Here is a 104982-nt window from a genome sequence, read left to right as displayed (position 1 = left end):
GAAAGTCATTAAAATTGCTGGAGTGAGTGCTGGTGCGACGATTATAGTGCAGAAAGTCATTAAAATTGCTGGAGTAGGTGCTCATGCGACGATTCAGGTGAAAAGGCGCTAACAAGCTGGAGCAAACGCGAGGTAATGGCCGGATCCGGATCCAACAAAAAAGCCGAAGAGTTCAGCGAGTACCAGTGCTTAGCTCCTAGGCTTCTTTTTTTATATATTCTTATACTAGATTGTTCGAAGTTTACTCTTGTGGCAGTACGCAATAATTCAAATGCTTATTTTCTCGATTGGGGAGCCAGCTTCTCGGCCTCACGGCCCATCTTCTTCAGCAGCTCGATCATGATCAGCTTTTCCTCCTCGGTTAATCCGCTTAGCGCGTAATCAATCCGATCTGAAAATTCCGGATACAGCTGGTCCATTAATTCTCTGCCTTGAGGCGTCAAATCCGCATAAATCACACGGCGGTCGCGTGGGCTTGGGGTCCGGCGCAAATATCCGGCAGCCTCCAGCTTGTCGATGACGTAAGTGACATTTCCGCTTTGCAGCAGCAGCTTGGCGCCAATTTGTTGAATGGGCTGCGCACCTTTGTAATAAAGTACTTCCATAACGGCAAAGGCCGTAGGGTTGAAGCCTTGAATTTTGCTTCCGGTGACCGCGTGTTCGTTAACGCTTTTGAAGGACTTGGAAAATACCCGATATAGGTGCAATGACAATTCCGTTCCGCGTTCTTCCAATTTCAGCATACTCATCCCGCCTTATTCTATATTCTAGATCTATTTAAGTAGTTAATTTCATGATCATCTTAGTACATGTGCCAATATGGAAAAAATATAATTTATCACAATTTGCAGAATTAATTTTTTTAGATATGTATTTTTTTGAACATTTTCTCATTCTGGAGACCGAGTTCATCATCATGCCCGGGAACCGAAGCAAATCCTACGGCCGCCGGATAACAAGCCGCTAAAGATTTTATATAACTGAGTTATGAAGTATAAATCGATATGACGGGTGGAAAAGAAGATGAAGAATGAGATGAAATCGGGCGAGGGGCTGCTGAAGAATCGTCCCTATGTCATGCTGCTTACCTCACAGCTGGTATCCAATTTGGGGGATTGGCTGTATTTTCTGGCCTTGCTGACCTTGATCGGATTGAGATGGAACGCTACACCTTGGCAGATTACATTAACGACGCTGTGTATGCTGCTGCCGACTCTGCTGGGCGGGCCGCTCGCCGGGCTGCTTGCGGATCGGGTAGAACGCAAACGGCTTATGATTATTTCCGACCTTGCGAGGATGATACTGATTCTAGGACTGGTCTTTGTTACGGAGCTATGGCAGGTATATCTGCTGCTTATTGTGAAGAGCTCATTTGATGTCATATTCTCTCCGGCCAAGAACGGAAAGATTAAGGAGATTGTTCCCCATCATCAGTTAGATCAAGCTGTATCCTACAGTGCAATTATCGAGCAGGGGAGCAAAATTGTCGGTCCGGCACTGGGGGGAATGCTATCTTCCGCCTTTGGCCTTTCATCCAGCTTTATCATCAACTCGGTTGCATTTCTGATCTCGGCAATTGCGCTAATTGGGGTGCCGACGAAGAGCAAGTTGACACCAGCATCCGTACAAGAGCAAGAACAGGGAACTGAGGGCTTGGCTAAAAAAGCTGAAGGCTCGCAAAGAGGAGGATTCAGGAGAGAGGTCTCAGCCGGCCTGAAGATTATTGCGGGTATCCCGCTGATTTTTTTTGGACTACTGACTTTGGCCGCGTCTATGCTCGTTCTGCAAATCGCTGATTCCCAAATCGTGGTTCTGTTCCGAGGTATTCCGGGTATTTCTGAGGATCTGCTGGGCTGGTGTATCACCGGCAGCGGGGTTGGCACATTTCTGGCCGTAGCTATAAACCGTATTCTAAGTAAATGGTCGCCATTGACCAAGATGAGCTTCGGCGGCATGCTGGTTGGTCTTATGTTTGCCGGAGCGGGCCTTTTAACCTTGCAAGGAGCGCTGGGAACAATCGGAACCGGTCTTATGCTGACGATGTTTCTGCTGGCAGGTCTCGGAGCCGGTCTGACATTCATTCCGTTCCAGGTTACGTTGCAGCAGCGGACCCCGGAGGCCATGACAGGCCGGGTCTTTGGCACTGTGTCCAGCGTGACCTCGGCAGCTGCCGTCATTGGTCCTCTATGCGGGGGATATCTGGTTACCATGTTTGGTCCGGAGCCCGCCTATATTTTGTCGGGCGGCTTGATGACCTTGCTTGGTCTGGCCCTGCTTCTATTCAGAAAGCCGATTATAGAGCGTGACCAGGCAGCGCTTCAAACGGCGGGTCTGCAGGAAGACAGCTTTACATCCGCTGCTATGAATTGATATCCTTTTATAAAAGCAAGCGATGGAGTTGGTTGGATGCCAGACGTTTTACTGGATGTAGCGATCGAAGAAGCGGGGTATGAGCCCGGAAATCCAAAGGTCGAGCAGATCTTATTCCAGATCAGATCCGGCGGCCTAACCGGGCTGATCGGTCCCAACGGAGCCGGCAAGAGTACGACGATCAAGGCGGTCCTGGGATTGCTGCCCGAAGTAAAGGGGAGCATCACCTTTTCGGAAATAAACGGACGCAGCGGAACCTATGCTTATATCCCGGAACAACCGGTGTACTATGATACTTTGACCCTTTGGGAGCATTTGTCTCTCGCAGCTGCGGTATATGAAATGGATGAGAGGGAGCTGGAATCTGTCGGGAACCGCCTGCTGGAGAAATTTCGAATGAGCGATGCGCGGGATTTGTTGCCCGGGGGATTCTCCAAAGGAATGAAGCAGAAGATGATGCTGATGATCGGGTTTCTGCGCAAGCCTGATGTGTATATCGTGGATGAGCCCTTCGTCGGCCTGGATCCGCGGGCAACGCATGATTTCCTGGAATTGCTGGAGGAGGAGCGTGAGCGCGTGCGGGCATTCTGTTATGTACGCATGTGCTGGATACGGCAGAGCGAATCTGCAGCGACTTTCTGATGATCTCGGAAGGCTCGCTCGCGGCATCAGGGACGATGGAGGAGCTCGCTTTGAAGGCGGGAATGCCGGGAGGCACGCTGTTCGAGTGTTTCGACAGACTGACATGAACAGATGGACTTCTGCCGTGACGGTTCGACGATTGTTCTGGAGAAGATGGCTCGATCATGTAAGGCAGCAGGCATCCGTATTGCATGCTGTCATAGATGGGGTCGTCTTTCTGTATATCGGAATTCCCGCAGTTCTCCTGCTCGGAAGAGCTTATATCGGCCTATGGCGGGAAGCCTTGCCGGAATGGATCCTCCAATTGCCTGTGGCGGCAGTGCCGGGTCTTCTGCTCCTTTTGCTGCATTATTCGAAAGGACTCATCCTGTTCATAGAGCCTGCCGACAGCTTGTTCCTAAGGCAGGAACAAGCTGGATGCGCGGTCTGATAATAAGGGCAGTCATTATGGGGAGCTTGACGGCCTATGTGAGATTAACCTTGATCATCTTGTTGCTGGCACCCATTTTGGTACGAGGCTTTTCCATGGAATGGGGAGAGCTGCTGCAGATGCTGGCGGGATTATGCGCCTTCCAGACTGCAGCTAATCTGCTGGATCATCTCATTCGGGTGAACCATGCGCGCTGGAAGCGGTGGATCTGGCTTTCCTTATCGGGAACGACGGTGACCGCCGTGTTCCTGGCATGGTATTATCTGACGGACTGGCAGCAAGGCCTGTCCTGGCTGATCCCTATGGGATGCCTTGGACTTTCCGCCGTTCTGATCAGCCTTCGTCTTCGTCTGCAGGGCAGGCTGGAGTCCGAGCTGCGTGAGGAGCTTCGCGGGCGAACCCGGTTGACGGCGCTGCTGCTGTCCCAATCTGTACCGCCCCCGAAGCCGGAGCGGTCCCGGCCATGGCTGTTCCGCGGCAGCCGAAGACTGCTGCGTTCCTCGCTGCCGGGTGATCGTGCGGCGGAGCTGACGGTTAAATCGTTCTTTCGGGGCCAGGAGTTACAAACCTATGCCGGATTTACTTTGCTGGGCTGTTTGGCTGTAATTATCCCGCCATTTCCGGTCAATCTGATCGTGTATCTGGGCCTGGTGCTGCTGTTGTCCCATGGACTGAACGAGTCAAGGAAGTTCTTCTTCAGCAGCCCGCTTATGGGGATGCTGTGCGGGGCAAGGGAGGCGGAGGCAGCTTCCTCTGCGAGAACGATGAAGATGCTGCTGTTTCCGGCCCTTATGCTGATGACTTGTTTCTTTTTCTTCTCCATCACCCATGCCTGGTGGGGAATTCTGCCCGGGATGGCAGCAGGGTATGCTGTGTCCTTGGCCGCAGGAAGCATGGCCCCGGTCCTCTTCTCAACCGGTTTTCGCCGCGTGAGCAAGCCGAGGTCCTAATATTCCGTGCCCAGCGCGGTTGCGGTTATCCCGGCGTTCAAGCCAGCCGTATATCCGGTTGCGAACGCAGCGGTGATATTATAGCCGCCAGTATAGCCATGGATGTCAAGCACTTCGCCGCAGAAATATAAACCTGGCATCAGCTTGGATTCCATCGTCTTCGGCTGAATTTCCTTCAGATGCACGCCCCCTCCGGTGACGAAGGCTTCTTCGAAAGGGCGGGTGCCTGAAGCCTGAATCCGAAAATCGGAGATGATATCAATCAATCGAAGCCATTTGTCCTTTGGAAGATGTTCATAAGTTACATCCTCCGGTAATTCCGCACGTTCAAGCAGCAGCGGGAGCAGACGCTCGGGAATGGTTCCTTTCAGGACATTTCGGAGCGTCTTTTTTGGTTCGGCGGCAAGCTTTGAGCGTAAAGTTTCCTCAAGCTCAGAGCGAGACTGCTCCGGGAAGAGATGCAGAGATAAGGTAACTGTACTGACGCCGTGCTTCTTTTTAACGCCGCGCAGAAATCCGCTGCAGCGCAGCGCGATGGGGCCGGAAAGCCCAAAGTGAGTGAAGATCATATCCCCTTGATGGGCCACAATCGTCTTTCCCTTCGGGTCGAGCACCGATAGTCTGACGTTCCGCAGAGATAACCCTTGCAAGTCCCGGTTTACAATAAACCTCTCCTTGGATGTAATCGGAACCTCGGTAGGATACAGCTCGGTGATGGTATGGCCGGCGGCTTCCGCCCAGGGATATCCGTCCCCGGTAGAGCCGGTATGGGGCACTGATTTGCCGCCCGTCGCTACAACGACTGCTTTCGCTCCAATGTTCCCGCCGTTCGTAAGCTTAACCCCCTTCACACCCTCTGCTCCAAAGACAAGCTCTTGAACCTGATGATGCGTCAGCAGTTCTACGCCCAGTGAGCGGGCTTTTCCAATGAGTGCATCGACCACCGTCTTTGCCTTGTCTGATACCGGAAACATTCTACCGTTATCCTCTTCTTTTAAAGCGATTCCCAAATCCTCGAAAAATGCAATAATATCGCGGTTGCTGAAGGTTGCAAAGGCACTGAACAGGAACCTCCCGCCGCCAGGTATGAAGGTGATCAGTTCATCGATCTCTTTGATGTTCGTTACGTTGCAGCGGCCGCCCCCGGATATGCCCAGCTTTCGTCCGAGCTTGTCCCCTTTATCGAGCAGCGCTGTCCTTGCGCCTTGCCGGGCTGCAGCAATGGATGCCATGAGTCCGGAGGGACCGCCTCCAATAATTAACACGTCGTATAATTTCATATGGGCTCCTTATTCTTTGATTTGTACTATCCGTCATAGCAAACATTCTATTTCTTAACGTATTAGGATGTGTTGTAAAAGATTGTCGCCTGTGATTTAATCGAAATTAGAATGATTCTTCCACCAAAGGAGGGAGAATGTGGGGGAAGTTAAAGAGTTCCTGTTGCAATTTCTGATCGCGAGTCTTCCGGCGTTTCTGTTTCCGCTTACCAACACCATGCGGCTGCGACGGTCTTTCAATGATGAAGCTGCCAGCGCGGATTCTATTTATAGAATTACATTGGGCTTTACACTAACTTGCGCGCTTAGCATGATCCTTTGCTCACTCTTCTCCCCTCGGCTTTGGGGGACGCTTCATCTGGATTTTGCCATCTTGCCGCTCTTTGCACTCATGCTCTACAGCCGAATGGCTGAAGGGGTATTTCTGGCTTCGCTTCATCTACTATTATATCCGGTATTTGCAGTAAACCCTACTTTTTCGGGCTTTATACTGGATACAGGATTGCTGTTGTATCCATTAGTATTATTTTTTTCGAAATCGTTCTATAGGAGCGACCGGAAGGGCAAGGTAGCGATTCTGTCGTTGTTCTTCCTGATCGGGGAACTGATGATTATATCTTCTCCTTATCTGATGGGAACCGCTAAGAAGGAGGCAGGTCTGTCTCCGCTAGCAATAGCAGTATTGAACATAATCTTTACCATATTTATTAGTACCTTGTTCGTTTGCATGATCGAGCATACATATGAGAAGGAAAAGCTAAGAATGCAGGTGATGCAGCTTTCCCGAAACTATTTTCGCGAGGCGGAGAAGCTGCAGCAGATGATGGATGCGGCACCATTGAGTATTATTTTGCTTGATCGGCAGGGCGATATCATGACGATCAACGAGACATTTATTCAGCTGTTTCGAAAGTTCAAGCCTCAGGCCCGAAAGGAGGAGCTGATTCGCAGCCGTCTTGCCCCGGTTATGGCGGATCTTGGATTCGAGGTGCTGATCGAGCGCGCGGGTCAATCACTGGAGGAGCATATTAAGACCCGTGAGCTGCTGCAAAGCGGTGATAAAGCTTATTTTACCAGTACTTCACCTATCAAAAAAGGGCATACCGACGAGACGATCGGGGCCGTAGTGATTATTCAGGATATTACCGAACTCGAAACGTTTCGAAAAGAACTAAACCATGTGGAACGGCTCAGTCTGGTAGGCCAGATGGCAGCGGGAATTACCCACGAGATTCGCAATCCGATGGCCGTCGTCCGTGGCTTTCTTCAATTAATGCAAGAGAAGAGTCCGCCAACGCTGGACAACTATTACCGGATCGTGATGGAAGAGCTGGATCGTGCGAACAGCATTATTAATGACTTCTTGTCGCTGGCCCAGAATCGGTCTGTTCGTATGGAGCTGTGCAGTCTCCATGATATTATCCGTGAGCTGACTCCGCTGCTGTGGGCGGATGCCAATCTTCGCGGCCAGAGCATTGAGGTCAGACTGGATGATGAGCTGCCTAATTTGCTGCTTAATCAGAAGGAAATCAAGCAGTTGATTTTGAACCTGGGGCGGAATGGAATGGAGGCTATGGGAGAGAAGGGAGAACTGACGATCGAGACCCGTAAACGGGTGGACGGCGTGGAGCTTTCCGTGAAGGATCAGGGCCCCGGTATCCCTGCTGCAGAGCGGGAAAGGCTCTTTGAACCTTTTTTTACAACGAAATCCCAAGGAACCGGCCTGGGTCTTGCCTTATGCCTGAGTATTGTGGAGAGGCACAGTGGAAAAATCAGCGTTCAATCCGAAGAAGGCAAAGGCACGATGTTTACAGTGTTCTTCCCGTGTCCGGAAAACGTGGAAAGTTGGATGTGATGTTAAATATATCATTGCATGTTAAGTTGATTTCCTGTTTTGGGACTGTATAATTGGAATATAAGCTTACAGTCTTAAGGAGTGATACAGTCATGTCTATGTCATTTGACCAATATATGAAGGATATGGTTCAACCCATGCGGGATGAGTTGGCTTCGATTGGCGTTCAGGAGCTGCGGACACCTGATGCAGTAGAAGAAGCTTTTACTGAGGCAAAAGGAACAACGCTTGTTGTGGTGAATTCCGTCTGCGGATGCGCAGCAGGCCAGTGCCGTCCGGGTGTTGCCCAGGCTCTGCAGCATGATCTGACCCCGGATCATCTGTTTACGGTCTTTGCAGGCCAAGATAAGGAAGCTACCGCCAAGGCGAGGGAATACTTTGCCCCTTACCCGCCTTCTTCGCCTTCCATCGCTTTGATGAAGGATGGGGAACTGGTTCATTTTATCGAACGACATCAAATTGAGGATCGTTCGGCAGCAGAGATCGCTGAGGATCTGAAAGGCGCCTTCGACCGGTTTTGCAGATAAGCTTCGTTATGATAACGTCCTGGACGATTCGCGCTCAACTGCGGATTGAACAGGACGTTTTTACATATTACATCATGCGTCATATCGATAATCAGAGAGGGATGGGAGAATGAGTCTGCAGCATGAAATAATTGAACGCCTCGGGGTAAAGCCGGTGATTGATCCGGCAGAGGAAGTGACAAAGCGAGTGCAATTTTTGAAGGAGTATATGCTGAGCTCCAAGGCGAGCGGTCTTTTGATTGCCATCAGCGGGGGGATCGACAGCGCGGTGGCGACAGCGTTATGCAAACGCGCAACCGATGAGCTCAGCGGGGAGACCGGAAGAGAGTATATGACCCTGGGCGTATTTCAGCCCTATGGCGAGCAGTCCGATATTGAGCACAGCTATGAGGTTGCCCGCACCTTCGGCTTGACCCGCACAGTGGAGACGAATATCGAAGACGCGGTAGACGAAATAGCCCTTGAGGTGGAGCACGGCTTCCGGGCCATTGGCCAATCCAGGCATATGAGCCATCAGGGGAAGGGGAATATTAAGGCGCGCACCCGGATGGTGATGCAGTATGCCTTGTCCTTTGAACTGAATTTGCTGGTCGTCGGAACAGATCATGCCTCCGAAGCAATTACAGGCTTCTATACCAAATGGGGAGATGGAGCCGTTGATATTACGCCGCTCTCTTCCTTGAATAAACGGCAGGTCCGCCAGCTTGCTTCATACCTTGGGGTGCCTGATGCAATTATTGCGAAGGCGCCTTCGGCGGGTCTATGGGAAGGACAGACCGATGAGCAAGAGCTGGGTATTAGCTATGAAGCTAACAGCGACTACCTGGAAGGAAAGGAGATCGATCCGGCGGTGCGGGAACGGTTGGAGTCCTTTTATTTGAAGACAGAGCATAAGCGCAGTGGGATTCCTGGAATTTAATGTAGATGAATAAAGGAACCAGCCGGAGGTATCCGGCTGGTTCCTTTATTTGGTTAACTGTTTAGCCGTGCCCGGATGGTAACCTTCCGGCTGCGTCGGAAGCTCGACCCTAGGTTAGCTTATGCCACCCAGACCACATGATAAAATATCCGGCTCTAAATGAAAAGGATTCGCGTTCTTCCTTGCATTTAGATTTCAACTACTGCAACGTTCAATAAATCAAAGCTTCTTCTGAAAGATTATCATAAAGGTCTAGCTAAAATTCCAAAAATATTACAATTGTTTAGAATCATGTGGCGATTATATTGTGTACCGAAGTGGAGTATTTATTGATTCTAATGGAGTCGAGTACTCACCAGAAGAATTAATGAATAAAAGAGGGGATAGCCAATTATTGAGTTTGAAACAAGAGAAAAAAACGGAGTTTATATTACTCCCGAGATAATAGCTATAAATGGTTCAGTAAGCGTCTTAACAGATATTGATGGAAGGTCAGCACAATGTGCTATACTCGTTGTATTGAAATGGCGTATGGAGCTTTTCTCCACACGACAAACGTTTAAAAAAATTTGCGATAAAAGCAGAATCTGAAAGGTGACAGATTATGATAAAAAAAGTATTTTTGACGTTAATGGTATTATTATCGGTTTTAGGACTATGCGCATGTTCTTCGGCAGCCAATGATGAAGCCATAACAGAAAGGATAGCTTCTTCTGTTGCTGACCTTAACGGGACTGCTCAGAATGTTTCTCTTGAAGAAAAACGGATTATACAAGATCAATCGCTTAATGTAGAACTGGGTGATTGGGGAAACGTAAAGTTTATTTCATATGAACCAGATCACAGTATTGATTTTGAAGATGTTTCATTTTTCTTAGCAAAAGAGGGTATGGTTATCTATTCATTTCCTTACTACTATGAAAATAACAGTACGGAAAATTATTCGGGGATTTTTGATAGTGTGGCGGCCGTAGATTTTTATGATGTGAACAACGATAATATCAAAGATGTAATTGTCATTATCAATTATGTCACAGGGGCCGGACCTCAAGGTATGACTCCGCGTCCTAGAGCCAGAATATTCTTAGCAGACAATCAAAAATTCAATCAAAAATTTAATTTGGCAACGGACTTGATCGATGATATCACAAACAATATTGAGGAAAAGGATCTTACCATTGCCGCAATATGTGAATATTTAAAAAGTAAGTAAGGAAGTGTAAGCTACAATTCCGATTAACCAAGGCGTTCAGGCCAAAATCATTTCATAGAAAGCGAAAAATCAACTTGTTACTACTGCGTCTGTCTTGTCCTCATACAAAATAGGACTTGTGTTTATCAAAAAAACGGTCAATCTCCTACTAGCCTTTCGTATATCTTCGGATTTCATATATCGGCTTTCTTTAGGAATTCGCCTTATTTCCTGCTCCTTTAGGAACTTTGTCTACAGGCTGAACCACCCGTTGGGCGGGTGGTTATGATTGAAAAGCCTCATAAACTGAATCTTTATACATAGGTTGTACGTATGAAGAAGTAGCAGCAACAAGAATTACATACAGTATCGCCTGGATTATATTAAGATGGGAGAAAAAGCAAGTCAACACACAGAAGACGGGAGGCGTTTTTTTGAGTCATTTTAGTAGTTTATTTACCATTTTCAGTTCCCCAGCGGAAACCTTCAAGCGGGTGAAGGCAAGCAAGCTGGCATGGTTGTTTCCATTTCTTCTTCTTATTATCATTTCACTCATCTCTGTACAGTTGCAGATGCCTGCTACTATACAGACGACACTTGACACCCTGAAAGCACAACCCAATTATAGCGCAGTAGATACTGATATGATTGTGCAAAGTACAAAAGTGATGGGGTGGGTTATGGCACCGTTAACCATTGCTTTCATGGTCTTTTTAAGCGGCCTTGTATACCTTCTTTTAAATCTGATCGTTCGTGGAGAAGCCAAGTATATGCAGCTCGTCACCATGGTTACATTTGCTATGCTTCCAAGCACAATCGGGGGGTTGATCACAGCAGTCCTGGTTTACACAACAGGCGCGACCTCGATAACTGAAATTTCGCTCAGTCTCGGCGCGCTAGTAGCGGATAAAGAGAGCATGCTGTACCATCTGTTGTCGATCGTTAATCCATTTTCGCTATGGGGATTAGCGCTTTATGTGATCGGTTCCTCCGTCATGATGAATCGGCCCCGCAAAACGGTCGGTATCTGGATTGTTGGTGTATGGCTCATTATTTCGCTGGGAAGCTTGCTGTTAGTATAAGTCATTAGAATGAATGGGATAGGGTGATTTGAAGTGGGGAAGAAAAAAATAGTGATCAGCGCAGCGCTGGGATTGATTATTTTAGTGCTTGTGGGAGTAAATCTGTTGAATGTGAATAAGGCTGCTTTGGTACAAAGTATTGAGGTGACTGAAGGTGTGATTACTGAGGAGGTCTTTGCCAACGGAAAGCTTGAGCCGGTAGATACTGCACAGCTGTATGCGCCGGTCAGCGGAGTTGTAGAGGCGGTGGCCGTTAAGCTCGGAGATACGATCACCGAGGGGCAGGAACTATTGACGCTAAATATGGAATCCGTTCAGGAGCAGTTGGATAAAGAGCTTTTAAATCTGCAAATGGTAGAGGCAGAGCGGCTGCAGGCTAAGAAGCAGCATTTTGAAAGCTTCAAGCAGGCAAGGAGTCTGGATGCTGACACAGAGCCGGAGGAGCTGGACTTGACCTCCTATGATCTGCGAATCAAGAGCAGCGAATTAAACATCGAGTCTCTTAAACGCCAGCTTGCTTCCAGCTCGATCAAGGCGGAGAAGGGAGGAGTTGTCACCGAGCTTGCAGTCAAAAAAGGGCAAATGATCGCTCAAGGCAGTCTGATTGTATCGATTGCGGATTTCTCCGCATATCAGGTTCGCTCCAATCTGAATGAGCTGGATGCCGGGAAGGTTCAAGCGGGAATGAAGGCGGTCGTGACCAGTGAATCGTTCGCGGGCGAATTCAATGGACAAGTCACCTATCTTGCCCCTGTGGCACAGCTGGCCGAAGCAACCTCCAAGGATCCTTCGGTTGAGATGCTGGTTAGACTGGACGAGATCTCTCCCGAACTGAAGTCAGGATATAACGCTTCACTAACGCTCGAAATACCGGATAAGCCTCGATTGCTGGTTCCAATCCAAGCAATTCAATACGAGGGGGAAGAGACCTTTATTTTTAAGGTGGAGGAAGGACAGCCAATGAAGGCCGTCAAGGTTCCCGTTCAGGTTGGCAAGGAAGGCGAAGAGCAGGTTGAGATCGTATCCGGCGTAAGCAAAGGGGAGAAGATCATTATTGAAGGAACGGAGGGGCTCCGTGACGGGGATAAGGTGAAGCTCCAATGATTACACTGAGCGATATAACCAAGGTATACAAAAATGGCCCGCTTGAAGTAGAGGCATTGAGTCAGATCAGCCTGCAGATTAATGAGGGCGAGTTCGTGGCGATTATGGGAACCTCAGGCTCAGGAAAATCGACGCTCATGAATATTATCGGTTGTCTGGATATCCCTACCTCCGGTACGTATGTGCTGGATGGCCAAGAGGTCCAGACCTTGAATGAGGATGAGCTGTCCAAGGTGCGGAACCGCAAAATCGGATTTGTCTTTCAAAGCTTCAATCTGCTGGGCAGGCAGACAGTGCTGCAAAATGTCACGCTGCCCATGATGTATGCGGGCATGCCGAAAGATCAGCGGCAGGAGCGGGCTCTGCATTTGTTGGAGAAGGTGGGATTAGAGGGTCGTGTGAAGCACCGGCCGACTGAGCTGTCCGGAGGACAGAAGCAGCGGGTTGCCATCGCAAGAGCCTTGACGATGGGGGCTCCCATCCTGCTCGCGGACGAGCCAACCGGGAACCTGGACAGCAAATCATCACATGATATTATGGCGCTGTTCAAGGAGATTCATCAGGAGGGAACGACCATCGTCTTGGTTACCCATGAACCGGACATTGCTGAGCATGCGGATCGAATTTTGTTGTTTGGGGACGGCAAGCTCTTGAAGGATACCCGAAAGGGGAGTGTTCCCTCATGAGTATTTGGGAAAGCATACTGGTCGCGCTGGATAATCTCCGCATGAACAAGCTGCGTTCCTTCCTGACCATGATCGGCATCGTGTTCGGGGTTGCGGCTGTCGTTACAGTAGTATCGATTGGTCAGGCCGGGCAATCCTCCATTATATCGAATCTGTCGAACTATAAGGACGGCTACTTCGTGCTGTATCCGAATGTAACGACTATGAGTGAGCAGGAGGATCTCAGCTTCCGCTTGCGCGAATTCAATGAAATACGCAAGCAACCGGGTATCCGCTACGTTACTTCCTCTAATAACTACATGATGAAGACGAAGCTGAAGAAGGAATCGCTGCAATTTATGGTGACGGGAACCACCTCGGAGACTACAAAAATGCAAAATATCGATCTTGTTGCCGGAAGATTCTTCTCGCAGCAGGAGGAGCGTGGGCGGCAAAAGGTGGTGGTCGTCGATGCGAAGTATGCGGAGAAGGCCTATGGATCGGCGAATGCGGCTATTGGCCGGAAGCTCCAGCTGAATACCGATACCTTTCGGATCATTGGTGTATTCAAGATTGAGGAAGGCATGCTTAGCGGAATGGGCGGGGAGCAATACAGCAGCTATGCCCCGATTACCGCGTTGTCTTCTGTGGATTCTTCAGCCGAGAATGCCAGATTTGGCAGTCTGGAAATCGTCGTAACCTCACCGGACCGGATCGATGATACGGTTGCTTCTCTTAAGAAGTGGCTGGCAGACAAGAAAAACGTAAGCCCAGATGTGTTCCTGTCGCAAACGGCGAAGGAAGCGGAGCAGATGGTTTCGAGCACCTTTTCCATATTACAGACGATTATTGGAGCCATTGCAGGAATATCCCTGCTGGTTGGCGGGATAGGGGTAATGAACATCATGCTCGTCTCGGTAACGGAACGTACCCGAGAGATCGGGATCCGCAAAGCCATTGGTGCGACACCGGGGACGATTATGCTGCAATTCATGATCGAGGCAATTATTCTTTCGTTCATTGGGGGGACCGTGGGAGCCTTGTTTGGTCTTCTGTTTGCTTACATCTTTGCATTGATTTCCGGCTGGCCGTTCGTCGTCTCGGTTTGGGCAATTTTGCTGGCCTTCGGATTCTCTGCAGCGGTAGGAATTTTCTTCGGACTTTATCCGGCCAATAAGGCCTCTAAGCTGCATCCGATAGAGTCGCTCCGTTACGAGTAATTTTGGATTAATATAGTGTATACAAGCAGTCCGCTCGCAAGGATGAAGCCTTGCCTTTGCGGGCTGTTTTTGTGCATGCTTCGAATTCTGTGATCTAATGGAGCATTCGGCTTCTTCTTGTCCAGCGGCTATGCCTGGTCAGGGAGGTCTATGCTATAATGAGTGGATGATATGCGGCATTACCTTCAGTCGGCATAAGAGAGAAAGGAGACGGCAGCGTGATCTATGGGATCGGGAATGATATGGTAGAGATCGAACGGGTGCATCGAATGCTGCAAGGCCGTTCAGGCGAGAGGCTGAGGGAGCGGGTCTTGACTCTGGCGGAGCGGGAGCTCCCCGGCAGCAACAGCCGTCCGGCCGAATTTTTGGCAGGGCGCTTCGCTGCAAAAGAAGCGGTAAGCAAGGCGTTCGGCTGCGGAATCGGCAAGATTCTGTCCTTTCAGGATATCCGGATTATGCCCGGTGAACATGGCAAGCCGCTGGCCTTCCTCTCGGAGGAAGCCTGGATCAGGCTGGGAATGCAGCGTGAGCAGACATGTATCCACATCAGCATCACTCATGAGCGGAAGCTTGCCGCAGCGTTTGCGGTTATTGAAGTGAAGGAATGAGACAAAAGCTGACTTTTTGAATTACTGCTAAAAATAAAGATTCAAGAAGTCGGCTTTTCAGCACCGAGAAGGTGGCGAGAACCTGAAGAAGGAGGAACGGTGTGTAGGCAAAATCTACATGAGCGAAATGCTTCCAAAGGAAGCATGCCTCGTAAGCATCCGCTCGGACTTCAAGGGAGATTCGATGAATATATAAGTTGAACTAAATAATCTACGTAGAAAGGGCATAAGTGGTGAAGTGTTCTGTAGAAGCGGAAGCGTTCGCCTTTGTGAGTGGATTTCCACCTTATGATGGCTTAGTCCAATCAGAGAAATCCGCGAACAACAGCGATCGTAAGAACACTTCACACGTTGCCAAGAAACGTAAAATTCATTAGTTCAACTTATAATCAAAAGCTGACTTTTTGAATTACCGCTATAAATAAAGATTCAAGAAGTCGGCTTTTCAGCACCGAGAAGGTTGCGAGAACCTGAAGAAGGAGGAACGGAGTGTAGGCAGACCCTACATGAGTACCGGACTTCAAGGGTGAACGCGAGATTCGATGTCGAATTAACTACTGGAAATACTTCGTGATCAAAAGCCGACTTTTTGAACTACCTCTTAAAGGAGACAGGAATGCAGGACAAAATAGAGTACAGCAAGGCATTTTTCAGCAGAGAATTATTGGAATGGTATGAATCCGCAAAGCGGGACTTGCCGTGGCGCAGACACCGGAATCCTTATTATATCTGGGTATCGGAGATTATGCTTCAGCAGACACGGGTAGATACAGTCATCCCGTATTTCCATAGGTTTATCGAGCAATTCCCTACGTTGCAGGCATTGGCCGAGGCTCCTGAGGAAGAGGTGCTGAAGCGTTGGGAAGGGCTTGGCTATTATTCCCGCGCGCGCAATCTTCAGGCTGCTGCGAAGCAGGTGCTTGAGCAGTATGGCGGCGTAGTTCCCGCGGATAAGGCAAGCGTCTCGGGTCTTAAGGGAGTAGGGCCTTATACGACAGGGGCAATTCTCAGCATCGCTTACAATCTGCCGGAGCCGGCGGTCGACGGAAATGTGATGCGGGTTCTATCGAGGTTCTTCCGGATTGAAGAGGATATTATGAAGAGCGGGACTCGTGCTCTGATGGAGGGACTTGCAGCGGAGCTGATTCCGGAGGGCAGGGCTTCCGACTTCAACCAGGCGTTAATGGAGCTCGGAGCGTTGGTCTGCACGCCGAAATCGCCGCAGTGCCTGACCTGCCCGGTCATGGGCCGGTGCCTGGCACGGCTGGATGGGGTGGAGGATCGCCTGCCTGTGAAGAGCAAGGCGAAGCCCCCGCGGCCGGAATATCGGATCGCTGCCCTCGTCGAGGGCAGCGGCGGTCATGACGGCCGCTTGCTAGTCCGCCGGCGTCCCGCCAAGGGGCTGCTGGCCAAGATGTGGGAGCTTCCCCACATCCTTGCCGCCCCTTCCGCCGGCGGCGGGGTTGGCCTGCCTGATGACGGGCAGGCCATGGAGCAGCTCTCGGCGCTGCTCGCCGCCGAGGGCATCGCCGCGGAGCCGATGGATGTGCTGATGGATGCGGAGCATACCTTCAGCCACATCCATTGGAACCTCCGCGTGTACCGCTTCCGTGAAGCGGCTGCAGCCTTGCCGCCGGGCGTTGCCGGGGCGGCGCTCGAGTATGCCGCCGTGGCCGAGTCCGGCGCGGCATATGAGTCCAGCGGCGGCGAAGAATACCGCTGGATTACTCCGGCGGATATGCGGCAGCTGGCATTCCCGAATGTATTTCTGCGAATTCTGAAGCATCATGCTCCGGAATGGGAAGCTACTCAGACCTCCTTGGAATCTTCAATTTAGGCAAGCAAGCGGAAGCGTTCGCCTTTTGTGAGCGGATTTTCTATCCTATAATGTCATAGTTCGGTTTATATAGAAATCGCCCGGGCATCAGCTGCTTACATGCAGTCAATACCTGGGCGATTTTGTATGTTTTCGGACTGTGCGGATGAATCAGAGCATCCGGTTTTCGGTATCCTTCAAGGTGTTCTGTTTGTCAGGCTCCCGATGCTGGTCCGGGGAGACCTGGCCCGTATCAGTGCCCGATGGCTCACTGATGTTTCGGATAAAGCTGGAGAACTGCTGCTTTTGCTTGTCGGCTTCCTGCTTGCTCTTCAGCAGCTCCTGCGGATCGTTGGTGAGATTGTTCTGCTCCATAGATATCCTCCTCGTCGAATTGATTTTATACTTTCCATTACCCTGTTCCTCGGTTAACAAACAAATACCGTCTATTTTTACGGAACTTAAACAATCCTATTATTGGTATTAATCCATAAAATTATACAAAATATTCGACATTTCGAATAAAAAACGAACATTCGCCAAATGTAACCGCTTAATATAAAGCGTTTTCAGAATAAAATGCGTGTTTTTAGCGAATTTCTATGGTTTAATGGACAAGTAAGCATTTTTTCTCGTGTTTTTGTGCAAATTGTTTTTTTTGAACAATGTAAATTTGGAGGACCATTTTTACATAGCTCTAATACAATTGAGAAAAAGGGGATCAGTTCATGCGTATTCGTTCCTTCCAATTAAGTGATGTGAACCAGGTGATGGAGCTGTTGCAGGAAGCCTTGATGGAGGAGTGTTACGAAGATACGAAGCGGGCGTTCGCAAGACAACTGTCTTGGGATTCGGAGCTAATCGTAATCGCTGAAGATGAAGACAAGGTTATCGGCACCGTGATCGGAACCATCGATCAAAATAATACCGGCTTCATCTACCGGACGGCTGTACATCCGGACTATCGTCGTCAAGGTGTAGGCAAAAATCTGGTGTCAGCGATGGAGCAACGTTTTCAGCAACGCAATATTCACCGCATCATGATTGCCGGAGATCCGCACAACAAGGCGATTGCTCCGCTGTATGAAGCGATGGGATATGGAGCAAGCAAGTTTCTGGAGGCTTTCCAGAAGCTGTCGATTGCCGCCGTTAACGCTGTCGGGAACTAGATAGATTAGAGGGAATGTCAGCCTCTGCATGATATTTACATTTTTAAGCATATCTCACACCGTTGCAAATGGGTGCGGGATATGCTTTTCTATTATTAAGCGAAATTTTAAGTAATGACGGGAAGAAAGCCGACGGCTTGGAGGTATATACGTGAAGGAAGTTATGATTTATACGGACGGAGCTTGCTCCGGCAATCCCGGGCCAGGCGGCTGGGGAGCTGTGCTTCTGTTTAACGGCCACCGTAAGGAGATATCCGGGGGAGAGAAGCATACGACCAATAATCGGATGGAGATTCAGGCGGTGATCTCCGCGCTGAGTCAGCTTAAGGAGCCTTGTCAGGCAAAGGTCTATAGCGACTCCGCCTATGTTGTGAACTGCTTCCAGCAGGGCTGGATCCGGGGATGGCTCAAGAACGGATGGAAGAACAGTAAGAATCAGCCGGTAGAGAATAAGGAATTATGGCAAGAGCTGTGGAGGTTAATGGGGATTCATCAGGTGGAGTACGTCAAGGTGAAGGGCCATAGCGATAATGAGCTTAACAATCACTGTGACTATCTGGCCCGGGAAGCGATCAAGCGGCTGGGAAGCATGTAGTCGAGGAGGGGGATGGGAATGGAGCGGTCTTACAACATGATACAGCAACTGGAGGCCAGTTCGGGCCCTCCCCATTGGGAAGCTTTGAAGTCTGAAATCAAGGAAGCTGCGTTCTCCCTGGGTATCGATGATATCGGCTTTACGACGGCGGATCCATTCTTATCCTTAAAGGCGATTCTGCTGGACCGCAGGGAAAAAGGGTATGAATCCGGATTTGAAGAGCCCGATATCGAGAAACGGGTAGAGCCGAAGCTGACGCTGGACCAGGCGGCTTCCATTATCTCGATTGCAGTCGCTTATCCTGCCAAGATGGAGAATCCGCCCAAGTCCGAGCCTGGCATGCGCCGGGGCATCCTGGCCAGGTCGGCATGGGGACAGGATTATCATACAGTGCTGCGGGAGGCAATGGCAAAGCTGGAGGCCTTTATCCGGGAGCGTGTGCCGAATGTGCGCATAGAGAGCATGGTCGATACCGGCGTTCTGTCCGATAGAGCGGTGGCCGAGCGGGCGGGAATTGGCTTCTCAGGCAAAAACTGTGCCATCATCTCCCCGAAATGGGGGTCATGGATCTATCTTGGGGAGATGATTACCAATATTCCGTTTGCGCCGGACAAGCCGGTGACGGAGGATTGCGGGGATTGCACTAAATGTCTGGACGCCTGTCCGACAGGTGCGCTGGTAGGGCCGGGACAACTGAACGCCCAGCGCTGTATTTCCTTTCTGACCCAGACCAAGGGCTTCCTTGAGGAAGAGTTCATGGTCAAGATCGGCAACAGGCTGTACGGATGCGATACCTGCCAGGTCGTCTGTCCGAAAAATAAAGGCAGATCATGGAATCACCGTCCGGAGCTGCAACCAGACCCGGAAACGGTGAAGCCGCTTCTGCTCCCGCTGCTGGATATCAGCAACCGGGAGTTCAAGGAGCGCTTTGGCTCCAGTGCCGCAGCCTGGCGGGGAAAGAAGCCGATTCAACGGAATGCGGTCATCGCTCTGGGCAACTTCAAGGATGCTACGGCCATTCCGAAGCTTGCAGAAGTGCTGCGCAATGACCCGCGTCCTGTTCTGAGAGGAACGGCTGCCTGGGCGTTAAGCCGCATCGGGGGAACGGAGGCGCTGAAGGCCATTATTCAAGCCGAGGAGAGGGAGTCCGATCCGGAGGTGATAGAGCGATTGAAGAAGGCAAGAGAGAAGCTAGAGAAAGCGTCAATCGGGGAGGAAGCGGAATGAGATTCGTGAGCATGGAGGATGTTGAACCCGGTCAATTGCTAGGAAGAACCGTCTATTCCGGTAATGGAACTGTGCTGTTGTCTGCGGGAGTTCAGCTTACGGTGTATATGATCAATACCTTGAAGCGAATCGGAGTCACAATGATCTATTTGAAGGACCCGGCTTTTGAAGACGTGGAGATCGAGGACATGGTAAGCGAAGTCACGAAAAAGGCGGTGTTTCGCGATATGAGCGAAACGCTGGAGGCAGTGCGGTCAGGGAAGGAATGGAGCACGCGCAAAATTAGCAATTCCGTGGACCAACTGTTAACAGATGTGCTCAGCGCTAAGGAATTATTGTTCCAGTTAACGGAAATCCGTACCAAGGACAACGCTCATTATTTGCATGCGGTGAATGTGGCCTTGCTCTCCTCCATGATCGGATATAATCTCGGCCTGAACTATGGGCAGTTAAAAGAGCTGACGATGGGCGCCTTGCTGCATGATATCGGGAAAAGTGTCGCTCTTGCGGAGGGTGCGGACCAAGATGCGGTGAATAAATCTCACCATACCTGGAAGGGCTTTGAATTTCTCAAGCATAAGCGCGAATTCAGCCTGCTTGTTGCCCATACGGCACTCCAGCACCATGAACGGCTTAACGGCTCCGGCTTGCCTCGCGGACTGACCTCTGAATCGATTCATCTATATGCGAAGATCGTCGCTGTGGCCAACCAGTACGATAATCTGATCAGCGGAGAAGGCGGATTAGCGAAGAAAGCGATGCTCCCTCATGAGGCCTGCGAAGAGCTGATGGCCAGCTCGGAGCTGCTGCTGGATCGGGATGTACTGATTGAATTTAACCGGATCGTCTCAGTGTATCCGACAGGTACCTCTGTGCGCTTATCTACCAAGGAGATCGGGGTCGTTGTTCGGCAGCATCGAGGCTTGCCGGGACGGCCGGTCGTAAGAATTATCCGCAGCGCCGGCGAGGATTTTGAGGTGAAGGAAGTGGATCTGGCCACGGAGACAACGGTATTTATTGATGCGGTTCTCGCTTGAATGAGTCTGGCTTGAATGCTATGATATGTTGAGTGCTCCGGCTTAGCAGGCTAAATATGCCGAGCCAGGGTGTATTTTTTAATCGAGGTGGCTGAAGGATGGAAATTGCAATTCCTATTATTACGCTTGTGGTCGGATTGATCGCTGGCTTCGCAATCGGTGTATTTTATCTGCGCCGGCAATTAACCAAGATGCAGAGTGATCCGCAAGCGCTGCAAAAGATGGCGCAACAAATGGGGTACAATTTAAACGGCAAGCAAATGCAGCGGGCCCAGCAAATGATGAAGCAGCAGGGTCAGAAGCCGCAGGCTTCCGGAAAACGCAGAAAAAAGTAGGTGACTATAGTGGCGGGAGTTAAAGATTATATAAATGCCAAGGTAGGGGATAACCGGGAGAAGATTGAGCATCATGTCCGGGAGATTCTTAAGCTGATCGGTGAAGATGTCGAGCGGGAAGGCCTGCTGGAGACTCCGGCCCGTGTTACCCGGATGTATGAAGAGATTTTTGGCGGATATGAGGTCGACCCTCGCGAGGTGCTCGGCGTTACCTTTGAAGAGAACCACGAAGAGCTGGTGATCGTTAAGGATATCGTGTATTACAGCCAGTGCGAGCACCATATGGCTCCCTTCTTCGGCAAGGCTCACATCGGCTATATTCCAAGCGGCCAAATTGCCGGTTTGAGCAAGCTGGCCCGTCTGGTAGAAGCGGTCACGCGCCGTCTGCAGGTTCAGGAGCGTATTACATCGCAAATTGCCGACATTATGGAAGAGGTCTTGAAGCCGAAAGGCGTCATGGTTGTGGTGGAGGGCGAGCATCTGTGCATGTGCTCCCGGGGCGTCAAGAAGCCGGGCAGCAAGACAGTGACCTCGGCGGTACGGGGAACCTTCCGGACCGATGCGGCTTCGAGAGCAGAGTTTCTATCACTGATCAAAGAGTAAATAGAGCTATGGAATTAAACAGCCAGCTGCCGTTGTACATGCGCAGCTGGCTGTTTGTTTGCGTGGAGTATCCGAAACGCGGATGCTCTCCGTGCTTCAGGATTTGAATACGACCCCCTGCGCGGCAAGACGCTCATGCAGCAGCGGGATTGAAATACCCGGCAGCGGACTTCCCGTGTCGATGGCGATCGCGGCGGCGGTGCCGGCAGCCTGGCCCAGCGCATAGCAGGTGGCCTGCACCCGCATGGAGGACATGGCGACGTGTGTGGCGGAAATGCAGCGTCCGGCCACGATCAGCCCCTCGACATGCTTCGGCAGCATACAGCGATACGGAATATCGTAGCCGTCGAGCTTTCGCTCATCTGTGTTGGTTCCCCCGGTGGGATTATGAATGTCGATTTCATAATTCGTCTGGGCTACCACATCCTCGAACCGCCGGCTGTTGACCAGATCGTCCTCGGTCAGCGTATAACGGCCCTCGATCTGGTTCGTCTCCCGGACGCCGATCTGAGGAGCGATATGAGAGAGCACATAGGTCGGGTGATTGGTGCGCTGCAAATAGTTCGCGACCGAAAAGACCTGCCTCAGTCCTTCTTTCTCCGCGTAATTGATATCCTCGATGCTTGCCCCGTTCCCCTTGACCCGAGTCATATTGACAAGCAGCGACCCGTCGCCCCGTCCGCCCCAATACAAATGGCGGCCTTGCGGCAAATCCTCGATCTTCTCATAAAAGTAGCATCCTTCCGGCAAATGCGGTTCAACCGGCTTGCCCGTATCCTGCATCATGAACATTAGGGTCATCGGTTGGGTAAGACCATCCTCTTTACGGCCGGTATGAAGGGGAACGCCCGCATCTCCGGCTACCCGCGCATCTCCTGTGCAGTCGATAAAGACACTGCCCGCAAAGGCACGCAGCCCTTCGCGAGTATTGGCGACGACGGCTGTCAGCCGCGAACCGTCCATAACGGCGGCGGCGAAGCTGGTATGAAAGTACACCCGCACGCCTTCCTTCTCGAGCTTGTTATTCAAGTAATGGCGCATTTCAAAGGGGGAATATTCCGGCCAGATCGACTGATGGTGAGATTCGGGCAGCGCGGCGGGAAGGAATTCCGAGATGATCTCCCGGTAGATTCCGGTTACGTTGCCCACTCCCATAAAGATGCTGACGTTGGCCAGCGTTCCCATTCCCCCCAGTTGGGCGGAGTGCTCCAGTACAATCGTCTTTTTACCGCTGCGCGCGGCGCTGATGGCTGCCGCCGTTCCCGCCGGCCCTCCGCCGATCACTACCACCTCGGCTTGATCGTAGACAGGGATGCTTCGCTCCAAGAAAACCTCATGTTTTGGCATTGGTATGAATCTCCTTATCCATAAAATTTCATTAATTTCGCCTTTATTCTAAAAGAAAGACCGCCTGAAACATAGCTGCGGCAGCGCGGAAGTCATGGAAGTACCGTAGAATGTCATCAATGTCCCCTAATCGGCCTGGTGAGGCCTCGCCAGGGAAGTCATGAATTTACCGGTAAAGGTCATCGTTATCCACTAACGCCTTCCAGGACCATCTCTTACAATTGAATTGTCCGGGAGCACACACAGGATTACACTAGCGAAGGGGGATGGAAATATGTCTGCAATCCAAATTGCAGAGAACGGAACTAACCATGAATTTACCGTTAAGCCAAAAAGAAAGCGATTTCAGTTTATTCGATCGCACTGGGATTTGTATTTAATCATGCTTCCGGGAATTCTGTATTTCGTGATTTACAAATACGTGCCGATGTGGGGAGCGGTCATTGCTTTTCAGGATTACAACGTATTTAAGGGAATTTGGGGGAGCGAATGGGTGGGTCTGGCCCACTTCAAGGCGATGTTCTTGAACGAGGATTTTTATAAGATCTTCCGCAATACGCTTCTCATCAGCATTTATAAGCTGCTTTGGGGATTTCCGGGCCCGATTATCCTGGCGATCATGCTGAACGAAGTAAGAAACATGCTGTATAAACGCTCGATACAGACGCTGGTTTATTTGCCTCATTTCCTATCGTGGATCATTCTGGGCGGGATTCTGGTCAATGTCCTGTCCCCTTCCTCAGGCATAGTGAACAAATTGCTCGAGATGCTGGGCATAGAACCGATCTTCTTCCTGACGAGCACCGAATGGTTCCGGACCGTGATCGTCGCCAGCGACATCTGGAAGGAAGTCGGATGGGGGGCCATCGTCTATCTGGCGGCGCTCGCCGGGATCGATCCCCAGCTCTACGAGGCTGCAATCATGGACGGCGCGAACAAATGGAAGCAGATCATCCATATTACGCTGCCTTCCCTGATGAGCGTCATCGTCACCTTGTTCCTCCTGCGGCTGGGACATGTGCTTGACGTCGGGTTTGAACAAATTTTTGTGCTGTATAACTCCCTGGTCTATGAAGTGGGCGATGTCATCGAAACCTATGTTTACCGGGTCGGCATTCAGCAAGCGAAGTTCAGCTTTACGACCGCGGTGGGACTGTTCAAGGCAGTCATCGGCCTGATTCTCGTCACCTTGGTCAACAAAGGGGCCAAGAAGCTGGGGCAGGAAGGCATATGGTAGACAAGGAGGCAAACCCATGAAATTAACCAGAGGAGAACAAGTCGCGTCTGCGATCAACTATATTTTACTGGGGCTGCTCGGCTTGCTGGCATTGGCACCGTTCGTGCATGTGCTGGCGCAATCCTTCAGCAGCCACCGTGCTATAACTTCCGGGCAGGTCGGCTTGTGGCCGGTCGATTTCTCCTTCGAGGCCTATTCGAGAGTGCTTAGCCAGGAGGACTTCATCGATGCCTTTCAGATCAGCACGCTGCGAACGATTGTGGGGACCTTGTTCAATGTGACGATGACGAGCCTGATGGCCTACCCGTTATCCAAAACCTATCTGAAAGGCAGAAGCGTGATGATGTTCCTCGTCGTGTTCAGCATGATGTTCGGGGGCGGCATGATACCGACGTTTCTTGTCGTGAAGGCTACCGGCTTGTTGGATACGTTCTGGGCTTATATCATTCCGGGGGCGATCAGCGCGTTTAACCTGATCATCATTAAGAACTTTTTTCAGAGCGTTCCGGTTGAGCTGGAGGAATCCGCCAAAATCGATGGCGGCTCCAACCTGGGCATCCTGTTCCGCATCATCATTCCGCTGTCCATGCCGGCCATCGCTACAATCACACTGTTTCACGCCGTTGGCCATTGGAATGCATTTTTCGATACCGTGCTGTACGTGACCAACCGCGATTTGTTCCCGCTTCAGGTCTATTTGCGGGAACTGATCATGTTCAATCAATCGGGCATCGATAATAATTCCGGTTATTCGGCGAATATGGACAGTACGCTGCTGGCCATGGAGTCGCTGAAGGCGGCTGCGCTGATATCAAGCACGGTGCCGATTCTGGTTGTATACCCGTTCCTGCAAAAGTTTTTCGTGAAGGGTCTTATGCTGGGTTCAATCAAAGGTTAAGCGAGAGCTAACGAAAGGGGATAAATAGAAGATGAATATGAAAAGATGGAAACCGGTGATGGCCTTCTTGCTGATAGCGGTGCTCCTTGCTACAACCGCTTGCTCCTCCGGCGGCGGGAACTCCGGCAATGCTTCGTCAGGTGGAGACGGCGTGCCGTCCGCATCCTCGGAGGGGGATAAGCTGGAGAAGAAATCGATCAAGGTCGTCTACAACGGCGGCGGGCGCAAATTTCCTGACGGAATGGATGAGAACAACAACCCGTACCTTGATTACATCAAGGAAAATACGAATCTGGACATCGCCATGCAATATCCTCCGGCCGACGGCTACCAGGATGCGCTGAATGTAATTATGGCCTCGGGCAATTTGCCGGACCTGATTTATACGTACGATGCCAGCTGGTTTGAAAACTATGTCAAGCAAGGGGCGCTGCAGCCGCTGGATGAGTGGATCGACAAGTACGGTCCGGACCTGAAAAAGAATATACCTGAAGAAGCGTGGAAGACGGTAACGATCGACGGAAAAATCTATGCCATTCCGTCGATGAACGCCGAGCCGGGCAATGAATTGATGTATGTGCGCAAGGACTGGCTGGACCGTCTGGGCATGCAGCCGCCAAAAACGCTGGAGGAATATCGCGAGGTCATACGGGCGTTCGCCCAGGACGATCCTGACGGCAACGGAAAGAATGATACGTACGGTTACATTATGGCTGAGAATGTGGCCAGAATTGCTCCGGTTATCGGCGCCTTCGGCGTCCAAAGGGGGATGTGGACGGAACGGGACGGACAGCTCGTCAATTCCAGTATTCTGCCTGAAATGAAAGAAGCGCTGGCTTTCCTGGCGGGGCTGCAGAAAGACAAGCTGCTCGACCCGGAATGGATGCTCAACAAGGAGGCCAATTTCTCCGAGAAGATCGCGAGCGGCAAGGCCGGCCTGTTCTCCGCCTTCTGGTATGATACCCGCGGCCCGATTCTGACCAGCACCACCAACGATCCAGAGGCGGAGTGGATTCCGCTTGAATTTCCGGCCGGTCCGGAGGGCAAGCAGGGAACGATGGGGTACGGTTACATCGCCGGCTACAACGTTGTTCCGGTAACCAGCAAAAATCCGGATGCCGTGGTGCGCATGCTTAATTTTATCAATGGCGAAGGTTACCGCACGCTGCTGCTGGGCTTCGAGAACGAAGTGTGGACCATGGAGGACGGCAAAATGGTGACCAACTTTGAAAAGCACAACGAGCATATTTACCGCCAGACCCTCGGGGAGTCGGTTCGTCCATACAATGCGCCGGAAGAACGTGATCGCCGCGACTCGCTGGGACTGGAATTCAACCTGAACGATAACATCGACCGGATCGGCGAGGTAGCGATCAGAGACGCCTTTTTGGGCGTGCCGACGCCGGCGATGGGGAAATACACTGCCGATTTGAAGAAAATGGAAAACGAATACTTCACAAAAATCGTGGTGGGCCAGCTTCCGATTGACGCCTTTGACGAATTCGTCAGCGAGTGGAAGAAAAGAGGCGGCGATGAAATCACGGCCGAGGTGAACGCGTGGTATGCAGAAAATAAATAGCGGGAAGACCGCCCAGCGCGGGAAATGATAGACCGCGGCGCTCCAAGGTTCACAGGAGCGCCGTTTTCCGCTACGCTAGGGAAAAGCGGTCGTCCGTGGAGCCGTCTTCTTGGATGAAAGCCCTAAGACTTGCAGGGGGATGGGAATGAAGAGGTTACGAAGGCTTAAGGAAATGTTCACCCAGTCGATTCAGGCCAAGCTCACCAGTTATTTCATATTGATTTTGCTGCCGCTGATTTTCTTCAGCCTGTATGCCAACGACCGTTCCCATAACATTCTGGAGCAGGAGCTGGGGGAGCGGACGATGAGCGCGATGGGCTCAGCGCTCGAATACGTGGATCTCACCATGGATGGAATCAAGAATTTGACCACGCTTCTGGCGACCGATTCGAGCCTGACCTCCCGCCTGAAGCATTCGGGAGATCAATTGTCCGAGGAGGCGTTGCTTGATTTTACCCAGGTGATGCTGCAGATCACCAATACGACGAATATTAATACCAGCGTATCCGGCGTAACCATTTATCACGGAGGCTCGAAAAGATTGATATCCAGCCGGATCGGGGCGCTGTACCGACCGGAGGCCGCTTCGGAACCATGGTTCAAGGATGTGATGCGATCCAACGGAAGCTATGTGCTGTATTTGCCCGAAAAACACGAGGAGGCGCTGATGGGGTGGGCCGATCCGGTATATGATCAGGAGCAGATCGTGCTGATGCAACTGATGGATCTGTACAGCCGGGATAGGGGGAGCAATGTATTGATGCTGTCCATTCCGAAAAGGCAGATGCTCAGCTATCTTAGAAGTCTGGCGCCGAGCGAGGCTTCCAAGGTTTATCTATTCGATGAGCGGGACCGCCTGATTGTGACAAATGCGCCCGCTGCGGAGGTGAAGGCGCTCAACAGCGAGGATTGGCAGGCGATCCAATCCGGACGCAATGGCCCGGACGGGAAAAACATGGTTCTGCGTGCCGAATCGCCCCGTAGCGGCTGGTCGCTTGTTCTGATGCAGCCGGAAGGGGAGATTTATAAAAAGTCGAGGCCGCTGGAGCTGTTCTCATACTGGATTATCGGGATCAGCTGTGTGCTTGCGTTCTGGATCTCGTGGTTAGTTTACAGCAATATCGCGGCGCCGATTTCGTCGCTCGTCTCGGGAATGAAGCAGCTCAGAAGGGGGAATTTCGACGCTCAGCTGAAAAATAACCGGCAGGATGAGCTGGGCTATCTGACCGATGCCTTTAACCAGACCGTCGAACAGCAGCGGCATTTGATCCGGGATATCTACGAGCAGCAACTGCGCCTGACGAAGACCGAGCTGAAATTTCTGCAGTCCCAGATCAACCCCCATTTTCTATATAATACGCTGGACTCCATCTACTGGTCGGCCAAAAATTATGATGCCGATGAAATCAGCGAGATGGTGTTGAACCTGTCCCGGTTTTTCCGGCTTAGTCTGAGCAAGGGAAGGGACACCTTTACGGTCGAAGAAAACTTTGCGCATCTTAAATACTATATCCGCGTTCAACAGTTGCGATTTGTCGATCAGTTTACGGCCAGCTTTCACGCCGCAGCGGACACGGAAGGATTGCACGTGTTAAAGCTGCTTTTGCAGCCGCTGGTGGAGAATGCCATTCTGCACGGGCTGGAAAAACGGGAGAGCGGCGGGAAATTGCACATCTCGGCAGAGCTCCGGGAGGAGCGGCTGCTTTTGACGGTCGCCGATAATGGGAAGGGCATCCCGGAGGAGCAGTTGCATCGTATTCGGATTTCCTTATCCCGCATGGGAGGAAGGGACGGTGAGGTTCCCGGCGGGGAGTTCTTCGCACTGCTTAACGTGAAATCAAGAATCAAGCTGTACTATGGCGATACGGCGGAATTTACGATCGAGAGCGAGGAAGGCAAGGGAACCGTATCCCGCATCGAGCTTCCGTTGGACCGCTGCATTAACCAGGGAGAGGAAGAAGAGAGTTGAACCTGCTGATTGCCGAAGACGAGATACGCATATTAAACAGCCTGGCCAACAATATTCCTTGGGAACAGCACGGGATCGAAGTGGTGGGCCTTGCAGGCAATGGAAAAGAAGCTCTGGACATCGCGGAACGGCGAATGCCCGATATTGTGCTGCTTGATATCGAAATGCCGGAGATCGACGGGTTGACGCTGGCAGACATGTTGTTGGAGCGTGCTCCGCAGACGAAAATCATTATTTTAAGCGGACACGATGATTTCCAATATGCCCAGCGGGCGATTGGGCTTGGCGTCATGAATTACTTGCTCAAGCCTGCAGGCGAAGAAGAGATTCTGCATAATGTGCTGGAGCTGGCTGAGGAGATCCGGAGGGAGCTCTCCGAGAAGCATAGTCTTACGGAGCTGAAGCGAATGTGGAGCAGCAGGCTTCCTCAGCTGCAGGAGGATTTCTTACGCCAACTGATCTCGAGTCGTTATGCGGAATGGGAGCTGAGCAAGCACTCCGCGGAGCTTAATCTGGAATTGCGCAAGGATGCGGCTTATGCCGTGGCGGTGTGCGACATCGATCCGCTGACCGAAGCGGAGAAGCGCTTCTCTGCTGCGGATATGCCGCTCCTGCGGTTTTCGCTGCTAAGCATCGCCAAGGAGTTTATGCCGGCCGGGGAATGCCGGGTATTCAGCGACGATAATGGGGCGACCGTGCTGCTGTTTCCAGGTCAGCCTGAGGAAACGGAGGGCGCTTTGACCTCCCGGATCAACACGCGGGTTACCCGGCTGTTGAGCGCGGTCAAGGAATGCCTGAAGCTGACGGCAAGCGCCGGCATGGGCATGGTAGGCGGGTTAGGAGATATCCCCCAATCCTACCAGCAGGCCGGCATTGCGCTTATGGAGCGGGCCGTATACGGACACGAAATTGCGATTCCCTATTTGGAGGTGCGGGGCACCGAGCGTCCCGTTCTGACGGACTCGGCATTCGAGAAGCAATTGGAGGTATCCATTTGCACAGGGGAAGAGGAGATGGCACAGAAGCTCATTGTCGGTTATGTAGAGGAAGCCTTCGCGGCAGCCGATTCCTCGGGGCTCGTGTATGAGCACCTGCTTTATTTGAGCGGCGCCTTCACCCGGATCATTTTGTCCCAGGGCTGGTCCATGAAAAAGGTGCTTGCCGAGGATTACGCCTATTTCCTGTCGATTCAAAATCTGGTATCGAAGCGGCAAATAATGGAATGGGCGAAGCGCGTGACGACGCACATCGCTGCCTACCTGGAGAATGAGCGGAAGAATTCCAGCCACCGCATCGTCAAGCGGCTGCTGGAAATCGTGGAAGGCCGGCTGAACGAGGATTTAAGCCTGCACTCCCTGGCTGAATTGCTTTATGTTAATTCATCCTATTTGAGCCGGCTCTTCAAGAAGGAGACGGGCGACTCCTTTTCCGCCTATGTTCAGGCAAGGCGAATGGAGCGGGCCAAGGAATTGCTGCTGGGGGAGGCGAAGGTTTACGATGCCGCCCACGCAGTAGGTTATCGGGATATCAGCTATTTTGCCAAGGTGTTCCGCAAATATTGGGGCGTGGCTCCGAGCGAGCTGAAAAAGTAGTATTGAAAGACCGCCAGCGAGAAAATGGCAGCCGTCAAAACGGCTGCCATTTTAATGTTCTTGCTTGTTCGAAGCGTTCTGCAACCGCTGGCCAGTATACGACATTCCACCAATCCTGGATGTAGTCCTTACGTTTGTTCTGATGCTTCAAATAGTAGGCGTGCTCCCAGACATCCAGAGGAAGGAGAGGAACGATATCCCATTGGGACAGGTTCTGATGCTTCTCGGCCGTCAGAATTTCGAGCCGATGGCTTCGCGGACTCCAGACGAGCACGGCCCAGCCGCCTCCCTCGACCTTCTCCGCAGCACTTGAAAATTGCTTATGGAACGCATCGTAGCTGCCGAAATCCCGTTTGATCTGCTCCAGCAGCGCGCCTTCCGGCTTGCCGCCGCCTTGCGGATTCATAATGTCCCAGAAAATCGTATGCAAATAGTGTCCGGCCCCATTGAAGGCCAGCTCCCGTTCCCAATGCTTTACCAGATCGAAGTTGCCGGATTTGCGCGCTTCTTGTAGCTTGATCTCGGCCTTGTTCAGATCGTCGACATAGGTCTGATGATGCTTGTCATGATGGATGCGCATCGTCTCCTCATCAATATACGGTTCAAGCGCATTATAGGCATAGGGGAGAGGGGGAAGCGTATGCCCGCCGATCGGAACGGGACGGTCTTGCTCACGCGGAGTGGAACCTTTGTCTGCGCGGAAGAGGGGAGACTCGTTAGCCAGGCTTTCAGCAATTCGGCCCGGTTGATTGAGCGTCTCCAACACGCCGAGGAAATATTCTGATTCCCGAATAATGTGGAGCAGAACCGTCTTGGCTAAGGGGACGGATTTCGCGGCCTTGCTCTGATCGAGAATGTAATAAAGCTGCCGGATGAACTCGGCCGATTGCCGGAAGGAAGCGTCCAGCAGCCTCTCGGTTTCCCGGACTAATTCAGGGTCGCAGGCCGCTTCTTTAGACGTGATGCCGTATTGAAGCAGTTGGTTGGCAGCTTCGTGCGTTGAAGTGAATACGTCCTTCCACTCGTTCAGCAGCTTGACAAAGCCTTCCTCGAGTCCTGGAATAATCGCCTGTATAACCTCGGTATGCTCAGCCTCCTGCTCTTTCCAGAAACGAATTTCCTCCAGAATCCGGACAGGCAAAAAAGGCCCGTAAACGGTTAGCATGAGATGAAACCTCCTTGAGAATAAATGATCACTACGACCAGTTTATTTCTAAGGGGGCTTGGACTATGCCAAACATTTTCAGGCCAAAGCCTCCGGCTTCTATTTCGCTGCCGATGCAGTTGATTGTCCGATCTTGCTTAGGAAGGTGGAGACCAGACGGAGATATTGCTTGGGATACTCCCGATAAATAAGTTCATGATAAGAGCCCTCTACAATCCATACATCGGAGGCCGGATGGGTCTGGTTGGCAGCCAGCTTTTCTGCGATAGGGTAGGGCGCCTTCTCATCGCGGGTTCCATGGATGAACTGGATCGGAAACGGATAATCGGTCGTCTTAACCTCCTGATAAGGGATCTGCCGCAGGCTGGTGCCATTCAAAATGGGGAGCAGCATGCCGATGATCTCCAAGGAGGGATGGCGGGGCAGGCCAATATACTGCCGGATATTATGGTACATAGTATCCGGTTCAAGCAGGAAGGTACTGTCGAGAATCATTCCGTCGATCTCGTCGGTCTTCAGCGCTGCCTGGAGAGCCGTGCCGGCGCCCATAGAGAATCCCCATACGATAATCTCCTGGCCTCCCCGCTGTTTAGCGAATTGGATCGCGCCGAGCAACTGCTGGGCCTCTTTTTTGCCTCCTGTGGCTACTTCCTTGCTGTTCTGGGCAGCAAAGCCATAGTCGAACATCACGACATTAAAATCCAGGTTGTGTGCAAAATGGGCCAGATCATACATCGGAATCCATGTTTCCTCCCGATTAGCGCCATAGCCATGACTGAACACGATTGTCTTGTCTGAATCCTCAGCGGGAATATACCAGCCTTGCATCATCCGGCTGCCGTCGGCGGCCGGGAAGAGAATATCTTCATATTCGAGATTCTTGGCCAGCTTGGGATTGGAGTACAGCGGGGCGACGGTCGGATTCGACAGCACCCATGCGATGAAGCCATGCAAGGCAATAAAGCAGAAGCTAAGAAAGCAGACAAGCGACAACAACAGTGCGATGAATATATTTTTGAAGCTGAAGCGGGAAGAAGGCGGTGCAGAAGCTTCAGGGGCAGTAGAAGCGGAAGATGGAAGCAGTTCAACAGGATAATTCGGTCCCATGTTCCTCCCCCTTCTCTAAGATCGTAATAAGAATATGAAGCATTTCTTTATGAAAGACACGAATTTTATGTCGAAAATACTCGCATTTTCTGATTTAATCGTATGACGAGGCATGGGTTCTGTCAATCCGGCGGAGATAATTGGATAGATGCAGATTGACGTTTTCCAGATGACATGATTATAATTTATGTAACCAGGTTTCACATAGTGAAACCGACAGAGAGAGGGATGAACCCTGATGGAGGAGCGAAAATTAACAGTTCGCGCTGTCGAGAGGGCGCTTGATATATTATTATGCTTTACTAAGCAAAGAGATCTGAGCTTGACGGAAATCGCCGGAGAGATCAGTCTTCACAAAAGCACGGTGCATCGCTTGCTTACGACCCTGGAGGAGAAGGGATTTGTTATCCGTGATTCAGCGACAGAGAAATACAGGCTCGGTCTGAAAATATGGGAGCTGTCCGTCCATCTGTCGGAAGGTGATGAGCCGGCGATCCTGCTGCAGCCGCGGATGGAGCAGCTAAGAGATAGACTGGGCGAGACGGTTAGCCTGTATTTGCTGGATGGAACGGATCGGCTGCGTATTCAGGCTGTGCAGAGCAACCAGGCCATCCGGCGCGTAGCTCCGGTCGGAGCAAGATTACCGTTATTTGTAGGCGCTTCGAGCAAGGTGCTGGTCGCCTATGCTCACGATGAAGTGCTTCAATCTGTTCTGAATAGCCCGGAGTGGCCCTCAAACGTAGATCGTGCCGAATATATAGCTCAACTGGAGCGGATTCGGGAGATCGGATACGCCACCAGTTATGAAGAGCGGGAACCCGGGGCAGCGGCCGTATCCGTGCCGATTCTGAACCGAAGGGGAGAACTGGCGGCAGCCTTGTCTGTATCCGGACCTGTCAGCCGTATGTCCCAGCAGACGTTGGAGGAGATTGCTCCTGTGGTGATGGAAGCGGCAAAGGATATGGGAATGATGATGATTCTATAATAGAAGACATCAGATGACAATTTTATAGAGGAAGAACGATAGCGTCATTTTTCTCCAATGAGCAAATTGGCGCTTTTTATTGTACCTTGTCTATCTTAAAAAAACGGATACATTTCCATAGCTGGAAGAAAGTCCTCAAATCCCTTGCAGCGCTTGAAATTTAAGGTTTGACAGATATCAAATCCCGGTGCATAATACTATTCAAACTAATTCAATAGGATTTATCGGACAGGAGGTCGGAAGATGTCGAAGAAGTATGCATTTTCAAGAAAATTGTGGGTGACAGGTATTTGCACCCTGCTCATATTGGTCCTGGTTGCAGGTTGCTCCGGCGGCCAATCATCCTCTGGATCGAATGAGAATGCCGGTCAGAATACGAATCAAGCCGGACAAACAGAAGGAAATACCGGAGCGAATCCGGACCAGGCAGCAACGGGGGGAACCTTTGTTTATGGGCGTCCGGCTGCAGTGAACTCTTTTGATCTTCATAATCAGATTACGGCCAATAACGCGTTTGCGATCGACAAAGTATTCGAATCGCTGTTGTCCTTCAATAGTGATGGGGAGATTGTCGATTGGCTGGCAGAGTCGCATAGCGTTAGCGAGGATGGCCTTACGTATACCTTTGTGCTTCGGGACGGCGTGAAGTTCTCGAATGGTACCGATGTAACTGCAGAGGATGCAGTATTCTCGCTGGAAAGACATTTAGAGGTAGGAGGACCGCTTGCGATTGCGGCCAAGGTTGATTCAGTCAAAGCGCAGGATGCGAAGACCCTGGTCATTACCCTGCAGGAAGCGTACACTCCGTTCCTGTCCGAGCTATCCAATTTCTCCAACGGAATCATTCCTAAGGATTTTGGAGGCGTGAGTGAGGAAGAGTTCTTTAAGCAGCCTGTTGGAACCGGTCCTTTTGTAGTTGAAAGCTGGGATCCGACCGGAGACGTTACCTTTACAAAGAATCCATATTACTGGCAAGAAGGCAAGCCTTATATCGACAAGCTCGTATATAAGCTGATCGAGGATGATAGCCAAGCAATTAACCAGCTCAAGGCTGGAGAAGTGGACGCGATTGAATCGCTGGCTTTGCAAAATGCCAATGAAATCAAGGAAGGGGCCGACACAGCCGTTGCGGAGAATGGCAGCTGGGTGACAGAGCAGATCTTCTTTAATACCCTTGATGAACACTTTGCTGATGTCCATGTACGTCGCGCTTTGGCCCAGGCGATTGATCGCGAGGGATTGACCAATGCACTGACCTTCGGTTATGCCCAGACAGCGACCTCCTTGCTGCCAACGGCCATTCCATATAACTCCAATGACACCGTCAAGGCTCTGGAGTTCAATGTAGAGGCGGCTAAGCAGGAGCTGGCTCAATCGGCTTACCCGAACGGCTTCTCGACCAAGCTGCTGATTGCCTCAGGGAACAGCTCGAGAGCTCAAGCTGCACAGATTATTCAGGCGGCAGGGAAAGAGATCGGCATTAACATTGAGATCGAATCCATCGAGTTGGCGGCGTTCCGTGAGCGCTTCTTCGCTTATGACTTCTCGATGATGATTAACAGCGGCCAAGCGGATTCGCCGGAAGCGAACTCGATCATTGCATTCCAGACAGATCCGGACGGCTTCAGCAAGTCGTACTGGACTCACTATACCAACGATGAAGTAACCAAATTGCTCCGTGAAGGCCAGAAGACGCAGGATGGAGAGGAACGTGCAGCCACCTATGCCCAGCTGCTTCAAATTTTGGCCGATGAAGTACCGTACATTCCGCTGTATTATCCTGAGATTCTGAAGGGTGTCCGTTCTTCTGTAGACGGCCTGATCGTATTGCCGAACGGAAGTCTCCGCTTTGAAGAAGTCCGGATCGGGCAATGATGAACGAAGGTCAAGTCCTTAATGCGTCTGGCCCCAAAAAACGGGGATCATCCTACAGATGGTTGTTCATCACGGCTGCAAGATCCTTCATTGTCATCGTCTGCGTCATGATTGCTGTATTTTTCCTGATTCGGATTGTGCCGGGAGACCCTGCGAAGATGATTCTAGGTGAATATGCCACGCCAGAAGCGCTCGAGAGCATGCATCATGCTCTCGGGCTTGATCTTTCGTTAGGAGAACAATTCCTTCGGTTTCTAAGTAATTTATTTACGCAAGGAGATACAGGCAACTCGATTGTATCCGGGAATTCGACCCGGGTTCTGATCGCGGAGCGCGCACCGGTCACGCTGCTTTTAATTGCGATGTCCTCTGTTCTTGCGATTGTTATTGCCTTGCTGTTGGCTACCCTGGCTTCCACCAATAAAAATAAGTGGCCGGATCATCTGATCCGAATCTTTCCCACGGTTACGATGGGAATGCCTGTATTTTGGGTCGGATTGCTCTTGATCCTCCTGTTTGGAGTACGACTGCGCTGGTTCCCGGTGGGAGGGGCGGGTGAAGGCTGGGGCATGGCCTACAGTCTGATTCTTCCCTCGATTACGGTCGCGTTCTCTCAGATGCCTACACTTGTCCGTTCTCTGCGTGCGCAGATGCTGGACGTGCTGGAATCTGATTTTATCGTCACTTTGAAAGCAGCTCAAATCCCAAGCAGGGTCATTCTGTTCAAGCATGTGCTGCGAAATGCGGCCCTGCCGACGCTCATGCTGTTTGGGGTCAACCTGTCCTATTTGATTGGCGGGACACTGGTGGTAGAGCAGGTCTTCGGCATTAAAGGAATCGGCAGCTTGCTCTTTTCCTCCATTTCCAATCGGGACTTCCCGGTCATTCAAGGCATCGCCCTCTACTGTGCGGTTGCCGTTGTGATCATCAGCCTTCTGGTTGAGATCGTATCCTGGTGGCTGGATCCCAGAACGAAGGGGAAGTCATGAAAACAATAAGCGCACACAACCTAACCGGCCCGAGTCGGAAAAGCCAAGGCACCCTGCGCCGGATTCTGAAGAATCCGACACTGCTGGGAGGCATCATTATGCTTGCCATCCTGGTTCTGCTGGCGATTCTAATTCCGGTAATCAGCCCCTACGACCCTTCTGCGCAGGACCTGCGTGCATTTCTTCAGCCGCCTTCAGCAGAGCATTGGCTAGGAACGGATCAGCTGGGGCGGGATTTGTTTACAAGACTCATTTATGCGGCACGAACCGATCTGACCATCATGGTCCTGGCCGAGATCATTCCATTCTGTACAGGGGTCTTTTTGGGGATGCTGGCGGGTTATTACGGCAAATGGATAGATAACATCATTTCACTGGTCACGGATACCTTTGTCGCATTTCCTTTTTATTTGATCGTCATTATTGTTGCATTTGCCAGCGGGGCTGGACAGCGGGGCATCTTCATCACCTTCATGCTCGTAGGCTGGATTGTGTTCGCCCGGGTAACTCGCGGAGTTACTGTATCGCTTCGTCAGCAGGAGTGGGTCGCCTCAGCGCAGACCCTTGGTCTTTCCGGCATTAGAATTATGTTCCGCCACATTCTGCCTAACGTGCTTCCCCAGGCGGTGGTGGTGCTGATGACCGATATGGTGGGCCTGCTGGTTGCGATCGTTACCCTTGGTTACTTGGGGATCGGCATTGCACCGCCTACCCCTGACTGGGGGACGATGATTTCCGATGGGCAGTCATTCATTACAACAGCCTGGTGGCTGTCTGCCATGCCGGGATTAGCAGTGGTATATACGGGGATTGCCTTGTCCTTGGTAGGGGATGGGCTGGCTGATTTATGGAGGAGGAGATAATGTCAATGAATCCGATTTTGGAAGTAGAGGCATTGACTCTGTCATCCAGAGCTAACCCTAAGCTGGTGCACAATGTCAGCTTCTCGATAGGAAAGGGAGAGACGCTTGGACTGGTCGGCGAATCCGGTTCGGGCAAATCGCTGACCCTACGGGCTATTCTCGGCTTGCTGCCGCAAGGGATTGAACAGACGGGCGGGCAAATCAAGAGCTCTGTCAGCAGTGCAATGGTATTTCAGGATCCTCGGGGATCATTAGATCCGTTATGTCCAGTGGTTAAGCAGCTTGCTGAGGTAATCTCCTACCGCCAAGGGCTAAGCCGCAGAGCCTCGCGCCAGGCTGCGCTGGAGCTGCTGGAGGTGCTGGGCTTGCCGCTTTCGCTGCGGCAGAAGGACCGCTATCCAAGCCAGCTGTCCGGCGGACAGTGCCAGCGGGTCGTTATTGCGCTTGCCCTGGCCTGCAAGCCGGGCATCCTGCTCTGCGACGAGCCGACCACGGCGCTGGATGTGACCGTTCAGGAGCAGATCATTGAGACGATCTCCGCTTTACAGCAGGAGCTTGGTTTCGCGATGGTCTTTGTCACACACAATCTGGCGGTTGCCTCAGCGATGTGCTCGCGCCTCTGTGTGATGAGACAGGGACAGATTGTGGAGCAGGGTGATACGCTAAGTCTCCTTCAAGCCCCTCAGGATGCTTACACGCAAATGCTGATTAATTCGGTGCTTCCGGTGCCGGTACTGGAGGGAGGAGAACAGAGATGAGCCAGGGATTGCACATTCAGGATCTGACCGTACGTTATGACGGGGTTACGGCTCTTGATCGGATTCAATTAAATATTGAAGAGCATACCACCCTTGGGCTCGTCGGTGAATCCGGCTCCGGCAAGTCAACTTTAGCCCGCGTTGTCGCGGGGCTGATCGTCCCGGATGAAGGCATTATCTCGCTCGGGGAGGAGCCGCTCACGAAGAAGAGGAGCCGTGCTCAACGCAAAAAAATCCAGATGATCTTTCAAAATCCCGATGCCTCGCTCAACCCCAGATTGTCGATTCGGCAGCTATTGAGCGAAGCGCTGCTATTTCACGGCATCGTTCGCCGCAGCGGGCTGGAGCAGCGCTGTCTGGAATTGCTGGCTCGTGTTCAGATCGACGGATCGGCATTGGACCGTTATCCGCACGAATTCTCCGGCGGCCAGCGGCAGCGGATTGCCATTGCCCGGGCACTTAGTGTGGAGCCTGAGCTGCTGATTGCGGATGAACCGACAAGCGCACTCGATGTCTCCGTACAGCTGAGTGTGCTTGAATTATTTGCTTCATTAAAGCAGGAATTGAATTTGACGATGCTGTTTATCTCCCATGATATGGGGGTTATCCATGCCATCAGTGATACTGTGGCCGTTATGCGTCATGGACAGCTGGTGGAGATCAACTCGAAGGAGCGCTTCTTTGCCCGTCCGGATACAGCGTATGGCTATCAATTGCTGTCCGCTGTTCCCAAGATGCCGGCAGGAACATATAGCAGGAGGGATACACCATGAGTCAACTGAACGCAAGCCACATTCCGTTGTCGCTTGACGAGTTCGACCGGATTACACAACTGTTCGCGAGCGTACTCTCAACCGCACATGCCCCGGTAGTCATCCCGGGTGAGGCAATTCTAGGCATTGAAGCCATGGCAGCAGGCATTGCAGCTCCCGGGCGTAAGATTCTGAATATCGTGACCGGACCCTATGGAAGCCTGTTCGGAAGCTGGCTGGAGCGCGGGGGAGCGACGGTCGTGGAGGTCAAGGTATCCTTCGACAAGGTGGTGACGGTCCGCGAGGTTCACGAGGCTATTAAACGGCACAGCCCATGTGCGATCTCTTTCGTGCAGGCCGAGGTTGTCACGGGAGGCTCGAACCCGGCGAAGGAAATCCTCGAAGTTGCCAAGGAATATCAGTTGGTGACGATTATGGATTCTGTCTCCGCCGTCGGTGGAGAACAGCTGCTTACGGATGAATGGGGCGTGGATCTGGTAGCTATCGGTGCACAAAAAGCGTTGGCGGGTCCGAACGGGATCAGCGCAGTCGGCATTTCGCCGCGCGGCTGGCAGTTTATCGAGACCAATCCTCATGCGCCCCGTAATTCAATCTTGTCGCTGTTAGACTTGAAGCCGAGCACAGACCGATCAGCTCCCCGTCGTGTTCCGCCCAATCTGCCTTCTCTGGAGGGGAGGGCGCTAATTACTGCGCTGTCCCGCATCGAAGATGAGGGTCTGGAGCAGGTGATCCGCCGTCATGAGCTGGCAGCAGCATCGCTTCATGCCGGAGCGGCTCAACTGGGGCTTACACCGTGGCAGCAAGACAGCCAATTCTATTCCACGCTGACCTCGACGATACGCATTGCGGATGAACCGCGTTTGCATATAGATCAACCGATCGGAATTGTCGCACCGGGGGATGGAGAGCTGTTCGGTCAACTGCTGCGAGTGAACCATTTTGGACTGAATGCGAGTGAAGAAGGTGTCAGTTCAGCACTGATTACCTTGGCCGAACTGCTCAAGCATTCTCCGGAAGCTGCATTGACCGCAGCCGCCGAGATATGGGAGGGACGGGCATGATTTTGCAGGCACCGGAGAAAAAGGACTTTCAAGGAATCCATATCGTGGGCATTCCGAACAAGCGGTTTAATATTTCAATCCGCCATGGGAAATTTCAGTCCGTGAAGGAGTCAGGCGAGCGGGATGGGGCAGTTAACGGGAATGAAGCAGGCCAGCGGAATGAGGCTGTCAACCGGAATGGAGCATCCGAAGGGGATGAAGCAGAGACTGGCGAAGAGCGTGAGGAACAGGATGGAGAGCTGTGGATTAGCCCCGGGCTGATTGATCTGCATACGCATTTGGCTTGGACGGATTTCGACCATGCCGATCAATTAAAGCGGGACCCGCAAGAGATTGAGGCGATGCAGGCCAAAGCGTTCGAGGCTACGCTGCGAGCGGGCATTACAACGGCAAGAGATGCCGGCGGTCTGGCACAGCCTACGGCAGATTATATTTTGCGGCATTACGGGCTTCCGCTTAGAGTCATTACCAGCAACGGGATGTTCGGAGCGGCGGATGCCCGCGGTATAGAGCACTTGCAGGTGCGGATGAACGAAGTATTTGCATCAGGAGCTGACTGGATCAAAATTATGGCTACCGGCGGTTTAGGCGCTCCAACGGAGAAGGTACTTGAACCGAACTTTTCTGAGCAGGAATTTGCCTTTATCGTAAAATACGCCCATGACCATGGAAAAAAGGTGCTCGTACACAGCTGGGGCGGCGTAACGATCGACTGGTCGATTCAGGCAGGAGTAGCCTCTGTTGAGCATGGGATGTTTCTGACGGCCGATCAGGCAGGAAGAATGGCGGCTTCCGGTGTGGCTTATGTGCCAACCGCATCGATTTATCGAATCGCCGCCGATCCTAAGGGCGTGTTGGCTCTTCCTCCGCTGATTAGTGATCGTGCGGCCCGTGCGGCTGAAGCACATCCCCGGGCAGTGGAATATGCCAAGCGGGAAGGCGTGCTGATCGGCTTCGGCACGGATTATGCCACGCCTGCTTTGCACGGCAGCAACCTGATGGAGCTCGATACCTTGCGCGAATACGGGCTTTCCTGGAAGGAGGCATGGCAGTCCGCAACCTCTAACGCAGCTCGCATTCTGGATACGGAGCGGCAGCTGGGAGCCGTTGTGGAAGGCCTGCTGGCAGATGCCGTTGTGTTCCGGCAGGATCCATTTCAGGCAGAATCCTCGTGGCAGATCCAGGACAGCATTGCCATGGTGCTTACAGCTCGTGAGGGGTCTTTGGTGTAAACAGGCTCCTAAACAGAATCCGCGTGTATGTATAAAGCTGTGTGTATTATGTGAAAAGGAGCTGTCCGATAAGTCCCCGAAACAAAAAGTTGGGCGAGAAAAGGCACTGGCCCTTTTCAGCCCAACTTTTTGTTTGTTTGCTCTTGCAGCATTATTTCGCCGCACGAGCGCCCGCGCCAGCAATTATAATGCCTTTTTGCACAAAAATACTCTCGGCCCGGCTCCAGCAGCGAATTATAATGCCTTTGTGCATTAAAATCGTCGCATGAGCTCCCATGTCAGCAATTATAGTGCCTTTGTGCATTAAAATCGTCGCATGAGCTCCCATGTCAGCAATTATAGTGCCTTTGTGCATTAAAATCGTCGCATGAGCTCCCATGTCAGCAATTATAATGCCTTTGTGCATTAAAATCGTCGCATGAGCTCCCATGTCAGCAATTATAATGCCTTTTTGCATTAAAATCGTCGCATGAGCTCCCATGTCAGCAATTATAGTGCCTTTGTGCATTAAAATTCGTCGCATGAGCTCCCATGTCAGCAATTATAGTGCCTTTGTGCATTAAAATCGTCGCATGAGCTCCCATGTCAGCAATTAGTAATGCCTTTGCGCATTAAAATCGTCGCATGAGCCCCCCCGCCAGCAATTATAGTGCCTTTTTGCATTAAAATCGTCGCATGAGCTCCCATGTCAGCAATTATAGTGCCTTTGTGCATTAAAATCGTCGCATGAGCCCCCCACCAGCAATTATAGTGCCTTTGTGCATTAAAATCGTCGCATGAGCTCCCCGCATCAGCAATTTTTAATGCCTTTATCCAATTAACTCCAATCGAACGGCGTAATTCCGATGAGGAGGGAGCCACAAGCGGTCATCATAGATGGCTTTTGGAAACCCCCTTCGTATTAAAAGGCCAACCAGAATCTCTGGCTGGCCTTTTTGCTTACGGCTTCACACGGTTGATCCAGCTGACTATGTCTTCAATAATTGACTCGTCAACATTTGACGGAACTGCATATTCTGAGCCGATCGAGAGCCCCTCATATTCGGACAGCAGGTGATTGACCTTTGGGTACAGCTTGTATTCCACATCGGAACGGTTCTTGAGCGCCTGCTTCCAGAGGTCCAATTGTCCGGCAGGAACCTGCCAGTCATTCTCGCCCTGAAGGACCAGCAGCGGCCCTGATTGCTTGGCAGCAAGCTCCGAAGCTGCATAGTTCTTTTGCTCAAACCACCAAAAAGCGGGCTGCATCGGGAAATTGGCAGGCATATTCTCTGTAGTATACTGCGGGTCATTCACGATATCAGCGATGGCAATGTACTGGGCTGCTTGCTGCTCGTATAGGGTGGAGTCCATACCGAGCTGCTTCACGCGGGCTACAAGCTCTTTTTGCTGGAGAGCCAGAATATCGGCAAATTTGCCGGCAGGTCCGGCGAGAATGATTGCCCCGGCGATGTTCTTGCCCGCATCCGCTTGTATCATCAGCGGTACCGCGTAGCCGCCTTGACTATGACCAGCCACGTAGATTCGCGATGAATCGATGTTATCCATTCCTTTCAACAGCTCGACAGCAGCCAGCGCGTCATCGACGGTTTCGCGCTTCAACGTGAAGGTTGGATCCAGCGATACCTTCAAGGAATGCTCGTAGGTTACTTTGTCATAACGGAGAACGGCAATACCTTGGGCTGCAAGCCCGACGGCCAGATCACGGAATACTTTGGCGCCGCCGATCGTTGAATCGCGATCATGCGGACCCGAGCCGTGGACAAGCACGACAGCAGGGAATGGTGCTGTTCCGGCATTCTCGCCGGCGGGCAGGGTTAGAGTCCCCGGCAATGCCAATGCTCCGCTCCCAACCGTAATCTCTTGCTCCGTATAAGCTCCAGACTGGTCATAGGCAGGCTTCTGATAATCCTGCGGAAGCGATGTATTGATATAGTAATCATCAACTTTTCCGCCCTCATTCAGTCTCAGGATGATCTGGAAGCCAGCTGCTTCCGTAAGAAAAGTATAAGATACGCTTCTATGCACGCTGTTTTCGGTTTCGGTCTTCGTCGCTTGTCCTTTGACCTTGCCGAAGAGCTGCTCATAATTGGACCAGAGTTCATTCAGCAATGCCGGTTGAAGAACAGGCGCAATGGATTCTGCAGTCAATGCCGCGGCGGCAGAACCATTCCCTGCTTGCAGCGCCTCAATAAAGACATCGGCAGGGTCTGACTCAACGGCAGAGCTGGCCAGCGCCTGATCCAGAATTTCGCGGTCGATGACAACATTTCCATCCTTCACTTGTACCGGTGTGCGAATAGCGATTTCTTTTCCGTTAAGCAACACGGTATGTTTATGACCAAGGCGAACGATCAGTGTCTGATTATTCTTGGTGACAGTGACGCTCTGCTCGGCTTGGCTCCAATGGACCTTGGCACCTAGGGATTGGGCTGTGTTTCGCAGTGGAACCAGGACAGATGGATCGGAGTCCCCTGCAAAGGCTGTTGTTGCCGGAAGAGAGATGGATATGGCCAGGGATAGGGCGGTTACAGCTTTCAAGTTTTTCTTTAACATCGTAAATCCTCCTCAAGAAATGATAATGATTATTCCATCCCATGAATAATTAGATGGAAATCAAAATCGATACAATCACAATGATCAAGATGACACCTACAATGGTCCAGGCCGCCGGATGCGCATGGTTGATCGTCCAGCCGATCCCGCTCCTTTTTTCAACGAAAACAGAAGGGTCGGAAGGGTTGTAATAAAACACCCCCAGCTTCCACAAATGATCATCATCTACCGGCTGTACGCTTGAGCCCTTGGCCGGACGTCTGATCCTGCTGCCGCCTTGACCCGTCAGGAAAGATAAAATGATAGCGAACAAGACGACAAAGAGCGGAATAGCAAGGCTTACGGACATCATCACATTTGTATGCATCGGCTCAATCATATTCAATTGCAGGAAGGAGAACAAGCCAATCGTCATAAAGGAAGATAACAAGCTAAAGACGGACCACCGATGACGGAAAATCGAGCTTTGCCGAATGGAGCGCTCTGGGTCCCCGGCATAAGTCTGCTGTTTGCTGTGCTGAATACTCCAGTTGATGAAGAGGAACAGCAGCAGCATCATAATCTGGGCAGCATTTAGGGAAAATACAGTACCATACGATTTGGCGGCGCTTTCGACAATATTTCCCTGGAAATCATACTTAAGGGCAATCTGTCCCGGAATCCGGTCATAATTCGCCAGCATATACACAACACTTCCGGCAATCAGTGCTGCATGCAGCCAAAACCAGTGATAAGATACAGCCAGCTTGTTCTGACGGTATTTTGTATCTATGGCCAAAATGGATTTTGCCTCCGCGGTCGCGGGGAGTGTACGCTTCAGTTGTTTCATTTTAACATGAAAATGGAGGAACAGTCCCGAAGATAAGGCAATCAACAGAAAGATAAATACAGGCAGCCAGATGCTTTCCTCTAATCGGTCCTGATGGCCGGAACGGAACAGGGCGAAGACGCATGAGAGATACAACAACCCGTATAGGAGCAAGCTAACCAGCGCATAATTTTTCCGCATACGGCGTACAGGCTCGCTGCGGTAAATCTCTTCACTGATCGAAATGCCAAAGCTGACGGTCTCCCGGGTCAAATAGGGCATAAAGGCAAACGATGAGATAAGCGGGATAAAGATGAGCGTTAACACAACGATGGATAGAGTTGACATTATGATTCCTCCTTTGTCGGTAGGGCAATCTCTGTATAGATCCGCTCCATGATCTCTGTCAGCTCCTGCCGGCTCATTCCTCTGAGGATCGCTTCTGCAATAATGGGTCTAAGCTCGGCGGCCTGCTTCTCCAGAAATTCGCTTGTCGCAGAAGGCATCCCCTCCGGATTAACGACGACTCCCCGCTGCCGGTGGACCAGAATATAGCCCTCTTGCTTTAAGCGCGTATAAACCTTATTGACGGTATGAAGGTTAATTCCTACATCTGAGGCGAGCTGGCGGACAGAGGGCAGCAGTTCTCCAGGCTTCAGCTTGCCTCCGGCAATACCTTCGACAATCTGGTGTTCAAGCTGCGTGTAAATGGGAACCTCCGATTGCATATCTAAATGGATGATCAATGATCGCCACCTCCTTGTTATAACTGTTATACTTATAATATAACAGTTACTCTATGTAGTTGTAAAGAGATCCTATAAAAAAGAGCGGTCAGGGAAACCGGACAACCTTCAGGTTGCTCCGGCGGCCCTTGACCGCTCTTGGCTTGTTATAGAATTATGAGTTGCTCTCTTTAATCATTTGGCGAAGCACCGTTTGGAGAATACCGCCGTTATGGTAGTAATCTACATCAACCATGCTGTCGAGGCGGGCTGTGACATGGAACTCAAATTGCGTTCCGTTCAGGCGAGTGGCAATAACCGTAAGCTGCTGTCCCGGCTTGACTTCGTTGGACAACCCTACGATATCGAACGTTTCTGTTCCGTCGATTCCAAGCGTCTGCCAGCCGTGTCCTTCCTGGAATTGAAGGGGAAGCACGCCCATGCCGACCAGGTTGCTGCGGTGGATCCGTTCGAAGCTTTCGGCAATGACAGCTTTTACGCCCAGCAAGAAGGTTCCCTTGGCTGCCCAGTCTCTGGAGCTGCCTGTTCCATATTCCTTGCCGGCGATGACGATCAGGTTCTGACCGTCGGCCTGATAATTCATCGAAGCATCATAGATCGACATCAGCGTGTCGGTCGGCAAATGCTTCGTGACACCGCCTTCGGTTCCCGGAGCAACCTGATTCCGGATGCGGATATTGGCGAAGGTTCCGCGCATCATGACCTCATGGTTCCCGCGGCGGGAGCCATAGGAGTTAAAGTCTTTGCGCGCTACGCCGCGGTCGCTCAGGTACACTCCGGCCGGGCTTGTCGGCGAAATGTTGCCGGCAGGCGAGATATGGTCGGTTGTAACCGAGTCTCCCAGCAAGGCAAGCACACGCGCCTGGCGGACATCTGCAATGTCCCGCAGCCCGTCGCCGATCTGCTCGAAGAAAGGCGGGTTTTGAATATAGGTAGACTTTTCATCCCATTCATACAGCTCGCCTTCCGGCACCGGAATGGAATTCCAACGTTCATTTTGCGTAAATACGTTCTCGTACTTGGAGCGGAACATTTCCGGGCTGACAGACAGGCCGATAGCATCCTTGATCTCCTTGGATGAAGGCCAGATGTCCTTCAAGAATACGGGTTGATCATTCTGGTCATAGCCCAGAGGGTCATTTTGCAGATCAATGTTTACCGTACCTGCAAGGGCATAAGCTACGACGAGAGGAGGAGAGGCGAGATAGTTCGCCTTCACTTGAGCATGCACGCGGCCCTCGAAGTTACGGTTACCCGAAAGCACGGCGGCAACGGTCATATCGTTCTCCGCGATTGCTGCGCTGACTTCGTCAGGCAAAGGACCGGAGTTACCGATACAAGTGGCGCAGCCGTAACCAGCCACATGGAAGCCCAGCGCTTCAAGCGACTCGATCAGCCCGGCTTTCTCCAGATATTCGGTAACAACAAGCGAACCAGGCGTCAAGCTGCTCTTCACATAGCCCGGCTTCTTCAAGCCGCGTTCTACAGCCTTTTTCGCCAGAAGCCCTGCGCCGATCATTACGCTTGGATTCGAGGTGTTCGTACAGCTCGTAATCGCGGCGATAACTACCGCACCTGTCGTCAGTTCGCTGGCAGCTCCGTTCGGATGCTTGACGGTAACCTTCTGCTCGATTTTCTCATCGCTCAGACCATATCCGCCCTTATCTACCGGCGTACGGATGATGCTGTTGAAGCTATCCTTCATCTCGGTCAGCTCGATCCGGTCCTGCGGACGCTTCGGTCCGGCAAGGCTCGGCACAACGGAAGCGAGGTCAAGCTCAATCAGATCGCTGAACAGCGGGTCTGGTGTATCGCTTGTGCGGAACATGCCTTGCGCTTTATAGTAAGCTTCCACAAGGGCAATTTGCTCTTCCGAGCGTCCAGTGCTGCGAAGATAAGCAAGCGTCTCTTGGTCAACGGGGAAATAACCGATCGTCGCGCCATACTCTGGCGCCATGTTGGCTACGGTTGCCCGGTCGGCCAGACTGATATTGGCAAGACCAGGTCCATAGAACTCGACGAACTTACCGACGACGCCTTTTTTACGCAGCATTTGAGTGACCGTCAGCGCCAGATCCGTTGCAGTCGCACCCTCTGACAAGCTGCCGGTCAGCTTGAAGCCGATAACCTCAGGCGCAACAAAATAAAGCGGCTGGCCCAGCATTCCTGCCTCGGCCTCGATACCGCCAACGCCCCAGCCTACCACGCCAAGGCCGTTGATCATCGTCGTATGGGAGTCCGTACCTACCAATGAATCCGGGAATACGACGGTCTCGTCGCCGATCCGCTTGGTTGCGGCAACAGAGGCGAGATACTCCAGGTTCACCTGGTGAACGATCCCGGTGGCAGGAGGAACGGCACGGAAATTGTTGAATGCCGTCTGCGCCCAACGGAGGAAGCGATAACGCTCTTCATTGCGTTCGAACTCTACCTTCATATTATATTCAAGTGCTTCAGGTGTACCAAAAGCGTCCACCATGACCGAGTGGTCGATAACAAGGTCGACCGGAACGAGCGGGTTAATCTGCTTGGGATCCCCGCCGGCCTTCTTCACGGTGTCACGCATCGCAGCAAGGTCAACAACTACGGGCACGCCTGTAAAATCCTGCAGCACGATCCGTGCAGGGATGAAAGGGATCTCCTTGTTGTCGTCTCTTCCTTCGCTCCATCCAGCGATTTGCTTCACATGTTCTTCCGTAATAGCTCTTCCGTCATATTGGCGCACAGCAGCTTCCAGCAGTACTTTAATGGAAAAAGGAAGCTTGCTGACCGGGCCAAGTCCCTGCTCTTCTAATGTGTTCAGATCGTAATAGCGGTAGCTTTTTCCGCCGACCTCCAGATTGCGGCTGCTGGAGAAAAAATCTTGATTGGACATGAAACGAACCTCCTTGTTTCACTCTGTGAAACATGATTTCAAAAAACTCATTAAATTAAGTATACCTGTCGCCAGACGGCTAGTAAAGTGTTTTTTGCCTTAGAATATGCTGTGTTCAGTCTCTCCAAACATACTTGCCGGCCCTGTTTCATATATTAGTTGCAATGGACTTCATGAACGGTGCATCAGGCTCCAGGTTTATTTTAAAGGAGGTCAGGACGATGGCAGAGGATTGGATGAGGGCGTTGTCTCAGTATGTGAACCAGCAAAATCAGGACGAAATTGACTTCGGGAGCCGCGTAGAGGAAGGGATCGTTACGGATCTGGATTACTTGCTTAGGCTGGGAGAACGAAAGCGCAGGCTGGCGGATTGGTATAGCGAACGTAAAGCCGTTCCTCTTCGCTGTGAGACGAGAGCAAAGCTGCTCCGTGAGATTGAACATAGAGAGGGAGAAGTAGAGGTTGAACTCCAACTGTTAAGAAAAACCGATTATGAGCGTGGAGGGGTGCAGCATCGGGAGGAAGTGATCCATAAGCAGCGCCTGACGCTTCAACACGAAGATGGCGATTGGATGGTGGCACGAGTGCTTCAGCCCATTCCGGAGCGGAGCGCTCCCCGAAATTCCGACGCCGCCGCGGAGTCGGCCAAGTCCGGTGCCGGGGCCAAGCCTTATTTAAACCGGGAGCTGTTGAAAAGCGGCTTCCGCAGCACCCCTTACCGGAGACAGGATGCCGTGTTGTATGCAGATCGCTGGTGGGACGACTTTAATCCGCAATTCGCCGCATTTGAGGTTGATTGCACCAACTATATCTCCCAGTGCCTCTTTGCAGGTGGAGCGCCAATAAATTATACTGGAAAAAGAGATTCAGGCTGGTGGTACAAAGGTTATGTCGGCGGGAAGGAAGCCTGGAGCTACAGTTGGGCAGTCTCCAATGCACTGGAACGTTATTTGAGCGGCAAATCGGGTTTAGCCGAGCCTGTTGATAGGCCGGAACAGCTTGAACTTGGCGACGTCATCGTCTACGACTGGGATGGCAATGGCGCTTTTCAGCACAGCACAATTGTAACGGCTTTTGATGCCGGCGGAATGCCGTTGGTGAATGCTCATACTGTACCAAGTAAGCATCGGTACTGGGATTACCGGGATTCCTATGCATGGAGCGACAACACGGTATATCGCTTTTTCCATATTGTTGACCGGTTCTGAGCAGGATAAAAGAGCGGCGTAAGCCGTTTTTTTCTTAATTTTTAAATTGATGAAAAGAGGTTGCGCATGGGACAGGAAAAATTGACGGTAGGTTTGATTTACGGCGGGAAGTCGGGGGAACACGAGGTATCGCTGCAGACCGCCTTTGCGGTGTCCAAAGCTTTTGATTACGATAAATACGAGATTATTCCTTTCTATATTACCAAGCAAGGAACCTGGAAAGTGGGTCAGACAATGACAGCCCCTTTCCGAGCCCTTGATCAACTGGAGCTTGCTAACGGGGCGGACGATACAGGAGCCGCGGTTCAGATGCTTTTCCAGGGCTTAACCTCCGGGGAGCGGGCAATCGATATAGCCTTCCCCTTGCTCCATGGGACGAATGGAGAAGACGGAACGATTCAAGGCCTGTTCGAAATGGCCAATTTGCCTTATGTCGGAGCAGGCGTATTAGCCTCGGCAGCTGGGATGGACAAGGTCATCATGAAGAAGCTGTTTGCCGAAGCGGGTCTCGAGCAATGTAAATACTGCTATTTCACCGCTTCGGAATGGGAGAGCAGACAAGAGGTTCTTGTACATGGAATCGAAGAGAAGCTGGGGTATCCTTGCTTCGTTAAGCCGGCCAATCTGGGATCCAGCGTTGGCATCTCCAAAGCCAAGACCCGGGACGAGCTTGTTCAAGCGATTACGTTCGCACTTCGCTACGATGTGAAGGTTATTGTGGAGGAATTCGTGGATGCCCGCGAGGTTGAAGTCGGAATCCTGGGCAACGACGAACCGCTTGCTTCCGTTCCGGGAGAGATTGTCTCCTCCAGTGAATACTATGATTATTCAGCCAAGTACTCCGACGGCAAGTCACAGATGATTATTCCGGCGCAAATCGACACGGAACTGGCTGACCGGATTCGCGAGGTGGGCGTTCAGGCCTTTAAAGCCATTGCAGGCAATGGCTTGTGCCGGGCGGACTTTTTTGTGAAGAAATCCGACAACACCATCTGGATCAATGAAGTGAACACCATGCCAGGCTTTACGCCGTACAGCATGTATCCGCTCTTGTGGCGCGAAACTGGCGTGTCCTATGAAGCGCTTTTGGACCGATTGATCGGGCTTGGACTCGAGCGGTTTGAAGCAAAGCAGAACCTGAACTTTGAGAACGGCATCTAATTCTGGAAAGGCGGATGAGCTTATGGGCTTTCAAACAGAATTCAATTCAGTATGTAAATTCAAAAATGAGCAAGAGCTGTACGAGCTTCTTGAGTATGGACGCGGTAAAATGCTCAAAACCGGGCTGCGCGTATTTCCCACCGGCCAGAAGGTCATTGCTTATACGCCGGAAAACAAGGCGGTAGCTATCGTCAAAATAACTGCCAGTGTGGCGGAGATTAACTTCAATGGAGAGGAAGTTACCTCGGTGGAACTGCAGCTTGTCCGGCTGCTGACCGAGGAAGAGTCCAAAATTCAGACCGATCTTGCTTATGAAATGTTCTTTGGAGACGCGGAGGGCAAATGATTGTCCGATTCGGCTATGTCGCGATGTCGACGGTCGTAGAGAAAGCATCGCCATCAAGAACAATGACCTACAAGACCTTTAGCGGTCTGCTCGATCGAGAGGCTGCGATTCGCCGATTGGAGGCTCTCGGGGCAGAGAATCTTCATAATACGCTCAGGCTGCTGCGTCATAATGCGGCGAGCGATATTAAGGTGTACCGCTTCTCCTCGAAGCTGATTCCGCTGGCCACGCATAGTGCGCTTGCGGATTGGAATCCTTATGCTGCCCTCCGGGAGCCTTTTGCACAGATCGGGGATTTCGTTCGCAAGCATGAAATGAGGGTGTCATTTCATCCGGATCATTTTACCGTATTCAGTACGCCGCGTCCGGAGGTGCTTCAGAGTTCGATCCGGGATCTGGGCTATCACATCTCGATGCTGGATGCGATGGGGCTGGATGGCAGGTCCAAGAATAATATCCATGTGGGCGGTGCTTATGGAGACAAGCGCTCGGCGGCAGAACGCTTCATTAGCCATATATCGGATCTCCCTGAGAGCTACCGTAAACGGCTGACATTGGAGAACGACGATAAAACCTTTAATGCTCGGGAAACGCTGGAAATTTGCGAGGTTCTGGGGCTTCCGATGGTGCTGGATATCCATCATCAATGGGTGAACAATGAAGGAGAGCTGCCGTCAGAGCTGTGGCCCCGGATTTTAAAGACCTGGTCCGGTCCGCTCGCTCAGGCGGATTCTTCGGAGAATGATCCGTTGCCGCCCAAGATTCATGCGTCGAGTCCGAAGAGTGCGAGTGACCCGCGCGACCACGCCGATCATGTGATAGCCGCTCCTTTGCTTGAATTTCTTCGCAGTATTGCCGGCATAACGGAGCGAATGGATGTAATGCTTGAGGCCAAGCTGAAGGATGGTGCGCTGTTTGCGCTTATGGAGGATTTGGCCCGTTACCAGGGGGACGGCGTGCGCATCCTGGATCAGGCTTCAGTGGAGATCATGCCTTAAGTTGAATTGAAAGGCGACGTAGAAAAGGCATAAGTGTGCAGTGTACTGTAGTATTTACTTGCGGCAGGGTTGATATTTCAGGATAATTAAGGTAAGTTGAACAAAACGTAGCAGGGTGCTGTGATGCATCCTCTAGTATATGAAGGAGGCTATATCTGTATGGGAGATTTGTTGAACGGTAAAAATGTAGTTGTCATGGGCGTTGCCAATGATCGGAGTATCGCTTGGGCGATTGCACAGAGTCTGGCGGCTCAAGGAGCACGTCTTGCCTTTACATATGAGAATGAAAGAGTCGAGGGACGGGTGCGCAAGCTGGCCGAGACGATTCCGGGCTCGCTGCTTGTACCGTGCAACGTGACGGTCGATGAGGATATCGACAAGCTGGCGGAGCTGCTGTCTGCTGAGTTCGGCATACTCCATGGCTTAGTGCACAGTATCGCATTCGCCAAGGCGGAGGACCTTTCCGGAGAGTTCGTGGATACCTCCCGCGAAGGCTTTGCGCTTGCGCATGATATCAGCGCCTATTCGCTGGTTGCTGTATCTCAGCGCCTGTCGAAGCTGATGACCGAAGGCGGAAGCATCATGACCATGACTTACCTGGGTTCGGAACGTGTCATGCGTAATTATAATGTTATGGGCGTAGCCAAGGCGGCGCTGGAGGCATCCGTCCGGTATCTCGCCAATGACCTGGGACCACGGAATATCCGTGTGAACGCCGTCTCGGCAGGACCGATCCGGACGCTGGCAGCGAAGGGGATCAGTGATTTCAATTCCATTTTGAAGCAGGTTGAAGAGAAGGCTCCGCTTCGGAGAACGACGGAAACTGCTGAAGTCGGAGATACCGCGATGTTCCTGATCAGTCACTTGTCCCGCGGAATTACCGGTGAAGTAATCTATGTAGACGGTGGTTATAATTTTATAGGAGCTTAACCTGTTGTTCCCTTGCTTTAAATTATGATGAAGGTAGTGAATAGCTGTGGAATCAAAACCTGTTACTCCCTATGTGGTAGGCAGTAAAAACCCGCTTGCGGTGGCCATTAATTGCGCCGCCAAAGCCGGGGAATGGATCAAGAGCCGATTGGGAGATATTAAAGCTGTTAATGAAAAATTCTCTCCGCAGGATCTGGTGACTGATGTCGATAAAGGTGCTGAGGCGATGATCCGCAAGCTGATCCTGACGCATTTTCCTTCCCATGACATTTTGGGTGAGGAGGGGGTTGCCCCGGGCGCGGCGGCTTCGGCGGCTGCATGGCAAGAGGCGAGCAGCAGTGAGTTTTTGTGGATCATTGATCCGCTGGACGGAACGACCAACTTCGTGCACGGCTTCCCGTTCTTCTGCGTCTCCATCGCCCTGGCTTTCAAGGGTGAAGTCATTATTGGCGTGATTTATGATCCGATCCGTGATGAGATGTTTGTTGCAGAAAAGGGAAAAGGCTCTTATATGCACGGGCATACTAACCGGGTATCTGCAGACGCACGGCTGGAGGAAAGTATTATTGCGGTGGGCTTTAATCCGGATCGGCAGGCGGCTCCGATTAATCTTAAGGGGATAACGGCGTTATCCGGCAAGGCGCGCAGTCTCCGTGCCGGAGGATCGGCCGCCTTGCATTTGGCTTACGTGGCTGCAGGCCGTCTCGGCGGTTATTATGAGGTGAATCTCAATGCCTGGGATACGGCGGCAGGCGCGTTGATGGTGGCGGAATCGGGAGGCAAGGTGACCGATACAGCCGGGAATCCTTACCATGTCGGCGCAAGAAATCTGATTGTCAGCAACGGCACCATTCATCAGGAGCTGCTGGAGGTCATTGAGGCTGCCGGTGCAACCGGGAATTAACTGATCAGAAAGGGGTATACAGCCATGCAAGACAGAAAGGATCTTGAGAAAGAGCTTGAAAGAGAGCTTAGCGAGATGCTGTCGGATCAAGTGGTTGATAGCGAGGAAGAACGGCGGAAGAAGGAGCGAAGCCGCCTTGCACCCAAGTATGAAGTAAGGATTCAGACCCAGCTTGATCCGATCGTTGAGGAGACCCTCAAATATCGCAGCATGGGCAAGGAAATCGATGGGCGGTATGATGGTTATTTGAAGAGGGCTGGTGTATCAGACAGGAAGGAAGAGAACTAGACAGCTTAGAAGTGTCATAATTTCACTCTGTTTACGGCGCCCCTTTCGGTTTGAAGGGGTGCTTTTTTATTCAGCAGGAGAGGCGGGGAACTGATGAAGAAGAAATCTAAAGTCCATAGCAAAGGCCGCATGTTGCTGACAGGCATGCTGTCGCTGGCCCTGCTGGCTGGCGGAGGCACAGCGTCATTTGCCGAGACAGCAGCAAATGCTGCGGAAGCTGGAAGTCAAACAACAATCAAGCAAGGCAGCCTTCAGACTATCGTGGCCATTGGAGATTCCATTACAGCAGGATACGAGCCGGGGATGACGGAGGCCTCTGCTGTTTATGGTTATGTAGACCGAATCAAGGAGCAGGCCTTGTTTCATAACAGAACGGAAGTCACGAATTACGGTATCCTCGGACTGACAAGCACCGGACTGCTGAATTACCTCAAAGCTATCCAAGAGGGCGTTGCGGTAACCGCAGACACCATCCAGCCGGAGATATCCGATCCGCGAATCAGCGTCTTTGCATCCGGAATACCGGAAACCAGGACCAAGCTTGCCCAAGCGGACACGATTCTGATCACCATCGGCGGAAATGATGTATCGCAGCTGATTGAGCAATCGAAGAGTCTGAGTGCAGAACAGTTAGAGACAACGGCATATGAATTATTGACAGTCTATAAGACAAACATTCAAGAAATTCTCTCCGTTCTGACCGTAATTAGTCCCGATGCGCAGATTATCCTGGCAGACCAGTATCAGCCGGTTCCGAAGATTGCCGGAGAGAGCCAGTATGTCATGCTGAGCGAGATTGCTGCCGGCTTCACGCAGGCGGTTGATGAGGCGGTTGCAGCCTTGGTTCAAGAGGGCAAGTCCGTGAAGGCGTCGCATGTCGCCGAAAGGTTTGTTGGCAAGGAACTGGCCTATACGCATATTTTCAATGAAGATGTGCACCCCAACCAATCCGGGTACGAGACAATTGCCAAGGTCATGGCGGAGTCCATCTGGGGCTACTACCGTATAACAGAAGCCCAGAAAGGAAAGACGGAGCTTTCAGTAGTTGTCAGTGGCGCAGAATTGCAGACACCCTATAAGCCGATTGTGAAGAACAGTCAGACCTTTATTGTATTGCGGGACATTACAGATGCAATCGGAGGCACTTCGAAATGGGATTCCAAGAGCAGCACGGCAACCGTTTCGTATAACGGTAGTGAGGTTGTGATTCCGATCGGCGCCAAGACAGTCACTGCAAACGGCATCTCATTAGAGACAGCAAGTCCGGCATTTTTGCAAAAGGTAGGTACTGAACAGAAGACTTATGTTCCTCTAGCGCTACTCGTGAAGGGGCTCGGACTCGATGTGCAGTACAGCAGCAAGATGAAGACGGTATTTATTAACTTATAATCTACAGGTGATTGTGCTATATAATTTGAACTAATGACGTACATTGGAGGCAACGTGTAAAGTATTCTTACAGAACACTTTACACTTATGCCTTTTCAGTGTAGCTTTCAATAGTTCAATTTCTACAGCACTCCACTTTACTGCTGCTTTACGGCCACGATCCGCAAACGCACGTAATCCGCGTACCATTCTCCGTCTCGGAATAACTCCGTTTTCGCCAGCTTCGCTACCTTTTGAAGCACATGGCTTTTTTCGGCCTCCTCAAATCCTGCGAGAAACGGACCGGCGGCAAAGCCATTCAGCCAATGAATTAGGCCATCTTCACCTTCTCTTAACTTGGTAGGCCGGTCGAAATGCGCCGCATAAGCGATTCGGAATCCAAGCTCCTCAAGCAATGCACTGTATTCTCCCAAGCTGGGAAAATACCAAGGGTTAAGCGATCCGGCGTCTATTCCGTAATCTTGTTCCAGGATCGTCCCCAAGCTTTGGACAATCGCAGCTACATTTCCTTTTCCCCCGAATTCAGCAACGAATCGTCCGCCGGGCTTCAAGGCGTTCCAAACTGAGGAGGCTGCGCTCCGGCCATCCTTCATCCAGTGCAAGGCCGCATTCGAGAACACCGCATCCACCGGACTCTCCAATTCAAAATGCTCGGCATTTCCCACTCTAAAGTTCAAATGGGGATACTTATTCCTTGCCTGATGTATCATCGGCTCTGCCAGATCCATGCCCAGCACTTCCGCGCCGGACTTGGAAATCTCTTGAGTCAGATCCCCGGTACCGCAGCCCAGATCGAGAATCCGTTCGCCTGGCTTGGGGCTAAGCAATTCCACGACACCTTTTCCGTATTCCGCTACGTATCCCAGTTTTTCATCGTACAATCCGGCCTGCCAAATCTGCTTACCGCTCATCTCCGCTTCCTCCCCGGTCATGTCATGTCTCCATTATGCGGCACAGGCATGAATTGGTGAAATATATAGTTCAAATCATTTTGATAGGTTTCTCCTATAGCTGCCGGATTTAGTTGTCATGTTGCCTTTTTCTACTGCAATCCAGAGAAATCCAACTTCGTATGATCGCACATAAGGTCATTAGAGTTGGACATTGGGCCGGTAAGTCCTCTTGGGCTAATCTGTAGAAGTAAACTGTGTAAAGGAGCGGGAGCAGAGCATGCCGAAAATTGCGGACAAATATTTGGTGGTTGATCCCTGGAAAGTAGTGGAGGAAGGCTTTGATCCGGGGCGCAACCGGGTTTCCGAATCGATATTTTCGCTAGGGAATGAATATATGGGTGTCAGAGGATACCCGGAGGAAGGGTATGGCGGGGATACGCTGCTTGGGAGTTATTTTAACGGGCTATATGAAGAGAGTCAGGTGGCGGCCCACTATAAAGGAATCATTAAATCGCTGCGCTTCATGGTCAACGCGGTTGATTGGCTGTACACCCGAATTACAGTGGATGGCGAGACACTGGACTTGGCGGCAAGCCGGTTCTCGGATTACCGCAGGGAAGTGGATTTCAGAACAGGAATTTACCGCCGGGAGTTGACCTGGCATCTGCGGAGCGGCAAGAGCCTGAAGCTTGCGTGCGAGCGTCTGGTTAGCATGCGGAACTCGCATCTCGGAGGTCAGCGGATCACGCTGGTACCGGTTGATTTAGACGGGGAGGCAACGATTCGGACGGGGCTGGACTTCTCGGTGCTGCATGAGGACCAGGGCCGGCGCTATTGGTCGGTGCTGAGGCAGGAAGAGGAGCAGGGAATTGCGGCGATCCTGGGTCAGACTGAAAATACAGGGAACCGGTTATTCTCCGGTTTTCGGGCAGTGTCGCTCGACGAGACAGGACGTCAGCCGGTGGTTGAGGATGGGCTGATCGGTTATGATCTGAAGCTCAAGCTGGAGCAAGGTGTCTCAGCCGTGATGGATAAACTCGTCATCAATGTTGCGGAGAAGGATCAGGGGCTGGACGACAATGCAGTATGGCGGCAAGGCATGGACCTGGCTGAGGCGATCCGCGGGAAGGGATACGACCATGCGGCTGAGGAACAGCAAGCCTACTGGCAGCAGGTCTGGGAGGCATCGGATATCGAGATCGCCGGCGATCCGGACAATCAGCAAGGGATCCGCTTCTGTATTTTTCAGATGTATCAGACCTATCACGGCGACAATCCCGGCTTCAATATCGGGGCGAAAGGACTGACAGGCGAGGCCTATCGCGGTCTGGCCTTCTGGGACACGGAGTCGTACTGTCTGCCGTTCTATATTTTCAATAATCCGAAGGCGGCGAAAAGCCTGCTGGAATTCCGCTACAAATCGCTTCCTCATGCGCTTCAGCGGGCCAAGGAGCTGGATTGCGAAGGGGCGTTTTATCCGATTGCGACGATCGACGGCACCGAGAGCTGCGATCTTTGGCAACATTCAAATCTCCAGCTGCATGTAGGTACTGCAGTCGCTTACGGGCTGCGCCACTATGTAACAATTACCGGGGACACGAGCTTCCTTCATGATAAAGGAGTTGAAATGCTGATTCAGATCAGCCGCTTCTATGCTACTCGCGGACAATTCGGACAAAAGAGCGGCGAGTATGGATATTTCGGTGTCATGGGTCCGGACGAGTTCCAACTGATGGTCAACAACAATTGCTACATCAACTGGATGGCGAAGAAGCTGTTCGAATATACGCTGGAGTCAATCCAGGGCATGCAGGATACGGAGCCGGAGAAGTTCGCGCTTTTGGCGGAGAGAATCGGGTTAACGGATGAAGAGCAAGCAGATTGGAAGCATAAAGCCGATCATATGAAAATCCCCCGCGATGAAGTCACCGACGTGTACGAAGAACATGATGGGTTCTTTGACATGCCGCATCTGGATATTCATTCGATCCCTGTGACAGAGTTTCCGCTGTACTCGCACTGGTCTTATGATCGGTTGTACCGGTATGACATGATCAAGCAGCCGGATGTGCTGATGTTTATGTTCCTGTACAGCAGTCAGTTCACGCGGGAAGAGAAGCGTGCCAATTATGATTATTATGAGCCTAGATGCATTCATGAATCTTCCTTGTCTCCATCAATCCATTCGATTCTTGCCGCCGAGATTGGGCGGCCGGAGGAGGCCTACCGGTTCTTTGAATTTGCGACCCGTCTGGATTTGGATAACTACAACCGCAATACGCGGGAAGGTCTTCATACGACCTCGATTGCAGCGGCCTGGATGAACATTGTATACGGCTTTGGCGGCATGCGATCCGACGGAGACAAGCTGCAATTTGCACCGAGTATCCCGGAGCAATGGACCCATTACAGCTTCCCGATCACCTTCCGCGGGAGCAGACTGACCGTTGAAGTGAACAAGGATGAAGCGGTGTTCAAGCTCGTGTCCGGAGAACCGATGGACATTGCGGTATATGGCCGAAGCCTGACCGTAGATGGTTCAGAGCTTAGAGTTCCTTTGGACCAAGTAAAGGTGGGTTAGTATGAAGCTTGCAAATCAAGACTGGCTGATTCGGGAGAACGGCTTTGACCGGAACAGGATTGCCGCCGACGGCAACAAGTTTATGATCGGCAACGGCTATATGGGCTGTAGAGGCACGATGGAGGAGTATACAAAGGACCAGCTGGCGGCGGTAACACTGGCAGGTCTGTATGACCAGGTAGACGGCAAATGGCGCGAACCGGTCAATGCACCGCATCCGCTGTATGCGGTCATTGAATTCGAGGGGCAATCGCTGTCCGTGTTGGACAGCGAGCCTGTGGAGCACGAGCAGGCACTGGATATTCGCAGCGCGGTACATCACCGCCGTACGGTATTTAAGGCGGATAGGGGAGCAGAGCTGGTTGTAGAGTCGGAGCGGTTCTGCAGCGCAGAGCGGCGGAATGTGATTGCGGGACGGCTCAGCGTGACATGTAGCGCTAACGGCCAATTAACGATTCGTACGGGCATCAACGGGGAAGTATGGGATATCAACGGTCCGCATCTTGAGAAGCTTGAGGCAGCGGAGCATCAGAACAGCCTGCTTGTAACCGCCGTTACCCGTGAGTTGCAGGTCCCGCTTGCGGTGGCGGAGCGGATCAGCTCGAGCATGGAAGCCGAGGAGCGAGAGGCTGTGACAATGGAGGTTCGCTATGATCAGCAATCGGGCTCGATCTTCCGGACGATCTCTTTTGCATGCCGGGCAGGCAAGACCTATACATTTGATAGATTTGCTGCCGTATGCACAGGTCTGGATGAGGAGGAGCCGGGCGCTGCAGCACTGCGTCTCTGCCGCGAAGCGGCCGGTACCGGCTATGCCGGTCTGCTTGCCGAGCATGAGGCTTGCTGGGAGCGGAAGTGGGCTTTGGCGGACGTGGTGATTGAAGGCGATGACGAGGCACTATTAGCGCTTCGCTACAGCCTGTACCAGCTGTTGATTATTGCGCCCGAGCATTCGGAGAAGCTGTCGATTCCCGCAAGGGGACTATCGGGGCAAGTGTATAAGGGAGCGGTATTCTGGGATACGGAAATGTTCATGCTTCCGTTCTTTCTGTACACGCAGCCGGAGACGGCGCGGAATCTGGTGATGTACCGGATTCATACTTTGGATGGAGCGCGGCGCAAAGCGGCCGAATACGGCTATGAAGGCGCGTTCTATGCCTGGGAAAGCCAGGAGACCGGGGACGATGCCTGTACGCTTTTCAATGTAAACGATGTGTTTACGGGACGGCCAATGCGTACTTACTTCCGCGATAAACAGGTGCATATCAGCGCGGATGCAGCTTATGGAATTTGGGAGTATTATAAATTTACCGGGGATGAAGAAATCCTGCTGCAGGGCGGGGCGGAGACCGTATGGGAATGTGCGAGATTCTTCTATTCCTATGCGTACTATAATCCGTTAAAACAAAGATATGAAGTGCTGGATGTCACGGGTCCGGATGAGTATCATGAACGGGTAAATAATAATGCGTTCACCAATGCTATGGTAAAAAGGACGCTCTTCATAGCGCTGGAAGCGATGGAGATTCTGCATGCCGCTTGTCCGGAGCAATATGAGGCGTTGGTGCAGAACAGTGCCATCAAGCCGGAGCATATTCGGGATATGCATGACCGTCTGTATGTGCCTGAACCGGATTCCGAGACCGGGCTGATTGAGCAGTTTGATCGCTATTTTACGCTGGAGGATATCCCGCTTTCCGAGCTTAAGGGCAGGGTGGTCAACAAGCATGAATATTGGGGCGGCGGGAACGGATTGGCAACGACAACGCAAATTTTGAAGCAGGCGGATATTGTGCTGATGCTGCATTTATTCAAGGACGCCTATGATACGGTGATTAAAAAAGCGAACTGGGCCTACTACGAGCCGCGTACCGAGCATGGATCGAGCCTTAGCGCGTGCATTTATGCGATGGTTGCCGCCGATACGGGTTCTCCTGACTGGGGCTATCCATACTTCATGCGGACGGCGACGATCGACCTGACGGGGGAATCGAAGCAATATGTCGGGGACTTGTACATTGGCGGGACCCATCCGGCTGCGAATGGCGGTGCATGGATGGCTGCTGTCCAAGGGTTCGCCGGTATCCGCTTTGACGGGGAGTGCGCAATGATTTCTCCTTCACTTCCGGAGAAGTGGCAGGCGGTTCAAACCAGGCTGGTTTTGCGCGGACAGCAAATCAAGGTACGGGTTGGCAGGCAACAGGTGGAATTGGAGGCCGATGCAGGGAATACAAGCGAGGTTCGTGTTGCTGCGTATGGGCAAAGTCTAACGCTTGAACCTGGTGTTGCTGCTGTTTTACGAAGGGAGCAGGGGCATTCCGCTGAGTAAGCGCATGGCAGGATTAGCCATGGTTAGGGTGGAATCTCTATATAAGTTGAACTACAAAGGCTACTTAGAAAGGCATAAGTGTGAAGTGTGCTGTAGTGAAAACTTTCTGCAGGAAAGCTGCTTCGGGAGCATAAGCTCGTAAGCACACTTCACACGTTGCCCTTAGAACGTAAAGTTCATTAGCTCAACTTATATAATAAAGACTGAAAATAGTTGGTCCAAGATAAGGAGAGAACAACATGCTGGAAGCAATGAAGGGTGCGATCTTTGATCTGGATGGCGTAATCGTGGATACGGCCAAATATCACTACTTGGCTTGGCGAGCGCTTGCGAACCGTCTGGGCTTTGAGTTTACTGAAGCGGACAACGAGCGCTTGAAGGGTGTCAGCCGGATGCGGTCACTCCAGATCCTGCTGGAAGTAGGCGGGATGGATGCGGATGAGGCAGAGCGTGAGCAAATGGCGGAGACGAAAAATAAGGAGTATGTAGACTATATCTCCCGGCTGGAGCCATCGGAGCTGCTTCCCGGGGCAAAGGAATATTTGATGTACTTGAGAAGCCGCGGAGTGCGGATTGCCTTGGGCTCGGCGAGCAAGAACGCGGCGTTTATTCTGGAACGCCTCGGGATTACCGAGTTGTTCGATGCCGTTGTTGACGGTACGAAGGTGGCTAAGGCGAAGCCAGATCCAGAGGTGTTCTTGACGGCCAGTGCGGAGCTCGGCCTGGATCCGGCGGACTGCGTCGTGTTTGAAGACGCAGCCGCAGGGGTTGAGGCAGCCAAGGCAGCCGGCTGCCGCGTGGTCGGCATCGGCAGTGCCGACATTCTTGGAGCCGCCGACCGGGTCGTCGGCGGGCTGGACGCACTGCTGCCGTAGGTGGCAGTGCGTTATGTGGTGCTGTGGTGGTTTTGAAGGAGGGTGTCCCCAAAGTGAAATTCTGTACACCCTTAATAACAAAATAGAGTGATATTCATATAGAAACCAAGGAACTAAGCGGCCTTCTCTCGCTTAATTCCTTGGTTTCTTGCGTACACTGCGGCTATAAGGAGCGAGGGAAGTCCACCCGACCTCAAAAGCTTACTCTTGGCAAGCCTCGAAGCTTTAGTGACATTCTGCATTAAAATCACTGCTCGACCACCCACGCCAGCAATTTTAGTGACATTGTGCATTAAAATCGGCGCTCGACCACCCACGCCAGCAATTTTAGTGACATTGTGCATTAAAATCGGCGCTCGACCACCCACACCAGCGATTTTAATTGACATTGTGCATTAAAATCACCGCACGACCACCTACGCCAGCAATTTTTAGTGACATTGTGCATTAAAATCACCGCACGACCACCCACGCCAGCAATTTTAGTGACATTGTGCATTAAAATCGCCGCACGACCACCTACGCCAGCAATTTTAGTGCTTATCGGCACTTGGTTCGCAACGCACGCCGTAACCTCACATTGAAGAAGGTAAGAACCTTCACACGTTGCCCCTCCCCTGTATGTTCATGAGTTCAGCTTATACACCTCCCCCGCGATTTTTTTGCTGGCAAGCCGGCATAAATCGTTTACACTTTAGGAGAATACATCGCACTGGTCTCCGGGCAGGAGCGGCCATCGGAGAAATAGACATGATGTGCGTAGAAACACGCATATTGACCCTTTTTTATTCTTGCTATAGTTAGATTGCCGGGGGGAAGGAACGTGAGAAGAAAACTGCGAAATCCGTTAAGCAAGCTGAACGTCAAGCAGCAGCTCGTGCTGATGTTTATCGTGCTGACAATTCCTTTATTCGTCCTGAATGCATACGGCAATGACCGGGCAGGGCAAATTCTGAAGCGTCATGTTACCAACGCCTATATCGAGCTAAGCAAGCAAAATTTCCGGCTGATAAACCGGGATATTGAGGCAGTAAACAAAGTAACATCGACCGTCTTCCAGAATCAGTTGTTGCAACAATTGAATCCGGTTTCATCGGATAAGACCGTGCTTGAGCGCGTGAAAAACTACGAAAAGCTTGAGGATATTCTTACCACGTACTCTCAGGAGACGGATGACCGTGAACCGATCTATTATTCACTCTATGTTTATGATCCGAACAATACATACTTTTTTGCACCATTCTATCCGGGACCGCGAGTGTCAGGGGTGTATTTCTTCTCGGACGAGGAGAAGCCGGAATGGTTTGAGGAAGCGGTAGCCAAGAAGGGGAAGGGCTATTTGCGGATAGTTGAGCATCTGTCGCAGCCTACTGAAGGGCAAAGCCGCCAGAAGACGCTTGCTTATATCAGAGCGATCAACAGCATCTACAAGAACGGGACCATCGGCGTGCTGGTGGTGACCAATCTGGACGCCCGGGTAGGAGAGTCGCTGGAGACGGTAAGCCTGCCGGAAGGAGAGCTTTTTTTCACCGATTGGAACAACCGTATTCTGAGCTCGACCACCGGAGAGTGGGGCTCTGTGCTTGAACTGCCTGAAGAGGCGAAAACGGAGGACATGACATCTACGGTAAAAGACATCATTACCAAAGACTACATCTATGTAATGAATGTGAATCACGTGCTTCAGCAAAAGCTGGTGTACAAGGTGCCGCTTCACGCCCTGCTGCAGCAACAGAACGAAATCAAGCGGCTGATCCAGCTCATCTCCATTGTGTATTTTGTAGCAAGCCTGGTCTTCTTGCTCTATTTCTGGCGCTCTCTGATGACGCCGATCCAACGGCTGGTCTATTTCGTCAGACGTTATGAACCTGGAAATGTAGTGCCCGAGACCCCGCGCAGAGGGAGAACGGATGAGGTCAGTGTGCTGATTTCGACGATCTATGAGATGGCGCGCCGCCTGAACTCATTGGTGCATTACAAATATACGATGGATCTGAAGCAGAAGGAGTCGCAGCTTCAATTGCTGTATCAGCAGATCAATCCCCATTTACTGTACAACACGCTGGAGAGCATCTATTGGAAGAGCAAGCTTGAGGGAAATACGGCCTCAGCCGAAATGATCAAGGAGCTGTCCAAGCTGATGAAGATCAGCCTGAGCCGAGGGCGCGAGCTCATTACGCTTGAAGAGGAAATGGAGCATGCCACAGCCTATATCAAGCTTCAGCAGCATCGGCATGACTATCAGTTCCGGGTTAGCATCGACATTCCGGAGGAGTATCGGCAGGTTTTGATCCCTAAAATTACGCTTCAGCCCCTGATCGAGAATTCGATGATTCACGGGGTGCGTCATATGGGAGAAGACGGCATGATCGGCATTACAGTCCGTGGAGATCAGGAGGACATATTCGTAACGATTGAAGACAATGGCTACAGGCCCATTGATCTGGAGAAAATTTCCCGCTTATTGGAGGAGGAGACACCTGACCCGTCACTCGGATATGGTATTCGCAATATTCATCAACGCATTCGTCTTCATTTTGGCGAGGGGTACGGTCTTGGCTACGCTATACGCTCCGGAGGAGGCTTGCTCGCCACACTGCATATTCCACGAACCCTGCCAGAGGAAGAGTAGACAGACAGGAGGGAACACACATGTACAATATTTTGGTAGTAGATGACGAGCCTTTGATTTGCAAAGGCCTTGCAGGGCTGCTAACAAGCTCTGGCCTTGCTATAAATACAATATTCACAGCCGGCAGCGGACATGAAGCGCTGGACTATATTCGGATGGAGGTCATCGATCTCTTAATTACCGACATTCAGATGGGGGAGATGAGCGGGATCGAGCTGATGCATCAGGCCAAGATTATTAAGCCTTGGGTGCAGACCATCATTATCTCTGCTCACGAAACGTTCCAGTACGCCCAAATGGCGCTGCGTCTTGGAGCGCGGGACTATTTAATCAAACCGCTGAACAGCGAGCAATTTCTTGATTCGGTTCGCAATGCCTTGCTGAAGATGGATAAACCGGTGCCGGCCATGACTGACTTTCTGGAACGGCCTGCAGAGCATTTTCATGTGGAGGAGCCGGAGGATGGAAAGAATGAAGAGCTTACAGCCTTATTAAACGGTTCCCCAACCAATATATTAATGAACAGGTGGGGGTTAACCGGACCCTATTTTTCATTGATCAAAATCAAAATGGACCTTTCCCGCAGGGCGGAAGAAACGGCCGAGCTGCTGGAGAAGAGCAGGAAGGATTCCGGGCTGTTCCGATATGCTGCGCTCAATGTGGCCAAGGAGCTGCTGTATCAGGAATGGAATGCGGTCGTCTTTTATCCCGCTGATCTGGAGATCGGCATTCTGCTGCAGTGGAGCGAACAGGAATATGCAGAGCTCGATGTCAACAAGATCAGTCAGCTGGAAATGATCGGACGCAGCCTGCACTATCATATCGAGAAATATTTGGGTATTTCCGCCGTGATTGGAATCAGCCAGATTTTGAAGGGAGCAGAGTTCCTGCATATTCTCAATCGTCAGGTTGACAAGGCGATCTCTTGGGGAACCGGCCACGAAGACTATCATGTGTTCTATTACGGGGACTTCAACTGGAATAATTATGCCCAGGATCCTTCCGCCGAGGAGCTGACTACGCAGAACAATGTCATTGTGGCGGAGGCCAAGCGGTATATTGAGGAAAATTATAATCAAAAGGGACTCACGATTCACGAGATGGCGAAGAAGAACCACGTCAGTCCGAACTATTTGAGCTATTTGTTCAAGAAAAATACAGGCTACAACCTGTGGGAATATGTCATTAAGCTGCGTATGGAAGAGAGCAAATCGCTGATACTGCACACCGATCTGCGGCGATATGAGATCGCTGAGCGGGTAGGTTATGAATCTCCGGAGCATTTCAGCAAAATCTTCAAAAAGTACTTCGGTGTCAGCCCAAGCGATATGAAAAAATAGCAGTAAGATCGGTTATACATCACATAGTTTTAGACATGTTCGCAGCCCCTGTCCTTTTCTAAAATGGAAGCTAGACATTATAGAGGAATGAGGGAGCATCATGGAAGAAACGATAATTTCTCCGGGAAGCACGCATCAGGAACCGGAGTACAAGACGAGGACGCGAAAGAAGCGGCTGACTAGCTTGAAGAAGTACATGTGGGGATATTTATTCCTTGCACCGGCTATCGCCATCTTCATCGTCTTCTTGTGGGTCCCGATCATCAAAGGGATGGTGTATAGCTTCTACAATATTGATTTTGTTAATGGCAATATCTTCGTAGGCATGGATAACTATATTAAAATCCTCAATAACCCTGACCTGCTGCTTTCCGTCAGAAATACGCTGTATTACATGCTGCTAACGTTGATTATCGGATTCTGGGTTCCTATTGCCGCCTCCATCGCAATTTCTGAATTGAAATTGTTCCAGGGCTTTGCCCGGATCGCGGCATATCTGCCTTACGTTGTGCCGGGCGTTGTGCTATACGGCATGTGGCGCTGGATGTATGATCCGGTCGGTCCAATCAACGCCGTGCTCGGCTGGTTCGGAGCAGATCCGACCTCGTTCATCTCCGATAGCCGCTACTCGATGATCGCGCTTGTCTTCATGGAGACGTGGCAGCAATTCGGCTCAGCCATGCTGATCTACCTGGCCGGGGTGCTTAGCATTCCGCGCGACTGGTATGAAGCAGCTGAGATCGACGGTGCCGGCGTATGGAGCCGGATCAAGTATATAACGCTTCCGTCGATGCGCAGTCTGATTGTGCTTATGCTGATCTTGCAATTAATCGGTACTTCCCAGGCCTATCAATCCCAGCTAGCCATGCTGGATGGCGGGCCGAACAAAGCCACCTTGACTTATGCCCTCCTGACCGTCAAATATGCGTTTACCCAATTGGACTATGGTGCCGGTACGGCGCTCGGCGTGCTGATGTTCGTCGTGCTGAGCGTACTCGGAATTGTTCAATTCAAGCTGACGAAGGAGGACTACTAACATGAAAGAAAGAGGCATCCTGTCGGCTTCGGATTTGCAGAAGCCACTGAATAAAGTTGTATACGGATTTATGGTTCTATGTATTGCTTTTATGTGCTTTACGATGCTGTACCCGATTGCCATGACGATGTTCAATGGACTGAAAAGCAATCAGGAGGTCAACACCTTCCCGCCGCGATTCTTCCCGACGGTCTGGCATTGGGAGAATTTCTCCAAGGCATGGAATTATATTGAGCTGCCGATGTTTTTGAAGAATACGATGCTCATTTTCGTCGGTTCTCTTCTCGTCACTATTCTGGTGCTGGGCTTGGCAGCCTTCAGTATCTCGCGGATCCGGGCCCCCTATAGCCGGGCGGTCTACTTCTTCATTCTGATGACGCTGTTCATTCCGGCTTCCAGCTATATGATTCCAAACTTCGTTAACCTTAAGGACCTAGGCCTGTTGAACTCGTATTGGGCGTTCTGGCTCCCTGCGGGTGCGAATGCGTTCTACTTTTTGCTGATGAAAAATTTCTTCGATGGGATCCATCCGGAAATATTCGAAGCGGCGCGGATTGACGGGGCATCAGAAGTGACCAGCTACCTGCGGATTGCGGTTCCGCTGTCGATTCCGATTTTTGCGACATTATCGATCTTTATCTTTTCCTCCGCATGGAATGACTGGTTCTGGCCATCGTTGGTCATGCATACCGAGGACAAATATACGTTGGCTACGGCCGTCTATAAATATGTCATTAATGCAAGAAGCCTGGATAGCAGCGTTAAATTTGCACTGTTATTCATGGTCATGATTCCGCCGATCTTTGTCTTCCTGGTGTTCCAGAAGTTCATCATGCGAAGTGTCAGTCTATCAGCGGTGAAGGGATAAGCGTATTCATAGATCGTAGCCTTGCACATGATCGCCATATGAATACACATCGTCTAGCGAAGCAATCATCCTTAAGATAAAGATGTAACCAAGAACATCATATTTGATGAAAAGGGGAGTATCCATGCGCAAGTTTACTACTTTACTGATGTGTCTAATGCTGTTCGGTACGCTGCTCGCCGGCTGTGGCGGCAACAAAAACAATGCGGCCAACAGCCCGGCGAATGATCCGGCGGTAAATTCAGGCGGAAACAGCAACAATTCAGCTCCGGAGCAATCCGCTGAGGAGGACATTACTCAGAAGAAGATTACAATCAAGGTTCACTATCCTCTGCCGGATGAGACCACGCTTCGTGATCAGGAAGATGATAAGATCGCACGTTTCCAAGCCAAGTACCCGAACGTAACGATCGTAAAGGATGATTGGCAATACAGTGTCAATGAAATCGGCGTGAAGATGGCTTCCAATGAAGCGCCTACCTTCTATAACACTTGGGCTACTGAAGCGAACTTCCTCGTAGAACGCGGTTGGGTTGCCGATATTACAGACCTGTGGAACAACTGGGAGTACAAGGATCAGATCAATCCGGTTCTGCAAAATCAATTCATTGTAGACGGCAAAGTGTTCGGGGTTACCCAGAACGGCTACATTACTTCCACGGTTGTGAACAAGAAGCTGCTGGAAGCCAAGGGCTTGACTATGCCATCGCTGGACTGGACTTGGGATGATATGTACAATGTTGCCAAGGATGTAGCGGATCCGAAGAAGGGGATTTCCGGTATCGCACCAATGGGGAAAGGGAATGAAGCAGGCTGGAACTGGACGAACTTCCTGTTCGAGGCCGGTGGTGAAATTGAGACAACTGTCGATGGTAAAGTAACAGCTGTGTTCAACTCCGAAGCTGGTGTGAAGGCTCTGGACTTCTACAAGAAGCTGAGATGGGAAGCAAATGCGATCCCTCAAGACTGGGCGCTTGGATGGGGAGATGCGATTAGTTCATTCCAGCAAGGGCGGACAGCAATGGTTATTGCCGGAGCGTTCGACGTCATTCAAGCAGCTCTGAACGAGGGCGGCATGAAGCCTGAGGATGTAGTGGCTTATCCGATGCCGGCTGCCGAAGCAGGCGGCAAGCATTACGGGATTTTAGGCGGCAATTATCTTGTCATCAACCCGAACGCCACCAAAGATGAACAAGAAATGGCATTCCGTTATATCACGTTCGACTACTTTACCGATGATGCCCTGAAATCTGTTGAAGACACGATTCAAGCGCGCAAAGCGGAAGGCAAATACTTTATTCCTACTCCGCTCGAATACTTTAGCGAGGATTCGGATTACGCCAAGAAAATACAAGCGATTTATGATAAGTACGACAATGTGTACAAATATGATCCAGACCTCTTTGGTCTGCTGGAAGGCAAACCGGAAGCCCAGTATGGCACACAGGACTTCTACGCTACGATGTCCAATGTAGTACAAGAATCCTTCTCCAAGAAAGGCACGGATTCCAAGCAACAATTGGATGTAGCCGCAAAATTTGTGCAAGAGAACTACTTTGACAAGATCGAAGTAAAATAATCGGCGATAACGCAAACGAGGCTGCCCCGAATGTCCGATATGGACTCGGGGCAGCCTTGTTGTACTTATGCAGGGAAGCAGTTAAACACAAATAGGCACGTTAGAGGGGCAACGTGTGAAGTGTACTTCTAACGCTTCTACAGCACACTTCACACTTATGCTCTGACTACTTTGCCTTTACAGTTTAAACTGCATGCGGTTTGCACGTGCCTGCGCCGTAAACTGCACCGCATTAAGCTTGCGAGCAGGAAAGTGTGCAAAGCATAGGGCAGTTAAACATGGGAGGGCGAGAGGGGCAACGCGTGAAGTATGCCTACGATCGCTGTTGTTCACGGATTTCTATGATTGGACTAAGTTCTGACAACGGGGAAATCCGCTCACAAAGGCGACCGCTAACGCTTCTACAGCACACTTCACACTTATGCCCTGACTACTTCGCCTTTACAGTTTAACTGCTATGCAGTTAGCACGTGCCTGCGCCACAGTTGCATTACAGTAAGCTTGCAGCCTGTGCATGCAAGCAGGATACTCCGCGCGCCAATAGCCTCCTCCTAACTTCACTTTACTGCCAGCCCCGCCTTAGATTAGGCATCACGAAGGGAAGCCTGCGCGATTCACTTTATGCACAGCCCAATGGAACACTGGTGCCTGGAGTTGCGCCCAGTCATACGTTGCTTCGACCTTGCGCGGAACGCAGAACTTCGTTATCCGACTGGGCATTCCATTCTTGCTCCGAACTTTACTCATCCACTTATTCCGTCTCATTCCGGTCATGCTCCAGTGAAATTTCTTACCTTAAATTCTTCATTCGGCGCTCAAACCCGATTTTAGTGAAAAAACCTACCTTAAATCGCCAGTAACTAGTTAAACCTACGGTTTAGCCAGCTTTAAGCGAAAGAATTTCACTATATCCGCATTTTCACCATTTCACCTAAATTTAGAGTAACTTTTTTCACTAAATGCGTGTGATCCGTATTTGCATGTGGTCGATCAACCATCGTCATGCTGTGAAGCACCGCGCGTTGGGAGCTTTGAGCAGGTTGAGATCTGCATGATGCTGATGTGAGATGTGTGTATACGTACTTTGTTGTCATTTTACAGAATTTGCTGGGGATAGTCCTTGTGTGGGTAGTTGTCCATGTACCTGTCCGCTGAAGGTGAAATGATGCGCAGTTACTGTTTGTATTGCATCGGCGTCTTAGGCACTTCAAATGCCGGATGAACGGGCCGGTAGGTACATGTCGAGGGATTCGAATGCTTAGTCACCGCCATGGGCGGCATTATTAGGTGTTAAAGTGCATTCGGCACATACAAAGCCGAACTAAAGAATCTGCGTTAAAAGGGTATAAGTATGAAGGTTGGTGCAGTAAAAGCTTTCTGAAAGAAAGCTGCATCGGGAGCATACGCTCGGAGTGGTCGCCTTTGCGAGTGGATTTCTACCTTGTCAGAACTTTACAATAAGAGAAATCCGCGAGCAACAGCGATCGAAAGCAACCTTCACACGTTACCCCCGGAACGCAGAATCAATCTTTAGATGGTTTTATACTGCTGAGCACTTACTATTTATAATGCAGCATCCGGCGCCTTTTATGCCGGATGCGAGCCTGAATATGCATATCGAGGGATACGAGGATGCTGCCATAGCTGCTTTTGGACAGCTATGTGAACTGCTAATTGCACCGCGGCACATGCAAAGCCGAGCTCAAGAGCCTGCGTAATAAGGGTACAGCGATCGAAGGCAATCTTCACACGTTACCCCTGACACGCAGAACTATTAATCTCCTTAAAGGAAGCTTCCGCAGCTTCAAGCGTGAAGTCGATATCTTCCTCCGTGTGGGCCGTAGTAAGGAACCAGGCCTCATACTTGGACGGAGCGAGATTCACGCCCCGGTTCAGCATCGCCCGGAAGAAGGTGGCGAACATCTCGCCGTTCGTGTCCTGGGCTTCGTCGTAATTGGTTACCGGATGATCGCAGAAATGCGTCGAGAAGGAGCCGCGGATCCGGTTAATTGTCAGGGGAATGCCGTATTGGCGGGCAAATCCGGCAAGACCGTCCGTCAGCTTGATCGTCAGGCGCTCCATTTCCTCATAGACGCCCGGCGTTTGAAGCACCTCCAGGCAGGCGATGCCCGCGGAAATGGAGGCAGGGTTGCCCGCCATAGTTCCAGCCTGATAAGCCGGACCGAGCGGGGCAACCTGCTCCATTACTTCTTTGGTGCCGCCATACGCGCCAATCGGCAGGCCGCCGCCGATGATCTTGCCGAGCGCGGTCAAGTCCGGTGCGATCGCTTCATGGTTGTCCAGTCCGGCGTAGGTCTGAGCCGAGCCGTAATGGAAGCGGAAGGCCGTAATGACCTCATCATAGATGACCAGCGCCCCGTACTGGCGAGATAAGCGGCAGAGGTCCTCCAGAAATCCCGGCTTCGGCATAACCATGCCGAAGTTGCCGACGATCGGCTCAACCATGACTGCGGCCACATCGTCGCCCCATTTGTCCAGGGCTTCCTTGAGAGCTGGAGCATCATTGAACGGGACCGTAATGACTTCATGGGCAATGCTGGTCGGAATCCCGGCGCTGTCCGGAATGCCAAGGGTGGAAGGTCCCGAGCCTGCGGCGACAAGCACCAGATCGGAATGGCCGTGGTAGCAGCCGGCGAATTTAATGATCTTGTTGCGCTTGGTATAGGCACGGGCAACACGGATCGTAGTCATAACGGCCTCTGTACCGGAATTGACGAATCGAACCTTGTCCATGGACGGAATAGCTTGCTTCAGCATTTTGGCCATCTTGATCTCCAGCTCGGTAGGTGTTCCGTATAGTGTGCCGTTTGCCGCAGCTTCCTGAATGGCGCGGGTTATGTGGGGATGAGCATGGCCGGTAATGATCGGGCCATAAGCCGCCAGATAATCGACATAACGGTTATCGTCCACATCCCAGAAATGTGCTCCCTGGGCCCGTTTCATAAAGACAGGTGCTCCGCCGCCCACCGCTTTGAATGAACGGGAGGGACTGTTGACGCCGCCTACAATATGCTTCAAGGCTTCTTTATATAGTTGCTCAGAATGTATACGGTTCATAGGAATCTTCCTTTCAATAATAGGCTCGGACAGCTGGAATGCCGCTAAGGCATACTCCAAAAGAAACCGGCCCATTACGGGCCGGTAGAGCTGCCTATTTAAGTCTTCGCTGCTGTCCGAAGATTAATTTGCACTGCTGCTAGAGCCATTGCTGCGATTCGTGTCGGCTGTATCTGACTCCGAATCTGAGTCAGTCTCGTCATCCGGGGCAGTTTCGTCGACGGCGGGCTGGAGAGCCTTTTCGAACACCTCTTGCACGTATTCCTTCAGCTTATCTTCATCCCGCACTCCTAGTACCTGTGCCCCGCCAACACGCTTCTCCTCCAACAGCTCCATCGGAGGAATCTGTTCACTGGAGGCCATGCTGCTGTCGTAACCGACGGTGGCCAGCTTCCACATATCATTCACTGTCAGATTCGTATCGATGTAAGGATTGATTTTTTCCAAGATAGAAGGCAGCTTCATGATTGAGGTGGTGGTCTTCAGCTTCTCAGCCACCGCCTTCAGGAAATTGCGCTGACGCTCGGTGCGTGTGAAGTCGGACATCGCATCATGCCGGAAACGAACATACTGTAATGCTGTGTTGCCGTCCAGATGCTGCTGGCCTTCCTTCAGGTTGATATCATATTCATGATTGTCTGCCTTGCTGGTATAGCGCATATCCTTTTCGACATAGAAGTCCACGCCGCCAACGGCATCAACAAGCTCAATAAAGCCCTGAAAATCAGTATAGACATAATATTGAATAGGAATCCCTAACAACTCAGATACAGCAGACATCGCAGTATTAGGACCATAGGTAATGGCGGCATTAATCCGATCCGAGCCGTGCTCCGGGATTTTGGTATAGGTATCGCGCATAATAGAAAACAGGTGAATTTGCTTGGCTACAGGGTCGAGGGAAGCAACGAGCATCGTATCGGAACGGGGGACTTCCCCTTTATCCAGCCCGCGGGCATCGACTCCCATAAGCAGAATATTGACTCGTTCTGTTCCTTCCCATTTCGGCGGCTCCGGGATTTTGGTCTCAGTAGGTGTTACCTTATAGAAGGGCGACTCTTCACCCGTCTTTTGAAAATCCTCTACCTGGTTGTAAATCGAAGTAACGTAATAGGCCGCCAATGCGGCGATCGCGACGAATACTCCAACTACGGACCAGAGAATCGCCCTTTTCGTTCGTTTTGTCATTTTGCTCGTCCTTTCAGCGGGAAACGATGAAATCGTGCCGATTGCCCTAAATAGTAAAAAAGTTACTCTTCATATCATTACATTATAATTTCTTTTATAATTACAATCAATTTATAAGAAGTTTACAGTAATTTTGTCGAAGGAGAGAGCTACATGTCTGAAGCAGGATTTCAATTGAATGATCGGGTTCCTGATTTTCGTCTGCCAGCCAGTGGAGGGGAAGAGATCTCATTAAGCGATTTTAGAGGAAAGAAAGTTATTATTTATTTTTATCCGAAAAATATGACGCCGGCCTGCACCCAAGAGGCTTGTGATTTCAGGGACCGTACCGGAGAGCTCCATGCCTTGGGGGCAGTGGTGCTGGGAATCAGCACGGATCCGGTGCGCTCGCACGACCGTTTTCGTGAGAAGCAGAATCTGTCCTTTCCGCTATTGTCCGATGTTGAACATCGGGTCAGCGAGCTCTTCGGAGTATGGCAATGGAAGAAGCTGTACGGGCGGGAATATGAGGGCATTGTCCGTTCGACCTTTCTGATTGATGAGGAGGGGAGACTGATTAAAGAATGGCGGAAGGTGCGGGTGAAGGGTCATGCGGATGAGGTTGTCGCGGCGGTAAAGTCGCTCGGTTAAAAAGGTTGTTCAAAAAGTCATCTTTTGATCACGAAGTGTTCCAAGGGGGTGATTCGACATCGAATCTTACGTTCACCCTCGAAGTCCGAGCGGATGCTTACGAGGTATGCTTCCTTTGGAAGCATTTCGCTCATGTAGGTTCTGCCTACACTCCGTTCCTCCTTCTTCGGGTTCTCGCAACCTTCTCGGTGCTGAAAAGCTGACTTTTTGAACACGCATTTAAAAAGTAAATTGAAGATTCTATTTTCTTCGCTGCATTCATACAATCTACCAGAAAGTCAAACTATTGCTATAAACGGTGGAGGATGAACGCATGAGAAGAATGTGGATGGCATTTCTGTCTATAGTTATAATCGTTTTAATTTCCGTACCGGGGGTCAGGGAGATTGGCTTCTCTCCTGCATCCGCACAGTCACGGGCACTGGCTCCGGCTGTAAGCCTAATGGAAGAGAAGAGTACAACAGCAGTCACCTCTATGGAGGTGAAGACAGAGCCTGCGCCTGCGGCGATGCTTACCGCCGTCTCCTCTTCACGCCAAGAATCTTCGCCCTCTATCGAGCAAAAAAAAGAGAAGGTTGTCTATCTGACCTTTGATGACGGTCCCAGCAAGCTGACGGATGAGATTCTGTCTATCCTGGAAGAGCAGAAGATTAAGGCTACGTTCTTTGTTTTGGGTGAACATGCCCAAAAATCCCCGGAAATCATCTATCGTACGGCAGAGGCAGGACATGTCATCGGCAATCATACCTATAACCATGAATACAGTGAGCTGTATGAAAGCTTCACCGCGTTTTGGAATCAAATCAAACGAACGGAAGAAATACTTAGAGAAATTACCGGTACCCGGACTTCGCTCGTCAGGGCTCCCGGAGGAACGTATGGGCATTTTGATTCCACCTACTTTCAATTAATGGAGCAGGGGGGATATCAGGTGTTCGATTGGAATGTAGATAGCGGCGACTCTAAACGCAAAGGCGTTCCGGCAAGCGAGATCATTGAAAACGTAACCTCAGAGAAGCTGGAGAAGGAAATGATTGTCCTGATGCATGACAGCGCCGGGCATGAAGAGTCGGTCAAGGCGCTCCCGGAAATTATTGATTTTTACAAGCAGAAGGGCTATTCCTTCGAGGTGCTGTCGCCGGAGCAGAAGCCGGTGCAATTCAGTCTGAGCAAGAAAATGACGGACAGAGCGGCACCTGCCCAATCGTGGATCGAGAGCCATGTGCTTCCCAATGCGGCTTTATTCGGGCCAGGCCAGCCTTTGTACGTAGAGGCCGGAGGGGTGCAGACCAAGCTGGCGGCGGGAGAATATAAAGTAGATCAAGGTCAATTGATCGTGCCGCTCCGGACAACGCTTGAACGCCTTGGGGCGGAGGTGAGCTGGAACGCAGACAGCCGGAATGTGATTGTGGTCTGGGGAGAGCTTCATCTGACGCTGGACCCGGAACGCGGAACGGCGCGCCGGGAAAGCGCAGAAGTCCCGCTGGAGATTGGAACAGACAGGTTCCGAAATCAAGGAGGAGCCCTGTGGATGTCGCTTCGCTCTCTGCTGGAGCTGACGGACCATCCTATTATTTCCGTTACCAATACGGCTGAAGAAAGAAGAGTACAATCGCTATAGAGCAGAAAGACTCTATTCATATAAACCTCTCTCCTGACAGGTCTATGAAGACTAGTTGTTGGTCACACTGGTTAATAGATTTGTCTTGTTGGAGGGATGAGGAATGATTCAAGATCAGGCCCGTGAGGTTCTGGAGCTGTTGGTTCAGCGGGTAGAACGGGTTGTTGTCGGTAAAAAGAAGGAGATCGAGCTGGCGGTCATTGCGATGCTATACGGGGGACATATTTTGTTGGAGGATGTGCCGGGAGTAGGCAAGACGCTGCTCGTTCGAACACTCGCTGCTTGTGTAGGGGGCAGCTTTGGAAGAATACAGTTTACTTCCGACCTGCAGCCGGCTGATGTCACGGGCGTCACGGTCTATCAGCCGCTGACAGGCAGCCTGGAATTCCGGCCGGGGCCGATTCATGCCCATATTGTATTGGCTGACGAGATTAACCGCGCTGCTCCGCGGACGCAATCGGCCTTGCTGGAAGCCATGGAGGAGCGGAAGGTAACGGTGGATGGTGTGACCAGAGAGCTGCCGCAGCCCTTTTTGCTGCTTGCCACACAGAATCCGCTGGAGTATGAAGGAACTTATCGGCTGCCTGAGGCGCAGCTGGACCGTTTTCTGATGCGTCTCTCGCTCGGTTACCCCAAGCCTGAGCAAGAGGTTGAAATGCTAAGTAGAATGCAGAACCCGGGCGTGGAACCGAAGCCGGTTATTTTACCGGAGGAGATCAGACTAATGCAGCGGCAGGTTCGCATGGTGCTGGTGGATGAACGGATCAAGGAGTATCTGGTCTCCGTAGCGGATGCCTCGCGGCGGCACCCGAAGCTTGCCCTCGGGATCAGTCCGCGCGGCACCTTGTGCTGGATGGGGGCTGCCCAGGCGATGGCCTATTATCGGGGACGAAGCTATGTGATTCCCGATGATGTGAAGGAGGTTGCCGAGGCCGTACTGGCACAACGGATTGTTCTGAAGCCGGATGCGGGCTTTGCGGGGATGACCTCGCCCCAGATGGTTGCCGAACTGGTGAAGCAGGCGGATGTACCGCTGTTTCACCGCGCTTCCGGAGGTGCCTCATGAGGGAGAGCGGACGGGCTTGGGTGATTAGTCTTGCTGTGCTGGGTATATTCACCGCATTGTACATTTATCGCGGCGGTGAGACCCTGTGGTTCCTCCTTATACTTACCGGCTTCATTCTTCTGCAGGGCTTAGCCTTTTGCTGGCTTGGTCCAAAGCATATGCAGGCTTCTCGAAGCTGGAAGCCCTATTATGCGCAGGCTGGAGAACCCTTAGAGATAGAGATCGTGCTTGTGGTTTCGGGAGGAATCGTTCCGTTATCCATGCGGGCTCAGGATCGCTGGTCGGTATCCGGGAACGAGGAAGGGGCTTCTTCCGTGATTCTGACCGGGGAAGGAGAGGTCACTGGCAAGCTGCGGGGATGGATCGGGCAAAAACAGCGATTTTCCTGCACGTATATGCTTCAACCTTCGGCTCGCGGACATTATAAGGCGGGAGAGCTTGCCGTGATGTGGAGCGATCCCTTCGGGTGGTTCAAACGCAAAAAGCGCGTAGCGGTGAACGGTCAGGATATCCTGGTCATTCATCCTGCGCCATTGCCGGTTTCATGGGAGAGTGAGGCAAAGCCCTGGGGCGCATGGGAGAGCCAGCAGCCCATGGGCAGATTTCTGCCGGCTCCGATGGAAGAAGCTGATGGATTGAGAAAATACCTCCCCGGCGATTCATTCAAGTGGGTGGAGTGGAAGCATTCCGCCAAGCGGGGGGAGCTGCTTACCCGAGTATCGCGCGAGCCGCTGGCGGAGGAACACTATCTGTTGCTGGACACGTCCCCGAATGCTTATCATCTTGAGGAGACTGGAAAGAGCGGAAGAAGGGAAGCAGTCCAGGGATTTGAGACGGCTATCTCTGCGGCATCAGCTATTTTGCATCGGGAGCTAGGCCCTTCAAGGCGAGAGGTCTCGCTGAAGAACAAGCAGGCTGCATCGATATGGTTTATATGCGGCAATCGGACTCGCCAGGATCTGGAGAAAGAGCAGTTCCAAGGGGGGGCAGGCTTGCTAAGCGGTTTGAATAGGCTAGCCGGTCTATCCTTGGATAACGGAGAGAAAGGTCTCAAGGCTGCTTCTATATTACGATCGCTTCCTCGCTCTTCGAAGGGGTACCGGCTTACCCTGATCACAGGAAGATGCACGGAGGAAATAACCGACGCAGTGCTGCTGGCGGCATCTCGAGGGGGATACTTTGAAGTCCTGCTTGCGGCAGAATCAATTATAGGTACGGGAGAGACGGCTCGTATCGAGCGGCTTAGGAATGCAGGGATTCGCGTGATCGTGCTGGTGCCGGATGTGGATCAGAAGCAGCCTTTAATAAAGGCGCTGCCTGTGAATGCCCAGTCCTCAAAAGGGGGTGCCGGACATGTCATCGCTTGAGACACCCGCGAACTTCCCTGCCGTTGCTCCAAACGGTGCGCAGAGGCTGGCCCTGTCCACCGAGAGCGTAGTGCAGGGGAAGGCGTTACGGACGCCCGATCCTCTTCGAGGGGGGCAGAAAATCCTTTTGTCGGCACTGCTGATGGCTTTGTTCTGCGAGTGGTTGTATCCGATCAGACAGCTGATGGAGGAAGAGTCCGGACGATGGTTTCCTTTGTTCGTTGGCTTGACGGGATTGCTGCTGATCTTGGGTTGCTTACCTGTATACAAGTCTTTATATGGGATTCTTGCAGTTAGTCTTATCGGAGGATCGTTCTACTATTTGTACGGGAACGGAGCGGGGGCAGCCTGGTTACAGAAATATGGCGCCTTGCTCGTAACGGACCTGGAAGAGCTGGTGCGGACGGGCAGGCTGTATGGAGTCAGCGGGGAGTCCAGGACCCTCTTGCTGCTGATTGGCTGGGTGCTGCTGGTCGCATCGGTTCAAATGCTGGCTCTTGGGCGGCATAGCATCCTGCTTTTCTTCTCTGCTTCCGTATTATATTTGCTTGTGTTGGAGCTCGTTCTTGATACGAATTTCCTGCCCGGAATGATTCGCACGATAGCCTGGGGCTTGTTGCTTCAAGGCCTTATTACCGGCTATCTTCAGAGGCCCGCCGGGATGATCCGGGGAAAAGGACCAGGCATTGCTGCTTCGATGTTATGTGTGCTCGCTGCCTGGTCAATAGTCCAGCTGTTGCCAGCCCAGCCCGTAAGGGACGTCTCCTGGGATAGAATTGCCCAGACGGTTGAACGCTGGAGTAAAACCTACAGCGGAATGGACCGGGCGGCAGCTCCTGCCTCGGTCTCCGGATACGGGCGGGATGATTCACGGCTGGGCGCTCCGCTTGAACTGCGGCGGGAGGTTTATTTTACGGCGGTATCACCGGTGAATGCCTATTGGCGAGGGGAGAGCAAGAGCGTCTATACCGGACATGGCTGGACCTCTTTACTGCTTGCACCGGAGCCGGTTCCTGAGTCATTCGGAGCAGCCGAAGTTGTCCAGCAGATCAGGTTTGCGAAGCCGGTAGCTGAAACCCAGCCTATCTTCAGCGCCGGAACTCCCATCGGTGTAACAAGCGTATACACCGGCAAGCGGCATACGAAGACAGCAGCCGAAGGATTGGAGCTGCGTTATGATCCGGGCATGACGGCCATGTTTTTTGAACAGCTCTCCTCAGAACGGCAGATGTATGGGTATGAGCTGGCGGCCAGGGTTACGAGCGTACCGGATGAAAGACTGATCCAGGCTAGGGGGGAAGATCCGGAAGAGATTGCTGAGCGAGAGCTGCAGCTGCCCGCCACCTTGCCGGATCGGGTAAGGAGCTTAGGGGTTGAATTGACGGCCGGACATAACAGCCGGTATGAATCGGTGCAGTCGGTGATCCAATATTTGAAAGAGAACTATACTTACAGTCTGGCTTCGGAGGTTCCGGTAGAGGGAAAGGATTTCACCGATAATTTTCTGTTTGAGCAAAGACAGGGATATTGTGACCACTTCTCAACAGCAATGACGGTGCTGCTCCGCAGCGGAGGGATTCCGGCCAGATGGGTCAAGGGCTTTGCCCCGGGGACGGCTGATCCTGCAGATCCGCAGCGTTATTCTGTCAGCTATGCCGATGCGCATTCCTGGGTGGAGGTTTATTTTCCTGATGAGGGCTGGGTTTCATTTGATCCGACACCGGGGTACGGCATAGGTCAGGCAGTAATCGGTGCAGCGGCTGACACGGACAGCAGCTATTTGGCGGATTTCCAATGGAGCAAGCTGTGGGAGCAATTTCATCAATGGAGCGGAGAAGGGAAGGGTGCGGTTCAAAGGCTCCTTGCCCATTTAAAAGGGCATCTGTTTCTATGGAGCGGTGCAGTGATGGCAGGGGGCTTTCTGCTCATGATAATTCTACTGTATGGCCGAAGCGGTTATCGCCGTTCCATGTATATGCTGTGGCCCTATTTTTATAGCAGGGCAGGCTCCTTTCCGAACCGTACAGAATTGTTGAACGCTGCGGATCGAGCCTGGAAGGGCCTGTATGTCCGCTTTGGAGGTAAAGGCCAAGGGACCACCGCAAGGGAATATTTGCTGTCGATCAGTGTGGCTGATGCAGAACTTGCTCCTCATTTGGAACGGTTCATTGCCATGTGGGAAACGCTTTATTACGGAGACGGAAAATTGGATCGCAGCACAAGCAGGGATTTTCTGGATCTGTGCCGTTATCTGGCATTTGGCAAGTCCTGAGTTTCCAACCCGATTTCCTTGACGATCACTTTTGTACTTTCGTATAATTAGTCTCATGAATTGAGGGAGGCTCGGACATGAATAAGCCAAATGAACTGATTGTCGTGCTGGATTTCGGCGGACAATATAATCAACTGATAGCTAGACGGATTCGCGATTTGGGTGTGTACAGCGAATTGCTTCCGTATAATACGCCGGCAGAGCGGCTTCGGGAGCTTGCTCCGAAAGGGATCGTCTTTTCTGGCGGACCATCAAGCGTGTATGCTGAGGATGCTCCGCATATTGATCCGGCGATTTATGAGCTTGGTCTGCCGATCTTCGGGATTTGCTACGGGATGCAGCTGATGGCGCATCAGCTCGGTGGGAAGGTTGAACGTGCGGCCAAGCGTGAGTACGGAAAAGCGGACGTTGATTTTGCCGAACACTCCGCTCTGACAAGAGGGCTGGATGCGAAGCAGACCGTCTGGATGAGCCACGGGGATCATGTCGTTGAGCTGCCGACAGGCTTCATTGTTGACGCCTCTACGGATCATGCGCCAATTGCCGGGTTCTCGAATAGCGAGAGCCGCTTGTATGGCGTGCAGTTCCACCCGGAAGTGCGTCATTCGGTGCATGGCAACGAGATGATCAAGAATTTTATCTATGAAGTGTGCGGCTGTGAAGGCAACTGGAGTATGGAGACCTTCATCGAGGATGCGGTTCGTGATATCCGGGAAAAAGTAGGCAGCGAAAAAGTCCTCTGCGCGCTTAGCGGCGGGGTAGATTCTTCGGTTGTTGCTATGCTCATTCACAAAGCGATCGGCGACCAGCTTACTTGTATGTTTATCGATCATGGCTTGCTGCGCAAAGGTGAAGCAGAGAGCGTCATGGAGACCTTTGTCGGCAAATTCGATATGAAGGTTGTTAAGATTGATGCCCGCGAACGTTTCCTGTCCAAGCTGGCGGGAGTCGATGATCCGGAGCAAAAACGGAAAATTATCGGCAACGAGTTCATTTATGTATTTGATGAAGAATCGGCGAAGTTCGATGATTTCAGATTCCTGGCACAAGGCACGTTGTACACGGACATCGTAGAGAGCGGTACAGCAACCGCTCAGACGATCAAGTCCCACCACAATGTGGGCGGATTGCCTGAGGACATGAAGTTCTCACTAATTGAGCCGCTGAATACCTTGTTCAAGGATGAGGTTCGTAAAGTCGGCGAAGAGCTTGGATTGCCGGGCGAAATTGTCTGGAGACAGCCGTTCCCTGGACCGGGTCTGGCCATCCGCGTGCTCGGTGAAGTCACAGAGGACAAGCTCAAGATTGTCCGCGATTCCGACTTTATCCTGCGCGATGAGATCGCCAAGGCCGGGCTGGATCGCGAAATCTGGCAATACTTTACGGCATTGCCGAACATGAAGAGCGTCGGCGTGATGGGCGATGCCCGTACGTATTCCTACACCGTCGGCATCCGCGCCGTAACCTCCATCGACGGCATGACCGCCGACTGGGCACGTATCCCTTGGGACGTGCTGGAGAAAATCTCCGTGCGCATCGTCAACGAAGTTGATAACGTCAACCGGGTCGTGTACGACATTACATCGAAACCGCCGGCTACGATCGAGTGGGAGTAGATAAGCGACACTATATACACTGAAGAACGTTGATTTTACGTCGTTTAGGTAAAATTCATAAGACTTTCTGAGGTCAAAATTCTTTTGAATCGTCTCCAAGATTGTCGCCAACAACTCTCGCCGAATGATTGTCGGTGGGAGTTTTTATTTAAGCTTTAGTCGATGGAGTACCTGCAATGAGCGAAGCATAAAACCACTTGACCTTCTGTTGAAGTGCCAGTCATGACATAGGTGAAATCAGTGGTATGGAAGGAAAACTACATGCCAATCTAGAATTGCTTTAATAATCAATGTAATTGCATAAGCAGAAAATTTGGAGGTATACGAATGTCAAGTGCAGCACAACGTGCCCAATTACAATCCCAAATCTGGAAAATAGCCAATGATGTCCGTGGCTCAGTAGATGGATGGGATTTTAAACAATATGTTCTAGGAACGCTTTTTTATCGTTTCATTAGTGAGAACTTTGCTAGCTATATGGAAGCGGGAGATGAAAGTATCAAGTATGCGGACCTTCCTGATGAGATTATCACACCAGAAATCAAAGACGATGCGATTAAAACAAAAGGTTACTTCATAAAGCCGAGTCAGTTGTTTGCTAAAATTGCGAAAACCGCCAGCACAAATGAAAGCTTGAATACGGATTTAGCTAAAATATTTTCTGATATCGAAAGCTCGGCAAACGGCTATCCATCTGAACTGGCCATTAAAGGCTTGTTCGCTGATTTTGACACGACAAGCAATAGGTTGGGAAATACTGTTAAGGATAAAAGCAGTCGTTTAGCTGCTGTTATCAAAGGCGTTGAAGGGCTTCATTTTGGCAGCTTTGAAGATAGTCAAATTGATCTTTTTGGAGATGCCTATGAGTTCTTAATCTCTAACTATGCTGCCAATGCTGGTAAATCCGGAGGAGAATTCTTCACACCACAGAGTGTATCCAAACTTATTGCACAATTGGCCATTCACAAGCAAACCTCCATTAATAAAATATATGACCCTGCAGCCGGTTCAGGTTCATTGCTATTACAAGCAAAGAAACAGTTTGATGCTCATATTATCGAAGATGGTTTCTATGGACAGGAAATTAACCATACTACTTATAACCTTGCTCGTATGAATATGTTTTTACACAACATAAATTACGATAAATTTAATATTGCATTAGGAAATACGCTTCGAGATCCTTACTTTGGTGACGAAAAACCCTTCGATGCCATTGTTTCTAATCCACCTTATTCCGTAAATTGGATTGGTAGTGATGATCCAACGCTGATTAATGATGAAAGATTTGCTCCCGCAGGTGTATTAGCACCAAAATCGAAAGCCGATTTTGCCTTTGTACTTCATTCGCTTAGTTACCTTTCAAGTAAAGGTCGTGCTGCTATCGTTTGTTTCCCAGGTATTTTCTACCGCGGCGGTGCAGAGCAAAAAATTAGAAAGTATCTAATTGATAATAACTTTGTTGAAACGGTTATTTCATTAGCATCTAACCTTTTCTACGGGACTACAATAGCGGTTAATATCTTGGTTCTCTCTAAGCATAAAACCGATAATAAAACGCAGTTTATTGATGCAAGCAGCGTAGATTTCTATAAAAAAGAAACAAATAATAACATACTTACTGATCAACATATAGCGAAAATAATGAACTTGTTCGACAGGAAAGAAGATGTTGATCATGTTGCAAAATCTGTTGATTATGAAGCTATCGTTCAGAATGATTACAACCTATCTGTGAGTACTTATGTGGAAGCAAAAGATACAAGGGAAGTTATAGATATCAATCAGCTGAATACAGAGATAAAAACGACTGTAGCAAAGATCGATCAACTTCGTGCTGAAATTGATAGGATTATTGAGGTGATTGAATCTTGATTAAGCCGAATTATTTAGAGAAACTGCTTGAAGGGGATAAGGTGGAGTGGAAGAAATTAGGGGAAGTTATAATAATAAAAAACGGTAAGGATTGGAAAGGGCTAAATACAGGCAATGTACCAGTTTATGGTTCAGGTGGAGTTATGGCTTTTGTAGACAAATTTGTTTATGATAAGCCTACTGTTTTAATTCCAAGAAAAGGGTCAATCACGAATATATTTTACGTTGAGGGGCCGATATGGAATGTTGATACAATTTATTATACTGAAATTGACACTGATCAACTTGCACCTAAGTTTTTCTACTATTACATGAAAACTATTGATTTAATGAAATTAGATACGGGTTCTGGCAGACCTAGTCTTACTCAAGCTATATTAAACGAACTAAGGGTTCCTATCCCCCCCCTAAAGGTACAAGAAGAAATCGTCGGTATTTTGGACACCTTCACAGAGCTTACAGCAGAGCTTACAGCAGAGCTTACAGCAGAGCTTACAGCTCGTAAAAAGCAATACACTTATTATCGTAATAAGTTGCTGACTTTTGAAGAGGGTGAAGTTGAGTGGAAACCGTTAGGGGAGATTGCCGAAAATCTTGACTCAATACGTAAACCGATTACTAGTGGTTTAAGAGCGTTTGGCGATATTCCATATTATGGCGCATCTGGTATTGTTGATTATGTAAAAGATTATATTTTTGAAGGGGATTTTTTGCTTGTTTCGGAAGATGGGGCAAACCTAGTAGCTAGAAGTACACCAATTGCATTCAGTGCAAGTGGAAAAATATGGGTGAATAATCATGCTCATGTACTTAAATTTAAGACTTATGAGGAACGAAGATTTGTTGAGTTTTATTTAAATCATATTGATTTAACTCCCTACATATCGGGGGCAGCTCAACCTAAATTAAACCAGAAAAATTTGAACAGCATCATGGTTCCAAATCCTCTACCTTTACAAAAAAAACGTATAGTATCTATTTTAGACAAATTCGACGCTTTGTCATCCTCAATTACAGAGGGCTTGCCTCGTGAAATGGAGTTGCGTCAAAAGCAATACGAATATTACCGTGATATGCTACTCTCATTTCCGAAAAGTGAGGTAAAAGCATAATATGGGAAAGAGTATAACTGGAATTGCCCAGCAGTTAGTAGATAATAATAAAAAAGTACAATTAATTTATGCATTTAATGGAACGGGTAAAACTAGGCTTTCGCGTGAATTAAAATCGTTAGTGGTACCGAAAGTAGATGGTGACGCGGAGTTAGAGGAATCAGAAGTAATCGTAAAAAAAATTCTCTATTACAATGCATTTACGGAAGATTTGTTCTATTGGGATAACGACATAGAATACGATGCTAAACCAAAACTTTTAATCCGTCCTAATTCTTTTACAAAATGGATTTTTGAAGAGCAGGGACAAGACAGGAATATTATCTCAATCTTTCAACATTATACTGACGAAAAATTGACGCCCCATTTCAACGAAGAATATTCGATTAAAGATAAAAATGATAATGATGTAACCGTAGGATCCTTTACAGAAGTCACCTTTTCATATGAGCGTGGTCATGATGAACATTCCAATAACATTAAAATTTCAAAGGGAGAAGAGAGTAACTTTGTTTGGTCAGTTTTTTATTCTCTAATTAAACAAGTTACTGAAGTATTAAAAGAACCTGAACCAACTAATAGAGAAACAGATCAATTTGATCAACTGGAGTACGTATTTATAGATGATCCAGTGACTTCATTAGACGATAATCATCTAATTGAATTAGCAGTAAATCTAGCTGAATTAATAAAATCATCTGCACTATCAGAACTCAAGTTCATTATTACCACGCATAATCCTCTTTTTTATAACGTGTTGGTTAATGAACTTAGTAGTTCTGATAAAAGTACAGGTTACAAGCATCGAAAACACTTTAAATGCTATAGATTAGACAAAAAAGAAGACGGTACTTGTGAACTAAATGATCAGAATAATGAGTCGCCATTTTCTTATCACCTTTTCTTAATAAATGAAATTGATAAGGCTATTGAAACCGATCAGATATATAAGTATCATTTTAATTTTCTTCGAAATATTTTGGAAAAAACCTCTATTTTTTTAGGATATTCTCATTGGACAGAATTATTGATACCTGTTTATGGAGAGAAAGATGCATATGTAAAGAGGATGCTAGATCATAATAGTCATTCAAAGCATTCAGGTGAAGAAATTGTTGAGCTCACAAACGATGACAAGAATGTTTTAATACATCTAACGAAACAAATCAATGAAATATATAGGTTTAAAAAATTTATTTAGGGGGGAAATGAATGAGCGAGTACAAACCCATTGCAGAGTCAAACAACTATATAGTACTAGATAAATATACCAAGATAGCTGAACAAGGGGTTGGCTATCAGACCGAAGTGAATTTAGAACGAGAACTGATTCAAGATTTAGTCAGTCAAGGTTTTGAACACTTAACAAGTGTAACCACGCCAGAGAAAATGCTTGCCAACGCTCGCGCGCAGCTGCAAGACCTCAATAAGGTGCAATTTTCTGATGATGAATGGCTTAGATTCTGTGAGCAGTTTTTGGATAAACCGAGTGATAACCATGTTGATAAAACTCGTAAAATTCATAACGATTACATCTTTGATTTTGTGTTTGATGACGGACACATTCAGAATATTTATTTGGTGGACAAGAAGGTCATTGCTAACAACAAGGTACAAGTCATTTCCCAGTTCGAGCAAAAAGGAATGCATGCAAATCGCTATGATGTTACCATCCTAGTTAATGGCTTGCCGCTCGTTCAAGTTGAGCTTAAAAAGCGTGGAGTGGCGATTCGTGAGGCTTTCAATCAGGTTCATCGCTACAGCAAAGAGAGCTTCAATGCAGAAAACTCTCTCTTTAAATATTTGCAAATTTTTGTGATATCCAATGGTACCGATAGCCGCTATTTTGCGAATACAACGAAGCGGGATAAGAACAGCTTTGACTTTACGATGAATTGGGCCAAAGCGGATAATGTCCTGATTAAAGATTTAAAAGATTTCACAGCTACATTTTTCCAGAAGGATACGTTGTTAAATGTACTGCTGAAATATTCCGTATTTGATGCGAGTGACAATATGCTGGTGATGCGGCCTTATCAAATTGCTGCGGCAGAAAGAATATTATGGAAGATTAAAAGTGCATACCAAGCGAAAAAATGGAGCACCATTGAAAGTGGCGGATACATCTGGCATACAACAGGTTCAGGGAAAACGCTCACAAGCTTTAAAGCGGCCCGCTTGGCTACTGAGCTGGATTTTATCGATAAGGTGTTTTTTATCGTCGATCGGAAAGACCTGGATTATCAGACGATGAAGGAATATCAGCGATTTTCTCCTGACAGTGTTAATGGTTCAGAAAGTACCGCAGGATTAAAGCGCAATATTGAAAAAGATGATAATCGAATTATTGTGACGACGATACAAAAAATGAATAACCTGATAAAAAGTGAAACCGAATTGCCGATCTACGATAAGCAAGTAGTATTTATTTTTGATGAAGCTCACCGTTCACAATTTGGTGAAGCGCAAAAAAACATCAAGAAGAAGTTTAAGAAGTTCTATCAATTTGGATTTACAGGTACGCCTATTTTCCGGGATAATGCTCTGGGCGCTGAGACGACGGCATCTGTTTTTGGCCGAGAGTTACACGCTTATGTCATTACTGACGCTATCCGAGATGAGAAGGTTTTGAAGTTCAAGGTAGATTATAACGATGTCCGTCCCAAATTCAAAACGATTGAACAAGAACAGGACGAGAAAAAACTATCAGCAGCAGAAAATAAAGAAGCATTGCTGCATCCTGATCGCATTAACGAAATTTCTCAATATATTCTTAATCATTATAAAGTAAAGACCCACCGTCTAAATCCAAGTGGAAAAGGATTTAATGCTATGTTTGCTGTGAGCAGCGTTGATGCAGCCAAACTCTACTATGAATCATTAAATCATTTACAAAAGGGGAGCAGTAACCCCCTTAAGATTGCGACAATATTCTCCTTTGCTGCGAATGAAGAGCAAACGGCGATAGGTGAAATTCTTGATGAATCTTTTGAACCTTCAGCAATGGATAGTAGCGCAAAAGAGTTTTTAAATTCAGCCATTAAAGATTACAATGCGATGTTTAAAACCAACTATGGTGTGGAAAGTAAAGAGTTTCAAAATTACTATCGTGACCTAGCTAAACGAGTAAAGGATAAAGAGGTCGATTTGCTAATTGTCGTTGGTATGTTTTTAACGGGTTTTGACGCTCCTACACTAAATACGCTATTTGTTGATAAAAATCTTAGGTATCATGGTTTAATACAAGCTTATTCGAGAACAAATCGTATATATGATTCCACTAAAACCTTTGGCAATATTATTACTTTTAGAGATTTGGAACAAGCAACCATAAATGCCATTACTCTTTTTGGGGATAAAAACACAAAAAATGTAGTGCTGGAAAAAAGCTACACAGAGTATATGGAAGGCTTTACCGACGTGGTAACAGGTGCTGCTCGTCGCGGTTATGTAGACGTAGTAAGTGAACTAGAGGAACGTTTTTCTGATGTGGATGGGATTGTTACTGAAAGGGATAAGAAAGACTTTGTCAAAGTTTTCGGGGAATATTTGCGTGTTGAAAATATCCTGCAGAACTATGATGAATTTTCAGCTCTAAAAGCTTTACAGACAGTGGATCTGACAGACTCTAGGGCTCTAGAAGATTTTAAAGCCACTCATTATGTAACGGATGAAGATATAGCTATTATGCAAGAGATTGAAATTTTAGAAGACAGAAGGGTTCAAGACTATCGTTCCACCTATAATGATATTCGTGATTGGCTTCGTCGCGAGAAAACGGGGAATGAAAAAGGGAAATCTTCAATTGACTGGGACGATGTTGTTTTTGAGGTGGATCTTTTAAAATCCCAAGAAATCAACCTGGACTACATTCTTGAACTTATTTTTGAACATAACAAAAAAGCAAAAGATAAAGCATCCCTGGTTGAAGAGGTTCGTCGCTTAATTCGCTCTAGTGTAGGAAACCGTGCAAAAGAAAGCTTGGTAGTTGATTTTATCAACCAAGCTGATTTAGATAATATTCAAGATAAAGCAAGCATTATTGATGCCTTCTTCTCATTTGCTCAAGCTGAGCAAAAACGTGAAGCAGAAGAATTGATTAATGCTGAGAATCTAAATGGAGAGGCTGCAAAGAGATATATTTTAACTTCACTAAAAAGAGAATATGCCAGCGAAAATGGAACAGATCTTAATGAAATTCTTCCTAAAATGAGTCCGCTCAATCCTCAATATTTAACAAAAAAACAGAGCGTTTTTCAGAAAATATCTGCTTTTGTAGATAAGTTTAAGGGAGTAGGCGGAAAAATTTGATGAATCTAAAATAGCAGTTAAACATCAAGATATTTGGGCCCATTTGTTTACTTAGCGTAATTATGATAAAATTATGATAAGTGTATAAGGGGGTAGACGTATGCCGCATATTAGACCCGTTTCGGATTTAAGGAATAACTTTGCTGACATTTCCAGAGTGGTACATGAAACCGCTGAACCAGTGTTCTTGACCAAGAATGGTTATGGGGATATGGTTGTCATGAGCATTGAGGCGTATGAGCGCAAACAGTTTGAAAGTGAAATTTATATCAAACTGAAGGAAGCAGAATTAGAAGCCAAGTCAACGAACGTTCGACATTCGCATGAGGATGTATTTGCTAATCTAAGGTCAAGGGTTGCTGCCAAGGTAGAGGACAATGCATAAGCTAAGGTACTTGTCTGTTGCGCTAGACGATTTAAGGGATATAGCGGACTATATTACGGATACGCTCAAAGCGCCAAAGGCAGCAATGGATTTGCTGGATGCTTTTGATGAATCCATATCCAGACTTGCACAGTTTCCTTACTCTGGTAAAGTATATCTACCGTCCAAGGAACTGGGGAATATATACAGGATTTTACCAGTCAAGAGCTATCTTGTGTTTTATGTGGTTGAGGAGAAGATTGTAGAAATTCACCGTATAATTTATGCTAAAATGGACATAACAAAGCAACTAAGATAATTACTGATATACATGAAATCAGGCGTACTAAAAACGTGCTATTATTTTAGGAGGGCACTGAAAAAGTCTATCTCATAGAAAAAGGTACAGTCCTTCATGAAATTGAAGAGACGGTACCTTTTTTTGACCTATAATGGAGTTAATATGAAAAGTAGGTGAGCGCGAATGATCCGTCAACAACAAACTTTGGTTCTGAGTCCTTATACAGCACTGTATGACATTGTCGTGCCCAAGGATAATATACTCCGTCAAATCAACGAACTGGTGGACTTCACGTTTATCTACGAAGAATTGGAAACCAAATATTGTTTGGACAATGGACGTAACGCCATTGATCCTATTCGCATGTTTAAATACTTACTTCTGAAAGCTATCTTTGAATTGTCAGATGTAGATATTGTCAAGCGTTCGAAGTATGACATGTCGTTCAAATACTTTCTTGGCATGGCACCAGAGGACACGGTAATCGACCCGAGCTCCCTGACGAAATTCCGTAAACTGCGGTTGAAAGACATCAGCCTCTTGGACATGCTCATTGGCAAAACCGTACAACTGGCTATTGAGAAAGAAATTTTGAAAAGCACGTCCATCATTGTGGATGCTACACATACGAAAGCGCGGTACAACCAGAAGTCGCCGCAGGAGATCCTGCAAGATCAAGCACGGAAACTGCGGAAAGCCGTTTACTGCATGGACGAAACGGCCAAAGCCAAGATGCCAACAAAGAACACGAAGGACGTGCTCGAGGACGAGATCGAGTATTGCCAGAAGCTCGTCGCCTTCGTTGAGACGAAGTCGGGGGTTGCACAAGTACCGAAAGTGCTGGAGCCACTTAACCTGCTGAAGGAAACGGTCGGAGATGACGTCGAGCAGCTTCGTCTGGCAGCAGATCCGGATGCGCGCGTGGGACACAAAAGTGCAGACTCCGCTTTCTTTGGCTACAAAACACATCTGGCCATGTCCGAGGAACGCATCATAACAGCAGCCGTGATCACTACAGGCGAGAAGAACGACGGTAAGCAATTGCAAACGCTAATCGAGAAAAGCCAAGCGGTCGGCATGCAAGTCAAAACCGTCATTGGCGATACTGCTTACTCAGAGAAAGATAACCTGATGTATGCAAAAAAGAACGAGATGGAGCTGGTAGCTAAGCTTAATCCCCTCATTACGCAAGGAACTCGAAAGAAAGAAGACGAATTTTTGTTTAACAAGGATGCGGGTATGTACGTATGCAAGGCTGGTTATATAGCAATCCGTAAGGCCAGAACAGGCAAGAAAGACACCGGAGAAAACCAGAAGGACACTTACTATTTTAACATAGAGCTCTGCAAGCGATGCCCGCTCAAGGAAGGCTGCTACAAAGAGGGAGCCAAGAGCAAAACCTATCTGTAAGTATTAAATCCAATGAGCATTCGGAACAAATGGTCTTCCAAGAAACCGAGTTCTTTAAGGCCAAATCGAAGGAACGTTACAAAATTGAAGCCAAGAACAGCGAACTCAAACATGGACACGGGTATGATATCGCCACATCCTCGGGTTTGCTTGGCATGCAGTTGCAAGGGGCGATGGCTATATTTGCGGTAAATCTAAAACGAATATTGAAGATAGCGGATTAAAATAAATGGGGACCTCAATCCAAATGATCGAAAAAGAAGACATCTACCCCAATATATGGGCGTAAATGTCTTCTTTTCAATCGGGATTCTTTACCGGTCCTTATAAAAGCACAAGTTCTTCAGTGCCCTCTATTTTTAGATGCCTGTTTTTTTCTAACTTGAAACGCTGAACTACTTGAAACAGCTGACACCTGGGACAATTGTTCTGTAGTCCTCAGGTATAATCTGGTACTTGCAAATCAGATTACTATAGCTATATGCTTGATAAGTCAATAGTTGATGAGTCAATCGTCCGAGGCCCTTTATGACGGGAAGTGATTTTATGTTACTAAAGGAATTCAGTCATTTATTGTATCAGATCAAGATGGTGGATCAAAAGGTAAGTAAGCTGTTTGAGGATGAGGTGGGCTTCAGCTTAACCCGTTATGAAATGCTGATGATTCTACATGACAAGTCCCCGTGCTTGCAGGGAATTCTGCAGGATCATTTGCAGATTGATCAGGCAGCAATTACAAGACACCTGCAGATTCTTGAGGAAAAGGGCTATGTCGCGAGAAAACGTAACCCGGAGAATAACCGTGAAGTAATCGTAGAGATGACCCATAAGGCGATCTCAACTATTGATGAGTGTGAAGCTAAAGGCAGTCATCATCACCTGATGGAACTTGCTAATTTCTCAAATAAAGAGGTTGTAGAGTTGACTTCGCTGCTTGAAAAGTTTGATCAAGGACTGAACCAAATTAAGTAAAAAGAAAGAAGGAACCGTACATGTCACAATTTACAACCAATGATTTTAAAGAAATTGCTTTTGGAAGAAAGTCCGTACGCCTGTATGATGAAAACGTCAAAATAGATCGTAAGGAAATGCTGGAGATGATCTCGGAAGCAACCTTGGCTCCATCCTCTGTAAACATGCAGCCGTGGCGCTTTGTGGTAATTGAATCCGATGAGGCTAAGGCTCAGCTGAGACCCTTAATCCGTTTCAATACTCGACAAAATGATACCTCCTCCGCGATGGTGCTCATTTTTGGCGATTTGCGCTGTTATGAAAAAGCGGAAGAAATTTACGATCAAGCTGTAGCTGAAGGGAAAATGCCGCAGGAGGTTCGTGAAAAACAGCTTTCCACGATTGTTCCCTACTATCAGAGCCTTTCCAGACAGCAAATGAGCGATATTGTAAAAATTGATTCCAGCCTGGCTGCCATGCAATTTATGCTTGTTGCCCGCGCGCACGGCTATGATACGAATCCAATCGGGGGCTTTGAGGCGGATCGACTGGCTGCGGCCTTTGGTCTGGACCCCGAACGTTATGTCCCGGTCATGATCGTGTCTGTAGGTAAAGCTGCAGAGGCGGGATACTCATCCGTTCGTCTGGCTCCAGAAGTAGTAACGGATTTCAAATAATCAGCCTCCTAACGCAAGTTGAGATTCAACGACCAAGCAGCGGATATCCTTGAACCAAGGGATGTTCGCTTTTTGTTATCCTCCTGACCTGTGAAATAGAATAAACACTTCCATTCAATGATTTATAAAAAATTACGAACATTGTAATGATTATTCCAATAAAACATTCGTTTTTGCCGTTGACAAATCTGCTCCAAAGGGCCTAGAATGAATCATGTGATAAGTCTGAACGACAGACTTGATCGGAAATTTCGACAAATAACTTAATATGCTTTTCGTATAATTCCGGGAATGGGCCCGGAAGTCTCTACGAGGTCACCGTAAATGATCTGGCTACGAGAAGAAGAAGTGCTGAACAGGGCGATATCAGGAATTGCGTATACCGATTCTTGAAGTTATTCCCGATTCACTTCTTCTGGCTGACACGGTACCCGGGGATAGAATTTGGCCTCGGGCTTTTTGTCGTTCCGATTCGAAATGAAGGAGGAGTATTGGAATCATGGATCGTTTTTTCAAGCTGAAACAGAATGGTACGAACGTTCGTACAGAAGTTATGGCCGGTATCACTACGTTCATGGCAATGGCTTACATTCTCACAGTCAACCCTAACACGCTTACGGCTTTTGGTCAGATTGAAATGGGCTGGTATTCTGTTTTCCTGGCTACAGCACTCTCGGCTGCTATCTTTACGATCGCTATGGGTCTCTTCATTAACTTCCCGGTAGCACTTGCACCAGGTATGGGTCTGAACGCTTATTTTGCTTCTGTTGTACTTTCCTCGGCGGCTACTGATAAACCCTTTACATGGGAAATGGGCTTGACGGCCGTATTTATTTCAGGTCTGATCTTTATCCTGTTGACGTTGACGAAGGTTCGTCAGATGCTTCTGGATGCGATTCCGGATTCCTTGAAACATGCAATTACCGTTGGTATCGGCTTGTTCATCACGATTATCGGGCTGAAGAACAGCGGATTGATGTCCATCGGCGTGGAAGCAGGACAAGATATTCCTGCACATACATTTACAAGCATGCTCTCGTATGAGACGGTAATTTCCTTGGGAAGCTTCCAGGATACCACCGTACAATTGACTTTGATTGGCCTCGTCCTGATCGGTATTTTGATGGTGCTGAATGTGCGCGGCGCTATTTTGTTCGGGATTCTGGGAACGACTGTCGTTGCCATGCTGATGGGCGCGGTTGACTTCAACTCGGTATCGGCTAGTGAGGCGAAATGGATTCCGGACTTCTCACAAATTAATTTTATGTCCTTTGACTGGGACGGCGTATTGCATACAGGTATTATTTCGGTGGTTGCCACCTTTACCTTTGTTGAATTGTTTGATACCTTCGGTACGCTCGTCGGAACGGCTAACCGTGCAGGGATTATGAAGGATCCAGTAGAAGGTAAAAAACGTGTAGGTAAAGCGATGCTGGTTGATGCGGTTGCAGTTACCGGCGGCGCGATGTTGGGGACTTCCACAACTACCGCTTATGTTGAAAGTGCGGCCGGGGTTGCAGAAGGCGGACGTACAGGCTTGACAGCCGTAACGACAGGCGTGTGCTTCTTGCTGGCGCTGTTCCTGGCACCGATTGCGGCCTTGATTCCAGGGTCTGCTACCGCTGCTGCTTTGATTATTGTAGGGGTATTGATGATTCAATCCATCAAGGAAATTGACTTCCAGGACATGGTCGTAGCCATTCCGGCATTTCTGACGATCGTAATGATGCCGTTCTCCTATAATATTGCGAACGGGATTTCGATGGGGATTATCTTCTATGTAATTCTTGCCACAGTAGCTAATCTTCGCGGCGGCAAAAACTCGAAATATGAGGTTCACTGGTTAATGTGGGTCCTCTTCGTACTGGTTATTCTCCGCTATGTCTTCGTTGGCGGACATTAATAGGTTAGCTTTACTTTAATAGAATAATTTACAGCCTAATTATTTTACGACGCATCCAGCATAATATGGATGCGTCGTTTTTTATCGTTTTTTGTAGAAATTTGTTGACAAGATTACTTCAAAGTTTAATAATAAATATTAATTCCTACTTAAATGATAGGATATTGCACCACAGAAATCTCAGATTATGAATTAAAGAAGGCGGGGCTATGTTCAAGGAAATCAATCTGCATTTCAGGACCTTGGCTGAGGCGCAAGCCGGCCAATCCCTCGATTCGATTGCTGTGATCCATGAGCGGTTTGAGGATCGGGAAGTCACTTTCTTACGTCTGCAAGGCTTGAAGGAAGGTCCGACCGTGTGGCTGCAGGCCGCACTTCATGGCGATGAATACGACGGGATCCTGGCATGTATGCATTTGTTGGAGAAGGTGGATACCGGGCTGCTCAGCGGCACAATTGTCATGTGTCCTGTAGCGAATCCCGAGGCTTTCTTGGCCAAGGCGAACGGAAATCCGGCGGATGGGGTTAATATGAACCGGATTTTTGGGAATCCTTCACAGGATAGTTACTCTTATCGCTATGGACGGTGGCTCCTGGGACATATTTTGAGCCAGGCGGATTACTTTATTGATTTGCATGGCGGCGGCCATTATTTGGAGGTTTGTCCGTTCGCGATGGTTGCAAGCAATCGTCCCGAAGCCTTCGAGCGGGCGATGCAGTTGCTTCGGGATGTGGAATTGACGGCAATCTATGAATGCAGCGAGCAAAGTAAAGGCATGTTCATCAATGAGGTATGCCGTCACGGGATTCCAGCCGTGCTTCTGGAAAGCGGCGGCGGCTTAAGCTGGGAGGAAGAGGCCGTGGCACAGCATGTGAAATCTGTGCTGGCAATGCTGGGGCGAGCGTCGATGCTTCCGATGGCCCCCGCGGATCATCCTTCTGAAGCAACCCCATATTTTGTGAGAGAAATCACCGAGCTTCGGTTCGAGGTCGACGGCTTGCAGCTTGAGCGCGCTTCTGCCGGCCGCATCCTGGATAAGGGGGAGCTTTTGCTGGAACTGGTAAGCTACCCTGAATTTCAGCGCAAGGTGATTGCAAACCCGCTTGATCGGGCATTGGTATTATCCATTCATACTGCGGCTTCTCTGAAAAAAGGCGAATACGCAGTCATGTTAGGAAAAATAGAGAAAAATTACACCTGGAAGGAATGACGGAGATGAAGAGAACCAGATTGTTAGCTTTACTGCTTATTTTGACGATTGTTGCGGCGGGATGCTCTACCGGAACAACCCCAAAGGAGGCCGCACAAGACGGATCTCTGGAGATTACGATTGCCAGAGCCTTTGACGTAAACGGACTGGACCCGGGCTTCCTGACGGAAAATGCCCAGGTCGTTGACAATATTTTTGATACCTTGGTGAAGCGCGATGAAAATGAACAACTGGTGCCCGGATTGGCAACCAGCTGGAGCCAAGTGGATGAGAACACATGGGAATTCAAGCTGCGTGAAAATGTGCAGTTCACAAATGGAGAGCCATTCAATGCTGAAGCGGTAAAATACTCGATTGACCGGGTGTTGAATCCGGACAATAATGCGCCGACTTCAGGATACATTTCTACCATTCAGGAAGTGCAAGTTGTGGATGAGCACACCGTGCATGTGATCACGAAGAACCCGGATCCATTGGTGCCTACTCGTTTCAACCGTTATCCGACCGAGATCGTGCCTCCTAAGTATGTTGAAGAGGTGGGTCAGGAGCAATTTGCCCAGAAGCCGATCGGCACCGGTCCCTACAAATTCGTAGAATGGAATAAAGGCAGCAGTGTAGTCCTGGAAGCAAATGCGGACTATTGGAACGGAGAGCCGGAAGTGAAGAAGGTTACCTTCCGTTCGATCCCGGAAGCCTCCACAAGAGTGAGCGCCCTGCTGAATGGTGAAGTTGACCTGATCACCGCCGTATCTCCAGAAGACCGCGAGAAGATTGAAGGCTCCTCCAGTGCGAAGCTTTCTTCAGTAGAAAGAGCAGGGAACACCGTGTATGTCGGATTCAAGACCGATGTGGAGCCATTTAATAATCAGAAGGTAAGACAAGCCTTGAACTATGCGATCGATACTCAATCTATCGTAGATAATGTGCTGCGCGGTGCCGCTGTACAAACCGAAAGCCTGATCGGACCGAAGGACTTTGGCTATGCAGGCGAGTTCGATACTTATGGTTATGATCCTGAGAAAGCCAAGCAGCTTCTGGCCGAAGCAGGATATCCCGACGGATTCTCTGCAACGCTTGATACGGTAAACTGGTACATCAAGAACACGGACGTGGCTCAGGTTATTGCCGAGCAGTTAAAAGCCATTGGCGTCAACATTACCGTTAACAATGTGGAAAGCTCGGTGTACCGTACCCTGGTTCCATCTGGCGAACAAAACAGTATGTATGTTCTTGGCTGGAGCAGCACGAATACGCTGGATGCCGATGCGGCCATCTATGCCATTCTGCATTCGAGTGAGTCATACTCCACCTACAACAATCCTGAAGTGGATGCCAAGCTGGAGGAAGCCAGAGGGACTACGGATGAAGAACGCCGCAAAACACTGTACAAGGAAATTGAAGAAATTGTGCTTGAAGACGCGCCAAGAATTTTCCTTTATCAAGAGAACCAGTACTATGGTGTATCGAACAAGCTGAACTGGGAAGGGCGTATCGATGGTTCGATTCCGGTTGTCACCATCAAGGCAGCCGATAGTCAATAAGGGCGGCATGCCCGATTAACAGCCTGACTGCGGGATGGGAGTGTGTATGGATTGAAACAATATATAGTCAAGCGGTTTCTGCAATCCCTTCTTGCCATACTGGGCGCGGCGACGGTCGTATTTTTCATTATCCGTTTATCCGGTGATCCTGCCCGTCTGATGCTGCCTCCGGAGGCCAGCGAGGATCAGGTTGCTGCTCTAAGGGAAAGCCTGGGGTTCAATCGCCCTTTGCTCGTGCAGTATTTTGATTATCTAAAGGATATGGTGACCGGGAACTTCGGGAATTCGCTGTATTTCAAGGAATCGGCGCTTCAGCTTGTGCTGGAGCGGATGCCGGCAACGATGGATTTGGCTGTATCCGCCATTATCATTGCAGTTGTGGTTGGCATGACGGCCGGTGTAATTTCTGCATATAAAAAGAACACCTTTATTGATTACCTAATCAATATATGGATATTTATCACACAATCTCTGCCTGTTTTTTGGGTAGGGATTGTGTTTATTATGATTTTTGCGAATCAGTTGCATCTCTTTCCTACCTCGGGGAATAATGGCCTGATCTCGCTGGTGCTGCCCGCACTGACTCTGGCCGCTTATCCGATCGCTCCGATCGCCCGAACGATGCGCTCCTCCTTGATGGATGTGCTCCAGCAAAGCTACATGGTTACGAACAAGGCGCAAGGCTTCTCCAAACGCCGGATGGTGCTGAAGCGCGGGTTGAAAAATGCGCTGCTGCCGGTAGTTACCGTGATCAGTCTTGAATTCGGAGTGATGATTGCCGGAGCGGTAGTGACGGAGACGATCTTCTCCTGGCCTGGTGTCGGACAATTGATCATGCAGGCGGTCAGCAATCGGGACTTTCCGCTTGTTCAGGCAAGTATTTTGGTCATCAGCATCTTGTACATTTTGATTAGCTTTATAACGGATATGATTTATCTCTGGATTGATCCAAGAATTAAAGTGCAATAAGTAAAGAGAGGAATGACTCATGAAGAAGAGACTCGTACTGCGCGGGAATTGGAAGGGGATCATTAGCAGCGGGCTGCTGGGCATCATTTTCATCGTGACCATATTTGCCCCCTGGTTCTCTCCTTATGACCCGTATCAGCAGTCCTTGCAGGATATTCTGATTTCACCATTAAGTCACTACACCTCTCATTCCGGGATCAGCCTGCTGGGAACAGACCAGTTGGGGAGAGATGTGTTAAGCCGCTTGCTGTATGGAGGACAGCTTTCCCTGTGGATGAGTATTGTATCGGTGCTGTTCGCCGGAATCACGGGTAGTGCGATCGGTATTATTGCCGGATATTTCGGAGGCAAAGTGGATGCGGTCATGATGCGGCTGGCAGATATCCAGCTCTCGATTCCGAGTATGCTGCTGGCGATCGTTATGGTGGCGGTGCTGGGTTCAGGGCTTACGAACATCGTAATCGTATTATCCATTACGGGATGGGTCACCTTTGCCCGTGTAGTTCGAAGCCAGGTGCTCTCCTTGAAGGAGATGGAGTTTGTTGAAGCGGCCAAAGCGATGGGAGTTCCCAGCATCGTGATTATGTGGCGGCATATTTTGCCGAATACGTGGTTTACCATTCTGACGCAGGCCTCGCTGCAAATGTCGCGGATGATCCTGTTGGCTGCATCGCTCAGCTTCCTCGGTTTGGGCGTGGATGTGTCGACACCGACCTGGGGCGGCATGATCAACGACGGGAAGAGCTACATTGGCTCGGCCTGGTGGCTGTCTACGATTCCCGGTCTGGTCATTGCCTTTGTGATTTTAACTATTAATTTGTTTAGTGACTGGCTGCGGGAGAAGTCGGAAGGATAAGGAGGATGCGGCATGTATCTTGTTACAAGAGCGCAGGTGAGGGCAAGCGGAATCGCCGATGCGTCGGTGGCACAGGAATTGGTGGAACGTACTTTTATTGAAAAAAGAGCGGCCCGGGCAGCATGCGCGCAGGAAGTGTCCATGATCCCCCGGCAGTTGGAGTCGGGAGCCTTTTATTCCTTGCCTGGCTACTTAGCCGGTGAACAGGTAGCGGGGATCAAGTGGACAACCCATGTCCCGAAGGCATCCAGACAGGGTTCATATACCAATCCGGTCATTGTCCTTAATGATATGCAGTCGGGGGTGCCTACGGCTTTGGTGGAAGGGCAATTGATCAGCGGCCTGCGAACGGCGGGGGTATCCTCGACGGCGCTTAAGTATCTGGCAGACGCTGAGGTTCGGTCTGTCTTGATCTGCGGCTCTGGGTTTCAGGCTGCACATCAATTGGCGGGCCTGCTTCCGTTTCTTCCTCAATTGAGGGAGGTCCATTTCTGGAGCCGACATCAGGAGCATGCTCAAGCCATCCACGAGCGGTTTGCCGAGCAATTGAAGCAGCGCAGCATTGCAGGGATACTACATCCAACGCTGCCCGACCGATTGGATTTTGCGCAAATCGTCATGGGGGTAACCTCTGCTGCCGAGCCGTATCTGAAGGCGGAGCATTTTTGTCCCGGCCATTTCTATGTACACATTGGCATGAATGATATTGAGGCTGCAGCCATTCAATCCTTCGATCACATCGTGTGCGATGATTTTCGGGCAGGAGTGAAGACGAGCAGCCAATCGCTGTTCCGGCTGGCCCGGACGGATGCTTCGATCGAGGAAAAGGTGACGCTGCTGGAAACATTGCTTCCGCAGGATAAGGGGGAGCGCGCAGTTGCGATGAGCCCGATCAAGCAGAATAAACAGCAAAAACTGATGTTCAACGGCTTTGGACTGCCGATCTTCGACCTGGCCCTGGCTGCCGAGGCGCTGCGGCGGCTTCAGCAATCGGGAGAGGCTCATCTGTCCCGGTTTGACTTGTATGGGGAAGAGGTGACGTCAATATGAGCAAGGAGAAGTTGCTTAAAATACAGAATTTGAGCGTCGCATTTACCAAAAACCAAGTGACAACGCCGATATTCTCCGGCTTGTCCTTCGATATTTACCAAGGGGAGACCGTCTGTCTGGTCGGGGAGTCGGGCAGCGGTAAAAGTGTGACAGCTAAAGCGATCATGCAGCTGCTTCCAACCGAGACAGCCAGCTATCCCGAGGGAGAAATTTGGTTCAACGGACGGAATTTGCTGGCTCTTCATGAACAGGAAATGGAGCGAATTCGCGGCGATCAGATAGCCATGGTATTCCAGGACGCTTTGAGCGCCTTGAATCCTGTATATACAATAGGAACGCAGATGGTGGATCTGATTCGGCTACATTCAAAGGAGAAGGTGAGCAAGCGGCAGGCTCTGGAGCAGGCCCAGCAGTTGCTGGAGCAAGTGGATATCCGGCATGCGGACGAGGTCGTGAAGCAGTACCCCTTCCAGCTCTCTGGCGGAATGAGACAACGGGTGATGATTGCGATGGCGCTCTCTACCCGTCCGCGTCTTTTGATTGCAGATGAACCGACCACGGCATTGGATGTAACCGTACAATCCAATATTCTGAAGCTGATCCGCCAGCTGAAGCAGCAGTACGATATGACCATCATGTTCATTACCCATGACCTTGGCGTAGTGTACGAAATGGCGGATCGCGTGCTCGTACTGAGACAAGGCGAGCTGGTTGAAGCCGGCACTCGGGATGACATCTTTACCCGACCAAGCCATGCCTATACCAAGCAGTTGCTGAACAGCATGCCTCGTATTTATTATCAGGAGCAGACCCCTGGGGCTAAGCCTTAGCTTCCGGTGAATACCTGAGATGAAAATGGACACGGAAAGGGGGGGGAGACAGCATGGAGCAGACCTTATTGGAAGTATCACATTTAAATAAGATCTATAAGAGAAAGGGCGGACCGGATTTCAGCGCCGTTAAAGATGTATCATTCACCCTGGCCCAAGGGGAGACGCTGGGCATCGTCGGGGAGTCGGGAAGCGGCAAGACAACCGTCGCCAAGATGGTAGCCGGGATGCTGCCCGCAACCTCCGGTTCGCTCGTGCTGAACGGGCAGGCCATGGAGAGTCGCCGGAGCAAGGATATGAAACGGAATATCCAGTATATTTTCCAGGATCCTGTGTCCTCGCTAAATCCGCGTCTTAAAATCAAGGATATCCTGGCAGAACCGCTCAAGCTGTATTTCAATCTGCGCGGAGAAGCTCTGAATTCACGCATCAATGAACTGTTGGATGATGTCGGGATTCCGCAATCCTATCGTGACAGGTATCCGAAAGAACTGTCCGGGGGGCAATGTCAACGGATCGGAATTGCGCGGGCGTTAGCTGCAGAGCCTTCAATTATGGTGTGTGACGAGCCTACCTCTGCGCTGGATATGACGATTCAGTCTCAAATTCTGGAGCTGTTGCAGGAATTGCAGCGGAGCCGCGGGTTTTCCTATATTTTTATCGCACATGGCCTTGAAGTTATCTATACGATCTCCAATCGTGTGCTTGTCATGAAGCAGGGGGAGGTCGTGGAGACGGGCGCTACAGCGCAAGTGTTCCATTCACCTGAGCATCCCTATACCCAAACCTTGATTCAGTCGATCCCCAAGATCGAGCTGCCTTACTTCGAATATTAAACAACAGGAGGAATGCAAAGTGAGTATCGTACCGTTGCCTAATCTGGAGGAAATGCCGCAAGAAGCCAGAGAGTTTGTCACGAAGCGGCTGGAAGAGAATAAGAGAGTTACAAATATGGTAAAGACGCTTCTATATTCAATGCCGTCTTTCCGTGCAATGGAATTCTATCCGGTGCGGGACGAGTTGGAGAAGATCATCGGCAGCCGGGCCGTATATTTTTACTGCTACGCCATTTCCACTGAAAATGACTGCCTTGTCTGCTCGACCTATCACGCCAAGCTGCTGAAGGATTTGAATATCGCCTTTGACGAATTTGAGTTTACAGAGGTTGAAAATATTCTGATTGCTTACGGAAGAGGACTCGTGAACGACCCGAACCATATTCCTGATGAGGTGTACGAAGGCTTGAAGAAGCACTTCAATAATGAAGAAATCGTACTGATCACGACCGTAGGCTGCAAAATGATCGCATCCAATACATTTAATTCAGCCCTGAAGGTGGATCTGGATGAATATCTGTATGCCGTGGAATTTGATAAAAAGGTCCTGCCGAGCCATGAGTAACATTACAGTTTTATGACTTGGAATGAGCACAGCACCTCCATTCAGGATAGATGGGGGTGCTGTTTTATAGCTCAGGAGCAGTTGACAGCAGGTCATTCCACCTTATATCCCAATCGCTCCAGATAGCGCATTAATTTTTGTGTTTTAAGCTTGACCTCGGCTTGTTCCTCCTTAGAAATTCGATCCCAGTGCAGGCTTTGATCTGCATCTGTAACGAGCGACTTGTAAGTCCACATGGCTTGGTACAATTCGTTAAACTCCCGGAATTCGTCCTGACTCAATTGTGCCTCGGCTACTTTCAGCGCTTCTTCCCAAAAGAGGACATCATCCATCGAAGAGGCTGAAGCTTGCTTCTCTAACTCGTCAAGCCGCTTTAGGAGAGGCTCCACTTCAGCAGCCAAGGCTTTATAACGCGCCTGATCCTGCTCATTCCATTGCTCTGGATGGACGATTCCATTTTCGTCGGCATAGGTCAGATAGAACTGTCCCAGCTCTTTTAAAATATCCATAAAAGATGAGAATTCAGCCTCACTGAAATACTGTTTGCTGTGAAGCAGTTTTTCTTCTAAGGCCTCATATTGCTGCTGGGTACCCCCGAGCTTGAGCATATTGTCTTGAGAGCCGTAAATGTAATCGGCCAAATAGCTATAGCCTGCATAGACTCCTGTAGGAATCGCTAATAGAGCCGTAATGATTGCGATCATTCCCCACTTCTTCATTCTGTATCCCCTCGGCTCTGTCGCAAGCTTTTGCAGCAAGTGAGGACGAATATGCTGCGGAGCTGTCCAATCCTTCGTATGCTCATGCAAGACTGCCTGCACTTTTTCCTCCAGGTTCATGATTAATCCTCCACCTTTCGTAACGTTGAATTGAACAGCAGATGTTTTTTTCTGAGCTTTGTTAGTCCAGCATGAATGCGGGATTTCACGGTTCCGAGTGGAAGGTTGAGCAGTACGGAAATTTCTTCCTGAGAATATTGGTTGAAATAATGCAAAATAATCACTTGTCTCAATTTGAAAGGAAGCCGGTCTACTTTATGAATCAAGGGCTGATGGGACATTTTGTCTGTCAGCTCAATGGAGAAGTCTGCTTGTATTGCTTTTAAAGTCTGTGCTCGCTCGATCAGCCTCCAATATTTCCATTTTTTTCTGCGGCATGTCTGAACCTGCTTCATTGCGATTCCCATAAGCCAGGCATGAAAAGGACGAGTAGGATTGTATTTGTCTAAAGAGCGATGTGCTTGGAGGTAGGTATCTTGTACGATATCGTCCGTCTCTGATGCATTGCCCATAAGCAATCGAACCGTTTTGTACACATCCTCAACGGTTATTTCGTAAAGTTCACCATAAGCCTCCATGCTACCGGCCTGTGTCTGCTCAATTAATTGCTTAATCTTGTTCATGAATCATTTCCGCCTCCCCCTGTGGCCTTACATGCTATATTCTATATTCGCAAGTTTTAAGAATATCGTTCGATTTTTTTTAGCTGTCACAGAGTATCCTCTAGCTGAACGCGGATTACTCAATTTTATCTGCTTGGCGCTGAGGCTAGCCAATTGGACTATCAAAATCAAGCTGCGAAAGTAGAGTGAATAACGGCGAGTATTCTGAACGGTTGCTACGCGCTACTCATTTAAAGATATCGTATGATGTATCGTAAATATTTATTTTCGAAATACCCTTGCATTTATTTGATAAGGATGCTATATTATAAAAGTTGCCGCTGATGAGGTGGTAACGAAATATGAACCGAAGTTGATCTTTGAAAACTGAACAACGAGTGAGTATTAAATAGATGAGTTGCAATCGACCCTGTGTCGTTTGAGATTCCATCTTTAAGAGAATTAATTTTCTCGTCAGTTTTGAAATGAGCAAGTCAAACACTTTATTGGAGAGTTTGATCCTGGCTCAGGACGAACGCTGGCGGCGTGCCTAATACATGCAAGTCGAGCGGACTTGATGGAGTGCTTGCACTCCTGAAAGTT

The 104982-nt window shown here is 49.9% G+C and carries 85 protein-coding genes, 1 rRNA gene, 4 pseudogenes and 1 riboswitch; of the genes and pseudogenes, 73 read left to right on the top strand and 17 right to left on the bottom strand.

The window, feature by feature from the left end; all coding sequences use genetic code 11:
- Positions 1 to 275 precede the first annotated feature (275 nt).
- A complete protein-coding gene (locus TX85_RS14375) occupies positions 276 to 743 on the bottom strand; it encodes a MarR family winged helix-turn-helix transcriptional regulator (protein WP_044480205.1) in 468 nt (155 codons plus the stop codon).
- A gap of 280 nt (positions 744 to 1023) precedes the next feature.
- Here TX85_RS14375 and TX85_RS14370 point away from each other — a divergent pair, with 280 nt between their 5' ends.
- The 3 genes and pseudogenes from TX85_RS14370 to TX85_RS14355 all read left to right on the top strand — a co-directional run bounded on the left by TX85_RS14370 (position 1024) and on the right by TX85_RS14355 (position 4392).
- Positions 1024 to 2370, top strand: a complete 1347-nt coding sequence (locus tag TX85_RS14370) for an MFS transporter (protein WP_044480204.1) — start codon at positions 1024 to 1026, stop codon at positions 2368 to 2370.
- A 36-nt stretch (positions 2371 to 2406) separates the two neighbouring features.
- Positions 2407 to 3119, top strand: a pseudogene (locus TX85_RS14365) (ABC transporter ATP-binding protein).
- Positions 3116 to 4392, top strand: a pseudogene (locus TX85_RS14355) (ABC transporter permease). Before TX85_RS14365 ends, TX85_RS14355 begins: the two co-directional pseudogenes overlap by 4 nt.
- On the opposite strand, the gene TX85_RS14350 reads toward TX85_RS14355, so the two are convergent.
- Positions 4389 to 5672, bottom strand: coding sequence for a BaiN/RdsA family NAD(P)/FAD-dependent oxidoreductase (locus TX85_RS14350; RefSeq protein WP_044480200.1), 1284 nt, complete (start codon positions 5670 to 5672; stop codon positions 4389 to 4391). The pseudogene TX85_RS14355 and the gene TX85_RS14350 overlap by 4 nt on opposite strands.
- A gap of 139 nt (positions 5673 to 5811) precedes the next feature.
- Between TX85_RS14350 and TX85_RS14345 the strand changes: the two genes are divergently transcribed.
- From TX85_RS14345 to mutY, 10 genes are all read left to right on the top strand, one after another.
- Positions 5812 to 7527: a two-component system sensor histidine kinase NtrB gene (locus tag TX85_RS14345; RefSeq protein ID WP_044480199.1), complete on the top strand. Its 1716-nt coding sequence runs from the start codon at positions 5812 to 5814 to the stop codon at positions 7525 to 7527.
- Positions 7528 to 7619: 92 nt separating this feature from the next.
- On the top strand, positions 7620 to 8054 hold the full coding sequence (locus tag TX85_RS14340) for a BrxA/BrxB family bacilliredoxin (RefSeq protein WP_044480197.1): 435 nt from the start codon (positions 7620 to 7622) through the stop codon (positions 8052 to 8054).
- A 109-nt stretch (positions 8055 to 8163) separates the two neighbouring features.
- Positions 8164 to 8973, top strand: coding sequence for an ammonia-dependent NAD(+) synthetase (nadE, locus tag TX85_RS14335; RefSeq protein ID WP_044480196.1), 810 nt, complete (start codon positions 8164 to 8166; stop codon positions 8971 to 8973).
- A 604-nt stretch (positions 8974 to 9577) separates the two neighbouring features.
- Positions 9578 to 10186 carry a hypothetical protein gene (locus TX85_RS14330; protein ID WP_049894969.1) on the top strand — a complete coding sequence of 203 codons (609 nt, stop codon included), beginning with the start codon at positions 9578 to 9580 and terminating at the stop codon, positions 10184 to 10186.
- 413 nt (positions 10187 to 10599) lie between these two features.
- On the top strand, positions 10600 to 11247 hold the full coding sequence (locus TX85_RS14325; RefSeq protein WP_044480195.1) for a YIP1 family protein: 648 nt from the start codon (positions 10600 to 10602) through the stop codon (positions 11245 to 11247).
- Positions 11248 to 11280: 33 nt separating this feature from the next.
- Positions 11281 to 12351: an efflux RND transporter periplasmic adaptor subunit gene (locus TX85_RS14320; protein ID WP_044480194.1), complete on the top strand. Its 1071-nt coding sequence runs from the start codon at positions 11281 to 11283 to the stop codon at positions 12349 to 12351.
- Positions 12348 to 13037 carry an ABC transporter ATP-binding protein gene (locus TX85_RS14315; RefSeq protein ID WP_044480193.1) on the top strand — a complete coding sequence of 230 codons (690 nt, stop codon included), beginning with the start codon at positions 12348 to 12350 and terminating at the stop codon, positions 13035 to 13037. Before TX85_RS14320 ends, TX85_RS14315 begins: the two co-directional genes overlap by 4 nt.
- Positions 13034 to 14236, top strand: a complete 1203-nt coding sequence (locus tag TX85_RS14310; RefSeq protein ID WP_044480192.1) for an ABC transporter permease — start codon at positions 13034 to 13036, stop codon at positions 14234 to 14236. The genes TX85_RS14315 and TX85_RS14310 overlap by 4 nt, the downstream gene beginning before the upstream one ends.
- A gap of 218 nt (positions 14237 to 14454) precedes the next feature.
- Positions 14455 to 14844, top strand: coding sequence for a holo-ACP synthase (acpS, locus tag TX85_RS14305; RefSeq protein WP_044480191.1), 390 nt, complete (start codon positions 14455 to 14457; stop codon positions 14842 to 14844).
- Between the two features lie 616 nt (positions 14845 to 15460).
- Positions 15461 to 16681 carry an A/G-specific adenine glycosylase gene (gene mutY / locus TX85_RS14300; protein ID WP_044480190.1) on the top strand — a complete coding sequence of 407 codons (1221 nt, stop codon included), beginning with the start codon at positions 15461 to 15463 and terminating at the stop codon, positions 16679 to 16681.
- Positions 16682 to 16831: 150 nt separating this feature from the next.
- On the opposite strand, the gene TX85_RS14295 is transcribed toward mutY, so the two are convergent.
- Positions 16832 to 17035, bottom strand: coding sequence for a hypothetical protein (locus TX85_RS14295; protein ID WP_049894968.1), 204 nt, complete (start codon positions 17033 to 17035; stop codon positions 16832 to 16834).
- 353 nt (positions 17036 to 17388) lie between these two features.
- On the opposite strand from TX85_RS14295, the gene TX85_RS14290 reads away from it, so the two are divergent.
- From TX85_RS14290 to folE, 6 genes and pseudogenes are all read left to right on the top strand, one after another.
- On the top strand, positions 17389 to 17829 hold the full coding sequence (locus TX85_RS14290; protein WP_044480189.1) for a GNAT family N-acetyltransferase: 441 nt from the start codon (positions 17389 to 17391) through the stop codon (positions 17827 to 17829).
- A gap of 151 nt (positions 17830 to 17980) precedes the next feature.
- Positions 17981 to 18424 (top strand): ribonuclease HI, encoded by a 444-nt coding sequence (gene rnhA / locus TX85_RS14285; RefSeq protein WP_044480188.1) that lies wholly within the window; start codon positions 17981 to 17983, stop codon positions 18422 to 18424.
- Between the two features lie 36 nt (positions 18425 to 18460).
- Positions 18461 to 19571 (top strand): annotated as a pseudogene (gene queG, locus TX85_RS14280) (tRNA epoxyqueuosine(34) reductase QueG); the annotation flags it as partial.
- Between the two features lie 76 nt (positions 19572 to 19647).
- Entirely contained in the window at positions 19648 to 20688 is a 1041-nt protein-coding gene (locus TX85_RS14275; RefSeq protein WP_044480187.1) for an HD-GYP domain-containing protein, read from the top strand.
- A 98-nt stretch (positions 20689 to 20786) separates the two neighbouring features.
- Positions 20787 to 21023: a YneF family protein gene (locus TX85_RS14270; RefSeq protein WP_044480186.1), complete on the top strand. Its 237-nt coding sequence runs from the start codon at positions 20787 to 20789 to the stop codon at positions 21021 to 21023.
- Positions 21024 to 21032: 9 nt separating this feature from the next.
- Positions 21033 to 21626 carry a GTP cyclohydrolase I FolE gene (gene folE, locus TX85_RS14265; protein ID WP_044480185.1) on the top strand — a complete coding sequence of 198 codons (594 nt, stop codon included), beginning with the start codon at positions 21033 to 21035 and terminating at the stop codon, positions 21624 to 21626.
- Between the two features lie 96 nt (positions 21627 to 21722).
- Here folE and TX85_RS14260 read toward each other — a convergent pair whose 3' ends face one another.
- Positions 21723 to 22973 carry an FAD-dependent oxidoreductase gene (locus tag TX85_RS14260; protein ID WP_044480184.1) on the bottom strand — a complete coding sequence of 417 codons (1251 nt, stop codon included), beginning with the start codon at positions 22971 to 22973 and terminating at the stop codon, positions 21723 to 21725.
- 274 nt (positions 22974 to 23247) lie between these two features.
- On the opposite strand from TX85_RS14260, the gene TX85_RS14255 reads away from it, so the two are divergent.
- The 5 genes from TX85_RS14255 to TX85_RS14235 all read left to right on the top strand — a co-directional run bounded on the left by TX85_RS14255 (position 23248) and on the right by TX85_RS14235 (position 30248).
- Complete coding sequence (locus tag TX85_RS14255; RefSeq protein WP_044480183.1) at positions 23248 to 24210, top strand: ABC transporter permease; 963 nt, start codon at positions 23248 to 23250, stop codon at positions 24208 to 24210.
- A gap of 16 nt (positions 24211 to 24226) precedes the next feature.
- Positions 24227 to 25108, top strand: coding sequence for a carbohydrate ABC transporter permease (locus TX85_RS14250; RefSeq protein WP_044480182.1), 882 nt, complete (start codon positions 24227 to 24229; stop codon positions 25106 to 25108).
- Between the two features lie 31 nt (positions 25109 to 25139).
- Complete coding sequence (locus TX85_RS14245) at positions 25140 to 26687, top strand: extracellular solute-binding protein (protein WP_044480181.1); 1548 nt, start codon at positions 25140 to 25142, stop codon at positions 26685 to 26687.
- A gap of 145 nt (positions 26688 to 26832) precedes the next feature.
- Complete coding sequence (locus TX85_RS14240) at positions 26833 to 28656, top strand: cache domain-containing sensor histidine kinase (protein WP_044480180.1); 1824 nt, start codon at positions 26833 to 26835, stop codon at positions 28654 to 28656.
- The gene (locus tag TX85_RS14235; protein ID WP_044480179.1) at positions 28653 to 30248 is read left to right on the top strand and encodes a response regulator; all 1596 of its coding nucleotides are present in this window, start codon (positions 28653 to 28655) and stop codon (positions 30246 to 30248) included. The genes TX85_RS14240 and TX85_RS14235 overlap by 4 nt, the downstream gene beginning before the upstream one ends.
- A 34-nt stretch (positions 30249 to 30282) precedes the next feature.
- Here TX85_RS14235 and TX85_RS14230 read toward each other — a convergent pair whose 3' ends face one another.
- Both TX85_RS14230 and TX85_RS14225 read right to left on the bottom strand, forming a co-directional pair.
- On the bottom strand, positions 30283 to 31413 hold the full coding sequence (locus TX85_RS14230; RefSeq protein WP_044480178.1) for a Fe-Mn family superoxide dismutase: 1131 nt from the start codon (positions 31411 to 31413) through the stop codon (positions 30283 to 30285).
- A 99-nt stretch (positions 31414 to 31512) separates the two neighbouring features.
- Complete coding sequence (locus TX85_RS14225; protein WP_044480177.1) at positions 31513 to 32520, bottom strand: alpha/beta hydrolase; 1008 nt, start codon at positions 32518 to 32520, stop codon at positions 31513 to 31515.
- 238 nt (positions 32521 to 32758) lie between these two features.
- Here TX85_RS14225 and TX85_RS14220 point away from each other — a divergent pair, with 238 nt between their 5' ends.
- The 8 genes from TX85_RS14220 (at position 32759) to TX85_RS14185 (ending at position 41056) form a co-directional block, all read left to right on the top strand.
- Positions 32759 to 33505: an IclR family transcriptional regulator gene (locus TX85_RS14220; protein WP_044480176.1), complete on the top strand. Its 747-nt coding sequence runs from the start codon at positions 32759 to 32761 to the stop codon at positions 33503 to 33505.
- 243 nt (positions 33506 to 33748) lie between these two features.
- Positions 33749 to 35380, top strand: coding sequence for an ABC transporter substrate-binding protein (locus TX85_RS14215; protein ID WP_044480175.1), 1632 nt, complete (start codon positions 33749 to 33751; stop codon positions 35378 to 35380).
- The gene (locus TX85_RS14210) at positions 35380 to 36369 is read left to right on the top strand and encodes an ABC transporter permease (protein ID WP_222860712.1); all 990 of its coding nucleotides are present in this window, start codon (positions 35380 to 35382) and stop codon (positions 36367 to 36369) included. The genes TX85_RS14215 and TX85_RS14210 overlap by 1 nt, the downstream gene beginning before the upstream one ends.
- On the top strand, positions 36366 to 37232 hold the full coding sequence (locus tag TX85_RS14205; protein WP_071784207.1) for an ABC transporter permease: 867 nt from the start codon (positions 36366 to 36368) through the stop codon (positions 37230 to 37232). Before TX85_RS14210 ends, TX85_RS14205 begins: the two co-directional genes overlap by 4 nt.
- Before the next feature lie 5 nt (positions 37233 to 37237).
- The gene (locus tag TX85_RS14200; protein ID WP_233500752.1) at positions 37238 to 37990 is read left to right on the top strand and encodes an ABC transporter ATP-binding protein; all 753 of its coding nucleotides are present in this window, start codon (positions 37238 to 37240) and stop codon (positions 37988 to 37990) included.
- The gene (locus TX85_RS14195) at positions 37987 to 38763 is read left to right on the top strand and encodes an ABC transporter ATP-binding protein (protein WP_044480173.1); all 777 of its coding nucleotides are present in this window, start codon (positions 37987 to 37989) and stop codon (positions 38761 to 38763) included. The genes TX85_RS14200 and TX85_RS14195 overlap by 4 nt, the downstream gene beginning before the upstream one ends.
- The gene (locus tag TX85_RS14190; RefSeq protein WP_044480172.1) at positions 38760 to 39824 is read left to right on the top strand and encodes an aminotransferase class V-fold PLP-dependent enzyme; all 1065 of its coding nucleotides are present in this window, start codon (positions 38760 to 38762) and stop codon (positions 39822 to 39824) included. The genes TX85_RS14195 and TX85_RS14190 overlap by 4 nt, the downstream gene beginning before the upstream one ends.
- On the top strand, positions 39821 to 41056 hold the full coding sequence (locus TX85_RS14185; protein WP_044480171.1) for an amidohydrolase family protein: 1236 nt from the start codon (positions 39821 to 39823) through the stop codon (positions 41054 to 41056). Before TX85_RS14190 ends, TX85_RS14185 begins: the two co-directional genes overlap by 4 nt.
- 151 nt (positions 41057 to 41207) lie before the next feature.
- On the opposite strand, the gene TX85_RS14180 is transcribed toward TX85_RS14185, so the two are convergent.
- From TX85_RS14180 to acnA, 5 genes are all read right to left on the bottom strand, one after another.
- Positions 41208 to 41579 (bottom strand): hypothetical protein, encoded by a 372-nt coding sequence (locus tag TX85_RS14180; protein ID WP_148444369.1) that lies wholly within the window; start codon positions 41577 to 41579, stop codon positions 41208 to 41210.
- Between the two features lie 416 nt (positions 41580 to 41995).
- Complete coding sequence (locus TX85_RS14170) at positions 41996 to 43612, bottom strand: alpha/beta hydrolase family protein (RefSeq protein ID WP_044480168.1); 1617 nt, start codon at positions 43610 to 43612, stop codon at positions 41996 to 41998.
- 49 nt (positions 43613 to 43661) lie between these two features.
- Complete coding sequence (locus tag TX85_RS14165; RefSeq protein ID WP_044480166.1) at positions 43662 to 44768, bottom strand: DUF1648 domain-containing protein; 1107 nt, start codon at positions 44766 to 44768, stop codon at positions 43662 to 43664.
- The gene (locus TX85_RS14160) at positions 44768 to 45166 is read right to left on the bottom strand and encodes a GntR family transcriptional regulator (protein WP_044480164.1); all 399 of its coding nucleotides are present in this window, start codon (positions 45164 to 45166) and stop codon (positions 44768 to 44770) included. The genes TX85_RS14165 and TX85_RS14160 overlap by 1 nt, the downstream gene beginning before the upstream one ends.
- Positions 45167 to 45320: 154 nt before the next feature.
- Positions 45321 to 48041 carry an aconitate hydratase AcnA gene (gene acnA, locus TX85_RS14155; protein WP_044480162.1) on the bottom strand — a complete coding sequence of 907 codons (2721 nt, stop codon included), beginning with the start codon at positions 48039 to 48041 and terminating at the stop codon, positions 45321 to 45323.
- A gap of 221 nt (positions 48042 to 48262) precedes the next feature.
- On the opposite strand from acnA, the gene TX85_RS14150 reads away from it, so the two are divergent.
- From TX85_RS14150 to TX85_RS14115, 8 genes are all read left to right on the top strand, one after another.
- On the top strand, positions 48263 to 49249 hold the full coding sequence (locus TX85_RS14150; RefSeq protein WP_044480160.1) for an amidase domain-containing protein: 987 nt from the start codon (positions 48263 to 48265) through the stop codon (positions 49247 to 49249).
- A 66-nt stretch (positions 49250 to 49315) separates the two neighbouring features.
- Positions 49316 to 50410, top strand: a complete 1095-nt coding sequence (locus TX85_RS14145; protein WP_044480159.1) for a D-alanine--D-alanine ligase — start codon at positions 49316 to 49318, stop codon at positions 50408 to 50410.
- Positions 50411 to 50432: 22 nt separating this feature from the next.
- The gene (locus TX85_RS14140) at positions 50433 to 50756 is read left to right on the top strand and encodes a hypothetical protein (protein ID WP_044480157.1); all 324 of its coding nucleotides are present in this window, start codon (positions 50433 to 50435) and stop codon (positions 50754 to 50756) included.
- Positions 50753 to 51754 carry a UV DNA damage repair endonuclease UvsE gene (gene uvsE / locus TX85_RS14135; RefSeq protein ID WP_044480154.1) on the top strand — a complete coding sequence of 334 codons (1002 nt, stop codon included), beginning with the start codon at positions 50753 to 50755 and terminating at the stop codon, positions 51752 to 51754. The genes TX85_RS14140 and uvsE overlap by 4 nt, the downstream gene beginning before the upstream one ends.
- A 159-nt stretch (positions 51755 to 51913) precedes the next feature.
- A complete protein-coding gene (gene fabI, locus TX85_RS14130; RefSeq protein WP_044480152.1) occupies positions 51914 to 52684 on the top strand; it encodes an enoyl-ACP reductase FabI in 771 nt (256 codons plus the stop codon).
- A gap of 46 nt (positions 52685 to 52730) precedes the next feature.
- Complete coding sequence (locus TX85_RS14125) at positions 52731 to 53588, top strand: inositol monophosphatase family protein (protein ID WP_044480151.1); 858 nt, start codon at positions 52731 to 52733, stop codon at positions 53586 to 53588.
- 24 nt (positions 53589 to 53612) lie between these two features.
- Positions 53613 to 53876 carry a hypothetical protein gene (locus TX85_RS14120; RefSeq protein ID WP_044480150.1) on the top strand — a complete coding sequence of 88 codons (264 nt, stop codon included), beginning with the start codon at positions 53613 to 53615 and terminating at the stop codon, positions 53874 to 53876.
- 93 nt (positions 53877 to 53969) lie between these two features.
- Positions 53970 to 55265, top strand: coding sequence for a stalk domain-containing protein (locus TX85_RS14115; protein WP_044480148.1), 1296 nt, complete (start codon positions 53970 to 53972; stop codon positions 55263 to 55265).
- 137 nt (positions 55266 to 55402) lie between these two features.
- On the opposite strand, the gene TX85_RS14110 is transcribed toward TX85_RS14115, so the two are convergent.
- A complete protein-coding gene (locus TX85_RS14110; protein ID WP_044480791.1) occupies positions 55403 to 56176 on the bottom strand; it encodes a methyltransferase domain-containing protein in 774 nt (257 codons plus the stop codon).
- Between the two features lie 259 nt (positions 56177 to 56435).
- Between TX85_RS14110 and TX85_RS14105 the strand changes: the two genes are divergently transcribed.
- The 3 genes from TX85_RS14105 (at position 56436) to pgmB (ending at position 61943) form a co-directional block, all read left to right on the top strand.
- Positions 56436 to 58739, top strand: coding sequence for a glycoside hydrolase family 65 protein (locus TX85_RS14105; RefSeq protein ID WP_044480146.1), 2304 nt, complete (start codon positions 56436 to 56438; stop codon positions 58737 to 58739).
- Position 58740: 1 nt separating this feature from the next.
- Positions 58741 to 61068 carry a glycoside hydrolase family 65 protein gene (locus TX85_RS14100; protein ID WP_044480145.1) on the top strand — a complete coding sequence of 776 codons (2328 nt, stop codon included), beginning with the start codon at positions 58741 to 58743 and terminating at the stop codon, positions 61066 to 61068.
- A gap of 239 nt (positions 61069 to 61307) precedes the next feature.
- Complete coding sequence (gene pgmB, locus TX85_RS14095) at positions 61308 to 61943, top strand: beta-phosphoglucomutase (protein WP_044480143.1); 636 nt, start codon at positions 61308 to 61310, stop codon at positions 61941 to 61943.
- Positions 61944 to 62056: 113 nt separating this feature from the next.
- Here the strand turns inward: pgmB and TX85_RS14090 are convergent, their stop codons facing one another.
- Positions 62057 to 62332: a hypothetical protein gene (locus TX85_RS14090; protein WP_044480142.1), complete on the bottom strand. Its 276-nt coding sequence runs from the start codon at positions 62330 to 62332 to the stop codon at positions 62057 to 62059.
- A gap of 434 nt (positions 62333 to 62766) precedes the next feature.
- On the opposite strand from TX85_RS14090, the gene TX85_RS14085 reads away from it, so the two are divergent.
- The 5 genes from TX85_RS14085 (at position 62767) to TX85_RS14065 (ending at position 69398) form a co-directional block, all read left to right on the top strand.
- On the top strand, positions 62767 to 64575 hold the full coding sequence (locus TX85_RS14085; RefSeq protein ID WP_044480140.1) for a cache domain-containing sensor histidine kinase: 1809 nt from the start codon (positions 62767 to 62769) through the stop codon (positions 64573 to 64575).
- Between the two features lie 20 nt (positions 64576 to 64595).
- Entirely contained in the window at positions 64596 to 65915 is a 1320-nt protein-coding gene (locus TX85_RS14080; RefSeq protein WP_044480139.1) for a response regulator, read from the top strand.
- 196 nt (positions 65916 to 66111) lie between these two features.
- Positions 66112 to 66951, top strand: a complete 840-nt coding sequence (locus tag TX85_RS14075; RefSeq protein WP_374705691.1) for a carbohydrate ABC transporter permease — start codon at positions 66112 to 66114, stop codon at positions 66949 to 66951.
- Between the two features lies 1 nt (position 66952).
- The gene (locus TX85_RS14070) at positions 66953 to 67819 is read left to right on the top strand and encodes a carbohydrate ABC transporter permease (protein WP_044480136.1); all 867 of its coding nucleotides are present in this window, start codon (positions 66953 to 66955) and stop codon (positions 67817 to 67819) included.
- Positions 67820 to 67943: 124 nt separating this feature from the next.
- The gene (locus TX85_RS14065) at positions 67944 to 69398 is read left to right on the top strand and encodes an ABC transporter substrate-binding protein (protein WP_044480135.1); all 1455 of its coding nucleotides are present in this window, start codon (positions 67944 to 67946) and stop codon (positions 69396 to 69398) included.
- Between the two features lie 1752 nt (positions 69399 to 71150).
- Here TX85_RS14065 and TX85_RS14055 read toward each other — a convergent pair.
- Together TX85_RS14055 and TX85_RS14050 are read right to left on the bottom strand one after the other, a co-directional pair.
- The gene (locus tag TX85_RS14055; protein WP_044480790.1) at positions 71151 to 72476 is read right to left on the bottom strand and encodes a glutamate-1-semialdehyde 2,1-aminomutase; all 1326 of its coding nucleotides are present in this window, start codon (positions 72474 to 72476) and stop codon (positions 71151 to 71153) included.
- A gap of 123 nt (positions 72477 to 72599) precedes the next feature.
- Entirely contained in the window at positions 72600 to 73664 is a 1065-nt protein-coding gene (locus TX85_RS14050; protein WP_044480132.1) for an LCP family protein, read from the bottom strand.
- Positions 73665 to 73817: 153 nt separating this feature from the next.
- Here TX85_RS14050 and bcp point away from each other — a divergent pair, with 153 nt between their 5' ends.
- The 24 genes and pseudogenes from bcp to TX85_RS13930 all read left to right on the top strand — a co-directional run bounded on the left by bcp (position 73818) and on the right by TX85_RS13930 (position 102998).
- On the top strand, positions 73818 to 74294 hold the full coding sequence (gene bcp / locus TX85_RS14045) for a thioredoxin-dependent thiol peroxidase (protein WP_044480131.1): 477 nt from the start codon (positions 73818 to 73820) through the stop codon (positions 74292 to 74294).
- Between the two features lie 313 nt (positions 74295 to 74607).
- Positions 74608 to 75915: a polysaccharide deacetylase gene (locus TX85_RS14040; protein WP_044480130.1), complete on the top strand. Its 1308-nt coding sequence runs from the start codon at positions 74608 to 74610 to the stop codon at positions 75913 to 75915.
- Between the two features lie 103 nt (positions 75916 to 76018).
- Positions 76019 to 76981 carry an AAA family ATPase gene (locus TX85_RS14035; RefSeq protein ID WP_044480128.1) on the top strand — a complete coding sequence of 321 codons (963 nt, stop codon included), beginning with the start codon at positions 76019 to 76021 and terminating at the stop codon, positions 76979 to 76981.
- The gene (locus tag TX85_RS14030; protein ID WP_044480126.1) at positions 76978 to 78348 is read left to right on the top strand and encodes a DUF58 domain-containing protein; all 1371 of its coding nucleotides are present in this window, start codon (positions 76978 to 76980) and stop codon (positions 78346 to 78348) included. The genes TX85_RS14035 and TX85_RS14030 overlap by 4 nt, the downstream gene beginning before the upstream one ends.
- Positions 78335 to 80620 (top strand): transglutaminase-like domain-containing protein, encoded by a 2286-nt coding sequence (locus tag TX85_RS14025; protein WP_049894966.1) that lies wholly within the window; start codon positions 78335 to 78337, stop codon positions 80618 to 80620. Before TX85_RS14030 ends, TX85_RS14025 begins: the two co-directional genes overlap by 14 nt.
- Before the next feature lie 77 nt (positions 80621 to 80697).
- Positions 80698 to 82236 (top strand): glutamine-hydrolyzing GMP synthase, encoded by a 1539-nt coding sequence (guaA, locus tag TX85_RS14020; RefSeq protein WP_044480124.1) that lies wholly within the window; start codon positions 80698 to 80700, stop codon positions 82234 to 82236.
- A gap of 327 nt (positions 82237 to 82563) precedes the next feature.
- A complete protein-coding gene (locus tag TX85_RS14015; RefSeq protein WP_044480122.1) occupies positions 82564 to 84111 on the top strand; it encodes a type I restriction-modification system subunit M in 1548 nt (515 codons plus the stop codon).
- Positions 84108 to 85223, top strand: coding sequence for a restriction endonuclease subunit S (locus TX85_RS14010; RefSeq protein ID WP_044480121.1), 1116 nt, complete (start codon positions 84108 to 84110; stop codon positions 85221 to 85223). Before TX85_RS14015 ends, TX85_RS14010 begins: the two co-directional genes overlap by 4 nt.
- Before the next feature lies 1 nt (position 85224).
- A complete protein-coding gene (locus TX85_RS14005) occupies positions 85225 to 86424 on the top strand; it encodes an AAA family ATPase (protein ID WP_044480119.1) in 1200 nt (399 codons plus the stop codon).
- 11 nt (positions 86425 to 86435) lie between these two features.
- A complete protein-coding gene (locus TX85_RS14000; RefSeq protein ID WP_044480118.1) occupies positions 86436 to 89534 on the top strand; it encodes a type I restriction endonuclease subunit R in 3099 nt (1032 codons plus the stop codon).
- Positions 89535 to 89634: 100 nt separating this feature from the next.
- Entirely contained in the window at positions 89635 to 89919 is a 285-nt protein-coding gene (locus tag TX85_RS13995) for a type II toxin-antitoxin system Phd/YefM family antitoxin (RefSeq protein WP_044480117.1), read from the top strand.
- The gene (locus TX85_RS13990; protein WP_044480116.1) at positions 89912 to 90217 is read left to right on the top strand and encodes a type II toxin-antitoxin system RelE/ParE family toxin; all 306 of its coding nucleotides are present in this window, start codon (positions 89912 to 89914) and stop codon (positions 90215 to 90217) included. Before TX85_RS13995 ends, TX85_RS13990 begins: the two co-directional genes overlap by 8 nt.
- A 165-nt stretch (positions 90218 to 90382) precedes the next feature.
- Positions 90383 to 91833: pseudogene (locus TX85_RS13985) on the top strand (IS1182 family transposase).
- A 322-nt stretch (positions 91834 to 92155) separates the two neighbouring features.
- Positions 92156 to 92581 (top strand): MarR family winged helix-turn-helix transcriptional regulator, encoded by a 426-nt coding sequence (locus TX85_RS13980; RefSeq protein WP_044480115.1) that lies wholly within the window; start codon positions 92156 to 92158, stop codon positions 92579 to 92581.
- 20 nt (positions 92582 to 92601) lie between these two features.
- A complete protein-coding gene (locus TX85_RS13975) occupies positions 92602 to 93237 on the top strand; it encodes a nitroreductase family protein (protein ID WP_044480114.1) in 636 nt (211 codons plus the stop codon).
- A gap of 255 nt (positions 93238 to 93492) precedes the next feature.
- Positions 93493 to 93593, top strand: a riboswitch (purine riboswitch).
- A 143-nt stretch (positions 93594 to 93736) separates the two neighbouring features.
- A complete protein-coding gene (locus tag TX85_RS13970) occupies positions 93737 to 95140 on the top strand; it encodes an NCS2 family permease (RefSeq protein WP_044480113.1) in 1404 nt (467 codons plus the stop codon).
- Positions 95141 to 95349: 209 nt separating this feature from the next.
- On the top strand, positions 95350 to 96351 hold the full coding sequence (locus TX85_RS13965) for a M14 family metallopeptidase (RefSeq protein ID WP_044480112.1): 1002 nt from the start codon (positions 95350 to 95352) through the stop codon (positions 96349 to 96351).
- A gap of 5 nt (positions 96352 to 96356) precedes the next feature.
- Complete coding sequence (locus TX85_RS13960) at positions 96357 to 97892, top strand: ABC transporter substrate-binding protein (protein WP_044480788.1); 1536 nt, start codon at positions 96357 to 96359, stop codon at positions 97890 to 97892.
- 51 nt (positions 97893 to 97943) lie between these two features.
- The gene (locus TX85_RS13955) at positions 97944 to 98861 is read left to right on the top strand and encodes an ABC transporter permease (protein WP_049894965.1); all 918 of its coding nucleotides are present in this window, start codon (positions 97944 to 97946) and stop codon (positions 98859 to 98861) included.
- A 19-nt stretch (positions 98862 to 98880) separates the two neighbouring features.
- Positions 98881 to 99717, top strand: coding sequence for an ABC transporter permease (locus tag TX85_RS13950; RefSeq protein ID WP_044480110.1), 837 nt, complete (start codon positions 98881 to 98883; stop codon positions 99715 to 99717).
- Positions 99718 to 99729: 12 nt separating this feature from the next.
- Positions 99730 to 100767, top strand: coding sequence for an ornithine cyclodeaminase family protein (locus TX85_RS13945; RefSeq protein ID WP_044480109.1), 1038 nt, complete (start codon positions 99730 to 99732; stop codon positions 100765 to 100767).
- Entirely contained in the window at positions 100764 to 101597 is an 834-nt protein-coding gene (locus TX85_RS26300; protein ID WP_044480108.1) for an ATP-binding cassette domain-containing protein, read from the top strand. The genes TX85_RS13945 and TX85_RS26300 overlap by 4 nt, the downstream gene beginning before the upstream one ends.
- A gap of 53 nt (positions 101598 to 101650) precedes the next feature.
- Entirely contained in the window at positions 101651 to 102433 is a 783-nt protein-coding gene (locus tag TX85_RS26295; RefSeq protein WP_049894964.1) for an ABC transporter ATP-binding protein, read from the top strand.
- A gap of 19 nt (positions 102434 to 102452) precedes the next feature.
- A complete protein-coding gene (locus TX85_RS13930) occupies positions 102453 to 102998 on the top strand; it encodes a carboxymuconolactone decarboxylase family protein (RefSeq protein ID WP_049894963.1) in 546 nt (181 codons plus the stop codon).
- 92 nt (positions 102999 to 103090) lie between these two features.
- Here the strand turns inward: TX85_RS13930 and TX85_RS13925 are convergent, their stop codons facing one another.
- Both TX85_RS13925 and TX85_RS13920 read right to left on the bottom strand, forming a co-directional pair.
- Positions 103091 to 103837 (bottom strand): DUF3600 domain-containing protein, encoded by a 747-nt coding sequence (locus tag TX85_RS13925; protein ID WP_044480107.1) that lies wholly within the window; start codon positions 103835 to 103837, stop codon positions 103091 to 103093.
- Between the two features lie 2 nt (positions 103838 to 103839).
- Positions 103840 to 104400 carry a sigma-70 family RNA polymerase sigma factor gene (locus TX85_RS13920; RefSeq protein WP_044480106.1) on the bottom strand — a complete coding sequence of 187 codons (561 nt, stop codon included), beginning with the start codon at positions 104398 to 104400 and terminating at the stop codon, positions 103840 to 103842.
- A gap of 482 nt (positions 104401 to 104882) precedes the next feature.
- Between TX85_RS13920 and TX85_RS13915 the strand changes: the two genes are divergently transcribed.
- Positions 104883 to 104982 (top strand): 16S ribosomal RNA (locus TX85_RS13915); the annotation flags it as partial.

Origin of the sequence: Paenibacillus antibioticophila (assembly GCF_000455265.1) — a bacterium.
GTDB lineage: Bacteria > Bacillota > Bacilli > Paenibacillales > Paenibacillaceae > Fontibacillus > Fontibacillus antibioticophila.
This window is presented reverse-complemented; position numbering and strand designations above follow the sequence as displayed.

Coding starts and splice junctions, on each gene's coding strand:
- TX85_RS14375 (WP_044480205.1), bottom strand. CDS start 743: ATGCTGAAATTGGAAGAACGCGGAACGGAATTGTCATTGCACCTATAT.
- TX85_RS14005 (WP_044480119.1), top strand. CDS start 85,225: ATGGGAAAGAGTATAACTGGAATTGCCCAGCAGTTAGTAGATAATAAT.
- TX85_RS14025 (WP_049894966.1), top strand. CDS start 78,335: ATGTCATCGCTTGAGACACCCGCGAACTTCCCTGCCGTTGCTCCAAAC.
- TX85_RS13990 (WP_044480116.1), top strand. CDS start 89,912: ATGCATAAGCTAAGGTACTTGTCTGTTGCGCTAGACGATTTAAGGGAT.
- TX85_RS14350 (WP_044480200.1), bottom strand. CDS start 5,672: ATGAAATTATACGACGTGTTAATTATTGGAGGCGGTCCCTCCGGACTC.
- pgmB (WP_044480143.1), top strand. CDS start 61,308: ATGCTGGAAGCAATGAAGGGTGCGATCTTTGATCTGGATGGCGTAATC.
- mutY (WP_044480190.1), top strand. CDS start 15,461: ATGCAGGACAAAATAGAGTACAGCAAGGCATTTTTCAGCAGAGAATTA.
- TX85_RS13970 (WP_044480113.1), top strand. CDS start 93,737: ATGGATCGTTTTTTCAAGCTGAAACAGAATGGTACGAACGTTCGTACA.
- guaA (WP_044480124.1), top strand. CDS start 80,698: ATGAATAAGCCAAATGAACTGATTGTCGTGCTGGATTTCGGCGGACAA.
- TX85_RS14120 (WP_044480150.1), top strand. CDS start 53,613: ATGCAAGACAGAAAGGATCTTGAGAAAGAGCTTGAAAGAGAGCTTAGC.
- TX85_RS14310 (WP_044480192.1), top strand. CDS start 13,034: ATGAGTATTTGGGAAAGCATACTGGTCGCGCTGGATAATCTCCGCATG.
- TX85_RS14055 (WP_044480790.1), bottom strand. CDS start 72,476: ATGAACCGTATACATTCTGAGCAACTATATAAAGAAGCCTTGAAGCAT.
- TX85_RS14225 (WP_044480177.1), bottom strand. CDS start 32,520: ATGGGACCGAATTATCCTGTTGAACTGCTTCCATCTTCCGCTTCTACT.
- TX85_RS14190 (WP_044480172.1), top strand. CDS start 38,760: ATGAGTCAACTGAACGCAAGCCACATTCCGTTGTCGCTTGACGAGTTC.
- TX85_RS14215 (WP_044480175.1), top strand. CDS start 33,749: ATGTCGAAGAAGTATGCATTTTCAAGAAAATTGTGGGTGACAGGTATT.
- TX85_RS13945 (WP_044480109.1), top strand. CDS start 99,730: ATGTATCTTGTTACAAGAGCGCAGGTGAGGGCAAGCGGAATCGCCGAT.
- TX85_RS14195 (WP_044480173.1), top strand. CDS start 37,987: ATGAGCCAGGGATTGCACATTCAGGATCTGACCGTACGTTATGACGGG.
- TX85_RS14110 (WP_044480791.1), bottom strand. CDS start 56,176: ATGAGCGGTAAGCAGATTTGGCAGGCCGGATTGTACGATGAAAAACTG.
- TX85_RS14140 (WP_044480157.1), top strand. CDS start 50,433: ATGGGCTTTCAAACAGAATTCAATTCAGTATGTAAATTCAAAAATGAG.
- TX85_RS14040 (WP_044480130.1), top strand. CDS start 74,608: ATGAGAAGAATGTGGATGGCATTTCTGTCTATAGTTATAATCGTTTTA.
- TX85_RS14180 (WP_148444369.1), bottom strand. CDS start 41,579: ATGCGACGAATTTTAATGCACAAAGGCACTATAATTGCTGACATGGGA.
- TX85_RS13980 (WP_044480115.1), top strand. CDS start 92,156: ATGTTACTAAAGGAATTCAGTCATTTATTGTATCAGATCAAGATGGTG.
- TX85_RS14245 (WP_044480181.1), top strand. CDS start 25,140: ATGAATATGAAAAGATGGAAACCGGTGATGGCCTTCTTGCTGATAGCG.
- TX85_RS14240 (WP_044480180.1), top strand. CDS start 26,833: ATGAAGAGGTTACGAAGGCTTAAGGAAATGTTCACCCAGTCGATTCAG.
- TX85_RS14200 (WP_233500752.1), top strand. CDS start 37,238: ATGAATCCGATTTTGGAAGTAGAGGCATTGACTCTGTCATCCAGAGCT.
- TX85_RS26295 (WP_049894964.1), top strand. CDS start 101,651: ATGGAGCAGACCTTATTGGAAGTATCACATTTAAATAAGATCTATAAG.
- TX85_RS14315 (WP_044480193.1), top strand. CDS start 12,348: ATGATTACACTGAGCGATATAACCAAGGTATACAAAAATGGCCCGCTT.
- TX85_RS13950 (WP_044480110.1), top strand. CDS start 98,881: ATGAAGAAGAGACTCGTACTGCGCGGGAATTGGAAGGGGATCATTAGC.
- TX85_RS14090 (WP_044480142.1), bottom strand. CDS start 62,332: ATGTCAATTAAAATCGCTGGTGTGGGTGGTCGAGCGCCGATTTTAATG.
- TX85_RS14170 (WP_044480168.1), bottom strand. CDS start 43,612: ATGTTAAAGAAAAACTTGAAAGCTGTAACCGCCCTATCCCTGGCCATA.
- TX85_RS14105 (WP_044480146.1), top strand. CDS start 56,436: ATGCCGAAAATTGCGGACAAATATTTGGTGGTTGATCCCTGGAAAGTA.
- TX85_RS14080 (WP_044480139.1), top strand. CDS start 64,596: ATGTACAATATTTTGGTAGTAGATGACGAGCCTTTGATTTGCAAAGGC.
- TX85_RS14070 (WP_044480136.1), top strand. CDS start 66,953: ATGAAAGAAAGAGGCATCCTGTCGGCTTCGGATTTGCAGAAGCCACTG.
- TX85_RS13965 (WP_044480112.1), top strand. CDS start 95,350: ATGTTCAAGGAAATCAATCTGCATTTCAGGACCTTGGCTGAGGCGCAA.
- TX85_RS14330 (WP_049894969.1), top strand. CDS start 9,578: ATGATAAAAAAAGTATTTTTGACGTTAATGGTATTATTATCGGTTTTA.
- TX85_RS14205 (WP_071784207.1), top strand. CDS start 36,366: ATGAAAACAATAAGCGCACACAACCTAACCGGCCCGAGTCGGAAAAGC.
- TX85_RS14255 (WP_044480183.1), top strand. CDS start 23,248: ATGTCTGCAATCCAAATTGCAGAGAACGGAACTAACCATGAATTTACC.
- TX85_RS14275 (WP_044480187.1), top strand. CDS start 19,648: ATGAGATTCGTGAGCATGGAGGATGTTGAACCCGGTCAATTGCTAGGA.
- TX85_RS14270 (WP_044480186.1), top strand. CDS start 20,787: ATGGAAATTGCAATTCCTATTATTACGCTTGTGGTCGGATTGATCGCT.
- TX85_RS14370 (WP_044480204.1), top strand. CDS start 1,024: ATGAAGAATGAGATGAAATCGGGCGAGGGGCTGCTGAAGAATCGTCCC.
- TX85_RS14115 (WP_044480148.1), top strand. CDS start 53,970: ATGAAGAAGAAATCTAAAGTCCATAGCAAAGGCCGCATGTTGCTGACA.
- TX85_RS13960 (WP_044480788.1), top strand. CDS start 96,357: ATGAAGAGAACCAGATTGTTAGCTTTACTGCTTATTTTGACGATTGTT.
- fabI (WP_044480152.1), top strand. CDS start 51,914: ATGGGAGATTTGTTGAACGGTAAAAATGTAGTTGTCATGGGCGTTGCC.
- TX85_RS14185 (WP_044480171.1), top strand. CDS start 39,821: ATGATTTTGCAGGCACCGGAGAAAAAGGACTTTCAAGGAATCCATATC.
- TX85_RS14065 (WP_044480135.1), top strand. CDS start 67,944: ATGCGCAAGTTTACTACTTTACTGATGTGTCTAATGCTGTTCGGTACG.
- TX85_RS14260 (WP_044480184.1), bottom strand. CDS start 22,973: ATGCCAAAACATGAGGTTTTCTTGGAGCGAAGCATCCCTGTCTACGAT.
- TX85_RS26300 (WP_044480108.1), top strand. CDS start 100,764: ATGAGCAAGGAGAAGTTGCTTAAAATACAGAATTTGAGCGTCGCATTT.
- TX85_RS14075 (WP_374705691.1), top strand. CDS start 66,112: ATGTGGGGATATTTATTCCTTGCACCGGCTATCGCCATCTTCATCGTC.
- acnA (WP_044480162.1), bottom strand. CDS start 48,041: ATGTCCAATCAAGATTTTTTCTCCAGCAGCCGCAATCTGGAGGTCGGC.
- TX85_RS14035 (WP_044480128.1), top strand. CDS start 76,019: ATGATTCAAGATCAGGCCCGTGAGGTTCTGGAGCTGTTGGTTCAGCGG.
- TX85_RS14015 (WP_044480122.1), top strand. CDS start 82,564: ATGTCAAGTGCAGCACAACGTGCCCAATTACAATCCCAAATCTGGAAA.
- TX85_RS14030 (WP_044480126.1), top strand. CDS start 76,978: ATGAGGGAGAGCGGACGGGCTTGGGTGATTAGTCTTGCTGTGCTGGGT.
- TX85_RS14290 (WP_044480189.1), top strand. CDS start 17,389: ATGCGTATTCGTTCCTTCCAATTAAGTGATGTGAACCAGGTGATGGAG.
- TX85_RS14000 (WP_044480118.1), top strand. CDS start 86,436: ATGAGCGAGTACAAACCCATTGCAGAGTCAAACAACTATATAGTACTA.
- TX85_RS14150 (WP_044480160.1), top strand. CDS start 48,263: ATGGCAGAGGATTGGATGAGGGCGTTGTCTCAGTATGTGAACCAGCAA.
- TX85_RS14230 (WP_044480178.1), bottom strand. CDS start 31,413: ATGCTAACCGTTTACGGGCCTTTTTTGCCTGTCCGGATTCTGGAGGAA.
- TX85_RS14295 (WP_049894968.1), bottom strand. CDS start 17,035: ATGGAGCAGAACAATCTCACCAACGATCCGCAGGAGCTGCTGAAGAGC.
- TX85_RS13975 (WP_044480114.1), top strand. CDS start 92,602: ATGTCACAATTTACAACCAATGATTTTAAAGAAATTGCTTTTGGAAGA.
- TX85_RS14145 (WP_044480159.1), top strand. CDS start 49,316: ATGGGACAGGAAAAATTGACGGTAGGTTTGATTTACGGCGGGAAGTCG.
- TX85_RS14220 (WP_044480176.1), top strand. CDS start 32,759: ATGGAGGAGCGAAAATTAACAGTTCGCGCTGTCGAGAGGGCGCTTGAT.
- bcp (WP_044480131.1), top strand. CDS start 73,818: ATGTCTGAAGCAGGATTTCAATTGAATGATCGGGTTCCTGATTTTCGT.
- TX85_RS14165 (WP_044480166.1), bottom strand. CDS start 44,768: ATGTCAACTCTATCCATCGTTGTGTTAACGCTCATCTTTATCCCGCTT.
- TX85_RS14210 (WP_222860712.1), top strand. CDS start 35,380: ATGAACGAAGGTCAAGTCCTTAATGCGTCTGGCCCCAAAAAACGGGGA.
- nadE (WP_044480196.1), top strand. CDS start 8,164: ATGAGTCTGCAGCATGAAATAATTGAACGCCTCGGGGTAAAGCCGGTG.
- TX85_RS14050 (WP_044480132.1), bottom strand. CDS start 73,664: ATGACAAAACGAACGAAAAGGGCGATTCTCTGGTCCGTAGTTGGAGTA.
- uvsE (WP_044480154.1), top strand. CDS start 50,753: ATGATTGTCCGATTCGGCTATGTCGCGATGTCGACGGTCGTAGAGAAA.
- TX85_RS14250 (WP_044480182.1), top strand. CDS start 24,227: ATGAAATTAACCAGAGGAGAACAAGTCGCGTCTGCGATCAACTATATT.
- TX85_RS14100 (WP_044480145.1), top strand. CDS start 58,741: ATGAAGCTTGCAAATCAAGACTGGCTGATTCGGGAGAACGGCTTTGAC.
- TX85_RS13995 (WP_044480117.1), top strand. CDS start 89,635: ATGCCGCATATTAGACCCGTTTCGGATTTAAGGAATAACTTTGCTGAC.
- TX85_RS14340 (WP_044480197.1), top strand. CDS start 7,620: ATGTCTATGTCATTTGACCAATATATGAAGGATATGGTTCAACCCATG.
- TX85_RS13920 (WP_044480106.1), bottom strand. CDS start 104,400: ATGAACAAGATTAAGCAATTAATTGAGCAGACACAGGCCGGTAGCATG.
- TX85_RS13925 (WP_044480107.1), bottom strand. CDS start 103,837: ATGAACCTGGAGGAAAAAGTGCAGGCAGTCTTGCATGAGCATACGAAG.